This window comes from Amycolatopsis sp. cg9, assembly GCF_041346945.1.
GTDB lineage: Bacteria > Actinomycetota > Actinomycetes > Mycobacteriales > Pseudonocardiaceae > Amycolatopsis.
Genome location: NZ_CP166850.1, coordinates 339,554 through 454,896 on the forward strand (window position 1 = coordinate 339,554; position 115,343 = coordinate 454,896).

The 115,343-nt window shown below is 74.0% G+C and carries 40 protein-coding genes and 4 pseudogenes (2 of these 44 running past the window's edge); 11 read left to right on the plus strand and 33 right to left on the minus strand.

Going from position 1 to position 115,343, the window contains the following annotated elements; all coding sequences use genetic code 11:
• The 3 genes in view from AB5J73_RS01560 to AB5J73_RS01570 are tightly spaced (at most 25 nt apart) and all read right to left on the minus strand, a layout consistent with a single transcriptional unit that may run on beyond the window.
• Positions 1 to 498, minus strand: the start of a protein-coding gene (locus AB5J73_RS01560; protein ID WP_370967342.1) for a carbohydrate ABC transporter permease. 567 nt of this gene lie to the left of the window's left edge; only the first 498 of its 1,065 coding nucleotides appear in the window; its start codon is at positions 496 to 498; its stop codon lies beyond the left edge, outside the window.
• 4 nt (positions 499 to 502) lie between these two features.
• A complete protein-coding gene (locus tag AB5J73_RS01565; protein ID WP_370967344.1) occupies positions 503 to 1,732 on the minus strand; it encodes an extracellular solute-binding protein in 1,230 nt (409 codons plus the stop codon).
• A gap of 25 nt (positions 1,733 to 1,757) precedes the next feature.
• A complete protein-coding gene (locus AB5J73_RS01570; protein WP_370967346.1) occupies positions 1,758 to 2,873 on the minus strand; it encodes a LacI family DNA-binding transcriptional regulator in 1,116 nt (371 codons plus the stop codon).
• A gap of 112 nt (positions 2,874 to 2,985) precedes the next feature.
• Between AB5J73_RS01570 and AB5J73_RS01575 the strand changes: the two genes are divergently transcribed.
• The gene (locus AB5J73_RS01575; RefSeq protein ID WP_370967348.1) at positions 2,986 to 4,992 is read left to right on the plus strand and encodes a glycogen debranching N-terminal domain-containing protein; all 2,007 of its coding nucleotides are present in this window, start codon (positions 2,986 to 2,988) and stop codon (positions 4,990 to 4,992) included.
• Here AB5J73_RS01575 and AB5J73_RS01580 read toward each other — a convergent pair.
• Entirely contained in the window at positions 4,989 to 5,393 is a 405-nt protein-coding gene (locus AB5J73_RS01580; protein WP_370967350.1) for an SRPBCC family protein, read from the minus strand. The genes AB5J73_RS01575 and AB5J73_RS01580 overlap by 4 nt on opposite strands.
• Before the next feature lie 53 nt (positions 5,394 to 5,446).
• Between AB5J73_RS01580 and AB5J73_RS01585 the strand changes: the two genes are divergently transcribed.
• Positions 5,447 to 5,857 carry a MarR family winged helix-turn-helix transcriptional regulator gene (locus AB5J73_RS01585; RefSeq protein WP_370967352.1) on the plus strand — a complete coding sequence of 137 codons (411 nt, stop codon included), beginning with the start codon at positions 5,447 to 5,449 and terminating at the stop codon, positions 5,855 to 5,857.
• A gap of 109 nt (positions 5,858 to 5,966) precedes the next feature.
• Positions 5,967 to 7,136 carry a hypothetical protein gene (locus AB5J73_RS01590; protein ID WP_370967354.1) on the plus strand — a complete coding sequence of 390 codons (1,170 nt, stop codon included), beginning with the start codon at positions 5,967 to 5,969 and terminating at the stop codon, positions 7,134 to 7,136.
• Between the two features lie 44 nt (positions 7,137 to 7,180).
• On the opposite strand, the gene AB5J73_RS01595 is transcribed toward AB5J73_RS01590, so the two are convergent.
• From AB5J73_RS01595 to AB5J73_RS01620, 6 genes are all read right to left on the minus strand, one after another.
• Positions 7,181 to 9,178: a cellulose binding domain-containing protein gene (locus tag AB5J73_RS01595; protein WP_370967356.1), complete on the minus strand. Its 1,998-nt coding sequence runs from the start codon at positions 9,176 to 9,178 to the stop codon at positions 7,181 to 7,183.
• Between the two features lie 79 nt (positions 9,179 to 9,257).
• Complete coding sequence (locus AB5J73_RS01600) at positions 9,258 to 12,575, minus strand: error-prone DNA polymerase (protein ID WP_370972852.1); 3,318 nt, start codon at positions 12,573 to 12,575, stop codon at positions 9,258 to 9,260.
• Positions 12,576 to 12,709: 134 nt separating this feature from the next.
• Positions 12,710 to 13,375: an HAD family hydrolase gene (locus tag AB5J73_RS01605; protein ID WP_370967358.1), complete on the minus strand. Its 666-nt coding sequence runs from the start codon at positions 13,373 to 13,375 to the stop codon at positions 12,710 to 12,712.
• A complete protein-coding gene (ribB, locus tag AB5J73_RS01610; RefSeq protein ID WP_370967360.1) occupies positions 13,375 to 14,016 on the minus strand; it encodes a 3,4-dihydroxy-2-butanone-4-phosphate synthase in 642 nt (213 codons plus the stop codon). Before ribB ends, AB5J73_RS01605 begins: the two co-directional genes overlap by 1 nt.
• Before the next feature lie 106 nt (positions 14,017 to 14,122).
• On the minus strand, positions 14,123 to 15,676 hold the full coding sequence (locus AB5J73_RS01615; protein ID WP_370967362.1) for a DNA polymerase Y family protein: 1,554 nt from the start codon (positions 15,674 to 15,676) through the stop codon (positions 14,123 to 14,125).
• A gap of 601 nt (positions 15,677 to 16,277) precedes the next feature.
• Positions 16,278 to 16,961 carry a hypothetical protein gene (locus tag AB5J73_RS01620; protein WP_370967364.1) on the minus strand — a complete coding sequence of 228 codons (684 nt, stop codon included), beginning with the start codon at positions 16,959 to 16,961 and terminating at the stop codon, positions 16,278 to 16,280.
• A 234-nt stretch (positions 16,962 to 17,195) separates the two neighbouring features.
• Between AB5J73_RS01620 and AB5J73_RS01625 the strand changes: the two genes are divergently transcribed.
• Positions 17,196 to 18,590, plus strand: coding sequence for an NAD(P)/FAD-dependent oxidoreductase (locus AB5J73_RS01625; protein WP_370967365.1), 1,395 nt, complete (start codon positions 17,196 to 17,198; stop codon positions 18,588 to 18,590).
• Here AB5J73_RS01625 and AB5J73_RS01630 read toward each other — a convergent pair.
• Positions 18,518 to 20,011 carry an alpha/beta hydrolase gene (locus AB5J73_RS01630; protein ID WP_370967367.1) on the minus strand — a complete coding sequence of 498 codons (1,494 nt, stop codon included), beginning with the start codon at positions 20,009 to 20,011 and terminating at the stop codon, positions 18,518 to 18,520. The genes AB5J73_RS01625 and AB5J73_RS01630 overlap by 73 nt on opposite strands.
• A gap of 484 nt (positions 20,012 to 20,495) precedes the next feature.
• Between AB5J73_RS01630 and AB5J73_RS01635 the strand changes: the two genes are divergently transcribed.
• The 5 genes from AB5J73_RS01635 to AB5J73_RS01655 are packed head-to-tail and all read left to right on the plus strand — an operon-like array spanning position 20,496 to position 25,773.
• Positions 20,496 to 20,891 (plus strand): GntR family transcriptional regulator, encoded by a 396-nt coding sequence (locus AB5J73_RS01635; protein ID WP_290061071.1) that lies wholly within the window; start codon positions 20,496 to 20,498, stop codon positions 20,889 to 20,891.
• On the plus strand, positions 20,888 to 21,772 hold the full coding sequence (locus AB5J73_RS01640) for an ABC transporter ATP-binding protein (RefSeq protein ID WP_370967369.1): 885 nt from the start codon (positions 20,888 to 20,890) through the stop codon (positions 21,770 to 21,772). Before AB5J73_RS01635 ends, AB5J73_RS01640 begins: the two co-directional genes overlap by 4 nt.
• Positions 21,769 to 22,752 carry a transporter gene (locus AB5J73_RS01645; RefSeq protein ID WP_370967371.1) on the plus strand — a complete coding sequence of 328 codons (984 nt, stop codon included), beginning with the start codon at positions 21,769 to 21,771 and terminating at the stop codon, positions 22,750 to 22,752. The genes AB5J73_RS01640 and AB5J73_RS01645 overlap by 4 nt, the downstream gene beginning before the upstream one ends.
• A gap of 19 nt (positions 22,753 to 22,771) precedes the next feature.
• Complete coding sequence (locus AB5J73_RS01650) at positions 22,772 to 23,881, plus strand: alpha/beta hydrolase family protein (protein ID WP_370967373.1); 1,110 nt, start codon at positions 22,772 to 22,774, stop codon at positions 23,879 to 23,881.
• The gene (locus AB5J73_RS01655) at positions 23,878 to 25,773 is read left to right on the plus strand and encodes an esterase (protein ID WP_370967375.1); all 1,896 of its coding nucleotides are present in this window, start codon (positions 23,878 to 23,880) and stop codon (positions 25,771 to 25,773) included. Before AB5J73_RS01650 ends, AB5J73_RS01655 begins: the two co-directional genes overlap by 4 nt.
• Before the next feature lie 150 nt (positions 25,774 to 25,923).
• On the opposite strand, the gene AB5J73_RS01660 is transcribed toward AB5J73_RS01655, so the two are convergent.
• Entirely contained in the window at positions 25,924 to 26,460 is a 537-nt protein-coding gene (locus tag AB5J73_RS01660; RefSeq protein WP_370967377.1) for a ferritin, read from the minus strand.
• A 48-nt stretch (positions 26,461 to 26,508) separates the two neighbouring features.
• Here AB5J73_RS01660 and AB5J73_RS01665 point away from each other — a divergent pair, with 48 nt between their 5' ends.
• Positions 26,509 to 27,267 (plus strand): SDR family NAD(P)-dependent oxidoreductase, encoded by a 759-nt coding sequence (locus tag AB5J73_RS01665; RefSeq protein ID WP_370967379.1) that lies wholly within the window; start codon positions 26,509 to 26,511, stop codon positions 27,265 to 27,267.
• Positions 27,268 to 27,298: 31 nt separating this feature from the next.
• Complete coding sequence (locus tag AB5J73_RS01670; RefSeq protein ID WP_370967381.1) at positions 27,299 to 27,919, plus strand: PaaI family thioesterase; 621 nt, start codon at positions 27,299 to 27,301, stop codon at positions 27,917 to 27,919.
• 310 nt (positions 27,920 to 28,229) lie between these two features.
• On the opposite strand, the gene AB5J73_RS01675 is transcribed toward AB5J73_RS01670, so the two are convergent.
• The 21 genes and pseudogenes from AB5J73_RS01675 to AB5J73_RS01775 all read right to left on the minus strand — a co-directional run.
• A complete protein-coding gene (locus AB5J73_RS01675) occupies positions 28,230 to 28,988 on the minus strand; it encodes an MHYT domain-containing protein (protein WP_370972855.1) in 759 nt (252 codons plus the stop codon).
• An 18-nt stretch (positions 28,989 to 29,006) separates the two neighbouring features.
• Entirely contained in the window at positions 29,007 to 29,594 is a 588-nt protein-coding gene (locus AB5J73_RS01680) for an ATP/GTP-binding protein (protein WP_370967383.1), read from the minus strand.
• Entirely contained in the window at positions 29,575 to 29,952 is a 378-nt protein-coding gene (locus tag AB5J73_RS01685; protein ID WP_370967385.1) for a DUF742 domain-containing protein, read from the minus strand. Before AB5J73_RS01685 ends, AB5J73_RS01680 begins: the two co-directional genes overlap by 20 nt.
• Positions 29,949 to 30,383 carry a roadblock/LC7 domain-containing protein gene (locus AB5J73_RS01690; RefSeq protein ID WP_191984309.1) on the minus strand — a complete coding sequence of 145 codons (435 nt, stop codon included), beginning with the start codon at positions 30,381 to 30,383 and terminating at the stop codon, positions 29,949 to 29,951. The genes AB5J73_RS01685 and AB5J73_RS01690 overlap by 4 nt, the downstream gene beginning before the upstream one ends.
• Complete coding sequence (locus tag AB5J73_RS01695) at positions 30,380 to 32,527, minus strand: ATP-binding protein (RefSeq protein ID WP_370967388.1); 2,148 nt, start codon at positions 32,525 to 32,527, stop codon at positions 30,380 to 30,382. The genes AB5J73_RS01690 and AB5J73_RS01695 overlap by 4 nt, the downstream gene beginning before the upstream one ends.
• 533 nt (positions 32,528 to 33,060) lie before the next feature.
• Positions 33,061 to 34,515 carry a hypothetical protein gene (locus AB5J73_RS01700; protein WP_370967390.1) on the minus strand — a complete coding sequence of 485 codons (1,455 nt, stop codon included), beginning with the start codon at positions 34,513 to 34,515 and terminating at the stop codon, positions 33,061 to 33,063.
• Positions 34,516 to 34,533: 18 nt separating this feature from the next.
• Positions 34,534 to 36,021, minus strand: coding sequence for a PKD domain-containing protein (locus AB5J73_RS01705; RefSeq protein ID WP_370967392.1), 1,488 nt, complete (start codon positions 36,019 to 36,021; stop codon positions 34,534 to 34,536).
• 175 nt (positions 36,022 to 36,196) lie between these two features.
• Positions 36,197 to 36,940, minus strand: a complete 744-nt coding sequence (locus AB5J73_RS01710; RefSeq protein WP_370967394.1) for a thioesterase II family protein — start codon at positions 36,938 to 36,940, stop codon at positions 36,197 to 36,199.
• On the minus strand, positions 36,937 to 38,166 hold the full coding sequence (locus AB5J73_RS01715; RefSeq protein WP_370967396.1) for a cytochrome P450: 1,230 nt from the start codon (positions 38,164 to 38,166) through the stop codon (positions 36,937 to 36,939). The genes AB5J73_RS01710 and AB5J73_RS01715 overlap by 4 nt, the downstream gene beginning before the upstream one ends.
• Positions 38,163 to 39,389 carry a cytochrome P450 gene (locus tag AB5J73_RS01720; RefSeq protein WP_370967398.1) on the minus strand — a complete coding sequence of 409 codons (1,227 nt, stop codon included), beginning with the start codon at positions 39,387 to 39,389 and terminating at the stop codon, positions 38,163 to 38,165. The genes AB5J73_RS01715 and AB5J73_RS01720 overlap by 4 nt, the downstream gene beginning before the upstream one ends.
• Complete coding sequence (locus AB5J73_RS01725; protein WP_370967400.1) at positions 39,386 to 40,606, minus strand: cytochrome P450; 1,221 nt, start codon at positions 40,604 to 40,606, stop codon at positions 39,386 to 39,388. Before AB5J73_RS01725 ends, AB5J73_RS01720 begins: the two co-directional genes overlap by 4 nt.
• Before the next feature lie 20 nt (positions 40,607 to 40,626).
• Positions 40,627 to 51,507 (minus strand): annotated as a pseudogene (locus AB5J73_RS01730) (SDR family NAD(P)-dependent oxidoreductase); the annotation flags it as partial.
• A gap of 44 nt (positions 51,508 to 51,551) precedes the next feature.
• Positions 51,552 to 59,828, minus strand: a complete 8,277-nt coding sequence (locus AB5J73_RS01735; protein ID WP_370972857.1) for a type I polyketide synthase — start codon at positions 59,826 to 59,828, stop codon at positions 51,552 to 51,554.
• Positions 59,825 to 65,101 (minus strand): annotated as a pseudogene (locus AB5J73_RS01740) (type I polyketide synthase); the annotation flags it as partial. The pseudogene AB5J73_RS01740 and the gene AB5J73_RS01735, both read right to left, overlap by 4 nt.
• Before the next feature lie 27 nt (positions 65,102 to 65,128).
• Positions 65,129 to 79,240 (minus strand): type I polyketide synthase, encoded by a 14,112-nt coding sequence (locus AB5J73_RS01745; RefSeq protein WP_370967402.1) that lies wholly within the window; start codon positions 79,238 to 79,240, stop codon positions 65,129 to 65,131.
• A 29-nt stretch (positions 79,241 to 79,269) separates the two neighbouring features.
• A complete protein-coding gene (locus AB5J73_RS01750; protein WP_370967404.1) occupies positions 79,270 to 93,939 on the minus strand; it encodes an SDR family NAD(P)-dependent oxidoreductase in 14,670 nt (4,889 codons plus the stop codon).
• 2 nt (positions 93,940 to 93,941) lie between these two features.
• Positions 93,942 to 104,279 (minus strand): annotated as a pseudogene (locus AB5J73_RS01755) (type I polyketide synthase); the annotation flags it as partial.
• Positions 104,271 to 104,321 (minus strand): annotated as a pseudogene (locus tag AB5J73_RS01760) (polyketide synthase docking domain-containing protein); the annotation flags it as partial. The pseudogenes AB5J73_RS01760 and AB5J73_RS01755, both read right to left, overlap by 9 nt.
• A 108-nt stretch (positions 104,322 to 104,429) precedes the next feature.
• A complete protein-coding gene (locus AB5J73_RS01765) occupies positions 104,430 to 111,848 on the minus strand; it encodes a type I polyketide synthase (protein ID WP_370967406.1) in 7,419 nt (2,472 codons plus the stop codon).
• Positions 111,845 to 114,985 (minus strand): type I polyketide synthase, encoded by a 3,141-nt coding sequence (locus tag AB5J73_RS01770; protein WP_370972859.1) that lies wholly within the window; start codon positions 114,983 to 114,985, stop codon positions 111,845 to 111,847. Before AB5J73_RS01770 ends, AB5J73_RS01765 begins: the two co-directional genes overlap by 4 nt.
• 13 nt (positions 114,986 to 114,998) lie before the next feature.
• Positions 114,999 to 115,343, minus strand: the 3' portion of a protein-coding gene (locus AB5J73_RS01775) for an SDR family NAD(P)-dependent oxidoreductase (RefSeq protein ID WP_370967408.1). The gene runs 12,519 nt beyond the window's last position; the window shows 345 of its 12,864 coding nt (coding positions 12,520-12,864); its start codon lies off the right edge, out of view — the gene reads right to left on this strand; its stop codon occupies positions 114,999 to 115,001.

Sequence of the window (115,343 nt, forward strand, 5' to 3'; positions counted from 1 at the left end):
CGCGTTCACCGTGCCGGTGCTGGAAAACAGGAAGAGGAACACCACCGAGATGGCGACCGAGCTGGTCACGGTCGGGAAGTAGAACGCGGTCCGGAAGAACTGGCGGCCCCGCAGCTTTCGCTGATTCAGGAGCAACGCCAGGAAGAGGGCGAGGGCGGTTTGGAGGGGGACCACGAACAGCACGAAGTAGCCGTTGTTGCGGACGCTCGTCGCGAAGTTCTGGCGCGTCAGCCCGGGTTCGGCGAGCAGGGCGGCGTAGTTGTCGCCGCCGACGAAGTGCACGCGCGAGGAGAACGGGCTGCCGTTGCCGGTCCAGTCGCTGACGCTCACCCAGAGCGCCATCAGGATCGGCAGCACCATGAACAGGCCGAGCACGATCAGCGTCGGGGCGAGGAAGAGCCAGCCGGCCCGGCCGTCGCGCCGGAGGGGGCGGCGGCCCCGGGTGCCGCGCGGGGGTGCGGCACCCGGAGCCACCGGCGTGGTGAGCAGCGTGCCCATGGCGTCACTGCCCCAGCGCGGCCGCGGTGTTCTGCTGCAGCTGCTGCAGGATCCGCTTCGGGTCGGCGCCCGGCAGCTGCTGCAGCTGGGCGTCGAAGTCGGTCAGCACCGGGTCCATCTTGGTCAGGGTGACGGGCCCGTGCGCGTGGTCGGCGCCGGCGACGAACGCCGACTGCGCCGGGAACTTCTGCTCGTACTGCGCCCGCACGGACTGCCGCGACGGGATCACGCCGAAGGCTTCGGCGAACGCGAGCTGCTGCTGCGGCTGCATGAACGAGTCGACGAGCTGCTTGGCCTGCTCCTGGAACTTGCTCTTGGCGGCGATGCCCCAGCACTGCGTGAACGACAGCGTGCCGGGCCCGGCCGGACCGGCGGGCAGCGCGACGACGCGGTACTTGACGCCGGGGTAGTCCTTCTTCATCCCGCCGACCATCCAGTTGCCGTCGATGCTCATCGACGCCTTGTGCTGGCCGAACGCCTCACCGGAGTCACCGGCGCCGATCTGCTTCGGATACTTCGCGACGCCGGCGGCCAGGAGGTCGCGGACGTAGGTCAGGGCCTGGAGGTTCTGCGGGGTGTCGGCGGTGGCCTGCTTCTGGTCGGCGTCGGTGGCCCAGCCACCGGCCTGCACCAGGAACGCCCCGACGCGGTCACGGGTGTCGTTGAAGACCAGCCCGGTCCGGCCGCCGGTGGTCAGCTTCCGCGCGACGGACTCGAGCTGGTCCCACGTCTTGGGGAGGTCGGTGTCGGTGAGCCCGGCCGCGGCCCAGTCGTCGGTGTTGACGGCCAGTGCGAGGGTCGAGAAGTCCTTGGGAGCGCAGTAGAGCTTGCCGTCCTTGGTGAACGTGGTGCGCAGCGTCGGGTAGATGTCGCCGGAGTAGGACAGTCCGTCGCCGTACGGGAGCATCTGGTCGGCGTAGCCCTGGAACTTGGTGGCGTCGACGGCGAAGACGTCCGGCGGGCTGCCGGCCGCGAAGCCCTGGCTGAGCTGCTGCGGGAGATCGTTGGCGCTCACGACCTCGGCCTTCGAGCCGTCTTTGCCCCAGGCCGCGGCGGCGTCCTGCATGGCTTTGAGCTCGGCGCCACCGCTCGCGGCGATCATCACCTTGAGCGTGGCGGGCCCGGCCTGCTGGGTGGCGGGTTGCGACGAGTCGTCGAAGCCGCTGCCACAGGCGGAAAGCGGGAGCAGCAGGCCGGCCGCCGCGAAGGCGGCCACAGTTCGGCGGGGAAGCATCGATCCTCCTTGATCGCGCGGGGACTCACGTGGTGCGCAGCACCAGGTGCGGGGTGAAGAGGGTGGTCGCGGGTTCGGCGGCGGGATCGCCCCGCAGGATGGCCCGCAGCTGCCGGACGCACTCGGCGGCGACATCGGCGATGGGCTGCGCGACACTGCTCAGCCCGAGCACGGACGCGGTCGGGGTGTCGTCGAACCCGATCACGGCGGCGTCCGCGCCGGGCCGGATACCGCGGTCCCGCAGCTCGGCGGTGACCCCGAGGGCGAGCGAGTCACTGGCGCAGACGAACGCGGTGGGCGCACCGGCGGCGATCGCGGGGTGGTCGCCGCCGGGCGGGTTCGCAGCGCCGCCGCCCACTCCGCCGGCCGGCCCGCCACCGCGCAGGTTCGCGGCGCCGCCGGCCGCACCGCCGGCGGATCCGCTCGCGTCCAGCAGCCGGGCGGCGGCCGACCGGCCACCCTCGACCCCGTCGTACACCGCGGCCTGCGGACCTTCGCCCAGTCCCGCGGCCGCGAGTCCGGCGGCCCAGCCCGCGCGGCGGTCGTCGCCGCTGCCCGAGCCCTCCGGCCACCCCACGAACGCGATCCGCCGGTGCCCCTGGCGGACCAGGTGGTCCGTGGCCAGCCGGGTGCCCGCCGCGCCGTCGACGTCGACCCACGGGTGGGTGTCCTCCGCGCCCCACGGCCGGCCGAACGTCACGAACGGCAGTTCCCGGTCGAGCAGCCAGCGGGTGCGCAGGTCGTCGTGGTGGGTGTTGGTGAGCACGAACCCGTCGATGCCGACCGAGGCGATCAGGTCGGCGTACGCGCGGGTTTCGGCCTCGTCGTCGGCCGCGGTGAACAGCATGATCCGGTGGTCGTAGCGCTCGGCGGTCGCGGTCAGCGAGTGCAGGAACTGGTCGAGGACGACGCCGCTGACGCCGTTGCCCGACGGCGGGATGCACAGCCCGATGATCTGCGAGCGCGTGGTGCGCATCTGGCGGGCGGCGGTGTTCGGGCGGTAGCCCAGCCGCTCGATGGCGGCCAGCACGCGCTCGCGCGTCTCCGGGCTGACCACCTCGGGCGAGTTGATCACATTGGACACGGTCTGCCGCGACACCGCGGCCGCTTCGGCCACCGAGTTCAGCGTGGGCCGTCCCATTTCGCCTCCGTTTTGAACGTTCAACTGCCGGACACTCTGAACCCGTGCCGCTGAGCTGTCAAGACCTCGGATCCAGTTGACATTCCTTTGTTTGATCGATCCAATCGTAGGCATGGCCGACCTCCAGCCCCTGCTCCACGACCTCGCGATCGCCCTGCGCGCGCCCACCGTCGTCCTGTCCGGCCGGGACGGGCAGATCCGCGGCGGCACGCAAGGACTCCTGCACGGCGACCTCCGGCTGCTCAGCGAAGCCGTCGTCACGGTGGACGGCGACGAACCGGAGGCCATCGGCGGCGACGAGCCGGCCGCCGACCGGGCGCGGTTCACCGGGCTGCTGCGCCGGCTCGGCGAGCCCGGCCCCGACCCGACCGTCTGGCTGCGGCGCGACCGCACGGTCACGGCGGCCGGGATGACCGAGGAGCTTTCGCTGGTCTCGACGGCCGGTGCGAGCCGGCGCCGCGTCGTGGAGGTGGTGCTGGCGGCCGACTTCGCGCCGATCGACGAGATCAAGTCGGGCCGGGAGCGTTCCCCCGTCGCGCCCGCGGGCCACCGGTGGGCGGCGTCCTCGGCGGTCTCCGAAGTGACGGCCGAAGGCGCCGAAGTCGTCGTCGACGGGCCGCGGCTCCGGCTGCGCTGGACGGTCGACGGGGCGGCCACGCTGCGCTGGTCACTGCGGGTTTCCGACGAGCGGGCGCTGTTCGTCCCGGGCACCACCGCGGTGCCGCGCCCGCGGGTGCACGCCGACGACCGCCGGTTCACCGCGCTGCTGGACCGCGCGCTCGACGACCTCGGCGGGCTGCTGCTCGCCGAACGCGACCACCCCGGCGACGCGTTCGCCGGCGCGGGCGCGCCGTGGTTCCTCACGCTGTTCGGCCGGGACAGCCTGTGGGCCGCGCGGCTCGCGTTGCCGCTCTCGGTGGAGCTCGCGGGCGGGACGCTCCGGACGCTCGCGCGCGCCCAGGGCACGCGGCACGACCCGGCGACCGGCGAGGCGCCGGGCAAGATCCTGCACGAGCAGCGCCGGGACCCGATCGAAACCCACGACGCCTCGCTGCCCGCCGAGTACTACGGGACGGTCGACGCGACCGCGTTGTGGGTCTGCCTGCTGCACGACGCCTGGCGCTGGGGCCTGCCCGAGGACGAGGTCCGCGACCTGCTGCCGACGCTGCGGTTCGCCCTGGAGTGGATCACCGGCGCCGCCGACTCCGACGGCGACGGGTTCGCCGAATACCGCGACGAAAGCGGCCGCGGCCTGGCCAACCAGGGCTGGAAGGACTCCGGCGACGCCGTCCGCTTCTTCGGCGGCGAGCAGGCGAAGCCGCCGATCGCGCTGGCCGAAGTCCAGGCGTACCAGCACGAAGCGGTCGTGCGCGCGGCTTCGCTGCTGACCGCGTTGGGTGAGCCCGCTCCCGGTCTTTCCGAATGGGCTGCCGCGCTTCGCACGCGGTTCCGGGAGAAGTTCTGGGTGTCCACTCCGGACGGTCACCACCCGGCGCTGGCCCTGGACGGCGACAAGCGGCCGGTGGACGCGCTGACGAGCAACATCGGGCACCTGCTCGGCACCGGGCTGCTGTCCGACGGCGAAAGCACTTCCATCGGGGCCCTGCTGCTGGATCCCGTCCTGGCGCCGGGATTCGGCCTGCGCACGATGAGCGCGTCGGCGGGCGGCTATTCGCCGTTGAGCTACCACTGCGGCTCGATCTGGCCCCACGACACGGCGATCGTCGTCCGCGGGCTCCAGCGCTCCGGCCAGTCCGCCCGCGCGGCTTCCCTTGGCGCACAACTGCTTTCGGCCGCACCGGCGTTCGGCTACCGGCTGCCGGAGCTGTTCGCGGGCTACGGCCTCGCCGAGACGTCCACCCCGCTGGCGTACCCGGCGTCGTGCCGCCCCCAGGCCTGGTCGGCGGCGGCCGCGGTCAGCCTGCTGATCGCGTTCCTCGGCCTGGACGCCGACGTTCCGGCCGGCACGGTGACCCTGTCCCCGCCCCGGCCCAGCCCGATCGGGGCCCTGCGAGTGGCGGGACTTCCCCTGGCGGGCGGCACGCTGGACGTCGCGGTGGACGCCTCCGGGGAGGTCACCGAGCTGCGGCTGCCGCCGGGGTTCCGCCGGGTTCCCTAGCGTTCGACGCGCTCCCGCACGGCCCGCAGCTCCTCGTCGACGACCGCCAGCTGCGCGTCGACCGCGGCCGGGTCGGTGTCCTCGGGGAAGAACAGGCTGAAGATCAGCTCGGCGCCGGTCAGGTTGGGCACCACGCGGGTGAACAGCCCGACGTTCGGGGCTTCGGCGCTGACGAAGTCGACGACCCCGTGCTCCCGCGCGACTTTGACCGCGACCAGCCGCGGGCCACCGTCGGCCGGGACGCGCCAGACGTCGTCGTGGTCGTGCTCGACGGCGGGCGCGAACCCCGGCGCCCATTCGGGCAGGTGGCGCGCGTCGGCCAGGTAGCCGAGGACGCGTTCGGGCGGAGCGGCGATGGAGGTCGTGCGCGTCTCGGCGCGCCCGGGCCGGAATGCTGTCATGGGGTTAACCGTACGCATCTGCGTATCGTTTGTCCAAGCGTAAAATCCGGCGGGTGGACGAGGATCTCGGAGCACTCTGCGCGTGGGCGGGCCGCCGCCTGGCCGAGGCCGAGCAGCCCGTGCTGGCCGAGCACGGGCTCTCGATGTGGCAGTACGTGGTGCTGTCGGCACTGGCCCACGGATCGGCGCCGAGCCAGCTGGTCCTGGCGCAGCAGATCCACTACGACAAGACCCGCCTGATCGCGCTGCTGGACGGCCTGGTGACGGAGGGCCTGGTCAGCCGCGACCCGGACCCCGCGGACCGCCGGGCCCGGGTCGTCCGCCTGACCCCACTCGGCCTCCGGCGGCACGCCACGGTCCGAGCCGCGATCCGGGTGGTGGAGGACGGCTTGCTCGAAGGCCTGGACGCCGAGACGCGGCGGGTGCTGCGGTCAGCCCTCGCCCACCTGGCGAACGCGGACTGACCGCAGGCAAGGTCTCCATTGAGTTCCAGCGGACCGCCGCGCGCAACGCAGACCGCGTGTCTCGCGACTCAAGAACGTTCAGGCCCCCGGATCACTCCAGGAGATCACCGTGCCAGCCAGACCGGAAATCCCGCCGAATGGATCAGGTCAAGGAAAGCTGTACGACTTGATCTTGAAAGAGAGAGATCTGAGCAAGGAAGCCAAAGAACTTCACGCACGGTTGTTCGATCAAGAAACTGCGTTGATGCTACGCGGAAAACTCGACGACCTCCTGAGCACTATTTCATCGATTGCAACAGACGACAACCTGTGGTCCAACCTGGCAGATCCAAGCAAACATGCACCCCTATCCCTGCAGGAAATCGAAAAAATCACTTCCGACGCCCCTCTGGCACTGCCCTACATCCTCAAGACATGGGGCTACAGCACTCCGCCGCCACCACCAGCAGAAGACTTAGTCAACGAAACTGTCGGCGCCTTGAGAGCCAGTCTTTCGTTCCAGGGAGACCGTCGCACCGCCGCACAGGAGGCCAGATGGCAGGTCATCACATTCGAAATGAGAGTACGCCGGCAAATCCCCAGACTCGACAATCACGCTGACACAACAAAGCTCACGAACGCAGTTCTAACCGCCTGCACCAGGGCACGTCAATTGATTCTGCCCATTGGGTCGATAGTCGGCGCACTTGTCGGCGCAACCGGCAGAGCGTTAACGGAAAACGCGGATCCGAGGACGATCGAGGCGGTCAGCACCATCGCCGAGCAAGGTGCCCGATTCGGGCTTACAACGCTCACCGGCCTACTGACCACAAGTGACACTAGTCCACAGCGCACCCTCGCACCCGTCAACCTCACGGAGCAAATCGCTGTCGCCACACACCTGCACGCCGTAGTCGATATTTTGCAGTCCCGAAGTTCCCAAGGCGAAGAATACGGACGACTCATGAGAGCCGAGAGACATGCACGGAGAGCATACGATCTGGCCTCCCGGCTCAGCAGAAAAGACAGCGAACTACCCAGCGCCATCCAGAATTTGAGATCGAAACTGAAGGAAGCATCGAAGGCTCACCGCACAGGCCGACGAGACCTGAAAGAACTTTACAAGACAGTCAATGTGACGCTGTACGAAGCGTATGAAATCGCCACCGCGCAGGAGCGAAGTCGACCCAGTATCGTCGAGCCCCGCCGTTCCGCGGACAGGAAGACACGCCGGAGAAGTGACCCAGGGACGCGGCGCCGCGGTCCGGGTGATTTCGGGCCGGCTGGGCCACACCTGTGACGATGGTGGTTGGCAGACGCACCTGCCTGCCAACCACCATCGACTCACGCCACCGAGCAGAGGGTGCCGTTGAGCGTGAACGCCACCGGCAGGATGTTCGGCCCGCCGTAGTCGGCCACGAAACCCACGTCAGCACCCGACGCCACCGGCGCCGACGACGTCACCGTCACCGCGCTGCCCGTCTGCGTCCACGTTCCGTTCCAGCCGCTCGTCACCCGCTGCCGCGCGGTCGGCCAGGTGAACGCCAGCGTCCAGTCGCCCACCACGTTCGCGGCCGTCACGTGGATGCCGCCCACGAAACCGCTGGCCCAGTCCGTCACGTCGGTCAGCTTCACCGTGCAGCTGCTCGCCGCCGGAGCGCCGGTGGTCAGCGTCGACGGCGGGGACGCCCACGACACGTTCCCCGCCGTGTCACGAGCCAGCACGTTCACCGCGTACCGGCTGCCCGGCACCAGGTTCCGGGCGGTGAACGACGTTCCGGCCGTCTCGCCCCACAGCTGGCCGTTCGCGTACACCTCGTACTTCGCGATCGGGCGCCCGGCCGGAGTGGCCGCGGGCCAGGTGATCGTCGCGGTGCGGTCGGTCGTCGTGCCGGTCGGCTGACCCGGTGCGCCCGGGCCGGCGAAGGGGGAAACCGGGTGCAGGACCACGGTCGTCAGCGAATACGGCGGCAGCGTCTGCGTGCCGGCCGAACCCGCGGGGGCACTGGTGATCGACGTCGCGCCGTTGGTGAAGGTCGAAACCAGCGGTGTGGCCGCGGCGGGCGTGTAACCCCGGTAGTCGAGCGTCACCGCGCGCGACGCATCGGGGTCCTTGTTGATCAGCAGCACCGCCAGGTCCCCGTTCGGCCGGCGGACGGCGTGCGCGCCGACGAGCGGGTCGTCCGCGGCGGCCCGGACGAACTGGTCGCCGGGACGCGCGAAGCCGCTCAGCACCTTCAAGCCGTAGTAGGGCGCGAACGGCGTGTTGAGCGCCGGCTCGCAGCCTTCGGGGAGGCAGGTCGCGCTCGAGAGCAGGCCGAAGTCGGCGTAGTCCGGGTAACCGGCCACAGTGGACAGTTTCGTCGCCCCGTTGTGCGCGTTCCACCAGTCCACCGTGAACACGCCGTTGGCCAGCAACGCGCTGTAGACGTCGGCGGCGAACAGCGCGCCGGGCTGGGTGTTCATGCCCACCGGCGTGTTCGTCTCGGTCAGCGCGATGCCCAGCGGGCGGCCCGCGTACCGCGCGATCTGCTCGCGGGCCAGGTAGATCAGGTCGCCGACCTGCTCCGTCTTCGTCAGCGCCTCCGCGGCCGTCGAACCGCCGGGGTACCAGTGCAGGATCACGAAGTCGACGTGCGGGCCGGCGATCGACAGCACGGTCTGGTTCCACGTCGCGGTGTCGCCCTCGCCGACGATGCCGTCCGGCCAGTTCGCCGGGGTGGTCAGCACCGCGCCGATCTTCACCGCCGGGTCGGCGGCCTTCATCGCGTCGGCGTAGGCCACGACCTCGTTGGCGTAGGCGGTCGGGCTCTTGTCGGCGTGGTCGTCGGCTTCCCAGGCGGAACCGTAGTGGCCGTTGCCGTAGTTCTCGTTGCCGATTTCCCAGTACTTGACGCCGTACCCCCGCTCGACGTTGGCGTACCGCACCCAGCCCGCCGCCTCCTGCGGCGACCCGGTGCCGTAGTTCGCGATGACGATCGGCTGGGCCCCGGTCCGCCGGACCCCGCCCATGAAGGTGTCGAAATCGGTGCCGGGCGCGACGTAACCGCCCGGCGCGGTGTTGTCCTTCCAGTGGTAGATGTCGCCGTAGGACCCGCCGGGGTACCGCAGCACGCGCACGCCGGCACCGCCGAGCAGGTCGGCCACGGCGTCGGTCCCCAGCTGGCTGTCCCACACCGCGTGGTTGACGCCGATCCCGGTGTCCGGCACGGTGGCCAGCCCCGCCCGGACGTCGACGGTGACCGTCGCTCCGGGTGGTTCGGCGGCTTCGGCGGCGGGCACCGCCGCGGCGAGCACGGCGATCACCGGCCACGCTGCCCAGCGCAGACGTCGTGCTGTCATGGGAAGTCCATCCTCTCGTCGGGCACGAACGGATGACTGAGAGCGCTCTCAGAGAGAGAACCACCGCGCGGCCCGCAAGTCAACGAAAGTCCCGGGACGGCCCCGCGCGCATCGAGAGATCGATGCGTTCGAGCCGGTCGGCGACGAGCGTGACCACCCCTTCGGCCGCTTGGGCGCACCCGCGGACCAGCAGCGCGGCGCTGGTGCGGGCGACCAGCCGCTGCCGCCGCCACAGGCCGGGCGAGACGAGGACGTTGGCCATGCCGGTCTCGTCTTCGAGGTTGAGGAAGGTGATCCCGCCCGCGGTCGCCGGGCGCTGCCGGTGGGTGACCGCGCCGCCGACCCACACCCGCGTGCCGTCCCGCACGCGCGCGAGTTCGGCGGTGGTGATCGCGCCGCGCGCGTCGAGCAGCTCGCGCAGGTACTCCACCGGGTGGCTGTCCGGGGAAACGCCGGTGGCCCACAGGTCCGCGGCGGTGATCTCCAGCCGCGTCATGCCCGGCAGCGCGGGCGCGTCGAGCCCCGGGGCGAGGCCGGGCAGGTGCCCGGGCCGGGTGGCCGCCGCCGCGCCGGCGGCCCACAGGTCCTGCCGCCGGTCGCCGCCGAACGCCCCCGCGGTCGCGAGGGCTTCGACGGCGTTCTTCTTCAGCCGGACGCGGCGGGTGAGGTCGCCGACGCCGTCGTACGGCCCGCCGGCCTCGCGCTCGGCGACGATCGCCGCGGCCGGGCCGTCGCCGAGGTGGCGGACCCCGGCGAGGCCGAGCCGGAGCGCGACGCCGCCGGTGCTGCCGGGGTCGGGTTCGAGCGTGGCGTGGACGAGACTGGCGTTGAGATCCGGTTCGCGGACGTGAACGCCGTGCCGGCGGGCGTCGGCGACCAGCGATTGCGGGCTGTAGAACCCCATCGGCTGGGCGCGCAGCAGCCCGGCGCAGAACGCGGCCGGGTAGTAGCGCTTGACCCACGCGCTCGCGTACACCAGCAACGCGAACGACATCGAATGCGCTTCGGGGAAGCCGTAACCGGAGAAGGCGTGGATCTGCTCGAAGATCCGGGTGGCGAGCTCGCGATCGATCCCGTTGGCTTCGCACCCGGCGAAGAACCGCGCCATCAGCGCCTTCATCTTCGCGCTCGACCGCTTGGCGCCCATGGCCCGCCGCAGTTTGTCGGCTTCGGCCGGGGTGAACGAAGCGACGTCGACCGCCATCTGCATCACCTGCTCCTGGAACAGGGGAACACCGAGGGTGCGGTCCAAACTGGACGCCAGCAGCGGGTGCGCGTGCTGCCACTCCTCGTCGCCGCGGCGGCGCCGGATGTAGGGGTGCACCGAGCCACCTTGGATCGGGCCGGGCCGGATCAGCGCGACTTCGACGACGAGGTCGTAGAACTTCCGTGGCCGCAACCTGGGCAGGGTGGCCAGCTGGGCGCGGGATTCGACCTGGAAGACGCCGATCGCGTCGGCTTCGCAGAGCATGTCGTAGACGGCCGGGTCGGCCAGGTCGAGCTTCCCGAGGTCCACTGTGGACCCGTGGTGCTCGGCGACGAGGTCGATCGCGTAGTGCAGCGCGGAAAGCATGCCGAGGCCGAGCAGGTCGAACTTGACCAGCCCGACGGCGGCGCAGTCGTCCTTGTCCCACTGCAGGACGCTGCGGTCGGCCATGGCCGCCCATTCCACCGGGACCACTTCGGACACCGGCTGCTTCGACAGCACCATGCCGCCGGAGTGGATGCCGAGGTGGCGCGGGAAGTCTTCGATCCGCGCGGCCAGCTCGAGGACGTCGCCGGGGATCGCGCCGTCCGTCTGCTGCTTCGTGGCGGCGACCCCGCCCCAGCGGTCGACGAGCTTGCTGTAGGCGTCCTGCTGCCCGGGACTGTGCCCGAGCGCCTTGGCGGCGTCGCGGATCGCCGAGGGCGCCCGGTAGGTGATGACGTTCGCGACCTGCGCGGCGTGGAAGCGGCCGTGCTTGGCGTAGACGTACTGGATGGCTTCCTCGCGCCGGTCGGACTCGATGTCGATGTCGATGTCCGGCGGCCCGTCCCGCTCCGGGGCGAGGAACCGCTCGAACAGCAGGTTCCACTTGACCGGGTCGGCGTGGCAGATCCCGAGGGCGTAGCAGACGGCGGAGTTCGCGGCCGAACCGCGGCCCTGGCAGAGGATGTTCGCCTCCTTGCAGAAGCGGACGATGTCCCAGACGACGAGGAAGTAGCCGGGGAAGCCGAGGTCCTCGATGACGGCGAGCTCGTGGTCGAGCTGGGCGTACGCCCGGGGGTTCGCCTCGCGCGGGCCGTAGCGGTCCGCCGCGCCCGCCCGGGTCAGCTCGCGCAGGTAGGACATCTCGTCGTGCCCGGACGGCACCGGGAACGGCGGCAGGTCGGGGGCGACCAGCCGCAGGTCGAAGGCCACTTCCACGCCGAGCACGGCGGCCCGCCCGACGGCGCCGGGGTAGCGGCGCTCGAACCGGCGCCGCTGCTCCATCCCGGACCGCAGGAACGCCTGCCCGGACGGCGGCCGCCACCCCTCGAGGTCTTCGGCCGACCGGCGCGCCCGGACCGCGGCCACCATGTCCGCCACGACGGCGTCGTCGGGCCGGGCGTAGTGCACGTTGTTGGACACGACGGTCGGCAGCCGCAGCTCACGCGCCATCCCGTCGAGCAGGTCGTTGGCCGCGTCGTCGAGCGGCAGCCGGTGGTCGATCAGCTCGACGGCGACGTGCTGCCGCCCGAACCGGTCGACGAGCCGCTCGAGTTCGGCGTACGCGGCGGCGGCCCCGTTGCGGGCGAGCGCCTGGCGGACCGCGCCCTTCCGGCAGCCGGTGAGCACGACGACGTGCCCGGCCAGCTCGTCGGCCAGTTCGTCGACGTCGTAGACGGGCCGCCCCTTCGCCCCGCCGGCGAGCTGGGCGCGCGAGATGACGCGGCACAGCCGGTGGTACCCGTCCTGCTGCCGGGCGATCACCAGCAGGTGCGACCCCCGCGGATCCGGTTCCCCGGCTTGCGGCGCGGGCAGGTCGAGCGACAGCTCGGCCCCGAACCCGACGCGCACCCCGAGCTCCCGCGCGGCGTCGTTGAAGCGGACGGCGCCGTACACGCCGTCGTGATCGGTGAGCACGAGCGCGTCCAGCTCCAGCCGCGCGGCCTCCTCGACGAGCGCCTCGGGGTGGGAGGCACCGTCGAGGAAGCTGAAGTTGGAGTGCACGTGCAGCTCGGCGTAGGGCGCGCGGATCCGGTCCCCGGCGTCGTCCCGCCGCCGCCGGGTCCGCAGATCGGCCGGCGCCCCGGAATACCCTTCGCGCTTGCGCGACCACGCCGGGGCGTCGCTGCCGTCACCGGGCACGGGCGGCCGCCCGGAGGCGACCCGCTCCACTTCGGACCACGGCACGGTCGGGTTGTTGAACGCCAAAGCCAGCTCCCGCAAGGAAAGTTCACTGAGGGGAAGCCAGCGAATACCGCTCGAACACACGTACGACTACTGGAGTCGATCCTGAGCCGGTCGACGCGAAGTGTCAACTGTGGACCCCGCCGGAGTCGCCGTCGTCACACGACGGCGCGCCAGGCAAGGGAAGACAGCGTTTTCGCGGCGATGTGCGCGTCGGCCGCCTGGTGGCCGGCGAGGCGCAGCACGTCGAGGTCGAGCGCGGTCGCGGCGTTGGGGACGGCGAGCACGACCATCCCGGCGGCGTGGGCCGAGCGGATGCCGGACCCGGAGTCCTCGACCGCGACGCAGTGCGCCGGGGCCACGCCGAGCCGCCGCGCGGCGAGCAGGTACGGGTCCGGCGCGGGCTTGCCGCGCGAGACGTCCTCGCCCGCCACCAGCGCATCGAGCCAGGGGGTGAACCCGAACGCCGCGGCCGCCGCCTCGACGTAGCGCCGCGGCGACGCCGACGCCAGGCCGACCAGGCCGAGCCCGGCGGCGGTGGCGACGAGGCGGGCCGCCCCCGGCAGCGGCCCGCACCCGCCGCGGCCGATCTCGGCGACCATGCCGTCGACGCACCCCGCCACGGCGTCCTCCGGCGTGAGGCCCGGGCAGCGGCGGGCGAGGTAGGCACCCCAATAGCCGGTGCTGGTGCCCTGGATCGCGGCCCAGTCCCGGTTCGTCCACGCGTGGCCGTGGCGAGCCGCGACGGCGCCGAGGACGCGGTTCCAGGCCCCGGCGCTGTCGGCCAGGGTTTCGTCGAGGTCGAAGACGGTCGCGGCGAGCATCAGCCGAACGCGGAGATCTGCTCGATGGAGACGACCTTCAGCCAGTGCCGGTCGGCGAACGCCCGCAGCTCGGGGAGCCGGGCGACGCTCCCGTCTTCGTTGCACACCTCGCTGATCACCGCGACGGGCGCGAGGCCGCACAGGCGCATGAGCTCCACCGCGGCCTCGGTGTGGCCGCGCCGCTCGGCGAGCCCGCCCGCCCTCGCGCGCAGCGGGAAGACGTGCCCGGGCCGGCGCACCAGGCCGGTCGTCGTCGCGGGATCCGCGAGCACCCGCAGCGTGCGGGCGCGGTCGGCCGCCGAAATCCCGGACTCGATGCCGTCGGCCGCGTCCACCGACACCGTGTACGCCGTACCGGCGGGGTCTTCGTTGTCCGCCACCATCGGCCCCAGCCGCAGCCGGTCGGCGATCTCCGGCGGCATCGGTGCGCAGATCAGGCCGCTGGTGTGCCGCATGTAGAAGGCGAGGGCGTGCGGCGTCGCGTGCTCGGCCGCCATGATCAGGTCACCCTCGTTCTCCCGGTCCTCGTCGTCGACCACGACCACCGGCCGGCCGGAGGCGAGGTCCGCGATCGCGGCCCGCACGGTGTCCAGCCCCGTCGGCCGGTCGCGGCGGAGCTGTTCGGGAAGGGCGAATGTCATCGGCTGTCCTCCGTGGACGGGTGGCAGGGCACCGGAGCATGATCACCAAGCGGCCGGGTCTCCGCTCGCCGATCGGCCACTTGTGACCCGAACCGGCGAACGGAAATCAGTCGTAGCAACCCTCGACCGTCCATTGTGGATTATCGCCGATCATGGCCTTGAGCAGCAGGGCGACGTCGCCGTCGTCGGTTTCCAGGACCACCTGGACGCGGGCGAGCCGGTCGCCGCGGTGGTGGACCACCCAGGGGCCCGCCGCGCCGAGGACGTGGCGGGGCGGGCCGTCGTCGACGGCGATCGTTTCCGGGGCGCCGGTGAGCTCGCCGCGGGGGGTGCAGCGCACCTCGGCGCCGGTCGCGTCGAGGACCGCCGCCGGCGGTGGGTGGAGTGGTACGTGCGTCGGGGAAGGCGCCGGCAGCCGGCCCGGCCAGGGCTGGTCGGCCGTCGCCGCGGCGCGGGGTTCGCCCCACGGGACCAGGCGGACGCGCTCGGCCGGGCCGCGGCCGCCGTCGAGCAGCGGGGTGACGACCGCGTCCGGGCCCAGCAGGCCCTGGATGCGGACCAGCGCGCGGCCGGCGCGCTCGGCGGCGTCGGCGTCGCGGCCCATCGACCCGAACTGCAGCTGCAGCGCCTGCCCGCCGACCACCTCTTCGGGGTCGAGGCGCAGCCGGACGATGCCGGCGGTGGGCCGGTCGCGGGCGTTGAGCCAGCCTTCGCACTGCCAGCGCACGCGGTCGGCCGTCGCGCGGGCGGTCAGCGGTTCGGCGCAGCGCCAGACGCGGACGCGTTCTTCGCCGGCTTCGGTGACGGCGACGACAGCGAGCCGGGTGCAGGCGAGGCCGTGGCGGGCGAGGCCGGCGAAGAAGCGTTCGCCGAGCGTCTTCGCGACGAACGCGGCTTCGTCGATCCGGGCCAGCGGGTGCTCGAAGGTTTCGACGACCGACAGGTCCGGCGGCAGGGCACGGCGCAGCGGCGGCCGCTCGGAGAGGCCGCGGGCGAGCCGGTGGGCGGTGACGGCGTCCTTCGGGAACCGGCCGGCGACGTCCCGTTCGGCGAGCGCGGCGAACGCGCCGAGGGTCCGCAGCCCGAGCCGCCGCAGCAACGCGACCAGCTCACCGCGGCCGTCCCCCGGCTGGTCCAGTTCGGTGATCGCGAGCGGCGCGAGGAACGCGGCGGCGCCCCCGGACGGCACGAGCGCCGACCGCCGGGCGGCGAGGGTCGCGGCGAAGAGCCCGTCGGCGATCCCGACCTGGCACTCGACCCCGGCCCGCGCGGCGACCTCGTCGATGAGCAGTTCGGCGAGCGCGGCCTCCCCGCCGAAGTACCCGGCGGCCCCGGTGACGGGCACGGCCACGATCCCGGCCCGCACGACCTCGACCCCGACGGCCTGGCTTTCGACGGCGGCGGCGACGGGTTCGAAGAGCCGCGCGTCGCGGTCCGGGTCGTGCTGGTGCACGACGAGCCCGGGACAGCGGGACTGGGCATCCCGCCGGCGCATCCCCCGCCCGACCCCGCTGCCACGCGCGGCGGCGGAGCAGGCAACAACACGGTTGGCGGAGAAGACGGCGGCGGGAGCGGCGGGCGGCGTACCGGCAGCGGCGCAGGCGGCGACGACCGGCCAGTCCGGGCACCAGAGCACCAGCAGCCGCGGCGCATCGGTCATCGGACGCTTTCGGCGGCGAGCTGCCCGGACCAGCCCGGCCGAGCACCGCGCCGGTGGGCCGACACGCCGCCTGCCGAGCCGGCCACGACCGCACCCAGCTGCGCCGGCCGGCTCACCCCGCGATCTCGACCGCCCACCAAGCCGACCACGAACCCACCCAGCCGAGCACCGCTCCGGCGAACCGGCCCGCCGACTATCAAGCCGACCACGAAGCCACTCGGCTGCGCCGGCCGGCTCACGCCGCGATCTCGACCACCCGCCAAGCCGACCACGAACCCACCCAGCCGACCCCCACCCCGGCAGGCCGAGCGGCTCACCCCGCGACCTCGACCGCCCACCAAGCCGACCACGAACCCACCCAGCCGAGCACCGCTCCGGCGAACCGGCCCGCCGACTATCAAGCCGACCACGAAGCCACTCGGCTGGACCGGCCGGCTCACACCGCGATCTCGACCACCCGCCAAGCCGACCACGAACCCACCCAGCCGACCCCCACCCCGGCAGGCCGGGCGGCTCACCCCGCGACCTCGGCCACCCACCCACGCCAAGCCACCGCCGCACCACGGGGCGCCCGGCGGCTCGGCCCGCCACCGCACGGCACTCACCTCACACGCGCAGGGAAAACCCGCGCGTCAGTGCGGCCCGCCGGACCCACCGCGCCTCCCGGTTCGGGCAGCCGCAGCGGCACCGAGCGGGACCGGACCGCCGAGCCGCGACCTCGGCTCGTCGCCACCAGCTCGCGGTACCTCAGGTGACCGTGGCCGTCCGCGCTCAAGCCGTGCCAGCGGCGGCCCGAGACGCTCAGCTCCAGGTCCGCGCCCGGCCACGACCCGGCCGCCAGCAGGACCGAGCCGCGGTTGCGGACGCGGCCCGCCAGGCGGCGGGCCAGCTGGGGCCGCACACTGTCCGCCAGCGAGCGGCCGAGGACCACCAGGTCGAACCCGTCCACCAGTGCCGAAACCACCGCCACCGGCTCCGCGCCCGGGTGCGGCACCAGGGCGATCCGCTCCAGGTCGACGCCGAGTTCCGCGGCCGCGGCCAGGCCCAGCTCCGGCAAGCCGGTGACCGCCGCCCAGGAGCCGTCGCGGGTGGCGGCCGCGAGCAGGGCCAGCACCAGTGACGTCGCGCCGCGGACCGACACCGTGGTGCCGCGGCGCAGGCCGCCGCCGGGCAGGAGGTGGGCCAGCGCGGGCAGCACCGTCAGGTGCCCGGCCGGGTCCGGCTCGCCCAGCTGTGCCGCCGTGCGGACCCCCGGGATCCCCGCCAGCGCCTCCGGCACCGCCACGCCAACCCACCTCCAGCACCACGTACTCGCACCGGAGACACCCGCGTGAGGAAGCCACAGGCGAACCCAGGAGAATCATCGAACACTTGTTCGCATACTGCGAGACGACCGGGCCCCGTGTCAAGCCGGGCTCAACCGATCGGGGCCGGTCCCGCGTGTCTCGCTGTGACGCGGATCGCGGTCACGTCCTCCGCCACCACCTCGTCCACGGGGTGAACGAGAAAAGAGGACGAGATGCGCGAGATCCTGATCGTCGGCGGCGGCTACGCCGGGTTCTACACCGCCTGGAAGCTGGAAAAGAAGCTGCGGCGCGGCGAGGCCGCGGTCACCCTCGTCGATCCCCGCCCCTACCTGACCTATCAGCCGTTCCTGCCCGAGGTCGTCGCCGGGTCGGTCGAGGCGCGGCACGCCGCCGTGTCGCTGCGGCGGCACCTGCGGCGGACCCGGGTGATCGCCGGGAAGGTCACCGCCGTCGACCACGCGCACCACGTGGTCAGCGTGCGGCCCGCCGACGGCGAGCCCTTCGAACTCGGCTACGACACCATCGTCGTCACCGCCGGGGCCGTCACCCGGACCCGGCCGGTGCCGGGCATCGCCGAGCAGGCCATCGGGCTCAAGCACGTCGAAGAGGCCGTCGCGATCCGCGACCGGCTGCTCACCGCCTTCGACCGGGCCGCCGCGCTGCCGGCCGGGCCCCTGCGGCGGAAGCTGCTCACCGTCGCCTTCGTCGGCGGCGGCTTCTCGGGCGTCGAGGGCTTCGGCGAGCTGCTGTCGCTCGCGACCGCGCTGCTCAAGCGCTACCCGGAACTGCACCGCGACGAACTGCGCTTCCACCTCGTCGAGGCGTCGGACCGCATCCTGCCCGAGGTCACCGACCGGCCGGGCCGCTGGGTCGTGCGGGAGCTGGCACGGCGAGGCGCGCGCGTCCACCTGGACACGCGGGTGACGTCGGCGGAAAACGGCCACGTGCGGCTCTCGACCGGCGAGGAGTTCGACGCCGAACTGATCGTCTGGACCGCGGGCAACGGCGCCAACCCCGTCCTCGGCCGGCACACCGACCTGCCCGTCGACGAACGCGGTTACCTCGTCGTGCGACCGGATCTGCGCGTCGCGAACCACACCGACGCCTGGGCCGCCGGGGACGCCGCCGCCGTGCCCGACCTCGCCTCGACCGTGCCGGGCGCGCGGACCGTGCCCAACGCCCAGCACGCCTACCGGCAGGGAAAGCTGCTGGCGCGCAACATCATCGCGACGCTGCGCGGCCGGGAGCCCCAGGACTACGTCCACCACAGCCTCGGCGCCATCGCGACGCTCGGCCTGGGCCGCGGGATCTTCCAGTACCGGCGGCTGGTGATCACCGGGCTGCCGGCGTGGCTGATGCACCGCGGCTACCACGTCCTCGCCGTGCCCACCTGGGAACGCAAGGTCCGGGTGCTCGCGGTGTGGCTGGCGCAGGCGCTGTTCGGCCGCGACATCCTTTCGCTGGCCTCGGTGCAGCACCCGCGGGACGCGTTCGTGGCAGCGGGCCTCACCGTCGCCGGCGAGGCCCGCCCGCCTCAGCCCGCGAACGGGCTCGCGTCGATCGCGCAGGTCTTGCCGGCGGCCGGGAACGCCCCCGAGATCAGGTAGTCCCGCTTGACCTGCTCGGTGCACGTGCTCGGCACGTACATCGACGAGTGCCCGTACCCCTCGGTGACGAACACCCGGGCGCGCGCCAGTTCCGCGGCGCCGTCCCGGGCCCCGGCCAGCGGCGTCGACGGGTCGTACCGGTTGTTCAGCACCAGGATCTCCGCCGACGTCGGGCGGTTCCACGGGCCGGTGTACCGGTCGGTGTCCTTCGCCTGCCAGAACGCGCAGCTCATCATGTCCAGCACCCCGATCCGGCCGAAGTACGGGACCCGCCGGTCCTCGGATTCGGCGTACCGGCTGTAGATCGCGGGGTCGGTCGGGACGTCGCTGTCGGAGCACTGGATGGCGTTGAACGCCTCGGTGCGGTTCGACGTGTACGGCTCCGAAGCGGCGGCCGCGAACGCCTGCGGGGCGTCATAAAGCCGCTGCAGCAGCGAAGCGATGTCCGGCCAGCCCCGCGAGTCCGACAGGTCGGCGGCCGCGTTGATGATCCCCGAATACGTCCACGTCTCACCGTCCACGGTGATCGGCGCCTGCTTCGCGCGGGCGGTCAGCGCCGCCCACTTCGCCTTCGGGTCACCGGACGAGAACGCGCACTTCGGGCCGGCTTCGGTGCACAGGCGCAGGAACTGGTCGAACGTCTGCGAAATCCCGGTGGCGACGTCCTGGCGCGTGTCCAGCGGAACGGTCTTGCCGGCACCGTCGTGGCCGGTCGCGTTGCCCGCGAAGTCCATGGTGCCGTCGAACACCATCGCGCGGATCCGGTCCGGGAACAGGTTCGCGTAGGTGGCGCCGAGCTGGGTGCCGTAGGAGATCCCGTGGTAGGTCAGCTTCGGGTCGCCGACCGCGCGGCGCAGCATTTCCAGATCCCGCGCGGTGTTGGCCGTCGAGACGTGCTCGAGGATCGGGCCCGCCTTGGCCGAACAGCGGTCGGCCAGTTCCTTGGACTTGGCGTAGAAGGCCGCGTTGCCGCTCGGGTCGCCGGGCATCTCCGGGAACGACCCGAAGAAGGATTCCTGCTCGGCGAGGGTGTCGAAGCAGCGCACGGCGGTGCTGGCCCCGATCCCGCGCGGGTCCCACGACACGACGTCGAACCGCGCGCGCAGCTGGTCGGAGAACAGCCACGGCCACTTGCCGCGCTCCCGCAGCCGCTGCAGGCCGGACGCGCCCGGGCCGCCGAAGTTGACGAACAGCGTGCCGATCTTGTGCGCGGGATCGGTGGCGGGCTCCTTGATGAGCGCGAGGTCGATCTTCGCGCCGGCCGGGCGGTCGTAGTCCAGCGGCACCGAAGCGGTGGCGCACTGGAACCCGGCCGCGCAGTCGGTCCAGCTCAGCCGCGGCGTCGGAACGCCGTCGGCGGAAGCCGAGGCCACCGCGGGCACGGCCATCGAGACCCCGAGCGCGACCAGCAGGCCGCGCACGAAGCCTCCCCCAGGAAGTCGAAGCACGAAAAGTCCTCTCGTGAACGGAAACGATCACCTCCCCAGACGGCTGAGGGGGCGGCGAGGTTGGCAGGGCGGCCGAAAAAGATCAGCGCGCCCGTGAGTCATTCGCCGAACCTCCTGGAAGGGTTCCCGGCCGGCCGGACATCATGAACGACCCTTTCACCCCACCAGACGCCATGAACGACCCTTTCACGACGTTCCGGCGCCGGGGGCCGGCAAAGTCGCACGGCCAGGCCACTCGACCGCCGGCAAGCCGCAACGTCATGAACGACCCTTTCACCCCACCAGACGCCATGAACGACCCTTTCATGACGTCCGGGCACCGCGACGCCGCCAGACCCGCGCGAGCACAACTTTGCCGCGGCACTGACGTCCGGGCCACCCCGGCCCGAAAAGATCTGTGGCGCGAACTTGTGCTCCATGTCTATAGTACTAGTCAACTAGATAAATGGAGTTGCCGATGATCGAGTTCCACCTGGACGCGAGGTCCGGCTTGTCGCCGTACCAGCAGCTGGTCCAGCAGGTGCGGCACGCGTTGCGCCTCGGCCTGCTGAACGAGGGGGACCAGCTCCCGAAGGTCAAGGACGTGGTCGCTTCCCTCGCGATCAACCCGAACACCGTGCTGAAGGCCTACCGCGAGCTGGAGCACGACGGGCTCGTCTCGGCCCGGCCCGGGGTCGGCACGTTCGTCACCGCGACGCTGAACGGCGGTGCGTCGTTCGCCGTGCTCGGGCCGCTGCGGCAGGACTTGCGCCGCTGGCTGGGCAAGGCCCGCAAGGCCGGTCTCGACGAAGAGAGCATCGAGGCCCTGTTGATGTCCACGTTTCGCGACTCCGCCAGAGAGGACATAGCGTGAGCGTCCTGCGTGCCCAGGGACTGGGCAAGAAGTACAAGCGCAACTGGGCGTTGTCCGGCTGCACCCTGGAAATCGAGCCCGGCCACGTGACCGGGCTGGTCGGCCCGAACGGGGCGGGCAAGTCGACGCTGCTGAACATCGCGTCCGGCATGCTCGAACCGACCACCGGCACGATCGAGGTGTGCGGCGGGGTGCCCGGCAGCGGGCCGGACCAGCTGGCGAAAGTCGGGTACGTCGCCCAGAACACTCCGGTCTACGGCGGGCTGAGCATCGAAGACCACCTGCGGCTCGGCGCGCACCTCAACCCGCGGTGGGACACCTCGCTCGCCGAGAAGCGGATCGAGCGGCTGGGGCTCGACCCGAAGCAGCACGCCGGCAAGCTGTCCGGTGGTCAGCGCGCCCAGCTGGCGCTGACGATCGGCATCGCCAAGCGGCCCGAGCTGCTGCTGCTGCTCGACGAACCGGTCGCCGCGCTGGATCCCTTGGCGCGGCGGGAGTTCCTGCAGGACCTGATGGAGGCGGTGGCCGAGCACGAGCTGTCCGTCGTGATGTCCTCGCACCTGGTCAACGACCTGGAACGGGTCTGCGACCACCTCATCGTGCTCGTCGATTCGCAGGTCCGGGTGATCGGCGAGGTCGAGGAACTGCTGGCCACGCACCACCGGCTCTCCGGGCCGCGGCGGGACGTCGAGACGCTGCCCGCGGACCAGCACGTCGTGTCCGCGAAGCACACCGACCGGCAGACCACGGTGCTCGTCCGCACCGAGGCGCCGATCCTGGATCCCGTGTGGACGGTCGCGCAGATCGGCCTCGAAGACCTCGTCCTCGAGTACATGAGCAACCCCGCCGCCGCCCGCCCCGCCCTGGAGGTCCTGCGATGACCTGGCTGACCTGGCGCCAGTTCCGCGTCCCCGCGCTGTCCGTGTTCGCCGTGCTGCTCGTGATCGGCGTCGTGCTCGCGATCACCGGCCCGGAACTGGTCGGGCGCACGAACTTCTCCGACCAGGACACCCTCTTCGGCGGGACGATCCTGGTGCTCTACCTGCTGCCCGCCGCGATCGGCGTGTTCTGGGGCGTCCCGATGATCACGCGCGAGCTGGAGAGCGGCACGCACAGCCTGGTGTGGAACCAGACCGTCACGCGCAAGCGGTGGCTCACCACCAAGCTCGGCTTCGGCCTGCTCGTCGCGATGGTCGCGGCCGGCCTGCTCGGCTGGGCGGTGTCCTGGTGGGCGAGCCCGATCGACGCGCTCGCGGCCTCGCAGACCGACCGCGGGATGCTCTCCCGCATCGCGCCGGTGGTGTTCGGCGCGCGCGGCATCGTGCCGATCGGGTACGCGGCGTTCGCCCTCGCGCTCGGCGTCGCGGTCGGGATGCTGCTGAAGCGGACGGTGGCCGCGATGGCCGTCACGCTCGTCGTGCTCGCCGCCGTGCTGCTCCTGGTGCCGAACTTCGTGCGGCCGTACCTGATCCCGCCGCAGACGATGACGGTCGCGATCGTCGGCGAGGACATCACGAACATCACCGGCGACGACACCCACGGGATACTGGAGATCGGCATGCGGAACCCGGCCGGCGCGTGGGTGCTGGCGAACGAAACCGTGGACGCGAACGGCAACGTGGCCAGCCCGCTGCCGGACTTCGTGCAGAGCTGCGCCCCGCGGCCGGGCCAGGGCCCGCCGGAGCGCGGCAGCATGGAGGCGTGCATGGCCCAGCTGGGGCAGCACGGCTACCAGCAGCGCCTGACCTACCAGCCCGGTTCCCGGTTCTGGCCGCTGCAGTGGCTCGAACTCGCGCTCTACCTCGCCATGACGGCCTTGCTCACCTGGTTCTGCTTCCGTCGCGTCCGCCACCTTTCCTGACCCGGTTCCTGGGGGAATCATGCGCACTCTCGCGGTAGCCACCGCATTGACCCTGACGCTGTCCGCCGCGCCCGCCTCGGCGAGCACGACGCCGTACCTGCCCCGCCCGACCGGCCACGAGCCCGTCGGCGTCAGCACACTGTCCGTTGTGGACCGTTCGCGGCCCGACCCGTGGGTGCCGTCGGTGCCCTACCGGGAACTGATGGTCTCCCTGTTCTACCCCGCGACGTCGGCGAACGGCCCGACCAAGCAGTACATGACGCCGCTGGAGTCCGAGCGCAACCTCGAACGGGAGAACATCCCGGGGCTGCCGCTGGACGTCATGAGCACGGTCCGGACGAACGCCGTCGTCGACGCGAAACCGGCCGGGCGGTGGCACGGCCTGCCGCTCGTCGTGCTGTCCCCGGGCTGGACCCAGCCCCGCGCGACGCTCACCGCGCTGGCCGAAGACCTCGCCAGCCGCGGGTACGCCGTGGCGGCGATCGACCACACCTACGAAAACCGCGCGACCACCTTCCCCGACGGCCACGTCACCGGCTGCGCCGCCTGCGAAGTCGACGACCAGCCGGGGTTCTGGGAGAAGTTCGCGCAGGTCCGGTCGAAGGACGTGTCGTTCGTGCTCGACTCGTTGCTGCGCTCGAAGAAGTGGGGCGCGCTCATCGACCCCGCGCGGATCGGCATGACCGGGCACTCGGCGGGTGGCGCGATCGCGACGCAGGCGATGCTGGCCGACGCGCGGATCCGCGCCGGGGCCGACATCGACGGCAGCATCCACGTGCCGCTGCCGCCGTCCGGCCTGTCGCGGCCGTTCCTGTTCCTCGGCAGCATGGACAACTACACTCCGGGGCAGCAGGGCCCGTACGACGACTGGGAAACCGACTGGACCCACCTCACCGGGTGGAAGCGCTGGCTCATGGTGTCCGGCACGGTGCACCAGTCGTTCACCGACCTCGGGGTGCTCGCCGCGCAGCTGGGCGTGGACCTCGGCGCGTCGATCGACGCGAACCGCGCCCTGGCCGTCACCCGGACCTACGTAAGCGCTTTCTTCGACCAGCACCTGCGCTGCCGCCCGCAGCCGCTGCTGGCCGCGCCCTCGCCGGCCTACCCGGAAGTGACGTTCATCGGATGAAGAAGACGATCCTCATGACCGTCATCGCACTCGCGGTCACCCTGGCCGCGCCCGCCGCCTCGGCCGAACCGGCGCTCGCGCTGGCGAAGCCGACCGGCGACCGGCCGGTGGGCACGGCTTCCCTGCCCTCGGCCGACCTCTACTACCCGGCGGCCTCGGCGCGAGGCGCGCGGAAGCGGTTCATGACCGAAGCGGAGGCGAAAGCCGCCCTCGACGAAGCCGGGATCACCACGATCCGGCCGTCGGTGCTCACCACGGTCCGCACCGACGCCTTCGTCGACGCGCGCCCGGCCGGGCAGCACCTGCCGTTGGTCGTCCTGTCCGCCGGCGCCGAACTGACGTCGCTCGCCGAAGACCTGGCGAGCCACGGCACCGCGGTCGTCGTGGTGGCCCGCGGCGCGGACGTCCCGTCGGTGCTGGACGCGCTGCTCCGCTCGAAGTGGGCGGCGCTGATCGACCCGGCCCGGATCGGACTGGCCGGCGGCGCGAACACGATCGACGCCGTGGCAGCCGATCCGCGGCTCAAGGCCGGCCTCGACCTCGACGGCACGCCGACCGGCTCGCCGTCCCGGCTCGACCGGCCGTTCCTCTTCCTGGGCACGGAAGCGCGGCAACCGGACTGGAACCGGCTGACGGGCTGGAAGCGCTCGCTCGTCGTGGCCGGGACGGCGCACCCGTCGTTCACCGACCTCGGCCTCGTCGGCGAACAGCTCGGCCTCGACTTCGGCGCGACGACACCGGCCGCGCGCGGTCAGGCCGTCACCGCGGCGTACGTCCGGGCGTTCTTCGACGAGCACCTGCGCGGCGAACCCCAGCCGGTGCTGGCCCAGCCGTCCGCGCGGTACCCGGAGGTCGGCTTCGCCCGGACGTCGACGCCGTACCTGCCCGCGCCGACCGGGGACCGGCCGGTGGGCAGCACGTCGGTGTACCTCAAGGACACTTCGCGGCCCGACCCGTGGGTGCCGTCGGTGCCCTACCGCGAGCTGATGGTGACGCTGTTCTACCCGGCGGCGTCACCGGACGGCCCGAAGACGCGGTACCTGACGCCGGAAGAGTCCGCGGCCCTGCTGACGGGCAGTGGCCTGGACGTGCCGCCGGACCTGCTCACGACGATGGTGACGAACTCGGTGGCCGACGCCCGGCCGGGTGGCCGGAACCTGCCGCTGGTCGTCCTGTCGCCCGGCTACACCAAGCCGCGCGCCACGCTCTCCGCGCTCGCCGAGGACCTGGCGAGCCACGGGTACGCGGTCGCCGTGGTCGGCCACACCTACGAAAACAGCGGGCAGAGCATGCCCGGCGGACGGTTCGCGGGGTGCGCGTCGTGCGAAGTGCCGCACGACAGCGCTTTCTGGCGGAAGCTGGTGCTCGGCCGGGCCGCCGACGTGTCGTTCGTGCTGGACTCGCTGACGCGCTCGAAGTGGGGGTCGCTGATCGACGCGTCCCGGATCGGCATGGCCGGGCACTCCGTCGGCGGTGCCGGCGCGCTGCCCACGATGGTCGCCGACGCGCGGGTCAAGGCCGGGATGGACATCGACGGCACCACCGAGGTCCCGCTCACCGCGCCCGGCCTGGACCGGCCGTTCATGTTCGTGAGCCACCAGCTCGCGGCCACCGCGTGCGCGCCGGGCAACGAGCCGTGGGAGCGGGACTGGGCGCAGCTGACCGGCTGGAAGCGCTGGGCGGAGGTGGCGGGCACGCAGCACGCGTCCTTCACCGACGTCGGCCTGGTGGCGGACGAGTTCGGGGTCGACATGGGCGCCACCACGGGCGGCCGGCGCACGCAGGCCATCACCCGGGCCTACGTCGGCGCCTTCTTCGACCAGCACCTGCGGGGCGTGCCGCGGGCGGTGCTCGACCGGCCGGGGTTCCCGGAAGTTTCCTTCTGTCACTGAAGGAACCGGCGGAAGCGGCATCGCCCGGGGGGATGCCGCTTCCGCCGCCGGCACCGCCCGGACGTCATGAAAGGGTCGTTCACCTCGCCGGACGACGTGAACGACCCTTTCATGACCTTGGTCGCCGGGGTTCCGGCGAGCCGGGGCGGGTCAGAGCTTGCCGCCGGCCACCGGTGGCATGTCCGGCGCGTCCTCGACCTCCGTCGCCGACTCGCGGTACAGGTGGTTTTCGACCTCGAACAGGTTGTCGCCCGCCCGCTCGACGACCGTCAGCAGCGTCGTCATCTGGGCGACCTCCTCGACCTGCTCCTTGAGGAACCAGCCCATGAACTGCTCGCCGAGGTAGTCCTCCTCGGCGCGCGCGGCCTTCGCCATCGCCTCGATGTCCGCGGTGACCGCGCGTTCCTGCTCCAGGGCCAGCTCGATCACCTCGTGCACGCTCGAGAAGTCGTTCCGGACGTCGCCGGTGCCGGGGATCGCCACCGGGTGGTCGCGGTCGAGCAGGTACCGCACCATCGCCAGCGCGTGGTTCCGCTCCTCGATCGCCTGCCGGTAGAAGCGCTTGGCCAGTCGCGGCAGGTCACGGGCGTCCAGCCAGACGGCGAGCGCGGTGTACTGCTGGGCGGCGGTGAACTCGCGGCGGATCTGGGTCTGCAGCAGTCCGGCGAACTTCTGGGTCTTGGCCATGCCCCACAAGGTACGACGGACCGGGGGCCCGGATCTACGATCGGTGCGGTGACCAGCACACCCGACCTCTCCGGCACGATCACCTGCGTCACCGGCGCGGCCGGCGGCATCGGGCGCGGGATCGCGCTCCGGTTCGCCGCGGCGGGCAGCGCGGTGGCCGTGCACCACCGGCGTCCCGGCGCCGCCGACGCCGTCGTCGAAGCGATCGAAGCCGCCGGCGGGCGGGCCCGCGCGTTCGCCGCCGAACTCACCGACGACGCCGCCTGCCACGCCTTGCTCGACGCCGTCGCGGAGTGGGGCGGGCGGCTCGACGCGCTGGTCAACAACGCCGGCGTCCAGCCGGTCGAGCCCCTCGAAGACCTCACGGCCGAGCGCTGGCGGGCGATGCTGGACGCGACCCTGACCAGCGCGTTCTCCTGCACCCAGGCCGCGGCCCGGCTGCTGGGCGACGGTGGCAGCGTCACGCACGTCGCCTCGATCGAGGCCCGGCAGCCCGCCCCGGGGCACGTCCACTACAGCTCGGCGAAGGCGGCGCTGGTCATGCACGCGCGCGGCGCGGCGCTGGAGTACGGGCCGCGCGGGATCCGCGTCAACACGGTGTCCCCCGGCCTGATCGACCGGCCCGGTCTCGCGCGGGACTGGCCGGACGGCGTCGGCCGGTGGCACCGCGCCGCGCCACTGGGCCGCCTGGGCACCCCGGCCGACGTCGGCAACGCGTGCGTCTTCCTGGCGTCCCCGCTGGCGTCCTTCGTCACCGGGCACGACCTCGTCGTCGACGGCGGCGTCACCGCCCGGCCCACCTGGTAACGTGAAACACGTTCTAGTTTCTGGGGGTGCGATGACCTTCCCGGTGGTCGACGGCGTTCCACCCGGGCGTGCCCTGCTCGGCACCCGGATCCGCGAGCTGATCGAAGCCTCGGTGCGCGTGCGCGACGACGACGAAGCCGGCCTGGCCGCGGCCGCGCGGCGGGTCGAAGCGGTGACCGCGGCCCTGCGGGCGGCCGGCGAGGCTCCGCCGTTGCTGCTGGCCGCCCTCGAGGGTGGCGGGCACCTGAGCGTCAACAATCCCCTGGAAGGGCCCGGGAACCCGCTGGCACCGCCGCTGTCGTGGGTGGCGGTCGGCCCGGACTCGGTGCGGGCCGAGGTGCTGCTCGGCGCCGCGCACGAGGGCCCGCCGGGCCGCGTCCACGGCGGCTGGGTGGCGGCGGTCCTCGACCACGTCCTGGGCCGCGCCACGGCCGCGGCGGGCTACCCGGGGATGACGGCGTCGCTGACGGTCGACTACCACCGGGGCACGCCGTACGCGGTCCCGCTCGTCGCCGAGGGGCGGCTGGTCCGCCGTGACGGGCGGAAGCTGCACGCCTCGGGCACGCTGCGGGCGGGCGACGAGGTCTGCGCGACCGCGACGGCGATCCTGGTGCACTTCAGCGCGGACCGGTTCCCGGTGCCCACGGACTGACCCGGCCCGGGCAGCCGGCGCTGTCACCCGCCCGGCCCGCGCCGAGGTCGCGAATGACTCATTCGGGACCCCAGAGGCCGCGAATGACTCATTCGCGACCCCTACCCCGGCGGGCCGGCGGGCAGGCGGGCCGGCCGAGCCGGCCGAGCCGGCCGAGCCGGCGGGCCAGCGGGCCAGCGGGCCAGCGGGCCGGCCGACCTCACTCGCCGCGGATCGCCGCCCGCCCACCGACCCGTCCCGGCGGTCGCGAATGACTCATTCGGGACGCCCAATGCCGCGAATGAGTCATTCGCGACCCCCGCCGGACCGCTCAGGAGCCGACCGTCGTGTGCCGGGGTGCCGCCGAGCTCGACGTCGCCATCAGCACCGCGCAGATCGGGACCGCCATCGCCAGCGCCGCCAGCACGAACACCGGGAACAGGAACGAGAACACCTCCGTGCCGGCCGGGTCCGGGGCCGCCGGGTCGAGGTGGAGGCGGACCGCCGCCATGCCCGTGTAGTGCATGCCCGTCACCGCCGCGCCCATCACCAGGCCCGCCGCCAGGCGGGGCAGCAGCTTGTCGAGGCCGACCGTGAACCACAGGGCCGCCGTGGCCGCGACCACCGCGACGACCACCGACAGCACCACCAGCGTCGGGTCGTAGCCGATCGTGCCCTTGACCTGCACCGCCCACATGCCGGTGTAATGCATCACCGCCACCGCGAGCCCGGTCAGCAGGCCGCCCAGCAGCAGGCGGCGCCAGGCGAACCGGTTGCGGACGCCGAACACCAGCAGGCCGCAGAACACCGCCGCCACCGAAAGGATCGCCGACACCGCCGTGCGGAGGATGTCGTAGCGCACCGGGAGACCCGGTGTCGAAAAGCCGAGCATCGCGATGAAGTGCATGACCCAGATGCCGACGCCGCCGATGGACAGCGCCGCGAGCCCCAGCCACGTCAGCCGGGCCCGCGGGTTGTCGGTGGACCGCGCCTGCAGCGTGCAGGCGAGCCCGAGGGCGCACCCCACCACCGAGGTCAGGTAGGCGAGCACCACGAGCCAGTGCCCCATTGCGAAGTCGTCGTGGTCCATGGGCATTTCGGGCTCCTGTCAGGCTTTCCGCGATCGTGGCGAATGGTGCTCGGCGAGCGCGTGCTCGGCCGCGGCGATGAGGGTCCGCTTCGTGGACTCCGGCGAGCGCGCGTCGCAGGTGACGACCTCCACCGCCGGCGGGACCTTGAGGGCTTCGCGCACCTGCGCGGGTGCGTGCTGGCGGGTGTCCTCGAACTGGTTGATGGCCACCAGGAACGGCAGGCCGCGCGACTCGAAGAAGTCGATCGAGGCGAACGAGTCCGCCAGGCGGCGGGTGTCGACCAGGACGATCGCGGCCACCGCGCCGCAGACCAGGTCGTCCCACATGAACCAGAACCGGTGCTGGCCCGGGGTGCCGAAGACGTAGAGGATCAGGTCGTCGGCGAGGGTGAGCCTGCCGAAGTCCATCGCGACCGTCGTGGCGAACTTCCCCGGCACCGCTTCGGTCCGGTCGACGCCGACCGCCGCCGTCGTCATCAGCGCTTCGGTGCGCAGCGGGTCGATTTCCGAGACGGCGCCGACGAACGTCGTCTTGCCGGCCCCGAAGCCGCCCGCGACGACGATCTTGGCCGAGGTGATCAGTTTGTCAGAGTGCACGTAGTCCACTGAGGACCCTTTCGAGCAGGTCGTTGCGTTCGTCCCAGGAGGCGTCCGCGGTGAGCGTGTCGCGGATGGACACCTGGCCGGCGCTGAGCAGGTCGCCGATGAGCACCCTGGCCACCCCGAGCGGCACGCCGAGGTGGGCCCCGACCTCGGCCACCGAACGCTTTTGCTGGCACAGCTGCATCACCGCGGCCAGGGGGTTGGTCGGGCTGAAGGACGCCGTGCGGCCTTCCGCCGTCGTCTCGACGAGGGCTTCCACCGCCAGGTCGACCTTCGGCCGGGTGCGGCCCGCGGTCCAGGCGTAGGGCCGGGCCAGCGACGCCGTGTGCCGCCCGCCCTCGCGTCGCCGGCCGTCGGTCACCGGGCCGCCCCCGGGGAGGCCGCCGGCCGCGCCGGGGTCTCGACCACCTTCCCGACCCGGTCCACGAGCAGCGTCATCTCGTAGCCCACCAGCCCGATGTCGCAGCCCGGGTTGGCCAGCACCACCAGGTTGGAGCCGTCGCCGACGTTCATCAGCAGCAGGAAGCCCTGCTCCATCTCGATCACCGACTGCACGACCCGGCCCGCGGTGAACAGGTCGGCCGTGCCGAGCGCGAGGCTCGCGAGCCCGGACGCGATCGCCGAGAGCTGGTCGCCGCGGTCGCGGGGCAGGGTTTCGTTCGCCGCCACGAGCAGGCCGTCCGCCGAGACGAGCGCGGCGTGCGCCACCCCGGGCACCTCCTGCGTGAACGCCGACACCAGCCAGTTCCGGGACCCGTCGGTCACTTCCGTTCCTTCCTGCCGGGTACTCATCGCTGCTCCGCGTCCGGCTCGGCCGCGACCCGGTGACGGGCCGCGCGCATGCCGCTGTAGTGCCGGGAAAGGTTGTTCCGCACCGCGGCCGGGTCACGGAAGGACGGATCCGCCTCCGGCGGGCGGCGCGGGGCGGCGGAGCCCGGTGCCAGCTGGGCGCCGGGCTGCCGGGTCGGCAGGCCCGAGTCGGTGAACTCGGCGTCGCCGACGGCCCCGACCGCGGCTTCCGCGGCCTGCCGCACCTGGTCGGCGGGGCTCGCCCAGCCGCCGGGGCGCGCCGCTTTCGGCGGGGTTTCGGCGAACCAGTGCGAGAGCATCTGGTCGAAGATCGGGGTCGGCGGGTCCGCCGGCAGCTCGGGACCGGGTTCTTCGGCGGGCCACCGGGGTTCGAGCTCGTGCCGCGCGGCGCCGTTGACACCGGCCGGGGGCAGCGCGAGCGTGCCGGGCCGCGGCGGCAGGTCGACCAGGACCAGCACGCCGGGGACGTGCACGCTGGCGGTGATGCCGGCGCTCGCGGTCCGCGTGGTCGTCGGCCGCAGCCGGACGGTGATCCCGTGCGAGGCGGCCAGCCTGCTCACCACGAACAGGCCCATCCGGCGGGTGGTCTCCGGGCTCACCGACGCGCCGGCGGCCAGCCGGGCGTTGGCCGCTTCCAGGTCTTCGCGGGTCATGCCGAGGCCGGTGTCGACGACCTCGACCAGCACGCCGCCGTCGAAGCCGCGGTCGGCGGTGAGCACGACCTGCTGGTCCGGCGGCGACGACCGGATGGCGTTCTCCAGCAGCTCCGCGAGGATGTGCACGACGTCGGCCGCGGCTTCGGCCTGCACCGAGCCGCGCGGCGCGTTGCCGAGGGTGATGCGCTGGTAGTCCTTGACCTCAGACGTCGCCGCCCGCAGCAGCTCGACCGTCGCGACCGGGCCGGTTTCCCGCCGCACCGGCCGGCCGCCGGCGAGGACCTGCAGGTTCTCGCCGTTGCGCCGCAGCCGGGTCGCGATGTGGTCGATCTGGAACAGCTCGGCCAGCCGCTGCGGGTCCTGCTCGTCGGCCTCGAGGTCCTCGATCACCGAAAGCTGCAGTTCCACCAGCGACTGGCTGCGCCGCGAGAGCGTCATGAACATCTCGCTGACCTGGATCCGCATCTCGGCCTGCTCGCCGACGGCGAGCCGGACCGCCTGCCGGTGCATGTCGTCGAAGGCCCGGGCGAGCTGGCCGACCTCCTCCTCCGAGTCGACCGGGAGCGGCGGGGTCGCGCGCCAGTCGACGTCCTCGCCCTGCCGGATGCGGTCGATGGTGCCGGGCAGCCGGCGGCGCGCGGTGTCGAGCGCGGCCGCGTGCAGCCGCCGGATCGGGGCCACGACCGACCGGGCGACGGCGAGCGCGATGGCCAGGGCGCCGAGCAGCGACGCGAGCACCAGCGCGGCGTCGCGCAATGCGTCCGAGCGGGCCAGGTTGGTCTGCGCGCCGACCGCGTCCGAAAGCGTTTTCACCTGTTCGGCCAGGACGGTGCCGAGCACCGCGCGCTTCGCCGCCGGTCCACCCGCGCCCGGGCTGGTCGCCGCGGCGAACCGGGCAGCCGCCGCGCCGGCCGGCATCACCCGGCGGATCTGCCCGGTGAGCACCGCCTCTTCGGACCCGGCGCGCTCGGCCGCCGCGGCGCTGCCGGCCTCACCGGCCACCGCTTCCTGGACGGCGAGCACGGTCCTCAGCTGCACCAAGGCCGCACTGAGCCCCGCCGACGCGCCGAGATCGGTGTTGCCGGATTGGCCGACGACGCCGGGGATCACTTCGCTGAGCGCGACCGTGAAGTCGTGGTAAGCGGTGGTTTTCCCGGCCGCGGAACCGGCCTGCTGCCGCAGGTCGGCCAATTTCCCGAGCTGATCTTCCAATGCGCGGGCGAGCTCCGGGGTGAGCTGCGAAAATGCGGCGTCCCGGCGGACCGACGCGGCTTTCCCGTCGACGGCGGCGGTCTGGGCGGCGGCACCGTCGTGGATCATCTCGTCGTCGACGAGCCCGGCGAGTTCGGAAATCCCTTGCACCACGGGCATTTGGTCGCGCACGGCGCTGAGCCCGCCGGCCCGCGCGAGTTCACCCTGCACCCGGGCGCCGGCCAGCAGCAAGGCGACCAGGACGGGCAGCAGCAGCACGACGGAGATCTTGGTGCGCAGCCCCCAGTCACCCGGATTCCAGGAGGGGGCGGAACGACGTATGTCTTCTTTCATCGGTGGCGTGGCTCGATTCGTACCGGTGGCCCGAGAACGATTTCCGGTTCCTTTTCCGCGGAATTCAGCCGGTGACATAACTCCGTCGGCACCGGGGCTGTCAAGGAACGCGAGCCGTTTCCCCCGTACGCATCAGCTACACAGGGTGAACTTCCACCGCACGGCTTTTTACCCTTGCGGAGGGTGAGATCGAGTCGAAGAAGGCACGGGATCCCGTGCGGGGTAGGTGATTTTCCGCCTTGGCGGGACGAGCGAGTCCCGCCAAGGCGAAAGTGGACTCAGGCCGCCCGAGCACGGACCGTGGTCCCCACCCCGAGCGCCCCAATGTGGCGTTCGGTGCGTCAGACGCACCCAATGTGGCGTTCGGTGCGTCAGACGCACCCAATGTGGCGTTCGGTGCGTCAGACGCAACCAACGCCACATTGGGGCGCTTGGACGGCTCCCGAGCGGGCCGGGGATCAGCTGGCGCGGACCGCGGTCACGCCGGTCAGCCGGTTGTCCACCGGGTGGCTGTCACCGTCGTAGCGGCCGTCGAGGGTGGCCGTCACCTCGAACTCCGCCTGGCCCGCCGCGGCGTCGGCCGCCGTGTACGAATAGGCGAACGGGAACTCCACGCGGCCGCCCGCCGGCACGAACTGGGTCAGCGTGCCGACCTCTTCGAAGTACCCGCTCTCGCCCTTCCGGCGCAGCGAGACGACGACCTTCTCGTCGTAGCGGTTGTTCACCACCGACACCTTGACCGGCTTGGTCTGCCCCGCGCGGGCCTGCGCGGGCAGGGACAGCCCGGTCAGCGTGACGTCGTGCGTCTCGACGTGCACCACCTGGCTGCCGGTGCCCGAGCGCCCGTCGTCGGTCGTCGCGCTGATCTCCAAGCGGTAGTCGCCGTCGGCGGCGTAGCGGTGCGTCAGCGTCGCGTTCGACGTCAGTGCCACCGACGTGCCGTCACCGAACTTCAGCTCGCCGCTGACCAGCGGACGGCCGAGGCGGTCGCCCGCGTTCGGGAACATCTGGATGTCGTCGAACACCGACTTCCCACCGGAGTTGAGGTACACGTTGGGCGTCAGCGCCGGCGCGGTCGTCAGGCGGATCTCGTACGGGGACGCGCCGTCCGCGTCGATGCCCACCCGGATCCAGTACTGCAGGCCCGCCGTGGCCGTGAAGACCACGCGCTTGGCGGTGTCCAGCTCCCCCGCGCAGTCCACTTCGGACAGTTCAGGGCCGCGGTACACCGCGACCGACGGCGTCCGGCCGCCCCGCCGCTCCACGCTGATCGGCCGCGTGCGGTCCGGGGTGTACCGGTACCACACCGAGTGGTCGGCCTCGGGATCGCAGCTCGCCGTCACCTCGCCCGGCTCGCTCGTGGACCGCGACAGGTCGCCCGAGAACGTCCCGGGCAGCGTCGCCACCGCGGCGGCCGCGAAGTCGTCGTTGGGCTCCCGCGGGACACTGGAGAGGTCCAGCGTGGCCACCTGGCCGGCGCCGGAGTACGGCTTGAACACCATGATGTGGTATGTCTGCCCGGCGGTGACCAGGAACGTCACCGACGGCCCGGAGTTCCACTCCGCACAAGCGCCGGGCACCTGCGACAGCGCCCCGCGCGAGCCGGTGTAGACGGCGATGAAGGGCAGCTGGCCGGCCCCCGTGGGCAGGGCCCGGACGAACCCGTCGGCGGACGCGGTGTAGTCGTACCACGCGCTCGTCGCGATCCAGGCGTAGCACGAGGTCGGGTCGTCGGCGGCCTTCGTCCCTTCGCCGAAGTCCTGGGTGGCCCGGAAGGGCAGGGCGGTGACGGTGGTGGCGGTGTCGAAATCGTCGTTGGCCGGTGTGTCGGCGTGCGCGGTGGCCGGCGCCACCAGTGCGGCCGCGACGGCGAGACCGGCGACCAGCAGGCGCCGGAAAGCGGTGTGCCTCATCTTGTTCTCCCCCAGTGCTCAGACGGCGGCGATGCGCGTGCCGCTCGGTTTCACGGTCGTGGCGATGGCGATCACTTCGTTGTCCGACGGCCGGGCGTCACGCACCGGGTAGTCCAGCTTCAGCTCGGCGCGGAAGATGACCTTGCCGTCGATCGCGTCGTCGGGGGTGAAGGTGTAGGCGAAGGGGAACCGCACGGTCTTGGTGGGCCGCGCGGGCACGGTCAGGGTGAGCGTGGCGACCTGCCGCCAGTAGTTCCCGTCGTTGCGGGACAGCACGACCGTCGCAGTCTCGGCGTACCGGGTGTTGCTCACGTCGACCGAGATGGGCTTGCTCTCGCCCGCGCGGGCCGCGGCAGGCACGGTGAACTTGGCGATCCCGACGTCGTGGGTGGTCACGGTGACCTGCGTCGTCCGGGTGGCCGTGCGGCCGTCCGGCGACGTCGCGTGCAGGGTGACGGTGTACGTGCCGTCGGTGGCGTAGTGGTGGGACACGGGGGCGGTGCCGGCCGGGGCCGTGGCGCCGTCACCGAAGTCCCAGTCGGCGGTCATCGGCCGGTCGATCTCGTTCCAGGAGTCCGCGGAGAACGAGACGTTGTCGTAGACCGTCGGGTACGACGGCGACTGGGAGATCGACGGCTGCAGCGCCGGCGCGTCGTCCAGGGACAGCGTGATGGGCTCGTACGAAGTGGCCGGCCCGGTCACGCGGACGTAGTAGGTCGTCCCGGTGGCGGCGCGGAACGCGGTCGGCTGCCCGTACGAGTCGTTCTTGCAGGCGACCTGCTTCAGCTCCGGCAGGCTGTTCCCCGTGTAGACCGAGAGGGCCGAGCCGTACCCGGTGGTCCGCGCGGTGACCGACTTCGCCGCACCGGTGTTGGTGTAGGCGTACCAGACCGACGGGACGAGGTTGGCCTCGGACTGGCACGTCGACTCCGGGTCGTCGGCTTCGTAGGAGGCGACCGAGAAGTCCGGCTGCGCGGAGAACGGCAGCGACGGCACGGCCTGCGCGTTCGCGTAGTCGTCGTTGGCCGCGGCCGGCACCGGGTCCAGCGAGAGCGACAGCGCCCCGCCCGGGACGTCGTAGCCGGAGACCATGATCGAGTACGTGGTCCCGGCCTTCGCCAGGAACGTCGTGTCCCCGCCGATGCCGCAACCGTTGTCGACCCCCCGGAGTACGCCCCGGGTTCCGGTGTGGACCGCGAGGATCATCTCCGGGTCGCTGCCCTTGGTCGAGGCGCGCAGGTACCCGTCCGCGGTGGCCGTGTACCGGAACCAGACGGACGCCCGGACGTCGGACGACTGGCACCAGTACGGGTCGTCGACCGCCTTGGTGGCCTCGCTCGTGTCCTGCTGCGCGGTGAACGGCAGCGCGGTGATCGCCGTCGCCTGGTCGAAGTCGTCGTTGGACGGTGGCGCCGCGTGCGCGACGCCCGGTACGAGCAGCGCGAACGCCGCCGTGAACGCGGTGGCCAAGGCGATCCGGCCGCGCGATCGCAACGAAAGCAGCACGAGTCATCCCCCCAGATGTGTCCCGTCCCCACGCAGGCGGTGGGGATCCCCGCCGGGCACATCGACGAACGGGGGTCCGGTGTGACCGATCCGGCCGGAAATAGCCCGGACGTCGCAACCGCGCTACTCCGAGTAGACCGCGGGGTGCGGACCACCCGCACCCCGCGGTCCGGTCTCAGGCCGGCACCCGGCCCAGCCGCTCGGCCATCGTCCGCAGGAGGACGTCCTGGTGGCGGGTCAGGAAGAAGTGCCCGCCGGGCAGCGGGACCAGCTCGAAGCCGCCCGTGGTGTGCGCCGCCCACGCCGAGACCTCGTCCACCGACGCGACCGGGTCTTCGGTGCCGGTGAACGCCACCACCGGCGTCGCCAGCCGGACGCCCGGCGGGTGCCGGTAGGTCTCCACCGCGCGGTAGTCGTTGCGCAGCACCGGCAGGATCATGCGCACCACCTCCTCGTCACCGAGGAGATCCGCCTCCGTGCCGCTCAGCCGGCGCACCTCGGCCAGCACCCCCTCGTCGGAGCGGGTGTGGACGCGGTCGTCGCGGTACCGGTCGGGCGCGCGCCGGCCGGAGACGAACAGCGCCACCGGCGCCGGCCCCGAGTCCTCCAGCCGCCGCGTCACCTCGTACGCCACCATCGCGCCCATGCTGTGCCCGAACAGCGCCAGCGGCCGCTCGTCGAGCCCCCGCAGCAGGGCGGCGATCTCGTCGGCGAGCCCTTCGACCGTGGGGACGAACGGTTCCTTCCGCCGGTCCTGCCGCCCCGGGTACTGCACGGACAGGACTTCGACGTCCGGGGCGAGCGCCCGCGACACGGGGAAGTAGAACGACGCCGAACCGCCGGCGTGCGGCAGGCACACCAGCCGCGCCTTCGCCGCCGGTGCCTCGTGGAACCGGCGGAACCAGCGGTCCGCGGTCACCACGTGACCGGGAGCTCGGCGACGCGGTAGACGCCCAGCCCGCCCGGCGGCACCTCCTCCGACGGGACCGCCAGCCGCAGGCCGGGGAGCCGGGTGAACAGCGTCGAGAAGACGACCTCGAGCGCGGCCGTCGCGAAGTTCATCGCGACGCACTGGTGCGGGCCGTGGCCGAAGGTGAGGTGCGTCTTGTGGTCGCGGCGCAGGTCGAGCTCGTGCGGCGCCGGGAACGCCGCGGGGTCGCGGTTGACCGCCGGCGTGGCCAGGATGACGCCTTCGCCCGCCCGGACGGTCTGGCCGCCGATCTCGATGTCCTCGGTGGCCAGGCGCGAGATGATGTCGCCCGCCGAGATGTAGCGCAGCAGCTCCTCCACCGCGCGCGGGGCCGCGCCGGCCGGGTCGGCGCGCAGGACGTCCGCCTGCGCCGGGTTGTCCAGCACCGCGAACGCGCCGAGGGAGATCATCGTCATCGTGGACTCGTTGCCCGACACCGTGACCAGCATCGCCGAGTTGAGCAGCTGCTGGAAGCCGATCTCGTCCGGCCGCTCGTCGAAGCTGGTGACCATGTGGGTGGCCAGGTCTTCGGCCGGCTCGGCGCGCTTGCGCTCGAAGAGCCTGGTGTAGAAGTCGGACAGCGTGTAGATCGCCGGGACCATCATGTCCGGCCGGGTCGCCAGGTACTGGACGTGCTCGGTGTAGACCGCGCGGTCCTCCTCCGGCACGCCGAACAGCTCCGCCATCATCATCGACGGGAACGGCACCGCGAACGCCGAAACGAGGTCGGCGCCCGGGCCGTCGGCCAGCATGCCGTCGATCAGCTCGTCGACGATCTTCTGGATCTTCGGGCGCATCGCCTTGGCCTGGCGCAGCGTGAAGCTCGGGATCACCAGCTTGCGCTGGGCGTTGTGCTCCGGATCGTCGAGCTGCGCGAACGTCAGCGCGTCACCCTCGGGCACCGGCTGCGGCATGCCGGTGCCGGGCATGATCTTGGCGTTGTTCGGGAAGTCCGGGTGCGAGCGGGCGGCCGAGAGCCGCGGGTCCGCCAGCAGCGCGCGGGCTTCCGCGTAGCCGGTGACGACCCAGGCCTGCTTGCCGTCGACCAGCTTCACCTTCGACAGCGGCGCTTTTTCGTGCAGCTCCGAGTAAGCGGCGGGCGGGTGGTACGGGCACTTGCCGCGCGGCAGCGGGAACGACGGCACCTCGGTGGCGGTGTCGAGGGTTTCGGTCACGGGAGGTCTCTCCGATCGGTGGGGGTGGTGCTGACGACCAGCGGGACCCGCTTCGGTCCGAACAGCAGATGGGATTCCTGGTACTCGACGACGCCGTCGACCGTCCACATCGGAAGGTGGTCGAACAGCGCGTTCAGCGCACCGGTCAGCTCGACGCGGGCGAGCATCGCGCCGAGGCAGAAGTGGATGCCGTGCCCGAACGTCAGGTGGCGGTTCGGGCTGCGGCGGATGTCGAACACGTCCGGATCGGCGAACACGGCGTCGTCGTGGTTCGCCGAAAGCATCCACGGCACGACGACCGCGCCCGCCGGGATCACGTGCCCGGCGACCTCGGTGTCCACTGTGGTGTAACGCTGCAGCCGCGTGGACGGTGGCCGGCACCGCAGCACTTCCTCGACCGCGCCCGGGATCAGCGCCCGGTCGGCCCGCAGCGCGGCCTGCGCTTCGGGGTGCTCGGCCAGCAGCACGAGGGCGTGGCCGAGCACGGCGGCGGTGGTGAGGTGCCCGGCCTGCAGGATCTGCACGGCCAGGCTCGCCACCTCCGGATCGGCCAGCTGCTCGCCGTCCAGCCGCGCGCGGACCAGGTCGGAGATCAGCCCCGGCCCCGGCTCGGCGCGGCGGCGCGCGCACAGCTGCAGCAGGTAGCCCATCAGCTCGAGGAACGGGCCGCCCAGCGCGTTGTCCGCCGCCGCCCGCACGGCCGCTTCGTCGGTGAGGTCCGGTGGTTCGATCGCCATGATCTGCTCGACCAGCGACCGGAACGCGCCCGCGTCGGCGGCCGGGATGCCGAACAGCTCGGCGATCATCGTCGCGGGCAGCTCGACCGTGAAGTGCTCGACCGCGTCGAAGCCGCCTTCCGGGGCCCGGTCGAGCAGGTCCACCGCGATCTCGGCCACGCGCGGGCCGAGATCGCGCATCTTCCGCGGGGTGAACGCCTGCGCCGCCAGCCGCCGCAGCTTGCCGTGCTGCGGCGGGTCGGCGACCAGCATCATCCCCTCGGTCATGTTCGGCACGCCCTCGGGCAGCACCCGCGCCGGGTTGCTGGAGAACGTCGCCGGGTCCTTGGTGACGCGCTCGACGTCGGCGTGGGAGAAGAGGTGGTGCGCGCCGGACGCGTCGACGTGCACCCCGCCGTCCTCCCGGCGGCGCCGCAGCCAGGCGAGCTGCTCACCGAGGCCGAACCGCGCCGACGGGACGTCCTCTGTGGACAGTGCGGTGGTCACGCCCGCCGCACCCGGACGCGGACGCTCTTCGGCGTGAACAGCTCGCTCTCGTAGAACTCGACCGGCTCGTCGGCGAGGACCTCGATCGACGAGTACCGGCGCAGCAGGGCTTCGATGCCGAACTTCGCCTCGGTCTTGGCCAGCGCCGCGCCGAAGCAGTAGTGGATGCCGTGGCCGAAGGTCAGGTTGCGGGCGGCGCCGCGGTCGATGTCGAAGGCGTCCGGGTTCGCGAACACCTTTTCGTCGTGGTTGGCCGACAGCAGCGAGAGGAAGACCATGCTCTTCGCCGGGATGGCGACGCCGCCGAGCTCGGTGTCGGTGGTGGTGAACCGCTGCAGGCGCGGCACCGGCGGGGTGAACCGCAGCGCCTCGTCGACCGCGGCCGGGATCAGCGCCGGGTCGGTGCGCAGGCGCGCCTCGACACCCGGGTGCTCCCCCAGCCGCAGCACGAAGTTCGCCAGCACCGACGCTGAGGTGATGTGCCCGGCCTGCAGCAGCTGGATGGCCAGGTTGACGGCTTCGTGGTCGGCGAGCCGCTCACCGTCCACTTCGGCCTGGAGCAGGTCGCTGATGAAGCCGTCGCGCGGGTTCGCGCGCAGCTCGGCGCACAGGCCGGCCATGTACTGCTGCATCTGGACGAGCGGGCCGAACATGGCCGCCTGCATGGCGGCGTCCATCTCGGCGGCGTCGTTCGGGTTCGGCACGGTGACCTGGAGCAGCGCCTCGGTCCAGGTGATGAACTGCGGCAGGTCGGTCTTCGGGATGCCGAGCAGCTCCGACACCACGACCAGCGGCAGGTACTGCGAGAACGCCGTGACGAAGTCGAACTCGTCGCCGGGCACGGCGTCGAGGAGCTCTTCGGCGATCTGCGCGATGCGGTCGTTGAGGTCCTTGACGCGCTTCGGGGTGAACGCGGCGCTGGCGATCCGGCGCACCTTGGTGTGCGCGGGCGGGTCCATCACCGCGAGCATGCCGGCGGACAGCTCGGCGGCGGCCTGCGGCATCACGTGCGACGGGTCGCTGGAGAACGTGCCGGGGTCGGCCAGCGCCTGCTGCACCTCGGCGTAGGTGAACACGTGGTGCATGCCGAACGGGTCGCGCAGCACCGGGTTGGCCGCGCGCATCCGGCCCAGCCACGGCAGCGTGTCCGACAGTCCATAACGGACGGACGGCGGCAGCAGCGCCGGGTCGATCTGCGGCATGACGAAGTCGGTCATTTTCTTCCTTTTCTCGGGTTTCAGCGGTCTTCGAGCCAGGCGCGGACGGCGTCGGCGGTCGTCGTGGCGTGGTTTTCCATCATCGACCAGTGGTTTCCGGGCACGTCCACGCCGACGTGCGCGGGTGTCCAGGTCGGCCGCCAGGCGTCACCCTCGGTCGCTTCCCCGCCGACCGACTGGAGGGATTCGGTGGCGCGCAGGAACAACGTCGGCACGGCGGTCTCCGCCGGTGTCCAGTCGGCGAACACGCGGAAGTAGCAGCCCATGCCGGTCAGCTTGCGGTCGTCGATGCCGCCGGCTTCCTCCTCCCGGTCCTGCGCACTGGTGACGAAGGTGCTCTTGAACCGGTCGATCTGCCCGCTCTGCGGCACATAGGTGTCCATCAGCACGATGCCTTCGGGCGGCGAACCGAGCTGCTCCAGGTGCGTGGCGACGGCGTGCGCCAGCCAGCCGCCGGAGGAGTGCCCGAGCAGCACGAACGGCGTGCCGCCCGCGGCGTTCCAGACCAGCTCGGCCTGCAGCTCGACGGTCGCTTCCACGGTGGCGGGGAGCAGTTCGCCGGGCCGGAAGCCGGGCGCGGGGATCATCGTCAGCTCGCGTTCCCCGCGGAACCCGGCGGCGAACCGCGCGTACTGCTGGGCCCCGGTGATCGCGACCGGCGCGGCGAAGCAGAGCAGGGCGGGCGTCGTGTCGCCGCGGGCGAGGCGCACCGGTTCCGGCAGCTGCGTCATGTCGTCGAGGCGGTCGAACGCCGGGCGCAGGCGCGAAGCCGCCTTGATGAACTCGACGGCTTCGGCGATCTTGCCTTCGTCGCAGGCCTTCCGGTAAAGGAGCTGAATGCTGCCGGTCTCCTCCTCCGCGACGGTGTCCGCTGTGGACGTTTCCGGTTCTGCCGGAACGAGTTCACCACTGAGGAACTCGACGAGCGCGTCCGGCGTCGGGTGGTCGAAGACGAGCGTGGCGGGCAGCCGGAGCCCGGTCAGCCCGATCAGCCGGTTGCGCAGCTCGACGGCGGTGAGCGAGTCGAAGCCCATCTCCGGGAAGCCGACCCCGGCCGGGACGGCGTCCGGCCCGGCGAACCCGAGGACACCGGCGACCTGCGTCAGGACGACGTCCCGCAGCGCGTCCCCGGTCAGCCCCTCGGCGGACACGGTTTCCGCGGCGGCCTGGCGGACGGCGGGCCGCACGAGCCCCCGCAGCAGCGGCGGCACGCCCCCAGTGCCGAACTGCCGCCGGAGCGCGGCGACGTCGAGGTGCATCGGGACCACGACGGCTTCCTCCGCCGTCCGGGCGGTGTCGAAGAGCCGCAGGCCTTCGTCGGTGGACAGCGGCCGCAGCCCGGCGCGGCTCACCTTTTCGCGGCCTTCCGCGCCGAGCTGACGGGTGAGGTCGCTGGCTTCGTCCCAGAGACCCCAGGCCAGGGACTTCGCCGGGAGCCCGTGCGCGTGCCGGTGAGCGGCGAGGGCGTCCAGGTAGGCGTTGGCCGCGGCGTACCCGGCCTGGCCCGCGTTGCCGAGGATCCCGGCGGCCGAGGAGAAGAGGACGAAATCGGTGAGGTCGTGGGTCAGCTCGTGGAGGTTCCGGGCCGCGTCGGCCTTGGGCCTCAGCACGGCGCCGAGGCGCTCGGGGGTGAGGCCGTCGAGCATCCCGTCGTCGAGGACACCGGCCGCGTGGACGACGGTCCGGAGCGGGAACTCGGCCGGGATGCCGGCCAGGACCGCGGCGAGAGCGTCCCGGTCGGCGGCGTCGCACTCGGCGACGGTGACCCGCGCGCCGGCGGCGGTCAGGTCCGCGACCAGCTGCTCGGCCCGTCCGGCGGCCCGGCGGCTGGTGAGCACGATGTGCCCGGCCCCGGCTTCGGCGACGTGCCGGGCGACGAGGCTGCCGAGGAGCCCGGTGCCCCCGGTGATGAGCACGGTCCCGGCCGGATCGAAACCACCGCTGAAGGGGACGTTCGTCGCATCAGATGAGCTGAAGGGCGCTTTCCTCGCATCGGATGCGGGGAAAGTCCCCTTCAGCCCGGCCGGGTCGAGGCGGGCCAGGCGCGGTGCGAGGATCTGCCCGTCCCGCACCGCGACCTGGGGTTCCTCGCCCGCCGCGAGCCGGTCGAGCAGCTCGCGCGGGGTGTCCGTCTCGGCGTCGATCAGCACGAACCGGCCCGGCTGTTCCGTCTGCGCGGACCGCACCAGGCCCCACACGGCGGCCGCCGCCAGGTCGGGTACGTCCTCGCCCGGCCGGGTCGCGACCGCGCCGCGGGTGACGATCGCCAGCCGGGGCGTGTCCTGCTGCACCCGGGCCAGTACCGACGCCGTCACGGCGTGCACGTCGCCCGCCGGGACCTCGAACAGCTCGCCGGGCCCGGCCGGCGCCGGCGCGCCGACCGGCGTCCACCGCACGTGGAACAGCGGGTCGCGGGTCGTGGTCACCGTCGAGACCGGGCGCGTGGCCAGCGAACCGATCGTCGCCACCGGGGCGCCGGTCGGGTCGGCGAGGTCGAGGTGCCCGTCCGGGGCCAGCCGGACGCGGACCGCCGAAGCACCCACCGCGTGGAGCACGACGCCGGTCCACGCGAACGGCATCCGGGCACCGCCGTCACCGTCGCCCGCGACCATGCCCGCGTGCAGGGCCGCGTCGAGCAGCGCCGGGTGCAGGCCGAAGCGGCCGGCGTCGTCGATCGCGACCTCGGCGAAGACCTCCTCGCCCCGGCGCCAGGCCGCGCGCAGCCCCTGGAACGCCGGGCCGTAGCCGAAGCCGCGGTCGGCCAGCGCCGCGTACGCGCCTTCCAGCTCGACGGCGGTGGCACCCGGTGGCGGCCACTCGGTCAGGGGAAGCCCCAGGACCGAGGTGGTGCCGAGCACCCCGGACGCGTTGCGGAGCCAGGGTTCCTCGGAACCGGCCGGTCGCGAATGGACGGTCACCTCGCCTGCCGCGCCGGCCACCACCTGCACCTGGATCCCGCCCACCGGCGGCAGCACGATCGGCGCCTCCAGGGTCAGCTCGTCCAGCACCGGACGGCCGGCGTGCGCGCCCGCCTGCAGCGCCAGCTCGACCAGCGCCGTGCCGGGGACCAGGACCGTCCCGAGCAGGCTGTGGTCGGCCAGCCACGGGTGCGTGCGCAGGGACAGCACGCCCGTGCACACCAGCCCGCCGGACTCCGGCAGCGGGACGACCGCGCCGAGCAGCGGGTGGTCCGCCGTCGCCAGGCCGGCCGAGCTGACGTCGCCGGCACCCGCCGGGGAGTCGAGCCAGTAGCGGTCGCGCTGGAAGGCGTAGGTCGGCAGGTCGACGCGCCGGCCGCCGTCGAGCGCCGCGGTCCAGTCGACGCGCACGCCCCGGACCCACGCCTCGGCGAGCGACGTCAGCAGCCGGGCGGAGCCGCCGTCCTCGCGCCGCAGGGTGCCGACGGCGACGACCGCCTGCTCCGCCGTCTCTTCGATCGCCATGGTGAGCACCGGGTGCGGGCTGCACTCGACGAAGACGCCGTAGCCGTCGGACAGGAGTTTCTTCGTGGCGCCCGCGAAGTCGACGGTCTCGCGCAGGTTCCGGGCCCAGTAGGCCGCGTCCAGCGCGCCGGTGTCGAGGAAGCCGCCGGTGACGGTCGAGCAGAACGGGACGTCGGCGGCCCGCGGGGTGATCGGTGCCAGTACTTCCAGCAGCCGGTCGTGGATGCGGTCGACGTGCGCGGAGTGCGACGCGTAGTCCACCGGGATCAGCTTGGCGCGGACGTCGTCGGCCGCGCAGCCCGCGACGAACTCGGCCAGCAGGCCCGCGTCGCCGGACACCACGACCGAGGACGGGCCGTTGACCGCCGCGAGCGAGAGTTCGCCGCCCCAGTCGGTCAGGCGTTTGGCGGCCGCTTCGGCGGACAGCGCCACGGACGCCATCCCACCTTCTCCGCCGAGTGCGAGGATCTCTTTGCTGCGCAGCGCGACCACGCGAGCACCGTCCTCGAGGGACAGCGCACCGGCGACGACCGCGGCCGCGATCTCGCCCTGGGAGTGCCCCACGACGGCGGCGGGCTCGACCCCGTGCGCCCGCCACACCGCGGCCAGCGAGACCAGCACGGCGAACAGCACCGGCTGGACGACGTCGACGCGGCCGAGGTCGCGGTTCTCGCGCAGCACGTCCACGACCGAGAAGTCCACAAAGGACGACAGGGCGGCCGCGCACTCGGTCAGCCGTTCGGCGAAGACCGGTGACGAGTCCAGCAGCTCGACCGCCATCCCCGGCCACTGCGATCCCTGGCCGGGGAACACGAACACGACCTTGCCGGGCCGGGCCGCGGTGCCGCGCACCACCTGAGCACCTTCGAGCCCGGCGGCGAAGTCCGCGACCTCCCGCCCGAGCACCACGGCCCGGTGCTCGAAGACCGCCCGCGTGGTGGCCAGCGACCACCCGACGTCCAGCGGCTCTCCCGTCACCCCGGCGAGCGCCTCGGCCTGCCCCCGCAACGCCCCGGCATTCCGCCCGGACAGCACCCACGGCACCCAGCGCCCCAATGTGGCGTTCGGTGCGTCAGACGCACCCAATGTGGCGTTCGGTGCGTTGGACGCAACCAACGCCACATTGGGGTGCTCCGGGGCCTCCAGGATCACGTGGGCGTTGGTGCCGCTCACCCCGAACGACGAGACCGCCGCCCGGCGCGGGCGGCCGGTCTCCGGCCAGGGTCGCGCCTCGGTGAGCAGCTCGACCGCGCCGGACGACCAGTCGACGTGCGGGGACGGCTCGTCGACGTGCAGCGTCGCCGGCAGCACGCCGTGTTTCATGGCCTGGACCATCTTGATCACGCCCGCGACGCCCGCCGCGGCCTGTGTGTGCCCGATGTTCGACTTGACGCTGCCCAGCCACAGCGGTTCCGAGCGGTCCTGGCCGTAGGTGGCCAGCAGCGCCTGCGCCTCGATCGGGTCACCCAGCGACGTTCCGGTGCCGTGCGCCTCGACCGCGTCCACTTCGGACGGCTGCAGCCGCGCCCCGGCCAGCGCCGTGCGGATCACGCGCTGCTGGGCCGGGCCGTTCGGCGCGGTGAGGCCGTTGGACGCGCCGTCCTGGTTGACCGCGGTCCCGCGGACCACGGCCAGGATCGGGTGCCCGAGCCGACGGGCGTCGGAAAGCCGTTCCACCAGCAGCATTCCCGCGCCCTCGGCCCAGCCGGTGCCGTCGGCGGACGCGGCGAAGGACTTGCACCGCCCGTTGCCCGACAGCCCGCCCTGGCGGCTGAACTCGAGGAACGCGGTCGGTGTGAACATCACCGTCACGCCGCCGACCAGCGCCATCGTGCACTCGCCGGACCGCAGGGACTGCGCGGCCAGGTGCAGTGCCACCAGCGACGACGAACACGCCGTGTCGATCGTGACCGCGGGCCCTTCCAGCCCGAACGTGTAGGCCACCCGCCCCGAAGCGACGCTGCCCGCGCTGCCGTTGCCGAGGTACCCGGCCAGGTCGTCCGGGACGGCGGTGAGCCGCGAGACGTAGTCGTGGTACATCAGGCCGGCGAACACGCCGGTCCGGCTGCCCTTGACCGAGCCGGGGTCGATGCCCGCGCGCTCGAAGGACTCCCACGCCGTTTCCAGCAGCAGCCGGTGCTGCGGGTCGATGGCCATCGCCTCGCGCGGCGAGATGCCGAAGAACTCCGGGTCGAAGCGGTCGGCGTCGTAGAGGAAGCCGCCTTCGGGCACGAAGTCGGTGTCGGGCAGGTCCCAGCCGCGGTCGGTGGGGAACCCCGAAACGCCGTCCCGGCCCGCCGCGATCAGCTCCCAGAACTCCTCCGGCGAGCTGACGCCCCCGGGGTAGCGGCAGCTCATCCCGATGATGGCCAGCGGCTCGTCCGCCGCGATCGACGCCGGCGCCGCGACCACCGGCGCGGCAGCGCCGCCCAGCTCGGTGACCAGGTGCTCGACCAGCGCGGCCGGGCTCGGGTAGTCGAAGATCAGCGTCGCGGGCAGCCGCAGGCCGGTCGCGCCGCCGAGGCGGTTGCGCAGCTCGACCGCGGTCAGCGAGTCGAACCCGAGGTCCTTGAACGCGCCGTCGAGGTCGACCGCGGCCGTCGAACCGTGCCCGAGGACGGCCGCGACGTGCGTGCTGACGACGTCGGCGAGGACTTCCCGGCGCTCCGGCTCGGCCAGACCGGCCAGCCGCTGCGCGAGCCCGGTGTCGACCGCCTCGCCCGCGCGCCGCATCGGCGTCCGGACGAGCCCGCGCAGCAGCCACGGCAGCATCCCGGACGCGGCCTGCCTGCCGAGCACGGCGAGGTCGAGCCGGCTCAGGAGCTGCACCGGGGCCGGCGAAGCCAGCGCCGCGTCGAACAGCGCCAGTCCATCCACCGTGGACAGTGGGATCATGCCGCCGCGGCTCATCCGGCGCAGGTCGGCGTCGGCGAGGCCGGCGGCCATGCCCTGGGCCCAGGCGCCCCACGCCATCGCGGTACCCGGGAGGCCCGCGGCCCGGCGCCGGGTCATCAGCGCGTCGAGGAACGCGTTGGCCGCGGCGTAGTTGCCCTGGCCCGCACCGCCCATGACGCCCGCGGCGGAGGAGAACACGACGAACGCCGACAGCGGCCGGTCTTCGGTCAGCTCGTGCAACGCCCAGGCGGCGTCCACCTTGGGCCGGAACACCGGCTCGAACCGCTCCGGCGTCAGGGATTCCACGACGCCGTCGTCGAGCACGCCCGCCGCGTGCACGACCGCGCACAGGTCCGGGATGTCCGCCAGCACCCGCGAAAGCGCCTCGCGATCGGCGACGTCGCAAGCCACCGCGGACGCCTCGGCGCCCAGCGAAGCCAGTTCCGAGACCAGCTCGGCGGCGCCGGGGCTGTCCGGCCCACGGCGTCCGGTCAGCACCAGCCGGCGCACGCCCTGCCCGGCCAGGTGCCGGGCGACGAGCGCGCCGATGCTGCCGAGCCCGCCGGTGATCAGCACCGTGCCGCCGAGCACGGGCGTGTCCACATCGGACTCCGCCGGGCGCACCAGGCGCAGCATCCGCAGTTCGCCGCCGCGGAGCGAGAGCTGGGGTTCCCCGGTGGCGGCCGCGGCCGCGAGGACGTCCTCGGACAGCTCGTCGGTGTCGATGTCGAGCAGCACGAACCGGCCGGGGTTCTCCGACTGCGCGGCCCGCACGAGCCCCCACGCGGCGGCCGCGGCGAGATCGGGGTCGTCGGCCACCGCACCTCGCGTCACGAACACGAGGCGGCCGTCCGACGAGCCCGCGAGCCAGTCCTGCAGCAGCTTCAGGGTCGCGGCGGTCACTTCACGGACCTGGGCAGGCACCGGACCCGTGCCGACCGGGAGCTGCGCGACCTCGATCGGGCCGGAGAAATCCCCTTCCCGCACCGGCTGCCAGTCCAAAGTGAACAGTGCGTCCCGCAGGCTGCGCGAGGTGTCCAGGCCATCGGCCGACACCGGCCGCGAGACCAGGGACCCGACGGTGGCGACCGGCTTGCCGGCCGGGTCGGCCAGCGTCAGAGACACCGCGCCGGTGCCCGCCGGGACCAGCCGGACCCGAACCTCCCTGGCTCCCGTGGCGAACAGCGAGACGTCGGTCCAGGCGAACGGCAGCCGTCCTTCCGGCGTCGCGTCCGGTGTGGTCAGGCCCGCCGCGTGCAGGGTCGCGTCCAGCAACGCCGGGTGGACGCCGAAGCGTCCGGCGTCGTACTCGGCGTCGAGCGCGACTTCGGCGAACACCTCGTCGCCGCGGCGCCACGCTGCCCGCAGCCCGCGGAACGCCGGTCCATAGTGGAATCCGGCCGTCTCGACGGCGTCGTAGATCCCGTCCACCGGAACGGGTTCGGCCCCCGGCGGCGGCCACTCGCTCAAGTCCGGCCCCGGTGTGGCCGTCCCCTGCGCCAAGAAACCGGTGGCGTGCCGCACCCACGGTTCGTCGAAGGCAGCGCCGTCCGGACGCGAGTGCAGGCCGACGCTCCGGCGCCCCTCGACGTCCGGCGAGCCGACCGAAAGCTGGACCTGGACGCCGTCGTCGCCGAGGACGAGCGGGGCTTCCAGCGTCAGCTCCTCGACGCGGCCGCAGCCCGCCTGCTCCCCCGCCCGCAGCGCGAGTTCCAGCATCGCCGTACCCGGCAACAACACCGTGCCGAGCACGGCGTGGTCCGACAGCCACGGGTGCGCCCGCCGGGACAGCACGCCGGTGAACAGGAAGCCGTCGCCCCCGGCCAGCGACACCGCGGCGCCGAGCAGCGGGTGTTCGGTCGCCCCCAGGCCGACCGAAGCCGCGTCACCGGCGGTTTCCTTCGCCTCCAGCCAGTAGCGGTCGCGCTGGAAGGCGTACGTCGGCAGCGGGATCCGCCGCGCGCCGGTGCCCTCGAACAGCGCGGCCCAGTCCGGTTCGCGGCCGCGCGTGTGCAGCCGGGCGACCGCGGCCGCGAAGGTCAGGGGTTCCGGCCGCTCGGGCCGCAGCGTGGCGACGCCGACGGCCGTCTCGGGCACGAGCGCCGCCAGCCGGCCGCCCGGCCCGACCTCGACGTACGTCGTGACGCCGGACTCGTGCAGGGTGGCGACGCCGTCGGCGAACCGGACCGTGGCCAGCACGTGCGTGACCCAGTAGTCCGGGTCGCCGAACTCGTCACCGATCGGCTTCCCGGTCACCGTCGAGACGACCGGGATCGACGGCGTCCCGAAGGCGAGCCCGGCGATCGCGGCCCGGAAGTCCGCGGTCACCGGCGCCATCAGCGGCGAGTGGAACGCGTGGCTGGTGGCGAGTTCGCGGGTCTTGCGGCCCTTCTCCGCCCAGGCCGCGGCGACGGTCGTGACGGCTTCGGCCGGGCCGGAGAGCACCACCGCGCCGGGACCGTTGACGGCGCCGATCGCGACGTCGTCGGGCAGCGTGGGGGCGATCTCGCCCTCGCCGGCCTCGACCGCGATCATCACGCCGCCCGCGGGCAGGGCCTGCATCAGCCGGCCGCGCGCGGTGACCAGCGTGGCCGCGTCGGCCAGCGAGAGGACGCCGGAGACGTGCGCGGCCGCGATCTCGCCGATCGAGTGCCCGAGCAGGAAGTCCGGCCGCACGCCCCACGCCTCGAGCAGGCGGAACAGCGCGACCTCGACGGCGAACAGCGCGGGCTGGGTGAATTCGGTGTCGTCCAGGCGGTCGCCGTCGAACACCGCTGTCCGGACGCCCGGGTCCAGCTCGGCCAAAGCCGCGTCGAGGGCGGCGGCGAACTCCGGGTACGCCCGGTGCAGCTCGGTCGCCATGCCCGCGTACTGGGCGCCCTGCCCGGAGAAGAGGAACGCGGTCTTGCCCGGGGCCGCGGTGTCCGTGACGGCGGTGGTGAGGTCCGCCAGTCCGGCGAGGAGTTCCTCGCGGTCGCGGCCGAGCACGACGGCCCGGTGCGGGTGCCGTGCGCGGGTCGTCGTCGTGAACGCGGTGTCCACGAGGGACGCCTCGGCGAGGTGGTCCGAAAGCGTTTGCGCCTGCGCGGCGAGGGCGTCCCGGCTGCGCGCCGAAACGAGCAGCGGCAGCACCGGCGGCGTGGCCCGTTCGCCGCTGTCGGTCTCTTCCGGCAGTTCGAGCACGACGTGCGTGTTGGTGCCGCTGACCCCGAACGACGACACGCCCGCGCGCCGCGGCCGCCCGGTTTCCGGCCACGGCCGGGCCTCGGTGAGCAGTTCGACGTCGCCCGCGGTCCAGTCGACGCGCGGGTTCGGCTCGTCGACGTGCAGCGTCTTCGGCAGCACGCCGTGGCGCATCGCCTGCACCATCTTGATCACGCCGCCGACGCCGGCCGCGGCCTGGCTGTGCCCGATGTTGGACTTCAGCGACCCGAGGTAGAGCGGCTCCGCGCGGTCCTGGCCGTAGGTGGCGAGCACCGCCTGCGCCTCGATCGGGTCGCCGAGCACGGTGCCGGTGCCGTGCGCTTCCACGGCGTCCACTTCGGACGGCGAGAGCCCCGCGGCGGCCAGCGCGTCGAGGATCACCCGCTGCTGGGCCGGGCCGTTGGGCGCGGTGAGGCCGTTGGACGCGCCGTCCTGGTTCACCGCGGTGCCGCGGACCACGGCCAGCACCGGGTGGCCGAGCCGCCGGGCGTCGGAAAGCCGTTCCACCAGCAGCATCCCGGCGCCCTCGCCCCAGCTGGTGCCGTCGGCGGAGGCGGCGAAGGACTTGCAGCGCCCGTCCGGCGCGAGCCCGCGGGCCCGGCTGAACTCGATGAACGCGGTCGGGGTGGACATCACGGTGACCCCGCCGGCCAGCGCCAGCGAGCACTCGCCGCGGCGCAGCGCGGTCGCGGCCAGGTGCAGCGCCACCAGCGACGACGAGCACGCCGTGTCGATGGTGAGCGCCGGGCCCTCCAGCCCGAAGGTGTAGGCGACGCGCCCGGACGCGATGCTGCCCGCGCTGCCGTTGCCGATGAACCCTTCGAAGCCGTCGGGCACCGGCTGCAGCCGGGCGGCGTAGTCGTTGTACATCACGCCGGCGAACACGCTGGTCCTGCTGCCCCGCAGCGCTGCCGGGGCCAGCCCGGCCGCCTCGATGGCCTCCCAGGACAGCTCCAGCAGCAGCCGCTGCTGCGGGTCCATGGCGAGGGCGTCCCGGGGCGAGATCCCGAAGAACGCCGGGTCGAAGTCCGCGGCCTCGCGCAGGAAACCGCTTTCGGTCACGTAGTACGTGCCGGGCTGGTCGGGGTCCGGGTCGTAGAGCTTCCCGAGGTCCCAGCCGCGGTCCTCGGGGAAGGGCCCGATGCCCTCCCGGCCGGAGTCGACCAGGTCCCAGAGCCCGTCGGGGTCGCCGACGCCACCGGGGTAGCGGCAGCTCATCCCGATGATGGCGATCGGTTCCCTGGCCTGCGCTTCGAGCTCGGCCAGCTGCGAGCGCGTCGCGCCGAGCCGCTGCCGGGCCTGCTGCAGGTCGGCCGTGGCCCGCTTCAGGTAGTCGCGGAGGGTGTCTTCGTTCGCCATTCCGGGCGTCTCCTCGGTGGATCGTGGGGTCGGCGGGGCGGCCGCTAGTGGACCTCGGAGTCCTGGTCGATCAGGGCGAACAGCTCTTCGTCCGTCGCGGTGTCGAGGCCCGCACCGGTGCCGCCCTCGTCACCGGTCCGCGGGTAGAGGGTGGCAAGCAGCACTTCCAAACGGGTTCTAAGCGCCATCCGCGTCGCTTCCGCCGGTTCGCCGGTGGCGAGACCCGCTTCGAGCTGGGCCAACGCGGTGAGCGCCGGATCGGCCGCGCCGGCTTCTCCCCGGCCCAGTTCCGCGAGGAGGAAGCCGGTGAGAACCTGCGGGTCCGGGTAGTCGAAGATCAGCGTCGCGGGCAGCCGGAGGCCGGTCGCGGCGGCCAGGTTGTTGCGCAGCTCGACGGCGCTGAGGGAGTCGAACCCGAAGTCGCCGAACCCGCGTTCCGGGTCGACGGCGTCCGCGGACGCGTGCCCGAGCACGGCCGCGACCTGCGTCCGCACCAGGTCGAGCAGGACGGCTTCCTGCTCTTCGGCGGGCACCTCGGCCAGCCGGGCGGCCAGCGCGCCTTCCTCCGGCGCGGCCGACGGGCGGCGGGCGCCGCGGATGAGCCCGCGGAACAGCGGGGGCACCGGGCCGCCGCCGATCCGCTGCCGCATCGCGGCGAGGTCCAGCTCCATCGGGAGCAGCACCGGCTCGCCCAGGCCGAGCGCGGTGTCGAACAGCGCGAGCGCGTCGGCCGTGGCCAGCGCGCCGAAGCCGCCGCGGTTCATCCGGCGCTTGTCGACGTCGGTGAGCTCGCCGAGCAGGCCGCTCGACTGCTCCCACAGGCCCCAGGCCAGCGACGTCGCCGGCAGGCCGCGAGCGTGCCGGTGGCGGGCCAGCGCGTCCAGGACGGCGTTGGCGGCGGCGTAGTTGGCCTGCCCGGCGTTGCCGAGCGTGCTCGCCGCGGAGGAGAACAGCACGAACGCGGCCAGGTCGAGGTGCTCGGTCAGCTCGTGCAGGTGCCACGCCGCATCGGCCTTGGGCCGCAGCACGGTCGCGAACCGCTCCGGGGTCAGCGAGGCCACGACGCCGTCGTCGAGGACGCCGGCGGTGTGCACGACCGCGGTCAGCGGGTGCTCGGCGGGGATCCCGGCCAGGAGTGCTTTCAGGGCTTCGCGATCGGCGGCGTCGCACGCCACGACGTCCGCCTTCGCCCCCAGGCTGTCCAATTCGGACACGAGGGCGGTGATACCCGGCGTGTCCGGTCCGCGACGGCCCGCGAGCACGAAGTGGCGGACGCCCTTCGCGGCGAGGTGCCGGGCGAGCAGGCCGCCGAGGGTGCCGGTGCCGCCGGTGACGAGCACGGTGCCGTCGGGGTGCCACGCCCGCGCGGCCGCCTCGCCCGCCGGGACGCGGGCCAGGCGAGGCGCGAAAGTCTCGCCGTCGCGCAGCCGCACCTGGGGTTCGCCGCCGGTGAGGGCCGCGAGGATGGCGCGGCCGTCGAGGTCGCCGTCGAGGTCCAGGAGCGTGAAGCGGTCCGGGTTTTCGGCCTGGGCGGTGCGCACGAGACCCCACGCGGCCGCCAGGGCGACGTCCTTATCCGCACCCCGGGTCACGAAGACCAGCCGTCCGGTGGACCAGTCCTGCACGGTCCGGAGCACTTCGGTGGTGACCTGGTGGACGTCGTCGCCGGTGACCGGGAGGAACGTGAAGTCCGCCGGCTCGCCGCCGGTCTTGACGACGGCTCCGGCACTGCGCAGCGCCGCCGCCAGTGCCGGGTCGCCGAGGACCGCGCAGGTGGCCGCGGGCACGGCCCCGGTGGCGGCGGGCGCCCAGTCGAGGCGGAACAGCGACCGGTGGTACTCGGCCCGCGCTTCGATGCCCGCCGCGGAGATCGCCCGCAGCAGCAGGGATTCCGCCGACGCGACCGGGCGGCCCTGTGCGTCGGCGACGGTCAGGCTGATCGTGTCCGGCCCGGCCGGGGCCAGCCGCACCCGCAGGCTCGCCGCCCCGGACGTCCGCAGCACCACGCCGTTCCACGAGAACGGCAGGTGCCCCTGTCCCTTCGCGGTGACGAAGTCGCCGAGCCCGACGGCGTGCAGCGCGGCGTCGAGCAACGCCGGGTGCAGCCCGAACCGGACGGCGGCCTCCTGCTGCTCGTCCGGCAGGGTGACGTCGGCGTAGACGGCGCCGTCGAGCGACCAGGCCGCGCGCAGGCCCTGGAACGCGGGGCCGTAGCCGAAGCCGTTGTCCTGCAAGCCGTCGTAGAGCCCGGTGACGTCGATCTCCGTGGCACCCTCGGGCGGCCAGGTGCTCAGGCTGCCCGGTGCCGGGGCTTCGGGCGCGAGGGTGCCGGTGGCGTGCAGGCTCCAGGCCTGGTCGTCGTCGCCGGTGGCCGAGTGCAGGGTGATCGGCCGCTTGCCGTCGTCGTCCGTCGCGCCGACGGCGACCTGGACCCGGACCGCGCCCTTCGGCGGCAGGACCAGCGGGGCGGCGAGGGTGAGTTCCTCGATCGCCGCGCACCCCACCTCGTCGGCGGCGCGCAACGCCAGCTCGACGAAGGCGGTGCCGGGCAGCAGCACGGTGCCCTGCACGGCGTGGTCGGCCAGCCACGGGTGCGTCTTGACCGACAGCGACCCGGTGAGCAGGCACCCGCCGGTGCCGGGCAGGTCGACGGCCGCGCCGAGCAGCGGGTGGTCCGCGGCGGCCAGCCCGGCGGCGGTGACGTCGCCCGCGTTCCAGGAAGGCTCGACCCAGAACCGGTCGCGCCGGAACGCCTGCGTCGGCAGGTCGGCTTTCCGGCCGGCGGGGAGCACGCGCGTCCAGTCCGGGGTCACCCCGCGGACGTGCAGCCGGGCAAGGGCGCTCATCGCGGTCCGGACCTCGTCGTGGTCCTTGCGCAGCACCGGGATGGCTCCGTCGACCATGGCGCTCAGGACGGCGTCCGGACCGATCTCGACGAAGGTGCTCGCGTTCGTGGCCTTGACCGCGTCCGCGAACCGGACACACTCCCGCACCTGACGGACCCAGTAGTCCGATCCATCTTCCACAGTGGACACCCACGGAATGACCGGCTCGGACATGCTGAACCCGTCGATGGCCGCCGCGAACTCCGCCAGCATCGGCTCCATCAACCCCGAATGGAACGCATGACTCGTATTGAGCCGCTTGGTCTTCGCGAACTTCGCTGCATACTCGGTCACGGCAGCTTCTTCACCGGACAACACCACCGAATCCGGCCCGTTCACCGCCGCCAGCCAGACACCCTCCGGCAGCTCGATGTCCTTTTCGGATACTTGGACCGCGATCATCACGCCACCCTCGGGCAACGCCTGCATCAACCGCCCCCGCGCTCCAACCAACGTGGCCGCGTCCTCGAGACTCAGCACCCCGGCCACGTGCGCGGCCGCGATCTCCCCCACCGAGTGCCCCACGACGACGTCCGGCCGCACACCCCACGACTCCAGCAGGCGGAACAACGCCACTTCCACCGCGAAGATCCCCTGCTGCGCGAGATCGGTGTCCGGCGCTCCCGAGAGTTCCTTGACCCGCGGGTCCAGGTACGCACAAGCGGCGTCGAACGCCGCCGCGTACACCGGGAACGCCTCGTACAGCTCCCGCCCCATCCCTTCCCGCTGCGACCCCTGGCCGGTGAACAGGAACGCGGTTCGCCCGCTCACCGGCGTCCCCTGCACGACGGACCGGTGTGCCCGCCCTTCGGCGAGCGCCCCCAGCCCCTCGAGCAGCTCGTCTCGATCAGCGGCGACGACCGCGGCCCGGTGCTCCAGGGCCGCGCGCCCGGTGGCCAACGTCCAGGCGACATCCCCCAGCGGCAACTCCGCCGCCTCACGCGGCTCCGCCGCTTCACGCAGCTTCGCGGCCTGCGCCCGCAAGCCCTCGGCATCCCGTCCGGACACCACGAACGGCACGGGCCCCAAGCGCCCCAATGTGGCGTTGGGTGCATCCAGCGCACCCAATGTGGCGTTCGGTGCGTCTGACGCACCGAACGCCACATTGGGGCGCTCCGGCTCCTCCAGGATCACGTGCGCGTTCGTGCCGCTCACCCCGAACGACGACACCCCCGCCCGCCGGACCCGGTCGGAGACGGGCCACGGCCGGGCTTCGGTGAGCAGCTCGACCGAGCCCGCCGTCCAGTCCACGTGCGGGGACGGCTCGTCGACGTGCAACGTCGCAGGCAGCACGCCGTGCCGCAGCGCCTGCACGACCTTGATCACGCCCGCGACCCCCGCCGCGGCCTGGGTGTGGCCGAGGTTCGACTTGAGCGAGCCCAGCAGGAGCGGCTCCGGACGGTCCTGCCCGTAGGTGGCCAGCACCGCCTGCGCCTCGATCGGGTCGCCGAGCACCGTGCCGGTGCCGTGCGCCTCGACGACGTCCACATCGGACGGTGCCAGCCGCGCGGACGCCAGCGCGGCCCGGATGACCCGCTGCTGCGCGGGCCCGTTCGGCGCGGTGAGACCGTTCGAGGCGCCGTCCTGGTTCACCGCGGAACCCCGCACCACGGCGAGGACTTCGTGCCCGAGACGCTGGGCGTCCGAGAGCCGCTCGACCAGCAGCACGCCGGCGCCTTCCGACCAGCCGACCCCGTCGGCGGCCGCGGCGAAGGACTTGCAGCGGCCGTCCGGGGCGAGCCCGCGCTGCCGGCTGAACTCGATGAACCCGGCCGGGGTGGACATCACGGTCACCCCGCCCGCCAGCGCCATCGAGCACTCGCCGGACCGCAGCGCCTGCGCGGCCAGGTGCAGCGCCACCAGCGACGACGAGCACGCCGTGTCCACCGTGAGCGCCGGTCCCTCGAAGCCGAAGGTGTAGGCGATCCGGCCGGACACGACGCTCGACGCCGTGCCGGTGCCGACGTACCCCTCGGCCTCGGCGGGGATGGTGGCCAGCAGCGAGCTGTAGTCCTGCGCCGAAGTACCGGCGAACACGCCGACCTTCGCGCCGCGCAACGCCGTCGGGTCGACGCCGGCGTGCTCGAACGCCTCCCAGGACGCCTCCAGCAGCAGCCGTTGCTGCGGGTCCATGGCCAGCGCCTCGCGCGGGGAAATGCCGAAGAACGCGGCGTCGAACTCGGCGGCGCCGTCGACGAACCCGCCTTCGATGGAGTACGTGGTGCCCGGCCGGGACAGGTCTGGGTCGAAGATCGCGTCGATGTCCCAGCCGCGGTCGGCGGGGAACGGCGAGATGGCGTCGGTGCCGGCGGCGACCAGCCGCCACAGGTCGTCGGCCGAGCCGATCCCGCCCGGGTAGCGGCAGCTCATCCCGATGATGGCGATCGGTTCGTCGTGCGCCACCACGGTTTCCGCGGCCGCGACCGCCTCGCCGTCGAGGAACGCGGCCAGCGCCGACGGCGTCGGGTGGTCGAAGACGAGCGTGGCGGGCAGCTCGCGGCCGAGGGCGGTGGCCAGCAGCGTCCGCAGCTCGACGGCGGTGAGCGAGTCGAAACCCAGCTCCTTGAACGGCCGGTCCGCGCGGATCTCGTCGGCGGAGGCGTGGCCGAGCACGACCGCGGCCTGCCCGCGGACCAGGTCGGTCAGCGCCCGGATCCGCTCGTGCGCCGGGGCCCCGGCCAAGCGGGCCGCCAGCGCCCCGGTCGGGGGTTCCGGCTTCGCGGCGAGCTCGACGAACCCGCCGGAGCCGGTGGCCTCCAGCCAGAAGCGCGTCCGCTGGAACGGGTAAGTCGGCAAGTCGACACGATGGGCACCGCTACCCGCGAAGTAGGCACTCCAGTCGGGGGTGACCCCGCGCGTGTGGAGCCGGGCGAGCGCGGCGACGACCGAACGCGCTTCCGGCCGTCCGGCGCGCAGGACCGCGACGGCCGCCGAGTCGGCGGGCAGGCAGTCCTGGGCCAGCGCGCTGAGCACGCCGTCGGGACCGAGTTCGAGGAACGTCCGGACGCCTTCGGTGTGCAGCGCCGTGACGCCGTCGGCGAAGCGGACCGTCTCGCGCACGTGCCGCACCCAGTAGTCCGGGCTGGTGAGCAGGCCCGGCGTGGCGAGCGCGCCGGTCACGTCGGAGATCAGCGGGATCCGCGGTTCCGCGAACGAGACTCCGGCGATAGCGGCGCGGAAATCGGCCAGCATCGGGTCCATCAGCGCGGAGTGGAAGGCGTGGCTCGTGGTGAGGGCCTTGGCCTTCCCGAACCCGGCCGCGACTTCGGCGACGGCGTCGGCCTTGCCGGAGAGCACCACCGACCGCGGCCCGTTGACCGCGGCGATCGACACGCCGTCGCGCAGGGCCGCGCGGACTTCTTCCTCGCTCGCGCGGACGGCGGCCATGACCCCGCCGTCGGGCAACGCCTGCATCAGCCGGCCGCGGGCCGTGACGAGCGTCTGCGCGTCCGCCAGGGAGAACACGCCGGCGACGTGGGCCGCGGCGATCTCGCCGATCGAATGCCCGAGCAGGTGGGCCGGGCGGACGCCCCACGACTCGACGAGCCGGTACAGCGCCACCTCGACGGCGAACAGCGCGGCCTGGGCGTACTCGGTGCGGTCGAGGTCCGCGCCGCCGTCGAGCACCAGCTCACGCACGCGGGGGTCGAAGCCCGCGCAGATCTCGTCGAACGCCGCCGCGTACACCGGGTACGTCCCGTACAGCTCCCGGCCCATCCCGGCGCGCTGGGAACCCTGGCCGGAGAACAGGAACGCGACTTCGCCCCCGGCGACGGCGTCCCGCACCACCTCCACCGCGGGTTCCCCGGCGACGAGCGCGCGCAAGCCCGTGCCGAGGTCTCCGAGCACGACCGCGCGCTCGCCGAAGTGCGCCCGGTGCACCGCCAGCGACGCGGCCAGATCGACCGGGTCGGCGTCGACGTCCAGGAGCCGCGCCGCCTGAGCGCGCAAGGCGGCGTCGGTCCGTCCGGAAAGGACGAACGGCAGCACGGCAGGCGCCGCACCGGGTTCCGGGACCTCTTCGTCCGGCGCCTCTTCCAGGATGACGTGGGTGTTGGTGCCGCTGACGCCGAACGACGACACGCCCGCGCGGCGCGGCCGGCCGGTCTCCGGCCAGTCCTTCGCCTCGGTGAGCAGCTCGACCGCGCCCGCGGCCCAGTCGACGTGCGGCGTCGGCTCGTCGACGTGCAGGGTCTTCGGCAGCACGCCGTGCCGCATCGCCTCGACCATCTTGATCACGCCGCCCACGCCGGCCGCGGCCTGCGTGTGGCCGACGTTCGACTTGAACGAGCCGAGCAGCAGCGGCCGGTCGGCGGGCCGCTCGGCGCCGTAGGTGGCCAGCACGGCCTGCGCCTCGATCGGGTCGCCGAGCACGGTGCCGGTGCCGTGCGCTTCCACGGCGTCGACGAGGTCGGACGTCAGCGCGGCGTCGGCGAGCGCGGCGCGGATGACGCGTTGCTGCGCGGGCCCGTTCGGCGCCGACAGGCCGCTGCTGGCGCCGTCCTGGTTGACGGCGGTGCCGCGGACCACGGCGAGCACCGGGTGCCCGAGCCGCCGCGCGTCGGAAAGCCGTTCCACGAGCAGCATTCCGACGCCTTCGGCCCACGCGGTACCGTCCGCCGCGCCGGCGAACGACTTGCAGCGGCCGTCCGGCGCGAGGCCGCGCTGGCGGCTGAACTCGATGAACCCGGCGGGCGTGACGATCATCGTGACCCCGCCCGCCAGCGCCATCGTGGTTTCGCCGCGGCGCAGCGACTGGACGGCGAGGTGCAGCGCGACCAGCGACGACGAACAAGCGGTGTCGACGGTGATCGCCGGGCCCTCGAAGCCGAAGGTGTAGGCCACCCGCCCGGAGGCGACGCTGCCCGCGTTGCCGCTGCCGAGGTAGCCCTCGACGATCTCGGGCACGGACGTCAGGCGCGCGGCGTAGTCCTGGTACATCACGCCGGCGTAGACGCCGATCTTGTGGCCGCGTACCGACGCCGGGTCGATGCCCGCGCGTTCGAAGGCCTCCCACGACGTCTCCAGCAGCAGCCGGTGCTGCGGGTCCATCGCGAGGGCTTCGCGCGGGCTGATGTCGAAGAAGCCGGGGTCGAAGTCGGCGGGGCCGGTCATGAAACCGCCCTCGCGCACGTACGACTTGCCGGGCGTCTCGGGGTCGGGGTCGTAGACGTCCCCGGCGGTCCAGCCGCGGTCGTCCGGGAACGCCGAGATGGCGTCGGTGCCGGCGGCGACCAGCCGCCACAGCTCGTCGGGCGAGGTGACGCCGCCGGGGTACCGGCAGCTCATCCCGACGATCGCGATCGGCTCGCGGTCGCGCTCCTCGAGTTCGTGCACCCGGCCGCGGGCCTCGCGCAGGTCCTTGGCGGCCTGCTTGAGGTAGTCGCGCAGCTTCTGTTCGTTAGACATCCGATGGCTCCAGGGAGGGGTGGTCAGGGGGTGCGCAGCTCGTCGAGGACGCCGAACAGCTCGTCGTCCGTGGCCGCGTCGATGTCGGCGGCCGGGCCGACGTCGGGCTCGGCGCTCCAGCGGGAGAGCAGTTCCTTGAGCCGCACCGTGATCGCCTCGCGCGCTTCGCCGGTGAACGGCGCCAGCACGGTTTCGAGACGGCCGAGTTCGGCCAGTGCGGGGGCGAGCGCCGGGGCGCCGTCCGTGCCGAGCCGCTCGGCGAGGAACCGCGCGAGCGCCGTCGCCGTCGGGTGGTCGAAGACGAGCGTCGCGGGCAGCCGCAAGCCCGTCGCGGCCTGCAGGCGGTTGCGCAGCTCGACCGCGGTGAGCGAGTCGAACCCGAGGTCGAGGAACCCGCGTCCCGGCTCGACCGCGCCCGGACCGGCGTGCCCGAGCACCGCGGCCGCCTGGGCGCGCACGAGCGTGAGCAGCACCCGGCCCCGTTCCGCCGGCCCGAGCCCGGCCAGCTGAGCGCGCACCGAGGTGTCGACGGCCGCGGTCCGCCGCAGCGGCGCCCGGACCAATCCGCGCAGCAACGGCGGGACGCCCTGGTCACCGCGCACGCGCAGGTCGAGCTGCACCGGCACGACCACCGGATCTTCGGTCGCCAGCGCGAGGTCGAACGCGGCGAGGCCGTCCTCCGCGGTGAACGCGCGGGATCCGGTGCGGCGCAACCGGTCCAGGCCGGTCGAGCCGAGCGTTCCGGTCAGCTCGCTGGTGTCCGCCCACAGGCCCCAGGCGAGCGACTGCCCGGGCAGCCCGTGCGCCCGCCGGCGCCGGGCCAGCGCGTCGAGGTAGGCGTTGGCCGCCGCGTAGTTGCCCTGTCCGGGCGTGCCGAACGTGCCCGCGGCGGAGGAGAACAGCACCAGATGCGCGTCGGGAACCAGCTCGTGCAGGTGCTCGGCGGCGTCCACTTTGGCGCGCAGCACGACGTCGATCCGTTCCGGTGTCAGGGTTTCGACGACGCCGTCGGCCAGCGCACCCGCGGTGTGCACCACGGCGGCGAGGTCGGGGATGTCGTCGAGGACTTCGGCGAGACGGGCGCGGTCGGCGACGTCGCACGCCACGACGGTCACCTCCGCACCCAGCGCGGTCAGGCCGGAGACGACGTCCGCGGCGCCGGGCGCGGCGTACCCGCGGCGGCTCACCAGCACCAGCCGCTTCGTCCCGTTCCGCGCGAGGTGCCCGGCCACCAGCCGGCCGAGCGTGCCCGTGCCGCCGGTGATCAGCACGCTGCCGTCGAAGGCCGGGGGGCCGGCCGGTTCGGCGGCCACCGGCGCCAGCCGCGGCACGAAAATCTGTCCACTTCGGACGGACAGCTGGTTCTCGTCCGCGGGCAGCTCGGCGGGCACCGGGTCGTCCGGGTGCTCCAGATCCAGCAGGACGAACCGGTCCGGGTGCTCGGCCTGCGCCGAGCGCACGAGTCCCCAGACGGCCGCGGCGACGGGATCGTCGGCGGCCGCTCCGGAAGTGACGAACACCAGCCGCCGGTCACTGTCCAACTCGGACTGGATCCGGGTCAGCACCGCGCCGAGTACCTCACGGACGTCCCCGCGGGGCACCGGCACGAATTCGGCGTCCCCTCGGGCACCGGGCGCGCCGGGCACCCAGTCGACGCGGAACAGCGGACCGGACCGCCGGGCCGCCCGCACCTGGCCGGGTGCGACGGGCCGCGAGGTGAGCGCGTCGATCACCGCGACCGGCGATCCGGCTTCGTCGGCGACCTCGACGGTCAGCGTCTCCGTGCCGGACGGCGTGAGCCGCACGCGCAGCGCCGTCGCGCCCGCCGCGTGCAGCCGGACCCCGGCCCACGAGAACGGCAGCCGCCCGGTGCCTTCGGTGTTCAGCGAACCCAGCGCGACGGTGTGCAGGGCGGCGTCGAGCAACGCCGGGTGCACGCCGAACCGCGCGGCCTCGCCGTGGTGTTCGCGCGGCAGCGCCACCTCGGCGAACACCTCGTCGCCGCGGCGCCAGACCGCCCGCAGGCCCTGGAACACCGGCCCGTACGCGAACCCGCGCTCGGCCGCGCGCCCGTAGACGTCGTCGAGCGGCACCGGCTCGGCGTCCGCCGGCGGCCACGACACGAGCCCGGTCGCCGGGACGGCGGCGCCCGGTGCGGCGAACCCGGCGGCGTGCCGCGTCCACTCGCCGAGCAGGTCGTCCTCCGGCCGCGAGTGCAGCGCCAGGGCCCGGCGCCCGTCGTCGCCGGCCGCGCCGACGGTGAGCCGGATCAGCACCGCGCCCTCGGACGGCAGCACGAGCGGCGCTTCCAGGGCCAGCTCTTCCACTTCGGCGCAGCCCGCCGCCGCGGCGGCGTGCAGCGCGAGTTCGACGAACGCCGTGCCGACCAGCAGGACCGTGCCGTGCACGGCGTGCTCGGCCAGCCACGGGTGCGACCGCAGCGAAAGCCTTCCGGTGAAGAGGAATCCGCCGTCGTCGGGCAGCTCGACCGCGGCGCCGAGGAGCGGGTGGCCGGCCTCCACCAGCCCCGCCGAACCGAGGTCCGCGGCCGCGGCGGTGGCCGGGAGCCAGTAGTGGTCGCCGTCGAACGGGTAGGTCGGCAGCGGGACGGTGTGCGCGCCGTCGAACGCCGTCGCCCAGTCGGCGGGGACGCCGCGCACGAACGCCTCGGCGATCGACCGCAGCAGCCGCGACCGGCCACCGTCGTCGCGGCGGAGCGAGCCGACCGCGACGACCTCGCGGCCCGCGTCCTCGGCCGTCTCCTGCACGGCGGTGGCCAGCACCGGGTGCGGGCTGCACTCGACGAAGACGCCGTGGCCGTCGGCGAGCAGCTTGCGCGTGGCCTGCTCGAACTCGACGGTCTGACGGAGGTTGCAGTACCAGTAGCCGGCGTCGAGCTGGGTGGGGTCGGCCGGGCGGCCGGTCACGGTCGAGTAGAACGGCAGCTCGCCCGCCCGCGGCCGCACCGGCGCGAGGACTTCGAGCAGCCGTTCCTCGATGGCTTCGACCTGCTCGGAGTGCGACGCGTAGTCCACGGGGATCCGCCGCGCGCGGACGCCGTCGGCCTCGCACCCGGCCAGCAGCTGCTCGAGCGCGTCGGCCGGCCCGGAGACGACGACGGAGTTCGCCCCGTTGGCGGCCGCGATCGCCAGCCCGGTGCCCTCGATCCGCGCGGTCACCGCGGCGACCGGCTGCGCCACCGAGACCATGCCGCCCCCGCCCGCCAGGCGCAGCAGCTCACGACTGCGCACCGCGACGACCATGGCGGCGTCCTCGAGGGACAGTGCCCCGGCGACGCACGCCGCCGCGATCTCGCCCTGGCTGTGCCCGAGCACGGCCGCCGGTTCGACGCCGTGGGCCCGCCACACCGCGGCCAGCGAGACCATCACGGCCCACAGCGCGGGCTGCACGACGTCGACGCGCTGCAACGCGGCTTCGTCGGACAGGACGTCGAAGAGCTTCCAGTCCACATGGGACGCCAGCGCGGCCGCGCACTCGGCCATCCGGGCCGCGAACACCGGTTCGGTGTCCAGGAGTTCCTGCCCCATCCCGGCCCACTGCGAACCCTGGCCGGGGAAGACGAACACGACCCCGCCCCCACCCGACGGCGTCCCTTCGACGACCGCCGGGTCCGGCTCACCGGCGGCCAGCGCGGCCAGCCCGCGCCGCAGCTCGTCGCCGTCCCCGAGGACGACGGCGCGGTGCTCCAGCACGGTCCGGGTGGTGGCCAGCGAAAACCCGATGTCGGCGGGCTCCCCGGCCACCTCCGCGAGCTGCGCCGCCCGCGCCCGCAGCGCACTCCCGGTCTTGGCGGTCACCACCCACGGCACGACCCTCCCCAAGCGCCCCAATGTGGCGTTGGGTGCGCTGGACGCACCGAACGCCACATTGGGTGCGTCTGACGCACCCAACGCCACATTGGGGTACTCCTCCAGGATCACGTGGGCGTTCGTGCCGCTCACCCCGAACGACGAGACCGCGGCCCGCCTCGGGCGGTCGGAAGGCGGCCACGCCCGGGCCTCGGTCAGCAGCGAAACCGCGCCGGAGTCCCAGTCGATGTGCGGGGACGGCTCGTCGACGTGCAGCGTCTTCGGCAGTTCCCCGTGCCGCAGCGCCTCGACCATCTTGAGGACGCCCGCGACCCCGGACGCCGCCTGCGCGTGCCCGATGTTCGACTTGACGCTCCCCAGCCACAGCGGTGCCCCGGACCGGGACTGGCCGTACGTCGCCAGCAGCGCCTGCGCCTCGATCGGGTCGCCCAGCTCGGTGCCGGTGCCGTGCGCCTCGACGACGTCGATCTCGGCCGGCGTGAGCCGCGCGTCCGCCAGCGCCCGGCGGATCACGCGCCGCTGGGCGGGGCCGCTCGGCGCGGACAGGCCGTTGGACGCGCCGTCCTGGTTGATCGCCGAGCCGCGGATCACCGCGAGCACGGTCCGGCCCTTCGCGACCGCGTCCGAAAGCCGTTCCAGCAGCACCACGCCCGCGCCCTCGGCCAGTCCCATGCCGTCGGCCGCCCCGGCGAACGCCTTGCAGCGCCCGTCCGGGGCGACCCCGCGCTGGCGGCTGAACTCGATCAGCACGGCCGGGGTCGACATGATCGTCACTCCGCCGGCGAGCGCCATCGTGCACTCCCCGCGCCGCAGGGCCTGCACGGCGAGGTGCAGCGCCACCAGCGACGACGAACACGCCGTGTCGACCGTGACCGCGGGCCCCTCCAGGCCGAGGGTGTAGGCGATCCGTCCGGAAAGGACACTGCCCGCCTTGCCGGTCACCAAGTGGCCTTCGACGCCCTCGGGCGCGGACTGCATCGCGCCGCCGTAGTCGGAGAACCCGCCGCCGACGAACACACCCGCCTGCTCGCCGCGCGCCGACACCGGGTCGATGCCCGCGCTTTCGAAGGCCTCCCAGGCGATCTCCAGGAGCAGCCGCTGCTGCGGATCCATCGCGAGGGCCTCGCGCGGACTGATCGAAAAGAAGCCCGCGTCGAACTTCCCGGCGTCGCGGTGGAAACCGCCGCCACGCGCGTACGTCGTGCCCTGGCTGTCGGGGTCGGGGTCGTAGAGCGCCTCGACGTCCCAGCCGCGCTCGGCCGGGAACTCCCCGACGGCGTCGCCGCCCTCGTGGACCAGCCGCCACAGGTCGGCGGCCGAGCGGACGCCACCCGGGTACCGGCAGCCGGTGCCGACGACGGCGATCGGCTCGTGCGTCCGGTCTTCGAGGTCGGCCAGCCGCTTGCGGGTGTCGCGCAGGTCGGTGGTGGCCCAGCGGAGGTACTCCCGCAGCTTCTCTTCGGGGGTGTCCATCGTGGTACTCCTAGGTGCGAAAGGTCAGGGGGTGCGCAGGCCGTCGAGGACGTCGAACAACTCGTCGTCGGTCGCCGTACCGAGGTCGCGGTCCCCGGGCGCCGGCTCGGCGGTGTTCAGCCGGCTCAGCAGCGTCGTCAGCCGCAGCGCCAGCTCGGTGCGCGCCGAGCCGTCGGCGACACCATCCGCGAGCGCCGCCTCCAGCCGGTCGAGCTCGGCCAGGCCGGGGGCCGCGTCGCCGGGCAGGAGCTCGGCGAGGACGTGCGCGGCGAGGGCCTGGGCACTCGGGTGGTCGAAGACGAGCGTGGCGGGCAGCCGCAGCCCGGTGGCCGTCGCGAGCCGGTTGCGCAGGTCGACCGCGGTGAGCGAGTCGAACCCGAGCTCCTGGAACGCTTGGGCCGGGTCGAGCGCCGACGGCGAGTCGTGCCCGAGCACGGTCGCCGCCATGCCGCGGACCAGCTCCAGCACTGTCCGTTGCCGCTCGACGACCGACATTGCCAGCAGCCGCTCCCGAAACGCTTCCATCGTCCCGATAGCGGCCGCGTCGGCCTCGGCTTCCGCGGCGAGGAGGCGCCGGACGTCCTCGATCCCGCCGAGCAGCGGACTCGGCCGCGCCGAGGTGAACGCGGCGGTGAACCGCGCCCAGTCGACGTCGGCGACCGCGACGAAGGTGTCGTCGAGGTCGAGCGCTCGCTGCATCCCGCGCGTGCCGGCCGCCGTCGCCATCGGGGACAGGCCGTGCCACTCCGGGTTGAGGTCCATCAGGTCCTCGACCACGACGCCGTCGTCGAGCACGTGCCGGGCGTCCCACACGCCCCAGGCGATCGACGTCGCCGTGCGCCCGCTCGCCCGCCGCCGCTCGGCGAGCGCGTCCAGGTAGGCCGACCCCGCCGCGTAGGCGCCGTGGTCACCGCTGCCCCAGACCCCGGCGATCGAGGAGAAGAGCACGAACGCGTCGAGCTCGCGGCCGGCGAACAGCTCGTCGAGGTGCGCGGCCCCGGCGACCTTCGCGGCCAGGACGTCGGCGAACTCGTCCACAGTGGACTCGGCCAGCGCGGTGAGCCGGATCAGCGCGGCGGCGTGCACCACCGACCGGATCGGCCCGTGGCCCGCCTCGACCTTCTCGACGAGGGTCGCCAGCGCGTCCCGGTCGGCGACGTCGCACGCCGCGACGGTGACCGCCACCCCGGCCGCCTCGAGTTCGGCGGCCAGCTCGGCCATCCCGGCCGCCGCGCGCCCCCGGCGGCTGGTGAGCACCAGGTGCTCCGCTCCGTCCGCGGCGAGCTTGCGGGCGATCACCGGGCCGAGCGCGCCGGTCGCGCCGGTGACCAGGACGGTGCCGCGCGGCCGCCACGGGGCCGGCACGGTGGCCGGCCGCGCGGCTCGGACCAGGCGCCTGCCGAAGACGCCGTCACCGCGGACGGCGACCTGGTCTTCCGCACCGTCACCGGTGATGGTGGCGAGGGCGCGCCGGAGGGCGTTTCCGTCCGGTTCGGCGGGCAGGTCGACCAGGCCGCCCCAGCGCTGCGGCTGCTCGAGGCCGACCACCCGGCCGAAGCCCCAGGTCTGGGCCTGTACCGGGTCCGGCGGCAGGTCCCCGGGCGTGACGCGCACGGCTCCCCGGGTCACGCACCACAGGGGTGCGGTGATCCCGGCTTCGGTCAGCCGCTGGGACAGCACGAGGTTCGCGACGAGCCCGGCCGTGACACCCGGCCGGAGTTCGGACCGGTCGGCGGCGAGCAGCGAGACCACGCCGGTGAACTCGCCGGCCAGCTCCTCGCCGGGCCCGGCGACCACGACGTGGTGGCCCTGCCGGGTGAACTCCGCGACCAGCGGATCACCGGTGTCCGGGGTGACGACCAGCCACCGGCCGGGCTCGCCCGCGACCGGCTCGGCGGCCGGTTCCCACTCGACGGTGTAGCGCATCGAGTCCAGCGCGGACTCGTCCGCGCGGTCGGCCCGCCAGCGCGCCAGCGCGGGCAGCACCGACGCCACCGCTTCGGAGTCGGCGCCGAGCACCGCGGCCAGCCCGGCCGGGTCGCCCGCGGCCACCGCGGACCAGAACCCGGCGTCGTCCGCCTTCGCCGCCGCGGGCAGCTGGAAGTCCAGCCAGAACCGCTGGTGCTGGAACGGGTACACCGGCAGCTCGACCCGGCGGGCCCCGGGGAAGACCCCGGTCCAGTCGACCGGCACGCCCTGGACGTACAGCTCGGCCGCCGACAGCAGGACCCGGTCGGCGCCACCCGCGTCGCGCCGGAGGGTGCCGCCGGTGACGACCGGGCGGCCGGCGTGCTCCGCCGTCTCGCCGATCGCCATCGTCAGCACCGGGTGCGGGCTGCACTCGACGAACACGCCGTGCCCGGAGTCCAGCAGCGCACGGGTGGCCTGCTCGAACTCCACGGTCTGGCGCAGGTTGCGGTACCAGTAGGACGCGTCGAGCGCGGTGGTTTCGACCGGCGCACCGGTCACCGTCGAGAAGAACGGCACCCGGCCGGCCACCGGGGTCACCGGAGCCAGCAGCTCGGCGAGCCGGTCCTCGATGCGGGACACGTGGGCCGAATGCGAGGCGTAGTCCACCGGGATCCGCCGGACGCGCACCCCTTCCGCGGCGCAGGCGTCGTGGAAGCGGGTCAGCTCGTCCGCTCCGCCGGACACGACGACCGCCGCGGGCCCGTTCACCGCGGCGACCGACAGGTCCGCGTAGTCCGCCAGCCGGGCGCGCACGGCGTCGGCGCCGAGCGCGACGGAGACCATCCCGCCCTGTCCGGCCAGCTCGCGGATGGCCTGGCTGCGCAAGGCGACCACCCGGGCACCGTCCGACAGGGACAGTCCGCCGGCGACCACGGCCGCGGCGATCTCGCCCTGGCTGTGCCCGAGCACCGCGGCCGGCCGGACGCCGAGCGACTCCCAGACCGCGGCGAGCGACACGAGGATCGCCCACAGCACCGGCTGCACGACGTCGACCCGCTCGATCGGCTCGCCCGCACGGACGACGTCCAGCAGCGCGAAGTCCACATAGGACGTCAGGGCGGCCGCGCACTCGGCCATCCGCGCGGCGAACACCGGGGACGCGTCCAGGAGCTCGGCGGCCATGCCGGTCCACTGCGATCCCTGCCCGGGGAAGACGAACACGACCTTGCCGGGGGTGCCGGCGACACCCTCGGCGACGCCGGGCCCGGCCAGCTTCGCCAGGCGGTCGCGGAGTTCGGCGGCGTCCCGGCCGACGACGACGGCCCGGTGCGCGAACTCCGACCGCGTCGTCGCCAGGGAGAACCCGATGTCGGCCGGGTTCTGTTCACCCGCTCGAACCAGCAAGTTCGCGGCCTGCTCCCGCAGCGCCTCAGTGGTCCGGGCCGAGAGCACCCACGGCACGGCGCCGTCCAGCGCACCCAATGTGGCGTTCGGTGCGTCAGACGCAACCAACGCCACATCGGGGCGCTCTGGCTCCTCCAGGATCAGGTGCGCGTTGGTGCCGCTGACACCGAAGGAGGAAACCCCGGCTCGGCGCGGCTTCCCGCCCGGCGCCCACGGCCGCGGCTCGGTGAGCAGCTCGACCGAGCCCGCCGTCCAGTCGATCTGCGTCGAGCGTTCGCCGGCGTGCAGGGTGCGTGGCAGGACGCCGTGGCGCAGGGCCATGACCATCTTGATCACGCCCGCGACGCCGGACGCGGCCTGCGTGTGGCCGATGTTCGACTTGACGCTGCCCAGCCACAGCGGCTCCGAGCGGTCCTGGCCGTAGGTGGCCAGCAGCGCCTGGGCCTCGATCGGGTCGCCCAGCGACGTCCCGGTGCCGTGCGCCTCGACCGCGTCCACATCGGACGGGGCCAGACCGGCGTTCGCCAGCGCGGCCCGGATCACCCGCTGCTGCGACGGGCCGTTCGGGGCGGTGAGGCCGTTCGACGCGCCGTCGGAGTTGACCGCCGAGCCACGGATGACCGCGAGCACCGGGTGACCGTTGCGCCGCGCGTCGGACAGCCGTTCCAGGACGACCATGCCGATGCCTTCGGCCATGCCCATCCCGTCCGCTTCGGCGGAGAACGCCTTGCAGCGACCGTCCTTCGCGAGCCCGCGCTGGCGGCTGAACAGCACGAACGGCGCCGGTGACGCCATCACGGTCACCCCGCCGGCGATCGCCAGTTCGCTTTCCCCGCTGCGCAGGGACTGCCCGGCCATGTGCAGCGCGACGAGCGACGACGAACACGCCGTGTCGAGGGTGACGGCCGGGCCTTCGGTGCCGTAGGTGTAGGCGAGCCGGCCGGCGGTGACGCTCATCGACGTGCCGGTGAGCAGGTGCCCTTCGGTGCCTTCCGGCGGTTCGGCCAGGTTGGCGCCGTAGGACGACGTGCTGGCGCCGACGAACACGCCGGTCCGGCTGCCGCGCAGGCTGCCCGGGGTGATGCCGGCGTTCTCGAACGCCTCCCACGACGTCTCCAGGAGCAGCCGCTGCTGCGGGTCCATCGCGAGGGCTTCTCGGGGGCTGATCCCGAAGAACGCGGGGTCGAAGCCGGCGACGCCGTCGAGGAAGCCGCCTTCCCGGACGTAGGTCTTGCCGGGGGCGTCCGGGTCGGGGTCGAAGAGCCCGCCGAGGTCCCAGCCGCGGTCGGCGGGGAACGCGGAGATGCCTTCGCCACCCGCGTCGAGCATCCGCCACAGGTCGTCGGGCGAGCCGACGCCGCCGGGGAACCGGCAGCTCATGGCGATGATCGCGAGGGGCTCGTCCGACTTCGCCGCGGTGACGGGAGCGGCGGTCTCCGCCCCGCCGCCGAGGTGCCGCGCCAGCGCTTCGGGGTTCGGGTAGTCGAAGACGAGGGTCGCGGGCAGCCGCCGGCCGGTGGCCGCCTGAAGGCGGTTGCGCAGCTCGATGGCGGTGACCGAGTCGAAGCCGAGGTCGCGGAAGGCCCGGTCGGCGTCGACGTCCGCGCCGGAGTCGTAGCCGAGCACGGCCGCGACCTGCGCGCGGACGACCCCGAGGAAGTCGGTCGCCGCTTCCGGGGCCGCCTCGGCGACGAGCCGCCGGACCTCGGGGATCTCGCGGAACAGCGGGCTCGGCGTCCCCGACACCGCGACGACGCGGGCCCAGTCGATGTCGACGACGACGGCGCTGGTCTCGTCGTGGTCGAGCACGCGCTGCAGCGCCGCGATCGCCAGGTCCGGGTCCATCGCCGGGACACCGCGGGAGAGCATGCGCTCCTCGACGGCGCCGGTGGCCATGCCACCCGCGGCCCAGTGCCCCCAGACGACGGCGGTCGCGGGCAGCCCCTCGGCCCGCCGCCGGCGCGCGAGGGCGTCGACGAAGGCGTTGCCGGGGGCGTAGTTGCCCTGGCCCGCGGCGCCGAACATGCCGCCGAAGGAGGAGAACAGGACGAAGGCGTCGAGATCGCGGTCGCGGGTCAGCTCGTGCAGGTTGACCGCGGCTTCGGCCTTCACGCTCAGGACGTGCTCGACCTGGTCGAGGGTGAGCTGCTCCAGCAGCGCGTCGTCGAGCGCGGCGGCGGTGTGGACGACCGCGGTCAGCGGGACGTCCGCCAGCAGGGCTTCGAGCGCCGCCCGGTCGGCGAGGTCCACTGTGGACACGGTGACCCGGCAGTGTTGTTCCAGCTCGGCCACCAGCTCGGGGGCACCGGGAGCGTCGAGGCCCCGCCGTCCGGTGAGGATGACGTGCTCGGCACCACCGCGGGCGAGCCACCGGGCGACGTGCGCGCCGAGCGCCCCGGTGCCGCCGGTGACCAGCACGGTTCCGCTGGGCCGCCAGGACTTCGCGGTCTCGCCGTCGGTGGCGTGCGCCAGCCGCCGGGCGAGCACTCCGGTGGTCCGGACCGCGAGCTGGTCTTCACCGCCCGGGGCGGCCAGCACGGCCGCGACCCGGTCGGCGACGTCCCCCGTGACGGGCAGGTCGATCAGGCCACCCCAGCGGCCGGGGTGCTCCTGGCCGACGACCGGGCCGAGACCCCAGACGAGGGCCTGCTCGGGATCGACGACGGGGTCGGCCGGGCCGGTGCTCAGCGCGCCCCGGGTGGTGACCCAGAGCGGCGCTTCGACGCCCGCGTCCCCGAGCGCCTGGACGAGGGTGACGGTGGCGGCGTGCGCCAGCGGCACGGCGGGGTACGCCGGGTGCCGCCCGGGCGCGGCGGCCAGCAGGGAAAGGACCCCGGTGACGTCCTGGCGTTCGCCGAGGAGTCCCGCGAGCGTCGCACGGTCGGCGGCGGGGTCGACCGGCAGCCGGGTGACCTCCGCACCGTGCGCGGTGAGCGCGGTTTCCAGCGCCTCGGCGGTACCGGCGACGTTCTGGCCCCCGGCCAGCACCGCACGGCCGGCGGCCGGGCCGACCGGCAGCGGGGTGGCACCGTGCGCGTCGGCGGCGCCGTCCTCAGGGACTACCAGCAGCCACCGGCCGGTGAGCTGGGCCGCGGCGGGCCTCAGGGGACGCCAGATGACGCGGTAGCGCCAGCCGTCCACAGTGGACTTCTCCTGGCTGCGCCGCCGCCAGGACGACAGGACCGGCAGCACCGAGTCCAGGGCTTCACGCTGCTCCTCGCCAACACCGAGCGCGCTCAGGTCCGCGCGCTCGAGCGCGTCCCAGAACCGGTCGTCGACCGGGTTCGCCGAGCGCGGCTCCGGCTCGCTCGGCCAGAACCGCCGGTGCCGGAAGGGATACGTCGGCAGCTCGACCCGGGCCGCGCCGGTGCCGCGGAACGCGACCGTCCAGTCGACCGGGACACCGGCCACGAACGCCTCCGCCAGCGACCGCGTGAGCCGGTCGGCACCGCCGTCGGCCCGGCGCAGGGTGCCGGTGACCACCACCTCACGAGCGTCGGCCGTCTCCTCGACGCCCGCCGTCAGCACCGGGTGCGCGCTGCACTCGACGAACGCGGTGTGCCCCGACTCCAGCAACCCGCCGATGGCCCGGTCGAACCGGACGGGTTCCCGCAGGTTGCGATACCAGTAGCCCGCGTCCAGGGAAGCGGTGTCCAGTTCTTCCCCGGTCACCGCCGACACGAACGGGATCCGGCTCGACCGCGGCGCGACCTCGGCCAGCACCGACGCCAGCTCTTCGGCCAGCAGCTCGACCTGCGCCGAGTGCGACGCGTAGTCGACGGCGATCCGCCGCGCCCGCACGTCCACCGAAGCCAGCAGCTCGTCGAGCGCCGCGGCCTCCCCCGACACCACGACCGACGACGGGCCGTTCACCGCGGCGACCGAAATCCGCGCACCCCACGATGCGATCAGCTCACGCACTCGCGAGACCGGCGCGGCCAGCGACACCATGCCACCCAGCCCGGACAGCCGCAGGATCGCCTTGCTCCGCAGGGCGACCACCCGCGCACCATCCTCAAGGGACAGTCCACCCGCGACCACCGCGGCCGCGATCTCGCCCTGGGAGTGCCCCACGACCGCGTCGGGTTCGACGCCGTATGAGCGCCAGACCTCGGCCAGCGAGACCATCACCGCCCAGAGGACGGGCTGCACGACGTCGACCCGCTCCAGATCACCGTCGAGCGCGTCCAGGAGCTTCCAGTCCACAAAGGGCTCCAGCGCCGCCGCGCACTCCGCCATCCGCGCCGCGAACACCGGCGAAGTTTCGAGCAATTGCCGGCCCATCCCGGTCCACTGCGAACCCTGACCAGGGAACACGAACACCACCCGGCGCCCCGGCCGGGCCACCCCGGTGATCGCGTCGCCGTCGAGGACCACCGCGCGGTGCTCGAACAGCGCCCGGGTGGTGGCCAGCGAGAACCCGACGTCCAGCACGTCACCGTCCACCCGGGACATCTGCGCCCGCAAGGCTTCCGCGCTCCGGGCCGAGAACACCCACGGCACCACCGGCGGCACCACTCGCTCGACCTCGGCGACCGAGACCTCGGGAGCCGCTTCGAGGATGACGTGCGCGTTCGTCCCGCTGATGCCGAACGACGACACCGCCGCCCGCCGCGGCCGGCCCGTCGACGGCCACGGCTCGGGCTCGGCGAGGAGCCGGATCGCGCCGGAGGACCAGTCCACGTGCGGGGTCGGCGTCGAAGCGTGCAGGGTGCGCGGCACCGTGTCGTGGCCGAGCGCGAGCACCATCTTGACGACACCGGCGACCCCGGCGGCGGCCTGCGCGTGCCCGATGTTCGACTTGACCGAGCCGAGCAGCAACGGGTGCGCGCGGTCCTGGCCGTACGTCGCCAGCAGCGCGTCCGCCTCGATCGGGTCGCCGAGGGACGTCCCGGTGCCGTGCGCCTCGACGACGTCCACATCGGACGGCCGCAGCCCCGCGTTCGCCAGTGCGGCCCGGATCACGCGCTGCTGCGACGGGCCGTTGGGTGCGGTGAGGCCGTTGGACGCGCCGTCCTGGTTCACCGCGGTCCCGCGCACGACCGCGAGCACCGGGTGCCCGAGCCGCCGCGCGTCGGAAAGCCGTTCCACCAGCAGCACGCCGACGCCCTCGGCCCAGCCGGCGCCGTCCGCGTCGGCCGAGAACGCCTTGCAGCGCCCGTCCCGCGAAAGACCGCGCTGGTGCGAGAACTCGACGAACGTGCCGGGCGTGGCCATCACGGTCGCGCCGCCCGCCAACGCCATCGTGCACTCGCCCGAACGCAGGGACTGGACGGCCAGGTGCAGCCCGACCAGCGACGACGAGCACGCCGTGTCGACCGTGACCGCCGGGCCTTCGAGGCCGAACGTGTAGGCGATCCGGCCCGAGGCGACACTGCCCGAGTTGCCGACGCCGAGGAAGCCCTCGACGTCGTCGGGGCCGTCGGACAGGCGCGGGCCGTAGTCGTGGTACATCAGCCCGGCGAACACGCCGGTGCGGCTGCCGCGCAGCGTGCCGGGGTCGATACCGGCCCGCTCGAACGCCTCCCACGCCGCCTCCAGCAGCAGCCGGTGCTGCGGGTCCATGGCGAGGGCCTCGCGCGGCGAGATGCCGAAGAAGCCGGGGTCGAAGTCGGCGGCGCCGTCGAGGAACCCGCCCGCGCGGACGTAGGTCTTGCCGGGCTTCGGCTCGGGGTCGTACAGCCCCTCGACGTCCCAGCCGCGGTCGGCCGGGAAGTCGCCGATGGCGTCGACGCCGTCGTCCAGGAGCCGCCAGAGGTCCTCCGGCGAGGTGACCCCGCCGGGGAACCGGCAGCTCATCCCGACGATCGCGATCGGCTCGTCCGACGCGGCCGCGGCCGCGGTCTCCCGGACGGCCGCGGCACCGCCGAGTTCGGTCCCCAGGAACGCGGCGAGCGCGACCGGTGTCGGGTGGTCGAACACGAGCGCGGCGGGCAGTCGCAGCCCGGTCGCGGCCGACAGGCGGTTCCGCAGGTCGACCGCGGTCAGCGAGTCGAAGCCGAGGTCCCGGAACGCCATCGAGAAGTCCACAGTGGACACATCAGCGTGCCCGAGCACGACGGCGACCTGCGTGCGGACGATCTCGGTCAGCAGGCGCTCGCGCCCGGCTTCGTCGAGGCCGGCCAGCCTCGACCGCAGGCCGGGATCGACCGCGGCCGCGCGGGCCGGGACCAGCTTGCGCAGCACCGGCGGCACCGGCTGGTCGCGCAGCGCGGCGACGTTCAGCTTGACCGGCACGAGCACCGCGTCGGCCAGCGTGCGGGCGGTGTCGAACAGCGCGAGGCCCTGTTCGTCGGCCAGCGGCGGGAAGCCGGCGCGGGCCATCCGCCGCCGGTCGAGGTCGGTCATCGCGCCGGTCATGCCACCGCTGCGCGCCCACAGGCCCCACGCCAGCGACTGCGCGCCCGGGCGTCGCCGCGCGAGGGCGTCGAGGACCGCGTTGGCGGCGGCGTACGCGGCCTGCCCGGCGCTGCCGAGCGTGCCGGTCGCGGAGGAGAACAACACGAAGGTCGGAGCCTCGGTGAGGTCGTCCAGCGCGAGAGCGGCGTCGACCTTGGGCCGGAGGACCCGCTCGAAGTCGTCGGCGGTCAGCGATTCCACGACGCCGTCGGCGAGCGCGCCCGCGGCGTGCACGACGGCCGTGACCTGCTCGTCCGCCAGGACCGCGGCGAGCTGCGCGCGGTCGGCGATGTCGCACTGGACGATGCGGACGTCCGCGTCCAGGTCGTCGAGGTCGGGGTTGGGCACGCCGGTGCGGCTGGTCAGCAGCAGGTGGCGGGCGCCGTACGCGGTGACGAGGTGCCGGGCCAGCAGCGAGCCGAGCGCGCCGGTACCGCCGGTGATCAGGACCGTGCCGCTGACGTCGACCGCGGGCGCGGCCTCGGCGTCCGGCTGCTCGGCGCGGAACAGCCGCGGCACGAGCACCTCGCCGTCGCGCAGGACGGCTTCGGGCTCCTCCCCGGCGGCGAGCACGGCGAGGAGCGGGGTGACGTCGTCGGTGTCGGTGTCCGCCAGCAGGAACCGGTCCGGGTGCTCGGCGCGGACCGAGCGGACCAGGCCCCAGACGGCCGCGGCCGCGGGGTCTTCGCCGGTGGTCGCGCCCCGGGTGACGAACACCAGGCGGCCGTCGCCGTCCAGGTTCGCCTGGATCGTCTCGAGCGCGTCGGCCAGGACGCGCCGGACGCTCCCGCCGACGTCGGCGGGATCACCGGTGACGGGCACCAGCGTCAGGTCGATGTCCACTTCGGACGGAATCGCGACGGGTGTCCACTCCGGACGGAACAGCGAGTCGGTGACGAGCTGCTGCGCGGCGAGCGGCCGCAGCACCAGCGACGACACGGTGGCCACCGAAACCCCGGTGCCGTCGGCGATGTCGAGCGCCACGGCGTCGTCGCCGGCGGGCCGGATCCGCACGCGCAGGGTGGCCGGGCCGCCCGCGGGCAGGACCGCCCCGGACCACGCGAACGGCATCAGCGCCCGCTCGCCGCCGCCGAGGGCCGCGGCTTGCAGGGCCGCGTCGAGGAGCGCCGGGTGCAGGCCGAAGCGGGCCGCGTCGGGCGCGAGGTCCGCGGGGAGCGCCACTTCGGCGTAGAGCTCCTCGCCCAGCTGCCAGGCCGCGCGCAGCCCGCGGAACGCCGGGCCGTACGCGAAACCCCGGGCGGCGAACCGGTCGTGGAGGCCGTCGACGTCGAGGGCTTCGGCGCCGGTGGGCGGCCAGGTCAGCAGGTCGGTGCCCGCCGGCTCGGGGCCGCCGAGCACGCCGCTCGCGTGCCGGGTCCAGCCGTCGTCACCGGCGCGGCTGAACACGCCGACCGGGCGCCGTCCGGTGCCGTCGGGCGCGCCGACCGAGACCTGGACCTCGAGGGCGCCCTGCTCGGGGAGCACCAGCGGGGTCTCCAGGACGAGGTCCTCGACGACCCGGGTGCCGGTCTCCTGCGCGGCGCGCGCGGCGAGTTCGAGCAGCGCGGTGCCGGGCAGCACCACCGAGCCGCGGACGACGTGGTCGGCCAGCCACGGGTGCGACCGCGCCGAAAGCCGGCCGGTGAACAGGTACCCGTCGCCGTCGGCGAGGGCGACGACCGCGCCGAGCAGCGGGTGCCCGGCCGAGCCGAGCCCGGCGACGTCGCCGGTGACCGCCGGGGCGTCGAGCCAGAACGGCGAGCGCTGGAACGGGTAGGTGGGCAGCTCGGCGCCGGTCGCGTCGACGCCGTCGAACTCGCGTGCCCAGTCGACGTCGACGCCGTGGCCGAAGGCGGTGCCGAGCGAGGTGAGCAGCCGCGCGCGGCCGCCGTCGCCGCGGCGGAGGGTGCCGACGCCCGCTTCGTCGAGGCCGGGGACGAGCACCGGGTGCGGGCTGCACTCGACGAACACCGGCTTGCCGCCGAAGCCGCGCACGGTCCGGTCGAAGTGGACGGTCTGCCTGAGGTTGCGGTACCAGTAAGACGCGTCGAGCGCGGCGGTGTCGAGCAGGTCACCGGTGACGGTCGAGTGGAACGGGACGTCGCCGGTGCGCGGGCGGATCGGAGCCAGTGCTTCGAGGAGTTCGGCTTCGATGGCCTCGACGTGGGCGGAGTGGGACGCGTAGCCGACGGCGATCCGCTTGGCCGGGAGGTCCTCGGCCAGCAGCTCGTCGAGGGCGGCCGCGTCACCGGAGACGACCACCGAGGACGGCCCGTTGACCGCGGCGATCGAGAGCCGCTCGCCCCACGGCTCGATCAGCTCTCGCGCGCGCTCCACCGGAACGGTGAGCGACACCATGCCGCCGAGCCCCGGCAACCGCAGGATCGCCCTGCTCCGCAGGGCAACCACGCGGGCGCCGTCCTCGAGGGACAGTCCACCGGCGACGACCGCGGCCGCGATCTCCCCCTGCGAGTGACCGATCACGGCGGCGGGCTCGACCCCGTGGGAGCGCCAGACCGCGGCGAGCGACACCAGCACGGCCCACAGCGCCGGCTGCACGACGTCGACCCGCTCCAGGTCACCGCCGAGGACGTCGAGCAGGTCCCAGCCCACGAAGGGCTTCAGCGCGGCCGCGCACTCCGCCATCCGGGCCGCGAACACCGGTTCGGTGGCCAGCAGCTCCTGCCCCATCCCGGACCACTGCGAACCCTGCCCGGGAAAGACGAATACGGCCCGGCGCGTGCCCCGCGCGACTTCGGCGCCGGCGCCCTGCTCGGCCAGCGCGGTCAGCCCGGCCCGCAGGTCCCCCGCGACGACGGCCCGGTGCTCGTACACCTGCCGCGTCTTCACCAGCGCGGCCCCGACGGCGGCCACGTCACCGTCCACAAGCGACAGCAGGTTCCGTGCCTGCGCGCGCAGGGCCGGTTCGCTCCGCGCCGAGAGCACCCACGGCACCAAGCGCCCCAATGTGGCGTTCGGTGCGTCCAGCGCACCCAATGTGGCGTTCGGTGCGTCAGATGCACCCAACGCCACATTGGGGTGCTTTGGCGACTCCAGGATGACGTGCGCGTTCGTGCCGCTCACGCCGAACGACGAGACACCCGCCCGCCGGAGGGCGCCGGTCTCCGGCCACGCCACCGGCTCGGTGAGCAGCTCGACCGCACCGGACGCCCAGTCGACGTGCGGCGACGGCGCGTCGACGTGCAGCGTCTTCGGCAGCACGCCGTGGCGCATCGCCTGGATCATCTTGATCATCCCGCCGACGCCGGCGGCGGCCTGCGTGTGCCCGATGTTGGACTTCAGCGACCCCAGCCACAGCGGCCGGTCCCGGTCCTGCCCGTACGTCGCCAGCAGCGCCTCGGCCTCGATCGGGTCACCCAGGGAAGTCCCGGTTCCGTGCGCTTCCACGGCGTCCACTTCGGACGCCGTCAGCCCCGCGTTGGCCAGTGCCGCGCGGATCACGCGCTGCTGGGCCAAGCCGTTGGGCGCGGTCATGCCGTTGGACGCGCCGTCCTGGTTGACCGCCGTCCCCCGGACCACCGCGAGGATCGGGTGGCCGAGGCGCTCGGCGTCGGAAAGCCGTTCCAGGAGCAGGACTCCGGCGCCCTCGGCCCAGCTGGTGCCGTCGGCGGCGGCCGCGAACGCCTTGCAGCGGCCGTCCGGGGCCAGCGCCCGCTGCCGGCTGAACTCGATCAGCGCGGACGGCGTCGCCATCACGGCCACGCCGCCGGCGAGCGCGAGGCTGCAGTCACCCTGGCGAAGCGCCTGCGCGGCCAGGTGGACGGCGACCAGCGACGACGAGCACGCCGTGTCGACGGTGACCGCGGGCCCTTCCAGCCCGAAGGTGTAGGCGAGCCTGCCGGAGGCGACGCTGCCCGCGCTGCCGTTGCCGAGCAGGCCCTCGAAACCCTCCGGGACCTGGTACATCCGGCCCGCGTAGTCGTTGTACATCACGCCGGCGAACACGCCGGTGCGGCTGCCGCGCAGCGCGTCCGCGGTCAGCCCGGCCCGCTCGAACGCCTCGTGCGACACCTCCAGCAGCAGCCGCTGCTGCGGGTCGATGGCGAGGGCGTCGCGCGGGCTGATGCCGAAGAACGCCGGGTCGAAGTGGTCGGCGTCGTGCAGGAACCCGCCTTCGCGGGTGTAGACCTTGCCCGGCTCGTCCGGGTCCGGGTCGTAGAGCCCCTCGAGGTCCCAGCCGCGGCGGGCGGGGAAACCGGTGACGGCGTCGCCGCCCCGGGCGACGAGGTCCCACAGTTCTTCGGGGGAACCGGCGCCGCCGGGGTAGCGGCAGCTCATCCCGATGACGGCGATCGGCTCGCCCGCCGCCGCTTCGAGCCGCCGGTTGAGTTCCCGCAGCCGGTCGCTCTCCTTGAGCGACGCGCGCAGGGCTTCGACGATCTTGTCCGGTGCTGTGGCCATGGTGGTCGGTCTCCGCGGTTTCGTTCTGGTCAGGGAAGATCGAGGGCCAGGGAGACGAGGTCGTCCACGTCCATGGCGTCGATCGAGGCTTCGGCGGGTTCGGCGGGTCCGGCGTCCGGGTCGGCGAGCCGCAGCAGCGCGTCGAGCAGCCCGGCTTCCCGCAGCCGGTCCACCGGGATCGCCGCGAGCACGGCGGCGAGGTCGGGCTCGGCGGGTTCGACGTGCAGCTCGGCTTCCAGGTGCGTGGCGAGCGCGGTCGCGTCCGGGTAGCTGAACACCAGCGTCGGTGGCAGCCGCAGACCGGTTTCGGCGCCGATCCGGTTGCGCAGCTCGACCGCGGTGAGCGAGTCGAAGCCGAGGTCGCGGAACGCCTGCCGGGCCGGGACGGCGTCCGGGTCGGCGTGCCCGAGCACGGCCGCCACGTGCGCGCGGACGAACCCGACGAGCACCTCGAGCCGGCCGGCTTCGGGCACCGCGGCCAGGCGTTCGCGCAGCCGCGCGGGTGCGGCCGTGCGGGCCGGGGCCCGGACGAGACCCCGCAGCAGCGCGGGCACTTCGCCGCGCACCGTGAGGTCGAGCCGCATCGGGACCAGCGTCGCGCCGCCGTCCGCGCGGGCCGCGTCGAGCAGCGCCAAACCGTCCTCGGTGGACAGTGCGGTGACGCCGCCCCGGCGTTCGCCGTCGCCCATGCCGTCGGCCCACAGGCCCCACGCGAGGGACTGCGCCGGCAGGCCCGCCGCGCGGCGGTGGGCGGCGAGCGCGTCGAGGAACGCGTTCGCGGCCGCGTAGTTGGCCTGCCCGGGCGTGCCGAGGGTGCCCGCGGCCGAGGAGAACAGGACGAACTCCGTGACGTCGCCGGCCAGCTCGTGCAGGTGCCAGGCGGCGTCGGCCTTGGCCTGCAGGACGGTCTCGACCTGCTTCGGTGTGAGGGTCTCGACGACGCCGTCGGCGAGCACCCCGGCGGCGTGCACGACCGCCGTGACGGGGTGCTCCGCGAACAGCGCGGCCACCGCGTCCCGGTCGGCGAGGTCGCACGCGGCGAGCGTGACGTCCGCGCCGAGTTCGCGCAGCTCAGCGGCCAGTTCGCCGGCTCCCGGCGCGGCCTCGCCGCGGCGGCTCACCAGCACCAGGTGCCCGGCACCCCGCGTGGCCAGGTGGCGGGCGACGGCGGCGCCGAGCGCCCCCGTCCCGCCGGTGACCAGCACCTTCCCCGCGACGGCCGGGGCCTCACCGTCCGTCGGACGAACCCGGGCCAGCCGTGGCACCAGGAGAGCGCCGTCGCGGAGCGCCGCCTGCGGTTCCCCGGTCAGTACCGGCACGGCGGCCGGGCCGTCGAGGTCGAGCAGCGCGAACCGGTCCGGGTGCTCGGCCTGCGCGGAGCGGAGCAGGCCCCACACCGCGGCCGCGGCCAGGTCCCACACGTCCTCGCCGGGCCGCGTGGCGACCGCGCCCCGGGTCACGACGACCAGCCGCGGCCCGTCCCCGGCCACCCACTCCCGCACGGTGGCCAGCACGCTCGTGACGGTCTCCCGCACCGCTTCCGGAACCGCACCCGCGGCCCGCGGCACGGGCAGGTACGCCACCTCGGCCGAATCCCGCGCCACGACTTCGGCGCCGGACTGCTCCAGCGCGGTGACCAGGCCGGGGTCGTCGCCGAGCACCGCACAGCGCGTGAGCGGCGTGCCGGTGGCCGGGACCCAGTCCACGCGGAACATCGCGTCGCGAACCCCGAGTCCTTCGGCCGAGAACGGCCGCAGGGCCAGCGCGTCGACGACGCCCACCGGCGCACCCGTCCCGTCGGCCAGCGCGAGCGCGAACCCTTCGGGCACCGGGGTCAGCCGGACCCGCAGGCTCGTCGCCCCGGTCGCCGCGAGGTGCACGCCGGTCCACGCGAAGGGCAGCTGAGCCGTGCCGTCGCCGCGCAGCGCCGCCGTGTGCAGGGCCGCGTCGAACAGCGCCGGGTGCAGCAGGAACCCCGCCGGGACGTCGGACAGCCCGACCTCGGCGAACAGTTCTTCGTCATGCACCCACGCGGCCCGCAGGCCCTGGAACGCCGGCCCGTAACCGAATCCGGCCTCGGCGAACCGCGGGTAGACGTCGCCGACCGCGACCGGCTCGGCGCCGGCGGGCGGCCATTCGGTCAAGGCCACCACGGGCTTCGCGCCTTCGGCGACCGTGCCTTCCGCGTGCCGGGTCCACGGCTCGGTGGCGTCCCGGCGGGCGTGGACCCGCACCGGCCGCGCCCCGGCTTCCGGGGCGCCGACCGTGACCTGCACTTGAACGCCCTGGTCCGGCACCACGAGCGGCGCTTCGAGGGTCAGTTCCGTGACGACGGCGCAGCCGGCTTCGGCCGCGGTGCGCAGGACGAGCTCCAGCAGCGCGGTGCCCGGCAGCAGCGTGGTCCCGCCGACGGTGTGGTCGGCCAGCCACGGGTGCGTCCGCGGCGACAGCCGGGCCGTGCCGAGGACGCCGTCCTCCTCCGCCAGCGGCACGATCGCCGCCAGCAGCGGGTGACCGGTCGCGGCCAGGCCCGCCGAAGCGACGTCGCCGGACGGCGCGGCGGCCAGCCAGAACCGCTCCCGCTGGAAGGCGTAGGACGGCAGGGCGACGTGCCCGCCGCCGGGCCCGAAGCCGGCGGCCCAGTCGACCGCGCGGCCCCGGACGTACCGCCGGGCCAGCGCGGTGAGCAGCGTCTCCACCTCCGGGTGACCGGCCCGCATCGCCGGAACGGCCTCGCCGTCGTCGACCAGCGCGGTCAGCACGCCGTCCGGGCCCAGCTCCAGGAAGTCCGTGGCACCGGTGGCGCGCAGGGCGTCGTGGAACCGGACCGGCTCGCGGACCTGACGAACCCAGTGCTCGGCCGTGGTCGGATCGCCATCTTCCACGGTGGACACGATCGGGATCACCGGCTCGGCGAAAGTCAGTCCCTCGACGACCGCGCGGAGCTCGTCGAGCATCGGCTCCATCAGCGCGGAGTGGAACGCGTGACTCGTGTTGAGCCGCTTGGTCGTGGCGAACGCCGCCGCGTACTCGGTCACCGCGGCTTCCTCGCCGGACAGCACGACCGAGTCCGGGCCGTTCACCGCCGCCAGGGAAACACCTTCCGGCAGCTGAAGGTCCTCTTCGGACGCCTGCACCGCGATCATCACGCCACCGGCGGGCAGCGCCTGCATCAACCGGCCCCGCGCCGCGACCAGGGTGGCCGCGTCTTCCAGGGTGAGAATCCCGGCGACGTGCGCGGCCGCGATCTCCCCGACCGAATGCCCCACGACGACGTCGGGCCGGACGCCCCACGCTTCCAGTAGCCGGAACAGCGCGACTTCGAGCGCGAAGATCGCCTGCTGCGCGAACTCGGTCTCGGACGAGCCGAGGAAGTCGCCGAGCCGCGGGTCGAGGTGCGCGCAGACCGCGTCGAACGCGTCCGCGTACACCGGGAACGCCTCGTACAGCTCACGACCCATGCCCGGCCGTTGCGAACCCTGGCCGGTGAACAGGAACGCGGTCCGGCCGTCCGGCACCACGGAACCGGTGACGACACCGGGTTCGCCGCGCCCGAGCGCGGCCAGCCCGGCCGGGACGTCACCGACGACGACCGCCCGGTGGGCGTGCTGCGCCCGCGTGGTGACCAGCGCGTGCGCCACCGCCGGGAGCGGGTGGCCGGCCAGGTGCGCCCGCAGCCGCGTCGCCTGCTCGCGCAGGGCGGCCGGCGACTTGGCGGTGAGCACGACCGGCGGGCACGGGTGCACCGGGACTTCCACCTCGGCCGGCGCCGGGCCGGCTTCGAGGATGACGTGGGCGTTGGTGCCGCTGATCCCGAACGACGACACCGCCGCGCGCCGGATCCCGGCGGGCCACTCGACCGGCTCGGTGAGGAGCCGGACGGCACCGGTGGTCCAGTCGACGTGCGGGGTCGGCTCGTCGACGTGCAGCGTCTTCGGGAGCACTCCGTGGCGCAGCGCCTGGACCATCTTGATCACGCCGGCGACGCCCGCGGCGGCCTGCGTGTGCCCGAGGTTGGACTTGATCGAGCCGAGCCACAGCGGCGTTTCCCGCTCCTGGCCGTAGGTGGCGAGCACCGCCTGGGCTTCGATGGGGTCGCCGAGCCGGGTACCGGTGCCGTGCGCCTCCACAACGTCCACATCGGACGGTGCCAGTCCCGCCGCCGCCAGCGCGGCACGGATCACCCGCTGCTGCGACGGCCCGTTCGGCGCGGTCAAGCCGTTGGACGCACCATCGGAGTTGACCGCGGAGCCGCGGACCACCGCGAGCACCTGGTGGCCGTTGCGCTGCGCGTCGGACAGGCGTTCCAGGACGAGCACGCCGACCCCCTCCGACCAGCCGGTGCCGTCGGCGGCCGCCGCGAAGGGCTTGCAGCGGCCGTCGGGCGCCAGCCCGCGCTGGCGGCTGAACTCGACGAACGTCGCCGGGGTCGCCATCACCGTGACACCCCCGGCCAGCGCCAGCGAACACTCCCCGGACCGCAGCGCCTGCGCGGCGAGGTGAAGCGTGACCAGCGACGACGAGCACGCCGTGTCCACGGTCACCGCCGGGCCTTCGAGGCCGAACGAGTAGGCGACGCGTCCGGAAAGGACACTGCCGGAGTTGCCGATCCCGACGAACCCTTCGACGCCCTCGGGCACGCTGGTCAGGCGGGCGCCGTAGTCGTGGTACATCTGGCCGGCGAACACCCCGGTGCGGCTGCCGCGCAGCGCGCCCGGGTCGATCCCGGCGCTCTCGAACGCTTCCCACGACGTCTCCAGCAGCAACCGCTGCTGCGGGTCCATGGCGAGGGCTTCGCGGGGACTGATCCCGAAGAACGCCGCGTCGAATTCCGCGGCGTCGTAGAGGAAGCCGCCCTCGCGGGTGTAGGTCGTGCCCGTGCGCTCGGGGTCGGGGTCGTATTCGACGTCCCAGCCGCGGTCGGCCGGGAACTCCCCGATGCCGTCGCGGCCGTCGAGGACCAGCCGCCAGAGGTCGTCCGGCGAACCGATGCCGCCGGGGTAGCGGCAGCTCATGCCGACGATCGCGACGGGCTCGTCGACCGCCGCGACCACCGGGGCGGCCGCGTCGGCGCGTACCCCGGTCAGCTCGGCTTCGAGGTGCTCCGCCAGCGCGGCGGGGGTGGCGTAGTCGAACACGACGGTCGCGGCGAGCCGGAGCCCGGTGACGGTGTCGAGCCGGTTGCGCAGTTCGACCGCGGTCAGCGAGTCGAAGCCCAGGTCGGAGAACGCCTGGCCGGGTTCGACGGCGGCGGCCGACGCGTGCCCGAGCACGGCGGCGGCCTCGGCGCGGACGACTTCGAGGAGGTTGTCCGTGCGGGGTGCCGAAGTGGCCCGCCGGACCGGGACCCGGACGAGCCCCCGCAGGATCGGCGGGAGGTGCTCGCCCTGGGCGCGCAGGCCGGCGTGGTCGAGCAGGACCGGCCACAGCACGGGTTCCGCGTGCGCGAACGTCGTGTCGAACAGGGCCAGGCCGGTCTCGGTGTCGATCGGGCGCAGGCCGCTGCGTTCGATGCGGCGGCGTTCGGCCGCGGCGAGCTCGGCGGCCATGCCCCCGTCCAGCCACGGTCCCCAGGCCAGTGACCGGCCGGGCAGGCCGTGCGCCGCGCGGTGGGCGGCGAGCGCGTCGAGGTAGGCGTTCGCGGCCGCGTACCCGGCCTGCCCGGCGCTGCCGAACGCGCCGGCGACCGAGGAGAAGAGCACCAGGTGCGCGCCGGGGACGAGCTCGTGCAGGTGCCGGGCGGCGTCGGCCTTCGGGCCGAGCACGGCGGCGAGGCGGGCCGCGTCCTGGGCGTCGAGGAGACCGTCGTCGAGGACACCGGCGGCGTGCACGACCGCGGTCGGCGTCAGTCCGCTCAGCAGGTCGGCCAGCGCGTCGCGGTCGGCGACGTCGCACGCGGCGACGGTGACCTTCGCGCCGGCGGCTTCCAGCTCGGCGGCGAGGTCCTTCGCCCCGGGCGCGTCGAGACCGCGGCGCGAAGTGAGCACGAGGTGCCCCGTCCCCTGCTCCGCGAGCCGCCGCGCGACGGCCGCGCCGAGCGCACCGGTACCCCCGGTGACCAGGACGGTCCCGTGCGGATCGGCGATCGTCACGGGGTCACCGGCGACGTCGGCGCGGGCCAGCCGCGGTACGAGGACGCGCCCGTTCCGGACGGCGGCTTCGGGCTCGTCGGGCAACGCGGGGAGGTCGTCGTCGGGCCCGAGATCGGCCAGCACGAACCGGCCCGGGTGCTCCTGCTGCGCGGTCCGCAGCAAGCCGCGGGCGGCAGCGGCGGCGAGGTCGGTGACGTCCTCCCCCGGCCGCGTCGCCACGGCCCCGCGGGTGACGACGACCAGCCGGGCCGCGGCGGACCGCTCGTCGGCGAGCCAGTTCCGTACCAGCTCGAGGGCGTTCGTCACCGCTTCGGCCAGCCCACAGGGTTCCCATTCGACGGCGACGACGGGCACCGGCGCGACGGCGTCGGCCGGCACCCAGTCGAGGCGGTACAGCGACTGCGCGGGGGTGACCTGCGCCGCGGACACCGGGCGCAGCGCGAGCGAACGCACGCTCGCCACCGCCCGCCCGGTTTCGTCGGCGAGGGTCAGCGCGACCGCGTCCTGGCCCGCGCGCCGGATGCGGACCCGCAGGGCGGCCGCGCCGGACGCCGTCAGCGAGACGCCCGTCCAGGAGAACGGCAGGTGCGGGCCGTCGACGAAGCCGCCGAGGCCGAGCCCGTGCAGGGCGGCGTCGAGCAGGGCCGGGTGCAGGCCGTACTCCTCCGGCGCGTAGCCCGCGGGCAGCGCGACCTCGGCGTACACCGTCTCGCCGTCCCGCCAAGCGGCCCGCAGGCCCTGGAACGCGGGCCCGTAGCCGAAGCCCTGCTCGGCGGCGCGGTCGTAGAGGTCGTCCACGGCCACCGCGCCCGAGGGCGGCCACTCGGTGAGGTCTTCCGCTTCGGGGGCCGCCTCGCTCACCTTTCCGGTGGCGTGCAGGGTCCAGGTGTCCGCATCGGACGGTCGCGAGTGGATGGTCACCGCTCGATCGGCGCCGACCGCCACGCGCAGGGCGACGTCGCCGCGCAGGACGAGCGGCGCGCCCAGCGTCAGTTCCTCGACGACCGGGCAGCCCAGTTCCGCGCCCGCGCGCAACGCCAGCTCGGCGAACGCCGCGCCCGGCAGCAGCGGCGTGCCCAGCACCTCGTGCTCGGCCAGCCACGGCGTGCTCCGGGCCGACAGCGAGCCGGTGAACACCGTCCCCGCGTCCGGCAGCTCCACGGCCGCCCCCAGCAGCGGGTGGCCGGGTGCGGACTGCCCGAGCGCCGTCACGTCGCCGGCGGCGGGACCCGCGTCGAGCCAGTACCGGTTGTGTTCGAAGGCGTAGCCGGGCAGCTCGACCGGTGTCGCCTCGGCGAACACCGCCGACCAGCGCGGCGAAACCCCGCGCACGTGCAGCCGCGCCAAGGCGGTCAGCGCGGTCCGCACTTCGCCATGGCCTTTACGCAGCACCGGGATGGCGCCGTCGACCATCGCGCTCAGGACGGCGTCCGGACCGATCTCGACGAAGGTGCTCGCGTTCGTGGCCTTGACCGCGTCCGCGAACCGGACACACTCCCGCACCTGACGGACCCAGTAGTCCGGACCACTTTCCACAGTGGACACCCACGGAATGACCGGCTCGGCGACAGTGAGCCCGTCGATCGCGGCCGCGAACTCCACCAGCATCGGCTCCATCAACGCCGAATGGAACGCATGACTCGTATTGAGCCGCTTGGTCTTCTCGAATTTGGCCGCGTACTCGGTGACCGCGGCTTCCACACCCGACAACACCACCGAATCCGGCCCATTCACCGCCGCCAGCGAAACACCCTCCGGCAGGTGAATGTCCTGTTCGGACGCCTGAACCGCGACCATCACGCCACCCTCGGGCAACGCCTGCATCAACCGCCCCCGCGCCGCGACCAACGTGGCCGCGTCCTCGAGACTCAGCACCCCGGCCACGTGCGCCGCCGCGATCTCCCCCACCGAGTGCCCCACCACGACATCGGGCCGCAGGCCCCACGACTCCAGCAGGCGGGACAACGCCACCTCCACCGCGAAGATCCCCTGCTGCGCGAGATCGGTGTCCGGCGCTCCCGAGAGTTCCTTGACCCGCGGGTCCAAGTACGCACAAGCCGCGTCGAACGCCGCCGCGTACACCGGGAACGCCTCGTACAACTCCCGGCCCATCCCCGCGCGCTGCGAACCCTGCCCGGTGAACAGGAACGCGACCTTGCCGCTCACGGGCTGTCCGACGTGGACACCCGGCGCGGACGATCCCGCCGCCACGGCTTCGAGACCGCGCAGCAGCTCGGCCCGGTCCGCACCGACGACGGCGGCCCGGTGCTCCAGCACCGCGCGTCCGGTGGCCAACGTCCGGCCCACGGCCTCGACCGGCTGTTCCGGCGCGGCGAGCAACCGCCGCGCCTGCTCACGAAGAGCGGACGGCGACTTGGCCGAAAGCACCCACGGCACCGCGGTCCCCGAGCGCCCCAATGTGGCGTTGGGTGCGCTGGACGCACCCAATGTGGCGTTCGGTGCGTCTGACGCACCGAACGCCACATTGGGGCGCTCCGGCTCCTCCAGGATCACGTGGGCGTTGGTGCCGCTGATCCCGAACGACGACACCCCGGCTCGCCGGGGCCGGCCGGACGCGGGCCACGGGACGGCTTCGGTGAGCAGCCGGACTTCGCCGCCGGTCCAGTCGACGTGCGGGGTGGGCTCGTCGACGTGCAGCGTCTTCGGCAGCATGCCGTGCCGGAGGGCCTGCACCACCTTGATGACGCCGGCGACCCCCGCGGCCGCCTGGGTGTGGCCGAGGTTCGACTTGATCGACCCGAGCCACAGCGGCTCGGCGCGGTCCTGCCCATAGGTGGCCAGTACCGCCTGAGCCTCGATCGGGTCGCCGAGGCGGGTACCCGTGCCGTGCGCCTCGACGGCGTCCACATCGGACGGCGTCAGGCCCGCGGTCGCCAGCGCGGCCCGGATCACCCGCTGCTGCGACGGCCCGTTCGGCGCGGTCAGGCCGTTCGACGCGCCATCGGAGTTGACCGCCGAACCGCGGACCACGGCGAGCACGCGGTGCCCGTTGCGCCGCGCGTCGGACAGGCGTTCCAGGACGAGCACGCCGGCGCCTTCACCCCACCCGGTGCCGTCGGCCGCGGCGGCGAACGACTTGCAGCGGCCGTCGGGTGCCAGCCCGCGCTGCCGCGAGAACTCGACGAACGTCGCCGGCGTCGCCATCACCGTCACCCCGCCGGCCAGCGCCAGCGAACACTCACCCGACCGCAGCGCCTGCCCGGCCAGGTGCAGCGCCACCAGCGACGACGAACACGCCGTGTCGACCGTGACCGCCGGGCCTTCCAGGCCGAACGAGTAGGCGATCCGTCCGGAAAGGACACTGCCGGAGTTCCCGATCCCCAGAAAACCCTCGACGTCCGCCGGCGCGGTCGTCAGCCGGGCGCCGTAGTCGTGGTACATCAAGCCGGCGAAGACGCCGGTCCGGCTGCCCCGCAGCGAATCCGGCGCGATGCCCGCGTGCTCGAACGCCTCCCACGACGTCTCCAGCAGCAACCGCTGCTGCGGGTCCATCGCCAGTGCCTCGCGCGGCGAGATCCCGAAGAACGCCGCGTCGAACTCCGCCGCGTCGTAGAGGAAGCCGCCCTCACGGGTGGTGGTCGTGCCCGGGCGCTCCGGGTCGGTGCTGTGTTCGACGGTCCAGCCGCGGTCGTCCGGGAACTCGCCGATGCCGTCGCGGCCCTCCGCGACCAGCCGCCACAGGTCGTCCGGCGAGCCGACGCCGCCGGGGTACCGGCAGCTCATGCCCACGATCGCGATGGGCTCGTCGGCGCGGACGACGGTCGCCTCGACTTCGGACACCGAGGTGCCCAGCAGCTCCGCACCGAGGTGCGCGGCCAGCGCGTCCGCGCCGGGGTGGTCGAAGACGAGCGTCGACGACAGCCGGAGCCCGGTCGCCTCGGCGAGCCGGTTGCGCAGCTCGACCGCGGTCAGGGAGTCGAACCCGAGATCGCCGAACGCCCGCGTGGCGTCGACGCGGGCCCCCGGTTCGTGCCCGAGCACGGCCGCGGCTTCGGTCCGGACCAAGTCCAGCAGCAGCGTCTCCCGCTCGGCCGCGGGCGCGGCGGCCAGCCGGTCGCCGAACGACGAAACCGGGCGGGCGCGCCGGGCCGGGGTGCGCACGAGGCCGCGCAGCAACGCCGGCACCGGACCACCGCGGAAGGCGGCGAGGTCGAGCCGCACGGGCAGGCTGACCGCCCGGTCCGCCGCCAGCGCGGCGTCGAACAGCGCCAGACCGTCCTCGACGGACAATCCGTCGCGGCCGGCGGCCATCCCGGTTTCCCAGGCGCCCCAGGCGATCGAGCGGCCCGGCAGTCCCACGGCCCGGCGGTGGGCCGCCAGCGCGTCCAGGTAGGCGTTGGCGGCGGCGTAGTTCGCCTGCCCGGCCGCGCCGAAAACACCCGCGACCGAAGAGAACAGAACCAAGTGCGCATCGGGGACGAGTTCGTGCAGCAGCCAGGCCGCGTCCACCTTCGGCCGCAGCACGGCTTCGAACCGTTCCGGGGTGAGCGAAGTGAGGACACCGTCGTCGAGCACCCCGGCCGCGTGCACGACCGCGTCGAGGCCGGGCAGCGAGCCGAGCAGCGCCGAAACGACGTCCCGGTCGGTGCAGTCGCAGGCCACGACCTCGGCACCCAGCTCGGTGAGGGCCGCCGCCCCGGGGGCGTCCGGACCGCGGCGACCGGCGACGACGACCCGGCCGGTCCCGCGCTCGAGGAGGTGCCGGGCGAGCGCGGTGCCGAGCGCGCCGGTACCACCCGTGATGAGAACTGTTTCCCACGACGGGAATTCGGCCGCCGGAGCGGTGGCGCGGGTCAGGCGGGGCACGAACACCCGGCCGGCGCGCACCGCGAACTGCGGTTCCCCGGCCGGGAAGCGGGTGAGCCCGTCGACGTCGTCGGTGTCCACCAGCACGAACCGGCCGGGGTGCTCGGCCTGCGCCGCCCGGACCAGGCCCCACACGGCCGAGCCCGCGAGATCGGTGAACTCGTCCATGACCGCGCCGCGCGTCACCACGACCAAGCGCTCGTCGGGCGCGTGCTCCGCGGCGAGCCAGTCCTGCAGCCCGGCGAGGACGCGGGTGGTCGAAGCGTGCACCGCGGCGGGGTCCGTACCGCCGTCGACGGTCAGGACCACCGTCCGGATGTCCTCGGCCGTCCCACCCGGCGGCAGCTGCGGCCAGTCGACGGCGAAGAGCGACTGCCGCGGCACCGCCACCGGCCGCACGGTCAGCGCCTCGACCGCGACGACCGGTTCCCCGGCTTCGTCGGTCGCCACCAGGGTGATCGTTTCGGGACCGGTGGCGGACAGCCGGACGCGCAGGGCCGAGCGGCCGCGCGCGGCCACCGTCACCCCGGCCCAGCTGAACGGCACCCGGCCCGCGCCGGTGTCCGGGAGGACGCCGAGCGCCATCGCGTGCAGCGCGCAGTCGAGCAACGCCGGGTGCAGCGCGAACTTCCCCGCGTTGTCCAGCGGTAGTTCCACTTCGGCGAAGACGTCGCCGCCACGCCGCCAAGCCGCGCGCAGGCCCTGGAACGCCGGGCCGTAGCCGAACCCGCGGTCGCCGAACCGGGCGTAGAGGTCGTCGACCTCGACGGGTTCGGCGTCCGCCGGCGGCCACTCGACCGGTCCGGCCGCGAGCCGGTTCCCGCTGGTCAGCACGCCGGTGGCGTGCCGGGTCCACGGCTCGTCGAACGCCGAACCGGCCGGGCGCGAGTAGATCTGCAGGGTGCGGGTGGCGCTGACGGTGATCTGGACCTCGACCCCGCCGTCCGGGAGGGCGAGCGGCGCTTCGAGGGTGAGTTCGCCGATGCCGTCGCAGCCCGCCTGCTCGGCCGCGCGCACCGCGAGCTCCACGAACGCCGTGCCCGGCACCAGCGTCGAGCCGAGCACCACGTGGTCGGCGAGCCACGGGTGCGACCGCGCCGAAAGGAGTCCGGTGCAGAGGAAGCCGTCGCCGTCGGCCAGCGCCAGCGCGGCCCCCAGCAGCGGGTGGTCGGGGTGGGTGAGCCCGGCGGCGGTGACGTCCCCGGTCGCGGCCGGCGCGGCCAGCCAGAACCGCTCGTGCTCGAACGGGTAGTGCGGCAGCGAAAGGCGTCGCGCGCCGCCGAAGAACGCCGGCCAGTCGACGGCCGTGCCGCGGACGTGCAGGGTGCTCAGGCCGCGGATCAGCGTGTCGGCCTCGGGCCGGTCGGCGCGCAGCAGCGGGACGGCGCCGTCGGTGAGCGGGGCGAGGACCGCGGCCGGGCCCAGCTCGGCGAAGACGGTGACGCCCTGGGCGCGCAGCCGCTCGACGCCGTCGTGGAACCGGACCGGCTGCCGGACCTGGCGGACCCAGTAGCCCGCGTCCCACGGCGCGTCGTCCGCCACAGTGGACACCAGCGGGATCGCCGGCGCGGCGTACGAGAGCCGGTCGAGGACCGTGCGGAACTCGGCGAGCATCGGCTCCATCAGCGCCGAGTGGAAGGCGTGGCTGGTCTTGAGCCGCTTGGTCTTCGCGAACTTCGCCGCGAACTCGGCGACCGCGGATTCTTCACCGGACAGCACCACCGAGTCCGGGCCGTTGACCGCGGCCAGCGAAACACCCTCCGGCAGCTGGATGTCCTTTTCGGACGCCTGGACGGCGATCATCGCGCCGCCTTCCGGCAGGGCCTGCATCAGCCGGCCCCGCGCGGCCACGAGCGTGCACGCGTCTTCGAGGGAGAGCACGCCGGCGACGTGCGCGGCCGCGATCTCGCCGACCGAGTGGCCGAGGAGCAGGTCGGGCCGAACGCCCCAGGACTCCAGCAGCCGGTACAGCGCGACTTCGAGCGCGAAGATGGCCTGTTGGGCAATCTCCGTCTCCGCCGAGCCCGACAGTTCCCGCACGCGAGGGTCGAGGTGGGCGCACACGGCGTCGAACGCGGCTGCGTAGGCCGGGAAAGCCTCGTACAGCTCACGGCCCATCCCGGCCCGCTGCGAACCCTGCCCGGTGAACAGGAACGCGGTCTTGCCGCCGGGTTCGCCCTGGATGACGTCGAACTCCCGCAACGCGCTCAGCAGCGCGTCCCGGTCCTCGGCGACGACGACGGCGCGGTGGTCCAGTCCGCCCCGGGTGGCCAGCGCGGCCGCCAGCTCCGGCAGCGCCGCGGCCACAGTGGACAGCCGCCTGGCCTGCTCCCGCAACGCGGACGCGGTCCGCGCGGACAGCAGCACCGGCGTGACCGGCAGTTTCGTCAGCGCCGCCGGTTCGGTTTCCGGGGCCTGCTCCAGGATCACGTGGGCGTTCGTGCCGCTCATCCCGAACGACGACACGCCCGCGCGGCGCGGCCGCCCGGTCTCGGGCCACGGCTGGGCCTCGGTGAGCAGCCGGACGTTCCCCGCCGCCCAGTCGACGTGCGGCGTCGGCTCGTCGACGTGCAGCGTCTTCGGCAGCACGCCGTGGCGCAGGGCCTGGATCACCTTGATCACGCCGCCGACCCCGGCGGCGGACTGGGCGTGCCCGATGTTCGACTTCAGCGACCCCAGCCACAGCGGGTGCGGCCGGTCGCGGCCGTAGGTGGCCAGCACGGCCTGCGCCTCGATCGGGTCGCCCAGCCGGGTGCCGGTGCCGTGCGCCTCGACGGCGTCCACATCGGACGGGGCGAGCCGGGCCCCGGCCAGCGCGTCGCGGATCACCCGCTGCTGCGAAGGACCGTTGGGGGCGGTGAGGCCGCTGCTCGCGCCGTCCTGGTTGACCGCGGAACCGCGGACCACGGCGAGGACGTCGCGGCCGTTGCGGCGGGCGTCGGACAGCCGCTCCAGCAGGAGCAGGCCGACGCCTTCGGCCCAGCCGGTGCCGTCCGCGGCGGCGGCGAAGGACTTGCAGCGCCCGTCCGCGGCCAGCCCGCGCTGGCGGCTGAACTCGACGAACAGCGTCGGCGACGCCAGCACCATGACGCCGCCGGCGAGCGCGAGCGAGCACTCGCCGGCACGCAGGGCCTGCGCGGCGAGGTGCAGCGCGACCAGCGACGACGAGCACGCCGTGTCGACCGTGACCGCCGGGCCTTCCAGACCGAACTGGTAGGCGAGCCTGCCGGAGATCACGCTGCCCGCGTTGCCGGTCAGCAGGTGGCCTTCGAGCCCTTCGGGGGCGACGGACCAGCCGCTGCCGTAGCCGGACGAGGACGCGCCGACGAACACGCCGGTGCGGCCGCCGCGCAGGCCGGCCGGGTCGACGCCGGCGTCTTCGAACAGCGCCCACGCCGATTCGAGCAGGACGCGCTGCTGCGGGTCCATCGCGAGGGCGGCCCGCGGCGAGATGCCGAAGAAGTCCGCGTCGAACCCGGCGACGTCGTCGAGAAAGCCGCCGGTGGCGGCGGTACTCGTGCCGCGACCGTCCGGATCGGACAGTGCGGCGAGGTCCCAGCCGCGGTCGGTGGGGAACGGCGTGACGGCGTCGCGGCCGTCCCGCACGAGGTCCCACAGGTCGTCGGGCGACGCCACGCCGCCGGGGTACCGGCAGCTCATGCCGACGACGGCGATCGGCTCGGGTTCGCCGGATTCGACCTCCTGCAGGCGCGTGCGCGTCTGCTGCAGCTCGGCGGTCACCCGCCGGAGGTACTCGACCAGCCGGTCCTCGTTGGACACCGTCAGCTCCCCAGTGCGTTGTCGATGAAGTCGAAGAGGTCGTCCGCGGACGCCGTGGCGAGGCGGTCCGGGACGGTGGCGGCCCGCGCGGTGCCGGACCACTTGGCCAGCAGCGTCCGGAGCCTGCCGTGCACGGCCGCCAGGCCGGCGTCGTCGAGCTCGGCGGCCAGCAGCCGCGCCTCCAGGCCGTCCACTTCGGACAGCAGGCGGTCCGCGTCCGGCTCGGCGCCGGTCAACTGGCCGCGCAGGTGCGCCGCGAGCTCGGCGGGTGACGCGTGGTCGAAGACCAGCGTCGACGGCAGCCGCAACCCGGTCGCGGTGGCGAGCCGGTTGCGCAGCTCGACCGCGGTCAGCGAGTCGAACCCGACGTCCAGGAACCCGCGGCCGGGGTCGACGCCGGTGGCGTCGGCGTGCCCGAGCACGGCGGCCATCGCCTCGCGGACCAGGTCGAGCACGACCCCGTCCTGCTCGGCCGGTGTCCGCCCGTGCAGCCGCCGCACCAGCCCGGCGGCGTCGGACGGCATCGCCGTGCGCCGCGGCCGCGCCCGGACGAGCCCGCGCAGCAGCGGCGGGACGTCGTCGCCGCGCAGGGCCGCCGGGTCGAGCCGCATCGGGACGAGCAGGCTCGCCGCGTCGCCGGCCGCCGCGTCGAACAGGCTCAAGCCGTCCTCCGTGGACAGTGGCAGCAGTCCGGACCGGCTCATCCGCTGCCGGTCGGTCTCGGCGAGCTCGCCCGCCATACCGGTTTCCCAAGCGCCCCAGGCGATCGAGACGGCGGGCAGTCCCGCGGCCCGGCGGTGCGCCGCCAGCGCGTCGAGGTAGGAGTTGGCGGCCGCGTACCCGCCCTGGCCGGCGGTGCCCGCGAGCCCGGACACCGAGGAGAACAGCACGAAGGCGGCGAGGTCGGCGTCGCGGGTCAGCTCGTGCAGGTGCCGCGCGCCGTCGGCCTTGGGTGCCAGGACTTCGGCGAGATCGTCCTCGGTGAGCCGGTCGACGGTGGCGTCGGCCAGCACCCCGGCGGCGTGCACGACCGCGGTGAGCGGCAGCGCCTCGACCAGCTCGGCCACGGCATCCCGATCAGCGACGTCGCAGGCGGCGACCGTCACCTCGGGCAGCTCGGCCACGAGCTCCTTCGCACCGGGCGCCTCGATCCCGCGCCGCCCGGCGAGCACGACGTGCTTGGCGCCGTTGCGGACGAGGTGCCGGGCCAGCGCGGCCCCGAGCGCGCCGGTGCCGCCGGTGATCAGGATCGCGCCGTCCGGGTCGAGGGCGCGCGGGACGGTCAGGGCGAGCTTCCCGACGTGCTTCGCCTGGCTCAGGTAACGCAGGGCGTCCGGGGCGTGCCGGACGTCCCACGCGCGCACCGGCAGCGGCCGCAGGTGACCGGCCGCGAACAGCTCGAGGACCTCGGTGAACATCCGGCCGAGCCGCTCTGCTCCGGCTTCGGCGAGGTCGAAGGCCCGGTAGCCGGGCGCCTCGCGGAGGTCGGTCTTGCCCATCTCGAGGAACCGGCCGCCGTCGGCGAGGAGCCTCTGGGAGGCGTCGATGAACTCGCCGGTCAGCGAGTTGAGGACGACGTCCACCCGGGGGAAGCGCTCGGCGAACTCCAGGGTGCGCGAAGAAGCCAGGTGGGCGGAGTCGAGGTCGACGGCGGCGTGCTTGCCGGGACTGGCGGTGCCGTACACCTCGGCCCCGAGGTACCGCGCCACCTGCACGGCGGCCATCCCGACCCCACCGGCGGCCGCGTGCACGAGCACGGACTCACCGGGCTTGAGCTCGGCGAGCTCGACGAGCCCGTAGTAGGCGGTGAGGAAGGCGACAGGAGTGGTCGCGGCCTGGGCGACCGTCCACCCGGCGGGAACCGGCTTGAGGAGTCGGTGGTCGGTGGTCGCGTGGGTGGCGAAGGTGCCGGGGAAGAGACCGAAGACGCGATCACCGGGGCGGAAGGCGGTGACGCCGGGCCCGATGTGGGTGACGACGCCGGCGGCTTCCTGCCCGAGCGGGACGGGCCCGCCTGGGTACCGGCCGAGGACGTTGAGGAGATCCCGGAAGTTGACACCCGCGGCCCGGACGGCGACGCGCACTTCACCGGGAGCGAGCGGGCGACGCGAAGTGGCATCGCCATCCACGGCGAGCGAGCCCGCCGCTTCGGCCTCGGCACCAAGCGACGATGCCGAGCCACCCGAGGCGGCATCGCCATCCACGGCGAGCGAGCCCGCGGGCCCGGCCACCGCACCCGCGCCGAGAGGCGCGGACGAGCGCCGCAAGTCCGCATCCTCGCCCGCGGCGAGCGAGACCGCCGCGAGGCCGTCCACCGTGCCGGGCTCGGTCACCACCAGCTGCCACTCACCCTCTGGCAGCTCGATCCCGCCCAGCGTTCCGCGTGCGATGCGGGGCACCAGGATCCGGCCCGCGCGCACCGCCAGCTCCGGCTCGCCCTCGGGCAACGCCGGCGCCGGAGCGCCCTCGTCCAGGTCCACCAAGCGGAAGCGGCCCGGGTGCTCCGAGCGCGCCGCCCGGACCAGGCCCCACGCCGCCGCCGCTCCGAGGTCCGGTACGTCGTCGCCGTCGGCTGCGGCCACCGCTCCGCGGGTCACGAACACCAGCTCGCCGTCGCGGTCGGCGGACAGCCACGAGTGGATCGCCGCGAGCACGGCCGACGTCGTCGTGTGGACGTCCGCGGTCTCGACCGGCAGGTACACCGCGTCGCCCGCCACCGGGCCGGGCTCGGCCTCCCGCCACTCCAGGCGGAACAGCGCGTCGCCGATCTGCGGGAGCACCGGGCGCAGCACCAGCGACGCCACCGTCAGCACCGGACAGCCCTCGCCGTCGGCGACGGTCAGGGACACCGTTCCCGGCTCGATCGGCGTCAGCCGCACCCGCAGCGACGCCGCGCCCGAGCTGTGGCGCGTCACGCCGGACCACGTGAACGGGAGGCGGCCCTGGCCGTCATCCGGGAGGAGGTCGCCCAAGCCGAGGCCGTGCAGCGCCGCGTCCAGGAGGGCCGGGTGCAGGCCGAACCGGCCGGCGGTGTCGTGGTCGGCGGCCGGCAGGGCCACCTCGGCGAACACCGATCCCTCGTGGAGCCACGCCGCCCGCAGGCCCTGGAACGACGGCCCGTACGTGAAGCCGCGGTCTTCGAAGCCCTGGTACAGGTCCGTCACGTCCACTTCGGACGCTCCAGCCGGCGGCCACTCGCCGAGGTCCTCCGCCGCCACCTGCGCGTCGGACAGGACGCCGGTCGCGTGCCGCGTCCACTCGCCGGTGTCGTCGCGTCGCGAGTGGACGGTGACCGACCGGCGCCCGGCGTCGGCCGCGCCGATCGCCACCTGGACGCGGGCCGGTTCCGTCAGCGCGAGCGGCGCCGCGATCGTCAGCTCCTCCACCGTTTCGCACCCGGCTTCGGCGCCCGCGCGCAGGACGAGCTCGACGAACGCCGTGCCGGGCAGGATGACCGTGCCGTGCACGGCGTGACCGGCCAGCCACGGCGACTTCCGGGTCGACAGGACGCCGGTCAGCACCCGGCCGCCGGATTCGGGCAGCTCCACCGCCGCGCTGAGCAGGGGGTGGCCGAGGGAGTCGGGTTCGCCGGCCGAGTCCAGCCAGAACCGCTCGTGCTGGAACGCGTACGTCGGCACGTCCGTGCGGATCGGGCCGGCGCCGAACACCCGCGCCCAGTCGACGGCGAGGTGCGCCGCCGCGGCGAGGACGCCGGTCTCTTCCGGCCGGCCGGCGGCGAGGGTGGGAATCGCCCCGTCGACCATCGGGGTCAGCACCGCGTCCGGGCCCAGCTCGACGAACCGGGTGATGCCCGCGGCCCGCAGCCGCTCGACGGCCTCGGCGAACCGGACCGGCTCCCGCACCTGCCGCACCCAGTACTCCGGCGTCACCGCGGACCCGTCCACAGTGGACAAAAAACGCATCGACGGCTCGGCGCAGGCGATCCCGTCGATCGCCGCCGCGAACTCCGCCAGCATCGGCTCCATCAACGCCGAATGGAACGCGTGACTCGTGCTGAGCCGCTTGGTCTTCGCGAACTTCGCGGCATACTCGGTCACCGCGGCTTCGACCCCGGACAGCACCACCGAATCCGGCCCGTTCACCGCGGCCAGGGAAACACCGGGAGGAAGTTCGATGTCCGCTTCGGACGCCTGGACCGCGATCATCACGCCACCCGGGGGCAATGCCTGCATCAGCCGGCCGCGCGCCGAGACCAGTGCGCAAGCGTCCTCGAGCGACAGGATCCCGGCGACGTGCGCCGCCGCGATCTCCCCCACCGAATGGCCCACCACGGCATCCGGCCGGACACCCCACGACTCCAGGAGCCGGAACAGCGCCACTTCCACCGCGAAGATGCCCTGCTGCGCGAACTCGGTCTCGGGCGAGCCGAGGAAGTCACCGAGCCGCGGATCCAGGTGCGCGCACACCGCGTCGAACGCCGCCGCGTAGACCGGGAAGGCCGCGTACAGCTCCTGCCCCATCCCGACGCGCTGGGAACCCTGACCGGAGAACAGGAACGCGACCTCGCCGGAAGACCCGGGCCGCACCACCTCGGCGACGGCGCGGCCCTCGGCGAGCCCGGTCAGCCCGCGCCGCACCCCCTCGGCGTCGGCGGCGAGCACGACGGCCCGGCACTCGAGGGACGCCCGGCCCGTGGCCAGCGTCCGCGCCGTCCCGACGAGGTCGGGCCCGGTCTCGAGGAACTCCAGCAGCCGCGCCGCCTGCGCCCGCAGCCCGTCCTCGGTCCGCGCGGAAACCAGCCACGGCACCATGCCACCGGAAAACGTCTCGGCCGGCGCGACCGCGGCGGGTGCCTCCTCCAGGACGATGTGCGCGTTGGTCCCGCTGATCCCGAACGACGACACCCCGGCCCGCCGCGGCCGGCCGGACGCGGGCCAGCCGACGGACTCCGTCAGCAGCCGCACCGAACCGGCCGACCAGTCGACCTGGGCCGACGGCTCGTCGACGTGCAACGTCCTGGGCAGCACCCCGTGCCGCAGCGCCTCGACGACCTTGATCACGCCGGCGACCCCCGCGGCCGCCTGCGTGTGCCCGAGGTTCGACTTCACCGAACCCAGCCACAGCGGCTCCGCCCGGTCCTGCCCGTAGGTGGCCAGAAGTGCCTGCGCCTCGATGGGATCGCCCAGGCGGGTACCCGTCCCGTGCGCCTCGACGACGTCCACATCGGACGCCGACAGGCCCGCGGTCGCCAGCGCGGCCCGGATCACCCGTTGCTGCGACGGCCCGTTCGGCGCCGTCAACCCGTTCGACGCGCCGTCCTGGTTCACCGCCGAACCGCGCAGCACGGCGAGCACCGGGTGGCCGAGCCGCTGGGCGTCGGACAGGCGTTCCACCAGCAGGAGCCCGGCGCCTTCGCCCCACGCCGTGCCGTCGGCGGCCGACGCGAACGGCTTGCAGCGGCCGTCGGCGGCCAGGCCGCGCTGCCGCGAGAACTCGACGAACCCGATCGGCGTGGACATCACCGTCACCCCGCCGGCCAGCGCCAGCGAACACTCACCCGCGCGCAGGGCCTGCGCCGCCAGGTGCAGCGCCACCAGCGACGACGAACACGCCGTGTCCACGGTGACCGCCGGGCCCTCCAGCCCCAGCGCGTACGCCACGCGGCCGGAGAACACGCTCGCCGAGCTGCCGGTGCCGAGGTAACCCTCGACCTGGTCGCGGGCGTTCATCAGCAGGGTGCTGTAGTCCTGGCCGTTGGTGCCGGCGAACACGCCGACGCGGCTGCCGCGCAGCGCCGCCGGGTCGAGCCCGGCGCGTTCGAACACCTCCCACGCCGTCTCCAGCAGCAACCGCTGCTGCGGGTCCATCGCGAGGGCCTCGCGCGGGCTGATCCCGAAGAACGCCGCGTCGAAGCCGGTCACGTCGTCCACGAAGGACCCGTGCCGGACGTAGGACCGGCCCGGGGTCTCCGGGTCGGGGTCGTACACGGCGTCGACGTCCCAGCCGCGGTCGGCCGGGAACGGCGCGACCGTGTCACGACCGGCCGCCAGGAGTTCCCAGAGGTCTTCCGGTGAACCGACGCCGCCGGGGAACCGGCAGCTCATCGCCACGATCGCGATCGGCTCGTCGGCCGCCCCGCGCTCCACGACGGAGGTGCTCGCCGCCGCGGCACCGAAGTGCGACGCGAGGTGGCCGGCCAGCGCGGCCGGGCTCGGGTGGTCGAAGACGAGCGTGGCGGGCAGCTTCAGGCCGACCGCGGCGCCGAGCCTGTTGCGCAGTTCCACCGCGGTCAGCGAGTCGAACCCCAGGTCGCGCAGGGCGCGGGCCGGCTCGATCCGGTCCGGCTCGGCGAACCCGAGCACGGCGGCGATCTGCGTGCGCACGATCGCCAGCAGCCGCCGGTCCCGCTCCCCCGGCGCCAGGTCCGCGAGACCGGGTTCGACGGTCTCGGTACCGGTGCGCGGGAGCAGGTCGGCGAGCAGCCGGCCGGGCTCCTGCGCGGCCGTCCAGTCGACGTCGGCGACGACGACGGCCGTGTCGTCGAGGTCGAGGACGCGCTGCAGGCCGTCGAGGGCCAGCTCCGGCGGCATCGGCGGTACCCCGCGCTGCCGCAGCCGTGTCTCGAGGCCGCCGTCGGCCATCCCGCCGCCCGCCCAGTGGCCCCAGCCGATCGACGTCGCCGGCAGCCCGAGGCCGCGGCGGTAGCGCGCGAACGCGTCGAGGAAAGCGTTGCCCGGCGCGTAGTTCCCCTGGCCCGCGCCGCCGTAGGTCCCGGCGAGCGACGAGAACAGCACGAACGCGTCGAGGTCGAGGTCGCGCGTCAGCTCGTGCAGCGCGATGGCGGCCTCGGCCTTGACCCGCAGCACGCGGCCGGCCTGGTCGAGGGTGAGCTCGTCGAGCACGGCGTCGTCCAGCACGGCGGCGGTGTGGACCACCGCGCGCAGCGGCGCGTCCGCGGGCAGGGCGTCGAGCAGCGCACCGAGCGCGGTGCGGTCGGCCGCGTCGCACGCGGCGACGGTGACCCGCGCCCCGAGGCCGGTGAGTTCGGCTTCCAGTTCGGCAGCCCCTTCGGCATCGCGGCCGCCGCGGCTGACCAGCAGCAGGTGCGGGGCGCCCAGGGCGGCCAGCCGGCGGGCGACGTGGGCGCCGAGCGCGCCCGTGCCGCCGGTGATCAGCGTGGTGCCGCCCGGGCGCCAGGTGCGCCGGGCGGTCGTGGCGGCGGGCCGGGTGAGCCGGCGGGCGAAGACGCCGTCGGACCGGACGGCGAGTTCGTCCTCGATGCCGGTCAAGGCGCCGAGGAACAGCTCGACGGTGGCGTCGTCCGCGTCGGCGGGCAGGTCGGCGACACCGCCCCAGCGGCCCGGCTGCTCCTGGCGGACGACCTGGCCGAGGCCCCAGACGAGGGCCTGCTCCGGGTCGGTGACCGGGTCCGCGGCCCCGGTCGAGACGGCGCCGCGGGTGACCATCCACAAGGGAACGTCGGCGCGGACCAGTGCCAGCGCGGCGGCGAACCCGGCGGGAACGTCGGGGTGCCCCGGCGTCCGTCCGGCCGGGGCGACGGCGATGACGCCTCGCACACCAGTGGTGTCACCGAGTTCCGTCGTGCGGACGACCTCCGCGCCGTGGCGAGCCAGGGCCTGGGCGATGCGGTCGGCGAGGTCGTCTTCCGGACCACACACGACCCAGGTGCCGTCCACAGTGGACGTCTCGGCGGGGACGAGCCGCCAGGTGACTTCGTAGCGCAGGTCGTCGACGGCCGTGCGGCGGCGCGGGGCCGCGGGCTCGGACCAGTAGCGATCGCGCTGGAACGGATACGTGGGCAGGGTGACGCGGCGGGTGCCGGTGCCCGCGAACAGCCCGGCCCAGTCGACGTCGGCACCGCGGGCGAACGCCTCGCCCAGCGAGGCGAAGAGCCTGGTCAGGCCGCCGTCGTCACGGCGCAGGGTGCCGACCGCGGCGGCGGCCGCCCCCGCCTGGTCGATGGTCTCTTCGACGCCGACGGTGAGCACCGGGTGGGCACTGCACTCGACGAAGACGGTCGCCCGCAGCCCGAGCAGGGTCGAAACGGCCTGGTCGAACCGGACGGGTTCCCGCAGGTTGCGGTACCAGTAGGCGGCGTCCAGGGAAGCGGTGTCGAGCACCTCGCCCGTCACCGCGGACACGAACGGGATCCGGCCCGAACGCGGTTTCACCTCGGCCAGGGCGGACGCCAGCTCGTCGGCGAGGAGTTCCACCTGCGCGGAGTGGGACGCGTAGTCGACGGCGATCCGCCGCGCCCGCACGTCCACCGAAGCCAGCAACTCGTCGAGCGCCGCGGCCTCCCCCGACACCACGACCGACGACGGGCCGTTCACCGCGGCGACCGAAATCCGCCCGTCCCACGGCGCGATCAGCTCACGAGCCCGCTCGGCCGACGTGCCCAGCGACACCATCCCGCCCAGTCCGGACAGCCGCAGGATCGCCTTGCTCCGCAGGGCGACCACCCGCGCACCATCCTCAAGGGACAGTCCACCCGCGACCACCGCGGCCGCGATCTCACCCTGCGAATGACCCACCACGGCGGCGGGCTCGACCCCGTACGACCGCCACACCTCGGCCAGCGAGACCATCACCGCCCACAGCACCGGCTGCACGACGTCGACCCGCTCCAGATCACCGTCGAGCGCGTCCAGGAGCTTCCAGTCCACAAAGGGCTCCAGCGCCGCCGCGCACTCCGCCATCCGCGCCGCGAAAACCGGCGAAGTTTCGAGCAGCTCCCGGCCCATCCCGGTCCACTGCGAACCCTGACCCGGGAACACGAAGACGACGTCACCCGGGTTGGCCGGCTCGCTCACACCGTCGGCGACGGCGTCGAGCCCGGCCGCGTCGAGGACGACCGCCCGGTGTTCACGCACCGACCGCGTGGTGGCCAGCGCGCGGCCGACGTCGACCGGGTCGTCAGTGCAGGAACGCAGGGCCCGTGCGAGGTCACGCAGGGCCGGGCCGGTCTTGGCCGAGAGCACCCACGGCACCACGGGCAGCGGCGCCGACGGCTCGTCCGCCTCGGCCGGGACCGCCTCGACGATCACGTGCGCGTTGGTGCCGCTGACCCCGAACGACGACACCCCGGCCCGCCGCGGCGCGCCGGTGTCCGGCCACGGCACGGCTTCGGTGAGCAGCCGGACCGGCCCGGCCGACCAGTCCACGTGCGACGACGGCGCGTCGACGTGCAAGGTCCGGGGCAGCACGCCGTGGCGCATCGCCTCGATCACCTTGATCACGCCGCCGACCCCGGCGGCGGCCTGCGTGTGGCCGATGTTGGACTTCAGGGAGCCCAGCCACAGCGGCCGGTCCCGGTCCTGGCCGTACGTCGCCAGCAGCGCCTCGGCCTCGATCGGGTCGCCCAGCGTCGTGCCGGTGCCGTGCGCTTCGACGACGTCCACATCGGACGGTGCCAGCCGCGCGTTCGCCAGCGCGGCCCGGATCACCCGCTGCTGCGAAGGACCGTTCGGCGCGGTGAGGCCGTTGGACGCGCCGTCGGAGTTGACCGCCGAGCCGCGCAGCACCGCGAGCACCGGGTGGCCGTGGCGGCGCGCGTCGGAAAGCCGTTCCAGCACGAGCATCCCGACGCCCTCGCCCCAGGCGGTGCCGTCGGCGGCTTCGGCGAACGCCTTGCAGCGGCCGTCGGCGGCGAGCCCGTTCTGCTGGCTGAACTCGACGAACCCCTCGGGCGTGGTCATCACGGTGACCCCGCCGGCGAGGGCGAGCGTGCACTCGCCGGCGCGCAGGGCCTGCGCGGCGAGGTGCATGGCGACCAGCGACGACGAGCACGCCGTGTCGACGGTCAGCGCCGGGCCTTCGAGGCCGAAGGTGTAGGCGATCCGGCCGGAGAAGACGCTGGCCGCGCTGCCGGTCAGGAGGTACCCGGACAGGGCCTCGATCTGCTCTTCGGACGGCCCGGAGATCTGGGCCATGCCCCCGACGAACACGCCGGTGCGGCTGCCGCGGAGGTCGTCGACCGGCAGCCCGGCGCGCTCGAACGCCTCGTGCGCGACTTCGAGGAGCAGCCGCTGCTGCGGGTCCATGGCGACGGCTTCGCGCGGCGAGATGCCGAAGAACTCGGGGTCGAAGTCGGCGGCTTCGGGCAGGAACCCGCCCTCACGGACATAGCTGTGCCCGGGCTTCGGGTCCCCGGGCCGGTAGAGCCGCGCGGTGTCCCAGCCGCGGTCGGCGGGGAAGCCGGCGATCGCGTCGGTCCCCGCGGCGACCAGGTCCCACAGCCGTTCGGGCGTGTTCGCCCCGCCGGGGTAGCGGCAGGCCGTGCCGACGATCGCGATCGGCTCGCCCGCCTTCTCCTCGGCTTCGCGCAGCCGCGCCCGGACGTCGTGCAGGTCGGCCGTGACGCGCTTGAGGAAGTAGCGGAGCTTGTCTTCACTCGACATGGGTGGTCCTCGGGGAACAGGGGGTCAAGGGATGCGGCCGGCCGGACGTCTTGAATGACTCATTCAGGACGCGTCGGCGCGCGGCGAGACAGCCGGTCGGTGCGCGCATCAGGAGATGCCGAATTCGGTGTCGAGCAGCCGGAACATCTCGTCGTCGTCGGCCGAATCGAGGCGCTCCGCGATCGATTCGCGGTCCTCGCGCCACTGAGCGAGCAGGACCTCCAGCCGGGCCAGCGCCCGGCCGCGGTCCGCCGGGCCCGCCGCCGTGAGACCGGCTTCGAGGCGGTCGAGCTCCTCGGCGAGCCCGGTCGCGGCCGGCTCGACGCGGGTGCGCAGGTGCGCGGCCAGCGCTTCCGCCGTCGGGTGGTCGAAGACCAGCGTGCTCGGCAGGCTGAGCCCGGTCGCGCGGGACAGGCCGTTGCGCAGCTCGACCGACGCCAGCGAGTCGAGGCCGAGGTCGCGCAGGGGCTGGCGGACGTCCACCGACTCCGGTGTCGCGTGCCCGAGCACCACGGCGATCTCGCCGCGCACGATGTCGAGCAGCAGCCGGTCCAGCTCGGGGCCCTCGGCGGTGCCGAGGATCTCCGCGACCGCGCCGCCGGACGCCGGCTCGAGCGCCAGGACCTCGCGGACCTCGGGCAGCTCGCCGAGCAGCGGGCTCGGGCGCTGCGCGGTGAACGCCGGCACGAACCGCGTCCAGTCGACGTCCGCGACGACGACCGCCGGCTCGTCCCGCTCGATCGCCGCGACCAGCTCCGCGACCGCCCGCTCCGGCGGCAGCCCGGGCACCCCGCGCCGCGCCATCTGGACGCCGGCCTCGCCCTCGGCCAGGCCGGGCCCGGCCCACGGGCCCCAGGCGACCGACGTCGCGGTCAGGCCGCGGGCCCGGCGCGCTCCGGCGACGGCGTCGAGCGCCGCGTTGGCCGCGGAGTAGGCGCCCTGGCCGCCGCTGCCCCAGGTGGCCGCGATCGACGAGAACAGCACGAAGGCGTCGAGCGGGGTGTCGCCGAGCAGCTCGTCGAGGTGGGCCGCGCCCCGCACCTTCGCCGAGCGGACCCGCTCGAACTCGGCCACGGACGTCTCGGCCAGGTACTCGGGATCGGCCGCGCCGGCGGCGTGGATCACCGCGGCCGGCGGGAACTCGGCCAGCAGCGCGGCCAGCGCGTCCCGGTCGGCGACGTCGCACGCCCGGACCGTCACCCGCGCGCCGAGCGCGGTCAGGTCCTCGACCAGCCCGGGGGCGGCCAGGCCGCGACGGCCGGTCAGCACCAGGTGCTCGGCGCCGTCGGCGGCCAGGCGCCGGGCCACGTGCCCGCCGAGCGCGCCGGTGCCGCCGGTGATCAGCACCGTGCCGCGCGGCCGCCACTCGCGGACCTTCCGCGCGCCGGCCACGCGCACCAGCCGCCGGCCGAACACCCCGGACGGCCGCACCGCGATCTGGTCTTCGGGCCCGCCGAGGACCAGGTCGGCGTCGCCGGCGAGGTCGACGCACCCGCCCCAGCGGTGCGGGTGCTCCAGCCCCACGACGCGGCCGAGACCCCAGATCCCGGCCGCGGCGGGGTCCACCGGCTCGCCCGGCTCGACCTGGACGGCGTTGCGCGTGACGCACCACAGCGGTGCTTCCCGGCCCGCGTCCCCGAGGGCCTGGACGAGCACGAGGACGTCGGCGGCGTCGGTGAGGTAGGACAGCACGCCGTCGGTTTCCGGCAGCCGGGCCGCGAGCTCCGCGCGGCCGATCCCGGCGGGCACCTCCAGCACCGTGACGCCTTCGGGGAGCCGCACGTCGCCGCCTTCGGGGACGACCGCGAGCCACCAGCCTTCGAGCGCGGCCGCGGTGCCGACCGGCTGCCAGGCCACGCGGTAGCGCCAGTCCGTGGTCCCGCCGTCGGCCTCGCCGCGCCAGCGGGCCAGCGCGGGCAGCACCGCGTCCACAGTGGAGCGTTCGACGCCGAGGGTTTCGGCCAGCCCGGTGCCGTCACCGTCGCGGACGGCGGCCCAGAACCGGGCGCCCGCCGGGTCGGCCGCCGGGGGCGTGCCCGGGGCGAGCCAGTAGCGCTCGCGCTCGAAGGGGTACGTCGGCAGGTCGACCCGCGTGGTCGCCGAGCCGAGCACCGATGCCCACTGTGGACTGACGCCGCGGACGTGCAGCCGGGCCAGCGCGGTGAGCAACGTCTCCGGTTCGGACCGGTCCGCGCGCAGCACCGGCACCGCCCCCTCGACCAGCGCGGACAGCACGGCGTCCGGGCCGATCTCGACGAACGTCGTGACGCCTTCTGCACGCAAAGCCTCGACACCGTCGGCGAACCGGACGGTGGCTTCGACCTGCCCGGCCCAGTACTCCGCGGTCTCCGGGCCGGTCCCGCCGGTGGGGACGAAGGGCAACTCCGGCGCCGCGAAGGAAAGCGTTCCCAGTGTCGCGCGGAAGCCCGGCAGCATCGGCGCCATCAACGGCGAGTGGAACGCGTGGCTCGTGGCGAGCCGCTTGGTCTTGGCGAACCGCGCGGCCACCTCCGCGACCGCGGTCGCCTCCCCGGACAGCACCACCGCGTCCGGACCGTTGACCGCCGCCAGCGACACGCCGTCCGGCAGCGGCAGGACGTCCGCTTCGGCCGCCTGCACCGCGATCATCACGCCGCCCTCGGGCAACGCCTGCATCAGCCGGCCGCGCGCGGCGACCAGCGTGACCGCGTCGCCGAGCGTCAGGATCCCGGCGACGTGGGCGGCGGCGATCTCGCCGACCGAGTGGCCCAGCACGGCGTCCGGCCGGACCCCCCACGTTTCGAGGAGCCGCACGAGCGCGACCTCGACCGCGAAGATGCCCTGCTGCGCGTACTCGGTGCCGTCGAGTTCGGGGCCACCCGCGAAGACGACCTCCCGCACTCGCGGGTCGGGGCACGCGGCGTCGAACGCGGCCGCGAACGCCGGGTATTCCCCGTACAGCTCACGGCCCATCCCGGCCCGCTGGGATCCCTGGCCGGTGAACAGGAACGCCGTCTTGCCGCGCTCGGCGACCCCGGTGATCGCGCCGCGGCCGTCGCGGACCGCGGCGAGCCCGGCGGCGCGGTCGGCCGGCATGACCACCGCGCGGTGCGCGAACGCGGTCCGCCCGGAAGCGAGCACCCGCGCGACTTCCACCGGGTCGGCGTCGACCGCGAGCAGGCGTTCGGCCTGCGCGCGCAACGCCGTTTCGGTGCGCGCCGACAGCAGCCACGGCGCCGGCCCGGTGAACTCCGCCGGGGCGGGGGTGTCCGCCGGTTGTTCGAGGATCACGTGGGCGTTCGTGCCGCTGACGCCGAACGACGACACGGCGGCGCGCCGGACGCCGGTCTCCGGCCACGGCGTGGTGCCGGTCAGCAGCGCGACCGAACCCGCCGTCCAGTCCACTTTGGCCGACGGGGTGTCGAGGTGCAGCGTCCGCGGCAGGACGCCGTGGCGCATGGCCTCGATCATCTTGATGACCCCGCCGACCCCGGACGCGGCCTGCGCGTGCCCGATGTTGGACTTGAGCGACCCGAGCCACAGCGGCGACGGCCGGTCCTGGCCGTAGGTGGCGAGGACGGCCTGCGCCTCGATCGGGTCACCCAGGACCGTGCCGGTGCCGTGGGCTTCGACGGCGTCGACGTCCGAAGCGGACAGTCCGGCGTTGGCCAGCGCCTGCCGGATCACCCGCTGCTGCGACGGCCCGTTCGGCGCCGTCAACCCGTTGGACGCGCCGTCGGAGTTGACCGCCGACCCGGCGACCACGGCCAGCACCGGGTGCCCGAGCCGCCGCGCGTCCGAAAGCCTTTCCAGAAGCAGCATCCCGGCGCCCTCGGCCCAGGCCGTGCCGTCCGCGGTGTCCGAAAAGGACTTGATCCGGCCGTCCGGGGCGAGCCCGCGCTGCCGGCTGAACTCGACGAACGCGCCGGGGCTCGCCATGACCGTGACCCCGCCGGCCAGTGCGAGCGCGCACTCGCCCGCCCGCAGCGACTGCGCCGCGAGGTGCAGCGCGACCAGGGACGACGAACACGCCGTGTCGACGGTCAGCGTCGGCCCTTCGAAGCCGAACGTGTAGGCGATCCGTCCGGAAAGGACACTGGCCGCGGTGCCGGTGCCGAGGTTGCCGCCGACGTGCTCGGGGGCCTCGTGCAGCGGCGGGCCGTAGTCCTGGGACGCGGTACCGGCGAACACGCCGACGGCGTCGCCCCGGACCGAGTGCGGGTCGATGCCCGCGTGCTCGAACGTCTCCCAGGCGACTTCCAGGAGCAGCCGCTGCTGCGGGTCCATCGCCAGCGCTTCGCGGGGGCTGAGTCCGAAGAAGGCGGCGTCGAACCCCGCGGCGTCGGCGAGGAAACCCCCGTGCCGGACGTAGGTCTTGCCCGGCCGGCCGGGTTCCGGGTCGTGCAGCGCGTCGACGTCCCAGCCGCGGTCGGCGGGGAACGGGCCGATGGCGTCGGTGCCGGTCAGCACGAGGTCCCACAGCTGGGCCGGGGACGCGACGCCGCCCGGGTAGCGGCAGCCCATGCCGACGACGACGATCGGGTCGGCCGAACCCGCGTGCGCGACCGGCGCTTCGGTGGCCGTCCCGCCCGCGAGCCACGCGGCGAGCGCGGCCGGGGTCGGGTGGTCGAAGACGAGCGTGGCGGGCAGCGACAGCCCGGTCGCCGCACCCAGCCGGGAGCTGAGTTCGACGGCGGTCAGCGAGTCGAAGCCCAGGTCGGCGAACGCGCGGTCGGCGTCGAGGGCTTCGGGGTGGCCCAGCACCGCGGCGGCCTGCGCGCGCACCAGGTCCGTCAGGCTGCCGCCGGGCACGGGCACCGCCGGGCGGGTGCGGGCCGGTGCGCGGCCGTCGGCGGTGAGCCAGTAACGCTCGTGCTGGAAAGCGTAGGTCGGCAGGCCGGTGCGGCGCGCGCCGGTGAAGAACGCGGCCCAGTCGACCGGGACACCGTGGGTGTGCAGGGTGGCGACCGCCGTCAGCAGGGTGGCCGGCTCGTCTCGGTCCGGGCGCAGCGCGACTGCGGTCACGGCGTCGGTGAGGCCGCGGGCGAGCGCGGTGAGCACGCCGTCGGGGCCGAGTTCCAGGTACGCCGTGACCTCTTGGCCGGCCAGCGTCGCGACGGCGTCGGCGAACCGGACCGGCTCCCGGACCTGCGCGGTCCAGTAGTCCACTGTGGACATGCCGGTGGCCTGCCCGGTGCGGGTGGACACCAGCGGCACGGCCGGTGCCCGGAAGTCCAATGCCCGCAGGGTGTCCGCCAGCGGTTCGAGGACCGGGTCCATCGCGGCGGAGTGGAACGCGTGGCTCGTCGTGAGCCGCCAGGTCCGGCGTCCCCGGTCCGCCCAGTGCGCCACGACTTCCGCAACGGCGTCTTCCGGACCGGAGACGACGACCGCGGAAGGGCCGTTGACGGCGGCCAGGTCGACCCCCGGCGGCAGCGCGAGTTCGGCTTCGCCGGCCTCGATCGCGGCCATGGCCCCGCCCGCGGGCACCGCCGCCATCAGCCGCCCGCGGGCGGCGACCAGCGTGGCCGCGTCGGCGAGGGAGAGCACCCCGGCCAGGTGGGCGGCGGTGATCTCGCCGAGCGAGTGCCCGGCGACGACGTCCGGCCGGATGCCCCACGACTCGACGAGCCGGGCGAGCGCGACCTCGACCGCGAACAGCCCGGCCTGCGCGTAGTCCGTGCGGTCGAGCAGCGTGTCGACCTCGGCGAAGACGACGTCCTTGAGCGGCGGCGCGCCGTCCCAGCACGCGTCGATCTCCGCGCAGACGGCGTCGAACGCGGCGGCGAACACCGGGAAGGCGGCGTGCAGCTCGCGGCCCATGCCGGGCCGCTGGGCGCCCTGGCCGGTGCAGAGGAAGGCGAGCTTGGTCTCGGCGCGGGCCTTGCCCTGGACGAGCCCGGCGGCGGGCAGGCCCGCGGCCAGCGCGGCCAGCCCGGCGGGCAGCTCACCGACCACGACGGCCCGGTGCTCCAGCTGCGCACGGGTCGTGGCCAGCGAAAACGCGACGTCGACACTCGGCTCGACCGCACTCAGCCGAACCGCCTGCGCCCGCAACGCAGTTCCACTGCGAGCCGCCACCAGCCACGGCCCCAAGCGCCCCAATGTGGCGTTCGGTGCGTCAGACGCACCGAACGCCACATTGGGTGCGTCAGACGCAACCAACGCCACATTGGGGCGCTCCTCGACGATGACGTGCGCGTTCGTGCCGCTGACCCCGAACGACGAGACCCCGGCGCGGCGCGGGCGGTCCCCGGCGGGCCACGGCTGGGGCGAAGTGAGCAGGGAGACCGAACCGGACGTCCAGTCGACGTGCGGCGAGCGCTCGTCGGCGTGCAGGGTGCGCGGCAGCTTCTCCGCCTGGAGCGCGAGGACCGTCTTGATGATCCCGCCGATCCCGGCCGCGGCCTGGGCGTGCCCGATGTTGGACTTGAGCGACCCCAGCCACAACGGCGTCGAGCGGTCCTGGCCGTAGGTGGCCAGCAGCGCCTGCGCCTCGATCGGGTCGCCCAGCACGGTGCCGGTGCCGTGCGCTTCGACGGCGTCCACATCGGACGGGACGAGCCGGGCGTCGGCCAGCGCCGCCCGGATGACCCGCTGCTGCGCGGGACCGCTGGGCGCGGTGAGGCCGTTGGACGCGCCGTCGGAGTTGACCGCCGACCCGGCCAGCACGGCGAGGACGTCGTGACCGTTGGCCTGCGCGTCGGAAAGGCGTTCCAGCACCAGGACGCCGACGCCCTCGGCCCAGCCGGTGCCGTCCGCACCGGCGCCGAAGGACTTGCAGCGGCCGTCCGGGGCGAGCCCGCGCTGGCGGCTGAACTCGACGAACCCGCCCGGCGTGCTCATCACCGACACGCCGGCCGCCAGCGCGAGGGTGCTCTCGCCCGCGCGCAGCGACCGGATCGCCAGGTGCACCGCGACGAGCGACGCCGAGCACGCGGTGTCCACCGTGAGCGCCGGGCCTTCGAGGCCGAACGCGTACGCGATCCGTCCGGAAAGGACACTGGCGGCGAGCCCGGTCAGCAGGTGCCCTTCGACGTCGGCGGGAGCTTCGTGCAGCCGCGGCCCGTAGTCCTGGCCGTTGGTGCCCGCGAACACGCCGGTGCGGCTGCCGCGCACGGAATCCGGCGCGATGCCGGCCCGTTCGAACGCCTCCCACGCGGCTTCGAGCAGCAGGCGCTGCTGCGGGTCCATCGCCGTGGCTTCGCGCGGGCTGAGGTCGAACAGCGCGGCGTCGAACCCGGCGACGTCGTCGAGGAAACCGCCGTGCCGGACGTAGCTCGTGCCGGGCGCGGACGACGGGTCGTAGAGCTTCGAAAGGTCCCAGCCGCGGTCCGCCGGGAACTCGGTCACGGCGTCGCGGCCCTCGTCGACCAGCGTCCACAGGTCTTCGGGCGAGGTGACGCCGCCGGGGTACCGGCAGCTCATCCCGACGACGGCGATCGGCTCGTGCGCGCGGTCCTCGAGCTCCCGGACCCGGCCGCGGGCTTCGCGCAGGTCGCCGGTGGCGCGCTTGAGGTAGTCGAGGAGCTTCTGTTCGTTCGTCACTTGGCGGCACCCAGTTCTTCGTCGAGCAGGGCGAACATCTCGTCGGCCGTGGCGTCCGCCAGCTCCGCGCCGGCGTCCGGCCCGGCCGCGACGAGCGTCCGGAGCCGGGTCAGCACGTGGGCGCGCGCGGCGCCGTCGAGGTCGCGCAGGCCGGACTCGAGCGCGTCGAGGTGGCGGTCGAGGCCGTCCGACGCCGTGCCCGACAGCTCGCCCAGCAGGTGTTCGGCCAGCGCGGCGGCGGTCGGGTGGTCGAACACCACCGTCACCGGCAGCTCCAGCCCGGTCGCCGCGGCGAGGCGGTTGCGCAGCTGGACGCCCGCCGCCGAGTCGAAGCCCAGCTCGCGGAACGACCCGCCCGGCTCGACGTCGTCGGCCGAGGGGTGGCCGAGCACGGCCGCCGCGGCGGAGCGGACCAGCTTCACCAGTTCCCGCCGCTGCTCGCCCCCGCTCAGCCCCAGCACTTTCACGTGAAAGTGAGGCGGAGAGCCCACCTCCGGCTCACTTTCACGTGAAAGTGCCGTCCGGGTGGTGAGCCAGTGGTTGCGGTGGTCGAACGCGTAGGTGGGCAGGTCGATCCGCCGTCCCGCGGGCAGCGCCCAGTCGACGTCGATGCCGCGGACGGCCAGCTCGGCCAGTGCCAGCCGGACCCGGCCGAGGCCGCCGTCGCCGCGGCGCAGCGCACCGGCGACGACCGCGCCCGGCGCCGTCTGCTGCATCCCCAGCGTCAGCACCGGGTGCGGGCTGAGCTCGACGAACGTCGTCCAGCCTTCGGCCAGCACGGCCCGCAACGCCGGGTCGAACAGCACCGGCCGGCGCAGGTTCGTGAACCAGTACTCCGCGTCCAGGCCGGTGGTGTCGAACACCGACGCGGTCACCGTCGAGACGAACGGGACGTCGGCCGGGCGCGGCCGGATCGGCGCGAGGTCGGCCAGCAGCCGCTCCCGCAGCGAGTCGACCTGCGCGGAGTGGGACGCGTAGTCCACCGGGATCCGTTTCGCGTGCTCACCGCACTTTTCGACGAGATCGTCCAATGCGGACGGTTCGCCGGACACGACCACCGACGCGGCCCCATTGACCGCGGCGATCGCAAGCCCCGGCGACAGGAGCTCTTCGACCTCGGCGAGCGGCAGCCGGACCGAAACCATGCCGCCCTGGCCGGACAACGCGGCGAGCGCGCGGCTGCGCAGCGCCACCACGCGCGCACCGTCCGAAAGGGACAGTGCGCCCGCGACGCAGGCGGCGGCGATTTCGCCCTGGCTGTGCCCCAGCACGGCCGCGGGCCGGACGCCGTGGGCTTCCCACAGCGCGGCCAGCGACACCATCACGGCCCACAGCGCGGGCTGGACGACGTCGACGCGGTCGAGCTCGTCCCCGCGGCGCAGCACGCGCAGCAGGTCGAAGTCGGTGAACGGCACCAGCGCGGCCGCGCACTCGGCCAGCCGGGCGGCGAACACCGGAGACGTTTCCAGCAGCTCGCGGCCCATCCCGGCCCACTGGGAACCCTGGCCGGGGAAGACGAACACCGCGTCCGGCCCGGCGTCGGCGAGCCCGGTGACCACAGTGGACGCTTCTTCGCCCGCGGCGAGCGCCGCGAGCCCCCGGCGCCGGTCCGCGCCGAGCACGACCGCCCGGTGCTCGAACCGGCTGCGCGAAATCAGCAGCGAATGAGCGACGTCGAGCGGGTTCTCGTCCGCCAGGGACAGCAGCCGCGCGGCCTGACCGCGCAACGCCGCGGCGCTCCGGGCGGACAGCACCCACGGTGCCTCGGGAACGTCCGGGGACGAGGCCGCCGGTTCGGCGGCGGGCGCCTCTTCCAGGATCACGTGCGCGTTGGTCCCGCTGACCCCGAACGACGACACCCCGGCCCGGCGCGGCCGGTCCCCGGCGGGCCACGGCTGAGGCGACGTCAGCAACGAAACCGCACCCGCCGTCCAGTCCACGTGCGGCGACGGCTCGTCGGCGTGCAACGTCTTCGGCAGCACTCCGTGCCGCAGCGCCAGGATCATCTTCAGCAGCCCGGCGACGCCGGCGGCGGCCTGGGTGTGACCGAGGTTCGACTTGACCGACCCGAGCCACAGCGGCTCCGCCCGGTCCTGCCCGTACGCCGCCAGCAACGCCTGCGCCTCGATCGGGTCGCCCAGCGCGGTGCCGGTCCCGTGCGCCTCGACGGCGTCTACATCGGACGGTGCGAGCCGCGCGTCGGCGAGCGCCTGCGCGATGACCCGCTGCTGCGCGGGACCGTTCGGCGCGGTCAGGCCGTTGGACGCGCCGTCGGAGTTCACCGCCGAGCCGCGCACCACGGCCAGCACCGGGTGCCCGAGCCGGCGGGCGTCGGAAAGCCGTTCCAGCAGCAGGACACCGGCGCCCTCGGCGAAGCCGGTGCCGTCGGCGCCCGCGCCGAACGCCTTGCAGCGCCCGTCGGCGGAAAGCCCGCGCTGGCGCGAGAACTCGACGAACACCGACGGCGTCGCGAGCACCGTCGCCCCGCCCGCGAGCGCGAGCGTGCACTCGCCGCGGCGCAGCGCCTGCACCGCCAGGTGCACCGCGACCAGCGACGACGAGCAGGCGGTGTCCAGGGTCAGCGCCGGGCCCTCGAAGCCGAAGGTGTAGGCGATCCGGCCCGATGCCAGCGAACCGGACGTACCCATCAGCACGCGGCCGGCGAGGTCCGCGTCGGCCGCGCCGGTGCCGTAGTCGGCGTACATCGTCCCGGCGAACACCCCGGTCCGGCTGCCGCGCAACGACACCGGGTCGATGCCGGCCCGCTCGATGGCCTCCCAGGACAGTTCGAGCAGGAGCCGGTGCTGCGGGTCGGTGACCTCGGCGGCGGCCGGGGACATGCCGAAGAACCCGGCGTCGAACGCGCCCGGCTCGGCGAGGAAACCGCCGTGGCGGGTGCTGGAGTGCCCCGGTTCGTCCGGCCGGTGCAGGCTTTCGACGTCCCAGCCGCGGTCGCCGGGGAACTCGGTGATGGCGTCGGTGCCGCCGTCGAGCAGCCGCCAGAGGTCCTCGGGCGTCGTGACGCCGCCGGGGTACCGGCAGCCGGTGCCGACGACGGCGATCGGCTCCTCGGCGGCGCGCAGCTTCTCGCGGGCCTGGTGCAGTTCGAGGGTGACCCAGCGGAGGTTCTCCAGCACGCGGTCGTCGTGCTCAGCCATGGTTGCCCAGCTCCTTGGAGATGAAGTCGAGTAGTTCGTCGGCCGAAGCGGTGCGCAGGTGCTGCGCCGGGTCGTCGGGTTCGGGGCCGGGCCGCCGCAGCCGCGCGCCGAGGGCGTCGAGCCGGGCCAGCACCGCGGCCAGCACGGACTCGTCGACGCCGGCGAGCGCGCTCTCGAGGCGGTCGACGTGGTCGAGCGCCGCCGGGCGTGCCGGCTCGGTGACCAGCCCGCGTTCGAGGTGCGCGGCGACGGCCGACGGCGTCGGGTGGTCGAACACCAGCGTCGCGGGCAGCCGCACTCCGGTCGCGGCGGTGAGCCGGTTGCGCAGCTCGACCGC

Bases quoted from the DNA above. Each gene is read 5' to 3' on its own strand.
- AB5J73_RS01690 (WP_191984309.1), bottom strand. From the start codon at position 30,383: ATGAGTACCCGGCAGGAAGGAACGGAAGTGACCGACGGGTCCCGGAAC.
- AB5J73_RS01700 (WP_370967390.1), bottom strand. From the start codon at position 34,515: ATGAGGCACACCGCTTTCCGGCGCCTGCTGGTCGCCGGTCTCGCCGTC.
- AB5J73_RS01670 (WP_370967381.1), top strand. From the start codon at position 27,299: ATGACCTTCCCGGTGGTCGACGGCGTTCCACCCGGGCGTGCCCTGCTC.
- ribB (WP_370967360.1), bottom strand. From the start codon at position 14,016: ATGACATTCGCCCTTCCCGAACAGCTCCGCCGCGACCGGCCGACGGGG.
- AB5J73_RS01645 (WP_370967371.1), top strand. From the start codon at position 21,769: ATGACCTGGCTGACCTGGCGCCAGTTCCGCGTCCCCGCGCTGTCCGTG.
- AB5J73_RS01625 (WP_370967365.1), top strand. From the start codon at position 17,196: ATGCGCGAGATCCTGATCGTCGGCGGCGGCTACGCCGGGTTCTACACC.
- AB5J73_RS01675 (WP_370972855.1), bottom strand. From the start codon at position 28,988: ATGGACCACGACGACTTCGCAATGGGGCACTGGCTCGTGGTGCTCGCC.
- AB5J73_RS01565 (WP_370967344.1), bottom strand. From the start codon at position 1,732: ATGCTTCCCCGCCGAACTGTGGCCGCCTTCGCGGCGGCCGGCCTGCTG.
- AB5J73_RS01580 (WP_370967350.1), bottom strand. From the start codon at position 5,393: ATGACAGCATTCCGGCCCGGGCGCGCCGAGACGCGCACGACCTCCATC.
- AB5J73_RS01660 (WP_370967377.1), bottom strand. From the start codon at position 26,460: ATGGCCAAGACCCAGAAGTTCGCCGGACTGCTGCAGACCCAGATCCGC.
- AB5J73_RS01655 (WP_370967375.1), top strand. From the start codon at position 23,878: ATGAAGAAGACGATCCTCATGACCGTCATCGCACTCGCGGTCACCCTG.
- AB5J73_RS01570 (WP_370967346.1), bottom strand. From the start codon at position 2,873: ATGGGACGGCCCACGCTGAACTCGGTGGCCGAAGCGGCCGCGGTGTCG.
- AB5J73_RS01725 (WP_370967400.1), bottom strand. From the start codon at position 40,606: ATGACCGACTTCGTCATGCCGCAGATCGACCCGGCGCTGCTGCCGCCG.
- AB5J73_RS01635 (WP_290061071.1), top strand. From the start codon at position 20,496: ATGATCGAGTTCCACCTGGACGCGAGGTCCGGCTTGTCGCCGTACCAG.
- AB5J73_RS01575 (WP_370967348.1), top strand. From the start codon at position 2,986: ATGGCCGACCTCCAGCCCCTGCTCCACGACCTCGCGATCGCCCTGCGC.
- AB5J73_RS01745 (WP_370967402.1), bottom strand. From the start codon at position 79,240: ATGGCCACAGCACCGGACAAGATCGTCGAAGCCCTGCGCGCGTCGCTC.
- AB5J73_RS01615 (WP_370967362.1), bottom strand. From the start codon at position 15,676: ATGACCGATGCGCCGCGGCTGCTGGTGCTCTGGTGCCCGGACTGGCCG.
- AB5J73_RS01650 (WP_370967373.1), top strand. From the start codon at position 22,772: ATGCGCACTCTCGCGGTAGCCACCGCATTGACCCTGACGCTGTCCGCC.
- AB5J73_RS01605 (WP_370967358.1), bottom strand. From the start codon at position 13,375: ATGCTCGCCGCGACCGTCTTCGACCTCGACGAAACCCTGGCCGACAGC.
- AB5J73_RS01595 (WP_370967356.1), bottom strand. From the start codon at position 9,178: ATGACAGCACGACGTCTGCGCTGGGCAGCGTGGCCGGTGATCGCCGTG.